Annotated in this window: 104 protein-coding genes and 2 tRNA genes (2 of these 106 cut by a window edge); 44 read left to right on the top strand and 62 right to left on the bottom strand. The window is 66.7% G+C overall.

Annotated features, from left to right (window positions below; translation table 11 throughout):
• Nucleotides 1–846, bottom strand: partial view of a glutamate--tRNA ligase gene (locus tag AC07U1_RS05300; protein WP_495177231.1) — the 5' portion only. The gene continues 465 nt to the left of window position 1, outside the view; 846 of the gene's 1,311 nt are visible here — the first part of the coding sequence; the start codon lies at nt 844–846; the stop codon falls past the left edge of the window.
• A 150-nt stretch (nt 847–996) separates the two neighbouring features.
• On the opposite strand from AC07U1_RS05300, the gene AC07U1_RS05295 reads away from it, so the two are divergent.
• On the top strand, nt 997–2,160 hold the full coding sequence (locus AC07U1_RS05295; protein ID WP_495197660.1) for a GGDEF domain-containing protein: 1,164 nt from the start codon (nt 997–999) through the stop codon (nt 2,158–2,160).
• On the opposite strand, the gene AC07U1_RS05290 is transcribed toward AC07U1_RS05295, so the two are convergent.
• Nucleotides 2,157–3,815: an NAD+ synthase gene (locus AC07U1_RS05290; RefSeq protein WP_495177233.1), complete on the bottom strand. Its 1,659-nt coding sequence runs from the start codon at nt 3,813–3,815 to the stop codon at nt 2,157–2,159. The genes AC07U1_RS05295 and AC07U1_RS05290 overlap by 4 nt on opposite strands.
• Nucleotides 3,816–3,846: 31 nt before the next feature.
• Nucleotides 3,847–4,347, bottom strand: a complete 501-nt coding sequence (locus tag AC07U1_RS05285; protein WP_492735165.1) for a DUF2306 domain-containing protein — start codon at nt 4,345–4,347, stop codon at nt 3,847–3,849.
• A 150-nt stretch (nt 4,348–4,497) separates the two neighbouring features.
• Between AC07U1_RS05285 and AC07U1_RS05280 the strand changes: the two genes are divergently transcribed.
• The 12 genes from AC07U1_RS05280 to AC07U1_RS05225 all read left to right on the top strand — a co-directional run bounded on the left by AC07U1_RS05280 (nt 4,498) and on the right by AC07U1_RS05225 (nt 18,431).
• Nucleotides 4,498–5,283: a LytTR family DNA-binding domain-containing protein gene (locus AC07U1_RS05280; RefSeq protein WP_495197659.1), complete on the top strand. Its 786-nt coding sequence runs from the start codon at nt 4,498–4,500 to the stop codon at nt 5,281–5,283.
• Between the two features lie 69 nt (nt 5,284–5,352).
• Entirely contained in the window at nt 5,353–6,288 is a 936-nt protein-coding gene (locus AC07U1_RS05275; protein ID WP_056341658.1) for a ribose-phosphate pyrophosphokinase, read from the top strand.
• Nucleotides 6,289–6,418: 130 nt separating this feature from the next.
• Nucleotides 6,419–7,963, top strand: a complete 1,545-nt coding sequence (locus AC07U1_RS05270; RefSeq protein ID WP_495177235.1) for a phospholipase D family protein — start codon at nt 6,419–6,421, stop codon at nt 7,961–7,963.
• Nucleotides 7,964–8,018: 55 nt separating this feature from the next.
• Nucleotides 8,019–8,798, top strand: coding sequence for a histidinol-phosphatase (hisN, locus tag AC07U1_RS05265; protein WP_495177236.1), 780 nt, complete (start codon nt 8,019–8,021; stop codon nt 8,796–8,798).
• Between the two features lie 134 nt (nt 8,799–8,932).
• On the top strand, nt 8,933–9,508 hold the full coding sequence (locus tag AC07U1_RS05260; RefSeq protein ID WP_235535536.1) for an outer membrane beta-barrel protein: 576 nt from the start codon (nt 8,933–8,935) through the stop codon (nt 9,506–9,508).
• Between the two features lie 172 nt (nt 9,509–9,680).
• Entirely contained in the window at nt 9,681–9,884 is a 204-nt protein-coding gene (gene rpmI / locus AC07U1_RS05255; protein WP_056341643.1) for a 50S ribosomal protein L35, read from the top strand.
• 13 nt (nt 9,885–9,897) lie between these two features.
• The gene (gene rplT, locus AC07U1_RS05250) at nt 9,898–10,263 is read left to right on the top strand and encodes a 50S ribosomal protein L20 (RefSeq protein WP_056341641.1); all 366 of its coding nucleotides are present in this window, start codon (nt 9,898–9,900) and stop codon (nt 10,261–10,263) included.
• Between the two features lie 327 nt (nt 10,264–10,590).
• Nucleotides 10,591–11,493 (top strand): helix-turn-helix domain-containing protein, encoded by a 903-nt coding sequence (locus AC07U1_RS05245; protein WP_495177237.1) that lies wholly within the window; start codon nt 10,591–10,593, stop codon nt 11,491–11,493.
• A 98-nt stretch (nt 11,494–11,591) separates the two neighbouring features.
• Nucleotides 11,592–12,689 carry a phenylalanine--tRNA ligase subunit alpha gene (gene pheS / locus AC07U1_RS05240; RefSeq protein ID WP_187141742.1) on the top strand — a complete coding sequence of 366 codons (1,098 nt, stop codon included), beginning with the start codon at nt 11,592–11,594 and terminating at the stop codon, nt 12,687–12,689.
• The gene (gene pheT, locus AC07U1_RS05235; RefSeq protein WP_495177238.1) at nt 12,686–15,082 is read left to right on the top strand and encodes a phenylalanine--tRNA ligase subunit beta; all 2,397 of its coding nucleotides are present in this window, start codon (nt 12,686–12,688) and stop codon (nt 15,080–15,082) included. Before pheS ends, pheT begins: the two co-directional genes overlap by 4 nt.
• A 277-nt stretch (nt 15,083–15,359) precedes the next feature.
• Nucleotides 15,360–16,244: a DUF3800 domain-containing protein gene (locus tag AC07U1_RS05230; protein WP_495177239.1), complete on the top strand. Its 885-nt coding sequence runs from the start codon at nt 15,360–15,362 to the stop codon at nt 16,242–16,244.
• A gap of 381 nt (nt 16,245–16,625) precedes the next feature.
• Complete coding sequence (locus tag AC07U1_RS05225; protein ID WP_495177240.1) at nt 16,626–18,431, top strand: diguanylate cyclase; 1,806 nt, start codon at nt 16,626–16,628, stop codon at nt 18,429–18,431.
• On the opposite strand, the gene AC07U1_RS05220 is transcribed toward AC07U1_RS05225, so the two are convergent.
• A complete protein-coding gene (locus AC07U1_RS05220; RefSeq protein ID WP_495177241.1) occupies nt 18,428–21,187 on the bottom strand; it encodes a [protein-PII] uridylyltransferase in 2,760 nt (919 codons plus the stop codon). The two genes, AC07U1_RS05225 and AC07U1_RS05220, sit on opposite strands and share 4 nt — an antisense overlap.
• Complete coding sequence (mutS, locus tag AC07U1_RS05215) at nt 21,184–23,835, bottom strand: DNA mismatch repair protein MutS (protein WP_492735184.1); 2,652 nt, start codon at nt 23,833–23,835, stop codon at nt 21,184–21,186. The genes AC07U1_RS05220 and mutS overlap by 4 nt, the downstream gene beginning before the upstream one ends.
• 112 nt (nt 23,836–23,947) lie before the next feature.
• On the opposite strand from mutS, the gene AC07U1_RS05210 reads away from it, so the two are divergent.
• Entirely contained in the window at nt 23,948–24,478 is a 531-nt protein-coding gene (locus tag AC07U1_RS05210; RefSeq protein WP_495177242.1) for a HEAT repeat domain-containing protein, read from the top strand.
• A gap of 53 nt (nt 24,479–24,531) precedes the next feature.
• Here the strand turns inward: AC07U1_RS05210 and AC07U1_RS05205 are convergent, their stop codons facing one another.
• On the bottom strand, nt 24,532–25,191 hold the full coding sequence (locus AC07U1_RS05205; RefSeq protein ID WP_495177243.1) for a YggS family pyridoxal phosphate-dependent enzyme: 660 nt from the start codon (nt 25,189–25,191) through the stop codon (nt 24,532–24,534).
• A 62-nt stretch (nt 25,192–25,253) separates the two neighbouring features.
• Between AC07U1_RS05205 and AC07U1_RS05200 the strand changes: the two genes are divergently transcribed.
• Nucleotides 25,254–25,871 (top strand): thiamine phosphate synthase, encoded by a 618-nt coding sequence (locus tag AC07U1_RS05200; RefSeq protein WP_495177244.1) that lies wholly within the window; start codon nt 25,254–25,256, stop codon nt 25,869–25,871.
• A 140-nt stretch (nt 25,872–26,011) separates the two neighbouring features.
• Here AC07U1_RS05200 and AC07U1_RS05195 read toward each other — a convergent pair whose 3' ends face one another.
• Nucleotides 26,012–26,725, bottom strand: coding sequence for a hypothetical protein (locus AC07U1_RS05195; protein WP_056341612.1), 714 nt, complete (start codon nt 26,723–26,725; stop codon nt 26,012–26,014).
• A gap of 265 nt (nt 26,726–26,990) precedes the next feature.
• Here AC07U1_RS05195 and AC07U1_RS05190 point away from each other — a divergent pair, with 265 nt between their 5' ends.
• The 4 genes from AC07U1_RS05190 to holA are packed head-to-tail and all read left to right on the top strand — an operon-like array spanning nt 26,991 to nt 31,628.
• Nucleotides 26,991–27,464 (top strand): DUF3576 domain-containing protein, encoded by a 474-nt coding sequence (locus tag AC07U1_RS05190; protein ID WP_495177245.1) that lies wholly within the window; start codon nt 26,991–26,993, stop codon nt 27,462–27,464.
• Nucleotides 27,465–27,512: 48 nt separating this feature from the next.
• The gene (gene leuS, locus AC07U1_RS05185; RefSeq protein WP_495177246.1) at nt 27,513–30,062 is read left to right on the top strand and encodes a leucine--tRNA ligase; all 2,550 of its coding nucleotides are present in this window, start codon (nt 27,513–27,515) and stop codon (nt 30,060–30,062) included.
• A gap of 1 nt (nt 30,063) precedes the next feature.
• Entirely contained in the window at nt 30,064–30,606 is a 543-nt protein-coding gene (gene lptE, locus AC07U1_RS05180; RefSeq protein ID WP_187141729.1) for an LPS assembly lipoprotein LptE, read from the top strand.
• The gene (gene holA / locus AC07U1_RS05175) at nt 30,603–31,628 is read left to right on the top strand and encodes a DNA polymerase III subunit delta (protein ID WP_495177247.1); all 1,026 of its coding nucleotides are present in this window, start codon (nt 30,603–30,605) and stop codon (nt 31,626–31,628) included. Before lptE ends, holA begins: the two co-directional genes overlap by 4 nt.
• Before the next feature lie 151 nt (nt 31,629–31,779).
• Here the strand turns inward: holA and AC07U1_RS05170 are convergent, their stop codons facing one another.
• From AC07U1_RS05170 to AC07U1_RS05150, 5 genes are all read right to left on the bottom strand, one after another.
• Nucleotides 31,780–34,518, bottom strand: coding sequence for a TonB-dependent receptor (locus AC07U1_RS05170; RefSeq protein ID WP_495177248.1), 2,739 nt, complete (start codon nt 34,516–34,518; stop codon nt 31,780–31,782).
• Nucleotides 34,519–34,652: 134 nt separating this feature from the next.
• Entirely contained in the window at nt 34,653–37,430 is a 2,778-nt protein-coding gene (locus tag AC07U1_RS05165) for a TonB-dependent receptor (RefSeq protein WP_495177249.1), read from the bottom strand.
• 153 nt (nt 37,431–37,583) lie between these two features.
• On the bottom strand, nt 37,584–38,294 hold the full coding sequence (pdeM, locus tag AC07U1_RS05160) for a ligase-associated DNA damage response endonuclease PdeM (RefSeq protein ID WP_495177250.1): 711 nt from the start codon (nt 38,292–38,294) through the stop codon (nt 37,584–37,586).
• Nucleotides 38,295–38,368: 74 nt separating this feature from the next.
• Entirely contained in the window at nt 38,369–39,412 is a 1,044-nt protein-coding gene (locus tag AC07U1_RS05155; protein WP_187141724.1) for an aspartyl protease family protein, read from the bottom strand.
• A 254-nt stretch (nt 39,413–39,666) separates the two neighbouring features.
• The gene (locus AC07U1_RS05150) at nt 39,667–42,075 is read right to left on the bottom strand and encodes a ligase-associated DNA damage response DEXH box helicase (RefSeq protein WP_495177251.1); all 2,409 of its coding nucleotides are present in this window, start codon (nt 42,073–42,075) and stop codon (nt 39,667–39,669) included.
• A gap of 258 nt (nt 42,076–42,333) precedes the next feature.
• Here AC07U1_RS05150 and AC07U1_RS05145 point away from each other — a divergent pair, with 258 nt between their 5' ends.
• A complete protein-coding gene (locus AC07U1_RS05145) occupies nt 42,334–42,780 on the top strand; it encodes a hypothetical protein (RefSeq protein WP_495197658.1) in 447 nt (148 codons plus the stop codon).
• A 157-nt stretch (nt 42,781–42,937) separates the two neighbouring features.
• On the opposite strand, the gene AC07U1_RS05140 is transcribed toward AC07U1_RS05145, so the two are convergent.
• From AC07U1_RS05140 to AC07U1_RS05130, 3 genes are read right to left on the bottom strand one after another with little or no spacing between them, the layout of a single operon-like run.
• Nucleotides 42,938–43,405 (bottom strand): SRPBCC domain-containing protein, encoded by a 468-nt coding sequence (locus tag AC07U1_RS05140; protein ID WP_495177253.1) that lies wholly within the window; start codon nt 43,403–43,405, stop codon nt 42,938–42,940.
• Nucleotides 43,402–43,743, bottom strand: coding sequence for an ArsR/SmtB family transcription factor (locus tag AC07U1_RS05135; protein WP_495177254.1), 342 nt, complete (start codon nt 43,741–43,743; stop codon nt 43,402–43,404). The genes AC07U1_RS05140 and AC07U1_RS05135 overlap by 4 nt, the downstream gene beginning before the upstream one ends.
• Complete coding sequence (locus tag AC07U1_RS05130; RefSeq protein WP_495177255.1) at nt 43,740–44,213, bottom strand: VOC family protein; 474 nt, start codon at nt 44,211–44,213, stop codon at nt 43,740–43,742. Before AC07U1_RS05130 ends, AC07U1_RS05135 begins: the two co-directional genes overlap by 4 nt.
• Nucleotides 44,214–44,311: 98 nt before the next feature.
• On the opposite strand from AC07U1_RS05130, the gene AC07U1_RS05125 reads away from it, so the two are divergent.
• On the top strand, nt 44,312–45,241 hold the full coding sequence (locus AC07U1_RS05125) for a glutaminase (RefSeq protein WP_495177256.1): 930 nt from the start codon (nt 44,312–44,314) through the stop codon (nt 45,239–45,241).
• A gap of 10 nt (nt 45,242–45,251) precedes the next feature.
• Here AC07U1_RS05125 and AC07U1_RS05120 read toward each other — a convergent pair whose 3' ends face one another.
• The gene (locus AC07U1_RS05120; RefSeq protein WP_056341575.1) at nt 45,252–45,641 is read right to left on the bottom strand and encodes a septal ring lytic transglycosylase RlpA family protein; all 390 of its coding nucleotides are present in this window, start codon (nt 45,639–45,641) and stop codon (nt 45,252–45,254) included.
• A gap of 88 nt (nt 45,642–45,729) precedes the next feature.
• Nucleotides 45,730–48,303 (bottom strand): DNA topoisomerase (ATP-hydrolyzing) subunit B, encoded by a 2,574-nt coding sequence (gyrB, locus tag AC07U1_RS05115; protein ID WP_495177257.1) that lies wholly within the window; start codon nt 48,301–48,303, stop codon nt 45,730–45,732.
• Between the two features lie 106 nt (nt 48,304–48,409).
• Between gyrB and AC07U1_RS05110 the strand changes: the two genes are divergently transcribed.
• On the top strand, nt 48,410–48,844 hold the full coding sequence (locus tag AC07U1_RS05110) for a hypothetical protein (protein ID WP_056341569.1): 435 nt from the start codon (nt 48,410–48,412) through the stop codon (nt 48,842–48,844).
• Nucleotides 48,845–48,945: 101 nt separating this feature from the next.
• Here AC07U1_RS05110 and AC07U1_RS05105 read toward each other — a convergent pair whose 3' ends face one another.
• The 8 genes from AC07U1_RS05105 to AC07U1_RS05070 form a co-directional block, all read right to left on the bottom strand.
• Complete coding sequence (locus AC07U1_RS05105; protein WP_495177258.1) at nt 48,946–49,470, bottom strand: hypothetical protein; 525 nt, start codon at nt 49,468–49,470, stop codon at nt 48,946–48,948.
• The gene (locus AC07U1_RS05100) at nt 49,467–50,168 is read right to left on the bottom strand and encodes a nitroreductase (RefSeq protein ID WP_495177259.1); all 702 of its coding nucleotides are present in this window, start codon (nt 50,166–50,168) and stop codon (nt 49,467–49,469) included. Before AC07U1_RS05100 ends, AC07U1_RS05105 begins: the two co-directional genes overlap by 4 nt.
• On the bottom strand, nt 50,155–51,024 hold the full coding sequence (locus AC07U1_RS05095) for an RDD family protein (RefSeq protein ID WP_056341559.1): 870 nt from the start codon (nt 51,022–51,024) through the stop codon (nt 50,155–50,157). Before AC07U1_RS05095 ends, AC07U1_RS05100 begins: the two co-directional genes overlap by 14 nt.
• Nucleotides 51,021–52,061 carry a stage II sporulation protein M gene (locus AC07U1_RS05090; RefSeq protein WP_495177260.1) on the bottom strand — a complete coding sequence of 347 codons (1,041 nt, stop codon included), beginning with the start codon at nt 52,059–52,061 and terminating at the stop codon, nt 51,021–51,023. The genes AC07U1_RS05095 and AC07U1_RS05090 overlap by 4 nt, the downstream gene beginning before the upstream one ends.
• The gene (locus tag AC07U1_RS05085; protein WP_492735223.1) at nt 52,058–53,389 is read right to left on the bottom strand and encodes a DUF58 domain-containing protein; all 1,332 of its coding nucleotides are present in this window, start codon (nt 53,387–53,389) and stop codon (nt 52,058–52,060) included. The genes AC07U1_RS05090 and AC07U1_RS05085 overlap by 4 nt, the downstream gene beginning before the upstream one ends.
• Nucleotides 53,386–54,282, bottom strand: a complete 897-nt coding sequence (locus AC07U1_RS05080; protein ID WP_492736590.1) for an AAA family ATPase — start codon at nt 54,280–54,282, stop codon at nt 53,386–53,388. The genes AC07U1_RS05085 and AC07U1_RS05080 overlap by 4 nt, the downstream gene beginning before the upstream one ends.
• 85 nt (nt 54,283–54,367) lie before the next feature.
• A complete protein-coding gene (locus AC07U1_RS05075) occupies nt 54,368–55,606 on the bottom strand; it encodes a DUF4350 domain-containing protein (protein ID WP_495177261.1) in 1,239 nt (412 codons plus the stop codon).
• Nucleotides 55,603–56,313 (bottom strand): DUF4129 domain-containing protein, encoded by a 711-nt coding sequence (locus tag AC07U1_RS05070; protein WP_495177262.1) that lies wholly within the window; start codon nt 56,311–56,313, stop codon nt 55,603–55,605. Before AC07U1_RS05070 ends, AC07U1_RS05075 begins: the two co-directional genes overlap by 4 nt.
• A 165-nt stretch (nt 56,314–56,478) precedes the next feature.
• Between AC07U1_RS05070 and AC07U1_RS05065 the strand changes: the two genes are divergently transcribed.
• Together AC07U1_RS05065 and AC07U1_RS05060 are read left to right on the top strand one after the other, a co-directional pair.
• A complete protein-coding gene (locus tag AC07U1_RS05065) occupies nt 56,479–58,680 on the top strand; it encodes a dehydrogenase E1 component subunit alpha/beta (protein WP_495177263.1) in 2,202 nt (733 codons plus the stop codon).
• Nucleotides 58,677–59,723 carry an ACP S-malonyltransferase gene (locus AC07U1_RS05060; RefSeq protein ID WP_495177264.1) on the top strand — a complete coding sequence of 349 codons (1,047 nt, stop codon included), beginning with the start codon at nt 58,677–58,679 and terminating at the stop codon, nt 59,721–59,723. Before AC07U1_RS05065 ends, AC07U1_RS05060 begins: the two co-directional genes overlap by 4 nt.
• A 190-nt stretch (nt 59,724–59,913) precedes the next feature.
• On the opposite strand, the gene AC07U1_RS05055 is transcribed toward AC07U1_RS05060, so the two are convergent.
• From AC07U1_RS05055 to AC07U1_RS05020, 8 genes are all read right to left on the bottom strand, one after another.
• Nucleotides 59,914–60,567 (bottom strand): response regulator transcription factor, encoded by a 654-nt coding sequence (locus AC07U1_RS05055; RefSeq protein WP_495177265.1) that lies wholly within the window; start codon nt 60,565–60,567, stop codon nt 59,914–59,916.
• A gap of 101 nt (nt 60,568–60,668) precedes the next feature.
• Nucleotides 60,669–60,743: transfer RNA gene (locus tag AC07U1_RS05050), tRNA-Glu, on the bottom strand.
• Nucleotides 60,744–60,775: 32 nt separating this feature from the next.
• Nucleotides 60,776–60,851 (bottom strand) — tRNA-Glu (locus AC07U1_RS05045).
• 66 nt (nt 60,852–60,917) lie between these two features.
• Nucleotides 60,918–61,301, bottom strand: a complete 384-nt coding sequence (locus AC07U1_RS05040; RefSeq protein WP_056341505.1) for a VOC family protein — start codon at nt 61,299–61,301, stop codon at nt 60,918–60,920.
• A 122-nt stretch (nt 61,302–61,423) separates the two neighbouring features.
• Nucleotides 61,424–63,190, bottom strand: coding sequence for a single-stranded-DNA-specific exonuclease RecJ (recJ, locus tag AC07U1_RS05035; RefSeq protein WP_187142407.1), 1,767 nt, complete (start codon nt 63,188–63,190; stop codon nt 61,424–61,426).
• On the bottom strand, nt 63,187–64,737 hold the full coding sequence (locus tag AC07U1_RS05030) for a PH domain-containing protein (protein WP_495177266.1): 1,551 nt from the start codon (nt 64,735–64,737) through the stop codon (nt 63,187–63,189). The genes recJ and AC07U1_RS05030 overlap by 4 nt, the downstream gene beginning before the upstream one ends.
• Nucleotides 64,734–65,264: a PH domain-containing protein gene (locus tag AC07U1_RS05025; protein WP_495177267.1), complete on the bottom strand. Its 531-nt coding sequence runs from the start codon at nt 65,262–65,264 to the stop codon at nt 64,734–64,736. Before AC07U1_RS05025 ends, AC07U1_RS05030 begins: the two co-directional genes overlap by 4 nt.
• 25 nt (nt 65,265–65,289) lie before the next feature.
• Nucleotides 65,290–67,251 (bottom strand): alkyl/aryl-sulfatase, encoded by a 1,962-nt coding sequence (locus AC07U1_RS05020; RefSeq protein WP_495177268.1) that lies wholly within the window; start codon nt 67,249–67,251, stop codon nt 65,290–65,292.
• A 65-nt stretch (nt 67,252–67,316) separates the two neighbouring features.
• On the opposite strand from AC07U1_RS05020, the gene AC07U1_RS05015 reads away from it, so the two are divergent.
• Entirely contained in the window at nt 67,317–67,790 is a 474-nt protein-coding gene (locus AC07U1_RS05015) for a flavodoxin family protein (protein WP_492735243.1), read from the top strand.
• 80 nt (nt 67,791–67,870) lie between these two features.
• Here the strand turns inward: AC07U1_RS05015 and AC07U1_RS05010 are convergent, their stop codons facing one another.
• Together AC07U1_RS05010 and glpX are read right to left on the bottom strand one after the other, a co-directional pair.
• Nucleotides 67,871–68,887, bottom strand: a complete 1,017-nt coding sequence (locus AC07U1_RS05010) for a TIR domain-containing protein (RefSeq protein ID WP_495177269.1) — start codon at nt 68,885–68,887, stop codon at nt 67,871–67,873.
• Nucleotides 68,888–68,998: 111 nt separating this feature from the next.
• Nucleotides 68,999–69,970, bottom strand: coding sequence for a class II fructose-bisphosphatase (gene glpX, locus AC07U1_RS05005; RefSeq protein WP_056342798.1), 972 nt, complete (start codon nt 69,968–69,970; stop codon nt 68,999–69,001).
• Between the two features lie 123 nt (nt 69,971–70,093).
• On the opposite strand from glpX, the gene AC07U1_RS05000 reads away from it, so the two are divergent.
• Entirely contained in the window at nt 70,094–70,498 is a 405-nt protein-coding gene (locus AC07U1_RS05000) for a hypothetical protein (protein WP_495177270.1), read from the top strand.
• On the opposite strand, the gene AC07U1_RS04995 is transcribed toward AC07U1_RS05000, so the two are convergent.
• From AC07U1_RS04995 to AC07U1_RS04985, 3 genes are all read right to left on the bottom strand, one after another.
• A complete protein-coding gene (locus tag AC07U1_RS04995) occupies nt 70,495–71,322 on the bottom strand; it encodes a hypothetical protein (RefSeq protein ID WP_495177271.1) in 828 nt (275 codons plus the stop codon). The two genes, AC07U1_RS05000 and AC07U1_RS04995, sit on opposite strands and share 4 nt — an antisense overlap.
• Before the next feature lie 61 nt (nt 71,323–71,383).
• Nucleotides 71,384–72,703: a homoserine dehydrogenase gene (locus AC07U1_RS04990; protein ID WP_495177272.1), complete on the bottom strand. Its 1,320-nt coding sequence runs from the start codon at nt 72,701–72,703 to the stop codon at nt 71,384–71,386.
• 70 nt (nt 72,704–72,773) lie between these two features.
• A complete protein-coding gene (locus AC07U1_RS04985; protein WP_495177273.1) occupies nt 72,774–73,655 on the bottom strand; it encodes a hypothetical protein in 882 nt (293 codons plus the stop codon).
• A 266-nt stretch (nt 73,656–73,921) separates the two neighbouring features.
• Between AC07U1_RS04985 and AC07U1_RS04980 the strand changes: the two genes are divergently transcribed.
• The 6 genes from AC07U1_RS04980 to AC07U1_RS04955 all read left to right on the top strand — a co-directional run bounded on the left by AC07U1_RS04980 (nt 73,922) and on the right by AC07U1_RS04955 (nt 78,649).
• On the top strand, nt 73,922–74,578 hold the full coding sequence (locus AC07U1_RS04980) for an energy transducer TonB (protein WP_187142298.1): 657 nt from the start codon (nt 73,922–73,924) through the stop codon (nt 74,576–74,578).
• 132 nt (nt 74,579–74,710) lie between these two features.
• Nucleotides 74,711–75,460 carry a MotA/TolQ/ExbB proton channel family protein gene (locus AC07U1_RS04975; protein WP_056342795.1) on the top strand — a complete coding sequence of 250 codons (750 nt, stop codon included), beginning with the start codon at nt 74,711–74,713 and terminating at the stop codon, nt 75,458–75,460.
• 94 nt (nt 75,461–75,554) lie between these two features.
• A complete protein-coding gene (locus AC07U1_RS04970; RefSeq protein ID WP_056341475.1) occupies nt 75,555–76,076 on the top strand; it encodes an ExbD/TolR family protein in 522 nt (173 codons plus the stop codon).
• 35 nt (nt 76,077–76,111) lie between these two features.
• On the top strand, nt 76,112–76,537 hold the full coding sequence (locus AC07U1_RS04965; protein ID WP_056341472.1) for an ExbD/TolR family protein: 426 nt from the start codon (nt 76,112–76,114) through the stop codon (nt 76,535–76,537).
• A gap of 149 nt (nt 76,538–76,686) precedes the next feature.
• Nucleotides 76,687–77,997: a UDP-glucose dehydrogenase family protein gene (locus AC07U1_RS04960; protein ID WP_056341467.1), complete on the top strand. Its 1,311-nt coding sequence runs from the start codon at nt 76,687–76,689 to the stop codon at nt 77,995–77,997.
• A gap of 76 nt (nt 77,998–78,073) precedes the next feature.
• A complete protein-coding gene (locus AC07U1_RS04955; protein ID WP_495177274.1) occupies nt 78,074–78,649 on the top strand; it encodes a superoxide dismutase family protein in 576 nt (191 codons plus the stop codon).
• 226 nt (nt 78,650–78,875) lie between these two features.
• On the opposite strand, the gene AC07U1_RS04950 is transcribed toward AC07U1_RS04955, so the two are convergent.
• Nucleotides 78,876–80,432 carry an MFS transporter gene (locus AC07U1_RS04950; RefSeq protein ID WP_495177275.1) on the bottom strand — a complete coding sequence of 519 codons (1,557 nt, stop codon included), beginning with the start codon at nt 80,430–80,432 and terminating at the stop codon, nt 78,876–78,878.
• Nucleotides 80,433–80,539: 107 nt separating this feature from the next.
• Here AC07U1_RS04950 and AC07U1_RS04945 point away from each other — a divergent pair, with 107 nt between their 5' ends.
• Entirely contained in the window at nt 80,540–81,031 is a 492-nt protein-coding gene (locus AC07U1_RS04945; RefSeq protein WP_495177276.1) for a low molecular weight protein-tyrosine-phosphatase, read from the top strand.
• Here AC07U1_RS04945 and thpR read toward each other — a convergent pair.
• Entirely contained in the window at nt 80,938–81,555 is a 618-nt protein-coding gene (thpR, locus tag AC07U1_RS04940) for an RNA 2',3'-cyclic phosphodiesterase (RefSeq protein WP_495177277.1), read from the bottom strand. The two genes, AC07U1_RS04945 and thpR, sit on opposite strands and share 94 nt — an antisense overlap.
• Before the next feature lie 131 nt (nt 81,556–81,686).
• Between thpR and AC07U1_RS04935 the strand changes: the two genes are divergently transcribed.
• Both AC07U1_RS04935 and AC07U1_RS04930 read left to right on the top strand, forming a co-directional pair.
• Complete coding sequence (locus tag AC07U1_RS04935) at nt 81,687–82,418, top strand: Bax inhibitor-1/YccA family protein (protein ID WP_056345147.1); 732 nt, start codon at nt 81,687–81,689, stop codon at nt 82,416–82,418.
• Between the two features lie 79 nt (nt 82,419–82,497).
• Nucleotides 82,498–83,394, top strand: coding sequence for a DUF2785 domain-containing protein (locus tag AC07U1_RS04930; protein WP_495177278.1), 897 nt, complete (start codon nt 82,498–82,500; stop codon nt 83,392–83,394).
• Here the strand turns inward: AC07U1_RS04930 and AC07U1_RS04925 are convergent.
• The gene (locus AC07U1_RS04925) at nt 83,391–84,026 is read right to left on the bottom strand and encodes a glutathione S-transferase family protein (RefSeq protein WP_495177279.1); all 636 of its coding nucleotides are present in this window, start codon (nt 84,024–84,026) and stop codon (nt 83,391–83,393) included. The two genes, AC07U1_RS04930 and AC07U1_RS04925, sit on opposite strands and share 4 nt — an antisense overlap.
• A gap of 103 nt (nt 84,027–84,129) precedes the next feature.
• Between AC07U1_RS04925 and AC07U1_RS04920 the strand changes: the two genes are divergently transcribed.
• On the top strand, nt 84,130–84,891 hold the full coding sequence (locus tag AC07U1_RS04920) for a competence/damage-inducible protein A (protein ID WP_495177280.1): 762 nt from the start codon (nt 84,130–84,132) through the stop codon (nt 84,889–84,891).
• Here AC07U1_RS04920 and AC07U1_RS04915 read toward each other — a convergent pair.
• Entirely contained in the window at nt 84,864–86,117 is a 1,254-nt protein-coding gene (locus tag AC07U1_RS04915) for an MFS transporter (protein WP_495177281.1), read from the bottom strand. The two genes, AC07U1_RS04920 and AC07U1_RS04915, sit on opposite strands and share 28 nt — an antisense overlap.
• Nucleotides 86,118–86,212: 95 nt before the next feature.
• Here AC07U1_RS04915 and AC07U1_RS04910 point away from each other — a divergent pair, with 95 nt between their 5' ends.
• A complete protein-coding gene (locus AC07U1_RS04910; RefSeq protein ID WP_495177282.1) occupies nt 86,213–86,992 on the top strand; it encodes a transglutaminase-like domain-containing protein in 780 nt (259 codons plus the stop codon).
• A 253-nt stretch (nt 86,993–87,245) separates the two neighbouring features.
• Nucleotides 87,246–88,514, top strand: coding sequence for a site-specific integrase (locus tag AC07U1_RS04905; RefSeq protein ID WP_495177283.1), 1,269 nt, complete (start codon nt 87,246–87,248; stop codon nt 88,512–88,514).
• Here the strand turns inward: AC07U1_RS04905 and AC07U1_RS04900 are convergent, their stop codons facing one another.
• The 13 genes from AC07U1_RS04900 to trbB form a co-directional block, all read right to left on the bottom strand.
• Nucleotides 88,515–91,715 (bottom strand): hypothetical protein, encoded by a 3,201-nt coding sequence (locus AC07U1_RS04900; RefSeq protein ID WP_495177284.1) that lies wholly within the window; start codon nt 91,713–91,715, stop codon nt 88,515–88,517.
• A 61-nt stretch (nt 91,716–91,776) separates the two neighbouring features.
• On the bottom strand, nt 91,777–93,537 hold the full coding sequence (locus AC07U1_RS04895; RefSeq protein WP_495197731.1) for a competence protein CoiA family protein: 1,761 nt from the start codon (nt 93,535–93,537) through the stop codon (nt 91,777–91,779).
• 158 nt (nt 93,538–93,695) lie between these two features.
• Nucleotides 93,696–93,911, bottom strand: coding sequence for a DUF2274 domain-containing protein (locus AC07U1_RS04890; protein ID WP_495177286.1), 216 nt, complete (start codon nt 93,909–93,911; stop codon nt 93,696–93,698).
• Entirely contained in the window at nt 93,908–95,131 is a 1,224-nt protein-coding gene (locus AC07U1_RS04885) for a TraB/TrbI/VirB10 family type IV secretion system protein (protein WP_495177287.1), read from the bottom strand. Before AC07U1_RS04885 ends, AC07U1_RS04890 begins: the two co-directional genes overlap by 4 nt.
• Entirely contained in the window at nt 95,128–95,964 is an 837-nt protein-coding gene (trbG, locus tag AC07U1_RS04880; protein WP_495177288.1) for a P-type conjugative transfer protein TrbG, read from the bottom strand. The genes AC07U1_RS04885 and trbG overlap by 4 nt, the downstream gene beginning before the upstream one ends.
• Nucleotides 95,961–96,644, bottom strand: a complete 684-nt coding sequence (gene trbF / locus AC07U1_RS04875; protein ID WP_495177289.1) for a conjugal transfer protein TrbF — start codon at nt 96,642–96,644, stop codon at nt 95,961–95,963. The genes trbG and trbF overlap by 4 nt, the downstream gene beginning before the upstream one ends.
• Before the next feature lie 4 nt (nt 96,645–96,648).
• Complete coding sequence (trbL, locus tag AC07U1_RS04870) at nt 96,649–97,935, bottom strand: P-type conjugative transfer protein TrbL (protein WP_486387208.1); 1,287 nt, start codon at nt 97,933–97,935, stop codon at nt 96,649–96,651.
• A complete protein-coding gene (gene trbK-alt, locus AC07U1_RS04865; protein ID WP_495177290.1) occupies nt 97,932–98,183 on the bottom strand; it encodes a putative entry exclusion protein TrbK-alt in 252 nt (83 codons plus the stop codon). Before trbK-alt ends, trbL begins: the two co-directional genes overlap by 4 nt.
• Before the next feature lies 1 nt (nt 98,184).
• A complete protein-coding gene (trbJ, locus tag AC07U1_RS04860; RefSeq protein ID WP_495177291.1) occupies nt 98,185–98,901 on the bottom strand; it encodes a P-type conjugative transfer protein TrbJ in 717 nt (238 codons plus the stop codon).
• On the bottom strand, nt 98,898–101,339 hold the full coding sequence (gene trbE / locus AC07U1_RS04855) for a conjugal transfer protein TrbE (protein WP_495177292.1): 2,442 nt from the start codon (nt 101,337–101,339) through the stop codon (nt 98,898–98,900). Before trbE ends, trbJ begins: the two co-directional genes overlap by 4 nt.
• Nucleotides 101,336–101,605: a VirB3 family type IV secretion system protein gene (locus tag AC07U1_RS04850; protein WP_037553365.1), complete on the bottom strand. Its 270-nt coding sequence runs from the start codon at nt 101,603–101,605 to the stop codon at nt 101,336–101,338. The genes trbE and AC07U1_RS04850 overlap by 4 nt, the downstream gene beginning before the upstream one ends.
• A complete protein-coding gene (locus AC07U1_RS04845) occupies nt 101,605–101,937 on the bottom strand; it encodes a TrbC/VirB2 family type IV secretion system protein (RefSeq protein WP_495177293.1) in 333 nt (110 codons plus the stop codon). Before AC07U1_RS04845 ends, AC07U1_RS04850 begins: the two co-directional genes overlap by 1 nt.
• Nucleotides 101,938–101,939: 2 nt before the next feature.
• The gene (gene trbB, locus AC07U1_RS04840) at nt 101,940–102,917 is read right to left on the bottom strand and encodes a P-type conjugative transfer ATPase TrbB (protein ID WP_495177294.1); all 978 of its coding nucleotides are present in this window, start codon (nt 102,915–102,917) and stop codon (nt 101,940–101,942) included.
• Between the two features lie 220 nt (nt 102,918–103,137).
• Between trbB and AC07U1_RS04835 the strand changes: the two genes are divergently transcribed.
• From AC07U1_RS04835 to AC07U1_RS04820, 4 genes are all read left to right on the top strand, one after another.
• On the top strand, nt 103,138–103,656 hold the full coding sequence (locus AC07U1_RS04835) for a helix-turn-helix transcriptional regulator (protein ID WP_495197657.1): 519 nt from the start codon (nt 103,138–103,140) through the stop codon (nt 103,654–103,656).
• Nucleotides 103,657–103,717: 61 nt separating this feature from the next.
• The gene (locus AC07U1_RS04830; RefSeq protein ID WP_495177296.1) at nt 103,718–104,053 is read left to right on the top strand and encodes a hypothetical protein; all 336 of its coding nucleotides are present in this window, start codon (nt 103,718–103,720) and stop codon (nt 104,051–104,053) included.
• Nucleotides 104,054–104,094: 41 nt separating this feature from the next.
• On the top strand, nt 104,095–104,565 hold the full coding sequence (locus AC07U1_RS04825) for a hypothetical protein (protein WP_495177297.1): 471 nt from the start codon (nt 104,095–104,097) through the stop codon (nt 104,563–104,565).
• On the top strand, nt 104,475–105,506 hold the full coding sequence (locus tag AC07U1_RS04820) for a JAB domain-containing protein (protein ID WP_495177298.1): 1,032 nt from the start codon (nt 104,475–104,477) through the stop codon (nt 105,504–105,506). The genes AC07U1_RS04825 and AC07U1_RS04820 overlap by 91 nt, the downstream gene beginning before the upstream one ends.
• Nucleotides 105,507–105,526: 20 nt before the next feature.
• Here AC07U1_RS04820 and AC07U1_RS04815 read toward each other — a convergent pair whose 3' ends face one another.
• The gene (locus tag AC07U1_RS04815) at nt 105,527–105,757 is read right to left on the bottom strand and encodes a hypothetical protein (RefSeq protein ID WP_294029592.1); all 231 of its coding nucleotides are present in this window, start codon (nt 105,755–105,757) and stop codon (nt 105,527–105,529) included.
• 164 nt (nt 105,758–105,921) lie between these two features.
• Here AC07U1_RS04815 and AC07U1_RS04810 point away from each other — a divergent pair, with 164 nt between their 5' ends.
• Complete coding sequence (locus tag AC07U1_RS04810; RefSeq protein WP_495197656.1) at nt 105,922–106,638, top strand: hypothetical protein; 717 nt, start codon at nt 105,922–105,924, stop codon at nt 106,636–106,638.
• Complete coding sequence (locus AC07U1_RS04805) at nt 106,605–107,270, top strand: hypothetical protein (protein ID WP_495197655.1); 666 nt, start codon at nt 106,605–106,607, stop codon at nt 107,268–107,270. Before AC07U1_RS04810 ends, AC07U1_RS04805 begins: the two co-directional genes overlap by 34 nt.
• A gap of 450 nt (nt 107,271–107,720) precedes the next feature.
• Here the strand turns inward: AC07U1_RS04805 and AC07U1_RS04800 are convergent, their stop codons facing one another.
• The 6 genes from AC07U1_RS04800 to AC07U1_RS04775 form a co-directional block, all read right to left on the bottom strand.
• Nucleotides 107,721–108,140, bottom strand: a complete 420-nt coding sequence (locus tag AC07U1_RS04800) for a CopG family transcriptional regulator (RefSeq protein ID WP_495177301.1) — start codon at nt 108,138–108,140, stop codon at nt 107,721–107,723.
• Nucleotides 108,137–110,107 carry a conjugal transfer protein TraG gene (locus AC07U1_RS04795; protein WP_495177302.1) on the bottom strand — a complete coding sequence of 657 codons (1,971 nt, stop codon included), beginning with the start codon at nt 110,105–110,107 and terminating at the stop codon, nt 108,137–108,139. The genes AC07U1_RS04800 and AC07U1_RS04795 overlap by 4 nt, the downstream gene beginning before the upstream one ends.
• A 13-nt stretch (nt 110,108–110,120) precedes the next feature.
• Nucleotides 110,121–111,866, bottom strand: a complete 1,746-nt coding sequence (locus tag AC07U1_RS04790) for a relaxase/mobilization nuclease domain-containing protein (protein WP_495177303.1) — start codon at nt 111,864–111,866, stop codon at nt 110,121–110,123.
• Between the two features lie 223 nt (nt 111,867–112,089).
• Nucleotides 112,090–112,803, bottom strand: coding sequence for a lytic transglycosylase domain-containing protein (locus tag AC07U1_RS04785; protein WP_495177304.1), 714 nt, complete (start codon nt 112,801–112,803; stop codon nt 112,090–112,092).
• Nucleotides 112,804–112,808: 5 nt separating this feature from the next.
• Nucleotides 112,809–113,141, bottom strand: a complete 333-nt coding sequence (locus AC07U1_RS04780) for a DUF736 domain-containing protein (protein WP_495177305.1) — start codon at nt 113,139–113,141, stop codon at nt 112,809–112,811.
• Nucleotides 113,138–113,236, bottom strand: the final stretch of a protein-coding gene (locus tag AC07U1_RS04775) for a S26 family signal peptidase (protein WP_495177306.1). The gene runs 492 nt beyond the window's last position; 99 of the gene's 591 nt are visible here — the last part of the coding sequence; its start codon lies beyond the right edge, outside the window — the gene reads right to left on this strand; its stop codon occupies nt 113,138–113,140. The genes AC07U1_RS04780 and AC07U1_RS04775 overlap by 4 nt, the downstream gene beginning before the upstream one ends.

Raw genomic sequence — 113,236 nt, 5'->3', positions numbered from 1 at the left:
GATCGTTTCGACCAGCGGCGCGGCGTCGGTGACCGGTTCGACCGGGTCGCTGGTGCCGAGCCGCGCGAGCAGCGCGACGAGCGCGATCGGCTCGATCCCCTGTTCGCGCAAGCCATCCATCCCGAGCGAGCCCAGCCGCTTCGACAATTTGCCCTCGGTCCCGACGAGCAAAGCCTCATGCGCGAACGCGGGCGGAGCCGCGCCGAGCGCCGCGAACATCTGGATCTGCGCCGCGGTGTTCGACACATGGTCCTCGCCGCGCACGACGTGCGAAATGCCCATCGCGATATCGTCGATCACGCTGGGCAGCAGATAGAGCCAGCTGCCGTCGGCACGGCGCACAACCGGGTCGGACATCGATTTCGGGTCGAAACTCTGGTCGCCGCGGACCATGTCGGTCCATGCGATCGGCGCATCATGGTCGAGCCGGAACCGCCAGTGCGGCGCGACGCCTTCGGGAACCGGGGCATCGGCGGGCTTGCGTTCATACACCGGCGGCAGGCCGCGCGAGAGCAGCACCTTGCGGCGGATGTCGAGTTCCTCGGGGGTCTCGTAACAGGCATAGACGCGCCCCGCGCCCTTCAGCCGGTCGAATTCGCGTTCGTACAGGTCAAAGCGCGCCGACTGGCGCTCCTCGCCGTCGATATCGAGGTCGAGCCAGGCGAGATCGGCGCGAATGCCCGCGACATAGTCTTCCTTCGACCGTTCGCGGTCGGTGTCGTCGATGCGCAGCAGGAAGCGCCCGCCATTTTTGCGCGCCCACATCCAGTTGTGGAGCGCGGTGCGGACATTGCCGACATGGAGATGGCCCGTCGGCGAGGGGGCAAAGCGGGTGATAACGGTCATGCGCGCGCCTATAGCGCCATCGCGCCCCGCATGGCGACCCCAACTTCGCCTGCCGCGCGTCCAGGCTTAACCGCTTCTTTCCGCTTTCTGCGTAGCAACGGCGTCATGGAGGGCGGAACCACAGGATGGCGGGTGCGGCTATGGCCGCGCGTGCCGGCGGCGATTGCCGACGAGCTGGCGCTGGCGCGCGTCGCGCGGCTTCGGGTGCTCGTCCCGATCCTCTATTCGGTGATGATCGCGGTGATCCTCACCGCGATGATCGCCACCGCGGGCGACGCGCCGGCGCTCGCGACCGGCGACGAGGCGCCCTGGCTGGTCCGCTATGGCATGCCGCTGGCCGCGGTCGGCGTCGCCGCGATCCGGCTGGTCCATTGGCTGCGCCGCCGCACCGCGCCGATGAGCGCCGCCGCCGCGCACCGTCTGATCGGCCGGATGTTCCTGATCGCCATGCCGATCGCCGCGCTGTGCAGCGTCTGGGCGGCATCAAGCTGGTGGTTGTCGGTCCCCGGCCAGCGCTCCTATTATCCGATGTTCGTGGTGATGGGCACGCTGACCACCGCCTTTTGCCTCGCCCCGGTGCGCGGCGCGACATTGTCGGTGATGGCGGCGGGAATCGGCCCCGTGGTCGCGCTGCTGATCGTCGCGGGCAACTGGATGGACCTGATCGCGGTCGCGATCACGCTGCTCGCCGCGGCGTTCCTCGTCCGGCTGGTGCTCGACCAGCATGGCCAGCAGGTCGAGATGCTGATGCTGCGCCGCCGCCTGCAACGCCAGGCGATGACCGACCCGCTGACCGGGCTCGCCAACCGCCGCGCGCTCCACATGGCCGCGGAAGAATTTTTCGCCGCGGGCGGTGCCGGGGCGGCGCTGGTCCTGATCGATCTCGACGGCTTCAAGCCGGTCAACGACCGCCACGGCCACGCCGCAGGCGATCTGTTGCTGATTGCGATCGGCGGGCGGCTGCGCGCGCAGGCGGGCGAAGCGGCGACCGTCGCGCGCGTTGGCGGCGACGAATTCGCGATATGGCTTCCCGGTTGCGATGCCGAAGCGCTCGATGTGCGGGCAAGCGCGCTGCTTGCGGCGCTTGCCGCGCCCTTCCCGATCGACGGCCAGCCGATTCGCATCGGTGCCAGCGCGGGACTGGCGCGTGCGCCCGACGACGGCGCCTCGCTGCTCGATCTGATGCGCAGCGCTGACGAAGCGCTCTATGCCGCCAAGCCGCAGCGCGACACCGCGCCGACCGCGACGGTCAGCCCGCTGGCGCCGCTCGCTGCGGCGACCCGGCCACGACGATCGCGAAAAGCACGCCGCTAAGCCGTGCGGAAACCGTGGGTTATCGGATAGCGGCGATCGCGCCCGAAATTGCGCGTCGACAATTTGACCCCCGGCGGCGCCTGGCGGCGCTTATATTCGGCGATCGACAGCAGCCGCTCGATCCGGACCACCGCATCGCGGTCGAAGCCATATTTCGCGACGACATCGTCGACGCTCTTTTCCTCCTCGACCAGCATGTGCAGCATCCGGTCGAGATCGGGATAGGCGGGCAGGCTGTCCTCGTCCTTCTGGTCGGGGCGCAGTTCGGCGCTCGGCGGCTTGGTGATGATGGTCTCGGGCATCACCGGGGTCACCGGGTTGCGCGACAGGCGCGGGACATTCGCGTTGCGCCATTTCGCCGCCGCGAAGACCGTCATCTTATACGCGTCCTTGAGCGGATTATACCCGCCCGCCATGTCACCATAGATGGTCGCATAACCGACGCTCATCTCGCTCTTGTTGCCCGTGGTCAGCAGCATCGGACCAAATTTGTTGCTGAGCGCCATCAGCGTAACGCCGCGAATGCGCGACTGGACATTTTCCTCGGTGGTGTCGACAGCCGCGTCGGCGAAACTGTCCGACAGCATCGTGTCGAAGGCATCGACCGCCGGGGCGATCGATATGGTGTCGAGACGGCAGCCGATCATCGCCGCGCAGCCAGCGGCATCGTCGAGGCTTTCCTGGCTGGTGAAGCGGCTCGGCAGCATCACGCACCACACTTTGTCGGGACCGAGCGCGTCGGCGGCGATCGCGGCGCAGATCGCCGAATCGATCCCGCCCGACAGGCCGAGCACGACGCCAGGGAAGCGGTTGCGCTCGACATAGTCGCGCAGGGACAGGATCATCGCGCTGTAGATGTCGGCGGGATGCGCCTCCCACTCGGCGATCGTGCCGCTGTCGCACGCCCAGCCGTCCGCGCCCTTGATCCAGTGCGTAACGCGCTCTTCTTCCTCCCAGTCGGTCAGCCGGTGCGCGGTCGCGCCATCGGCATTCAACACGAAGGAGCAGCCGTCGAAGACAAGCTCGTCCTGCCCGCCGATGCGGTTGAGGAAGATCAGCGGCAGGCCGGTCTCGGCGACGCGGCCTGCGAAAACCTGGGTCAGCCGGCGGTCGTCCTTATCGATTTCATAGGGGCTTCCGTTGACCGAGATCAGCAACTCGGCGCCCTGCGCGGCGAGATGCGCCGACACCTTGGGCAGCCAACCGTCCTCGCAGATCGGCAGGCCGAGCTTGATCCCGCGCCACTCGACCACATCGGGCAGCGGGCCGGGCGCGAAGACGCGCTTTTCGTCGAAAGTGCCGTAATTGGGCAGTTCATGCTTGCGCCGCGTCGCGACGACGCGGCCACCGTCGAGCAAAGCGACAATATTGTAGAGCGCATCGCCGTCTCTTTCGACCGAGCCGACGAGCATCGCGGGGCCACCGTCGGCGGTCTCGGCGGCCAGTTCGGCGAGGATTTTTGCCGCCCGCTCGGCGAGTGCGGGCTTGAGCACCAGATCCTCGGGCGGATAGCCGATCAGCTGCAGCTCGGGATAGAGGAGCAGGTCGGCCTGCGGGTGCCGCGCGCGAACGGCACGCATCGCGTCGGCGTTGGCGGCAAGGTCACCGACGACCTGCGTCATCTGGGAAAGGACGATCGAGAGCTGCTGGGTCATGCCCTGCGGTTTAGGCCGAACCGTTCCGATTTCAACCGAAGACGAGCATCCACAATGTCCGGCCCGGCGCCATGGCGAAGAAGCCGGCAGCGAGCAGCCCGAAATAGACGCCGCGCATCGTCTTGAGGTGGCGATCGATCTGGCCGCTCTGCGCGAACCAGATCGCACGCGGTAGCTGCACCAGCGTCAGCACCGAAAAGAGGTGGATCGGGCCGATGCCGCCGGTGATCGTACGGATCCAGAAGCTGTCGATCGCGGTGGCGATCATCAGCAGCGCCCAGACGCGCCCGCCGATGCGGTGCGTCGCGTCGCCCTTGGCCGGACGCCACAGCAGCCAGGCGCCGAGCGGCAGCGCCGGAATGACCGTCGCGAGGTGGAGCTGGACGGCCCAGGCCGGGGTGCGATAGTCCGATGTCCCGGTGAAGGAGCGGACGAGCACCGCCGCGACGATCGCCCCCAGCACGATGAACGCGGTGACAACGATGCGGCGCAGGTTGGCGGCGCGGGCGGGCTTGGCGGCGAGAGCGGTCATGATGAAATCCCCGTTGGTCGATACGATGCCCTGTCCCTGCCACGGCGCGGTTCGCGGGCAAGCCGGGCTTCGCAAAAACGGCGGATTTCTTCGCAAAACAGGCTGCTTCGCCGATTGACGCTTCGTGAAATGGCAGACACAAGACGCGACATGGCGAAAAGGCTGACGATCGAATTGCTGGTGATGGTGGCGCTCGGGCTGCTGATCGGGCTGCTCGGCCCCTTCGGCACATTCGGCGCGCCGCCGGCGCAGCGGATGCTGAGCTGGGTGATCTGGTTGCTCGCCGGCTATGCGCTGTTTCGCCCGACCGGCGTGGTCGCCAGCTGGCTGTGCGAAGCCACCGGGATGCCGCGCTTTGCCGGCACTTTGCTCGCGCTCGTCGTCGCGAGCGTGCCGCTGACGCTGATCATCACGATGATGGCGATGCGCATGGATTTCGCCGCGGCGCTGCGCTGGCCGGGCTTCTGGACGATGTACCTCTATATATGGGTCGTCTCGGCGGTCGTCTCGATCGCGATGGGCGCGGTCTTCCGACGCAATGCGGCAGCATCCGAGGCGTCCCCTGCGTTGGCGGGGCCGCCGTTGGCCGCGGCCCCTGTTCCCGGGCCCGCGCCGTCGCCACCCGAACCAGCCGCCGCCACCTTGCTGCTGCCACCCGGTTTCGGCCCGGTGCGCGCGCTGAAGGGCGAGGATCACTATGTTCGCATCATCGGCGAAGGCCGCGAGGAGATGGTGCTGATGCGGATGCGCGACGCGATCGACCGGCTCGGCGACGCCGACGGCCTGCGTATTCACCGCAGCTGGTGGGTCGCCAGGGCCGCGGTCGAAAGCGTGCGCCGCGAAGGCCGCACCGCGGTGATCGTCCTGAAAGGCGGCCACGAAGCACCGGTCGCGCGCGATATGATGCCCGCGTTGCGCGCGGCGGGGTGGCTTTAGGTCTTCCCCTTCGCGCCCCGGCTGGCTAAGGGCCGCGCATCATTCCCGCGCGAAAGGGCGTCGCACCCCATGAAACTGATCTCCGGCAACAGCAACCTGCCGCTGGCGCGCGCCATCGCCGACTATCTGGAACTGCCGCTGACCGACACCAGCGTCCGGCGCTTCGCCGACGAGGAAGTGTTCGTCGAAATCCACGAAAATGTCCGCGGCCAGGATGTCTTTGTCGTCCAGCCGACCAATTACCCCGCGAACGACAATCTGATGGAACTGTTGATCATCAACGACGCGCTGCGCCGCGCCTCGGCGAAGCGCATCACCGCGGTCGTTCCCTATTTCGGCTATGCCCGCCAGGATCGCAAACCCGGCCCGCGCACCCCGATCTCGGCCAAGCTCGTCGCCAATCTGATCACCACCTCGGGCGCTGACCGCGTGCTCGCGATCGACCTGCACGCGGGGCAGATCCAAGGCTTTTTCGACATCCCGACCGACAATCTCTACGCCGCACCGGTGATGAGCGCCGACATCCAGGCGCGCTTTGCGGGCAAGAATCTGATGGTCGTGTCGCCCGACGTTGGCGGCGTGGTGCGCGCCCGCGCGCTCGCCAAACGGCTCGACAACGCGCCGCTGGCGATCGTCGACAAGCGCCGCGAGCGCGCCGGCGAATCGGAAGTCATGAACATCATCGGCGACGTGAAGGGGCGTTTCTGCATCCTGATCGACGATATCGTCGATTCGGCGGGCACCTTGTGCAACGCCGCCGCGGCGCTGAAGGCGGCGGGCGCCGAGGGTGTCGTCGCCTATTGCACCCACGGTGTGCTGTCGGGCGGTGCGGTCGCGCGCGTCGATGCGAGCGAGCTCACCGAGCTGGTGATCACCGATTCGATCCAGCCGACCGACGCGGTCAACGACAGCGGCAAGGTCCGCGCGCTGACCGTCGCGCCGTTGCTGGGCGAGGCGATCAAGCGCATCGCCGACGAAAGCTCGGTCAGCAGCCTGTTCGACTGAGGCGCGATCGCCGGATTGCCTTGCCCCCGCTTTGCGCCCAGACTTGGCGCGAGGAAGGCACGATATGGGGCACGGCGATGACAAAATTCCTGAACAGCGGTCATCGCGCCGGAAAAGGCTCTTGCGACGCATGTTGACGTCGCTGGTTTTCGCGACCGGAAGCTTTGCGTTGCTGGCACTGGCGCTGTGGGCGGCATTCCCGCTGCCCTCGCTCGATGGCCGGCGGAGCAGCCAGGCGGTCTCCGATCCGACCGCGGCCGTTGCGGCGGCGATCGCCCCGGTGTCGGCGCGGCACCCGGGACAAAGCGGCATCTATCTGCTCCCCGATGCGCTCGACGCCTTTGCCGCGCGGGTCGAGATGATCCGCGCCGCCGAACGGTCGGTCGACCTGCAATATTATATTTGGAACAACGACCTGTCGGGGCGGATTCTACTCGCCGAACTGGTCAGGGCAGCCGATCGCGGCGTCGACGTCCGCCTGCTGATCGATGATAACACCACGGCTGGACTCGACCCGATGCTGGCCGGCGCGAACGCCCATCCGCACATCGAGGTGCGATTGTTCAACCCGCTGACCCTGCGGTCGGTCCGCGCGGCCAATTACCTCTTCGCTTTTCCACGCCTCAACCGGCGGATGCACAACAAGTCGCTGACCATCGACGGCGCGGTAACGATCGTCGGCGGGCGCAATGTCGGCGACGAATATTTCGGCGCCGAACAGGACGGCTTGTTCATCGACATGGACGCGCTGGCGATCGGCGCGGTGCTGCCCGAGGTGTCGGCGCAATTCGACCGCTATTGGAACAGCCGGTCGGCCTATCCGGCCGAATTGCTGATCGCCGCCGATGGCGGCGAGCCGATGCCGGCGCTGCGCGACCCACCCGAATCGGACAGCGAACGCGGACGGCAATATCGCGCGGCCATCGCGGCGACCGCCTTCATTCGGGATGCGATGAGCCAGACGCTGAACTGGCAATGGACCGACGTCCGGTTGTTCAGCGACGACCCGGCAAAGGCGCTCGGGGCCGAACCGCCCGAATCGCTGCTGATCAACCGGTTGAAACCGGTGATCGCCGGCGCGAAGGGCAGCTTCGACCTGATTTCGGGCTATTTCGTGCCCGCCGGGTCCGGGACCGACCTGCTCACCGGCCTCGCGCAGCGCAAGGTCGATACGCACGTCGTGACCAACAGCTTCGCGGTTACCGACGTCCCGCTGGTCCACGCCGGCTATGTCAAGAAGCGCACGCCCCTGCTCGAAGCCGGTGTTCGGTTGTTCGAGGTCCGGCCCGGTCCCAAAGGACATGCCGAAGAAAGCCCCCACAGCGCGACCCGCTTTAGCGGCGGCGGCGAAAGCCTGCACGCCAAGACCTTCGTCGTCGATCGCCGGCTGCTGTTCGTCGGTTCGTTCAATTTCGATCCGCGGTCGGCCGAACTCAATTGCGAAATGGGCTTCCTGATCGACAGCCCCTATCTGTCCGGGCTGGTCGCCGACGGGCTGCGCGCACGCCTGCCCGATCACAGCTACGCCGTGACGCTGTCGCCGGAAGGCTCACTGCAATGGGGCAAATCCACCGACGGGCGGCAAAGCATCCTGGTCACCGAACCGGGAACCACGGCGTGGAACCGCACCGGCGTGTGGCTGCTGTCGCACCTGCCGATCGACTGGCTGCTCTAGCCTCGCACCGGCAGGCATGGCATTGGCCGTTGATTGCCACTCCATTGGAGCCCCCATGCGCGCCGAAGACATCGCCCTCGCCAACCGCCTCGCCGACGCTGCCGGCGCCGCGATCCGCCCGCTGTTCCGTTCCGCCTATCAGCATGAGGCCAAGGCCGACGCATCGCCCGTCACCGAGGCCGACCGCACGGCCGAGGCCGCAATGCGCCGTCTGCTCGACGCCGAAGCGCCGCGCGATGGCATCATCGGCGAGGAATATGGCGCCGAGCGTCCCGGCGCATCGCGCCAGTGGGTGCTCGACCCGATCGACGGCACCGTCAGCTTCATGGCCGGCCGGCCGATCTTCGGCACGCTGATCGCGCTGCTGCAAGACGGATGGCCCGTGCTGGGCATCATCGACCAGCCGGTCGCGGGCGAACGCTGGGTGGGGGCAATGGGACAGCCGACCCTGTTCAACGGCAAACCAGCGCGCACGCGCAACTGCCGCAACCTGTCCGATGCGGTGCTCGCGACGACGGGCCCGCAATATTTCAGCGACCATGACGGCGAGCATTTCATGGCGCTGGCGGCGCAGACCGCGCACAAGCGCATGGTCTTTGGCGGCGACTGCTACAATTACGGGCTGCTGAGCAGCGGCCATATCGATCTGGTGGTCGAGGCCGGGTTGAAGCTTCACGACTTTGCCGCGCTGGTCCCCGTCGTCGAGGGCGCGGGTGGAACGATGTGTGACTGGAACGGAGACCCGCTCCACAGCGAGAGCGAGGGCCGTGTCATCGCGCTTGGCGATCCGGCGCGACTCGAGGATGTCGTCGAGGGACTCGCCTGCCACCATTGAGGCGAGCGGCCATCGCCTTCGAAGGCCGTTGGCATTGCGAACGCAATGTCGCTTTACTCTGTCGCCCAAACGGCTAATCGCCCCCGCGACGCTGAACCCAGCGTCTTCTAAACAGGGGGTATTTCGTGAAAAATATGATTGTGGCTGCGATCCTCGCGGCCGGCTTTGCTTCGCCCGCGTTCGCGCAGGAAGACGATGCAGGCAATGCCAAGGCGGGTTTCCGTATCGAAGCGCGCGCCGTCTATGAAACGCCGACGGTCAGTAGCATCGCCCAGAACAACGATGTCTACAAGGTCGGCAGCGCGGTCGCGTGGGGCGGCGAAGCGGGCTTCGACGTCGCCGTCGGCTCGTCGTTCGTGGTTGGCCCCTATGTCACCTTCGAAAAATCGTCGGTCGAGGCCAGCGACGGCATCGACACGCTGAAGGTCAAGGACAATCTCGGCGCCGGCTTGCACCTCGGCTATGCGATCGGGTCGAAGGGCCAGATCTATGGCAAGGTCGGCTATGCCAAGCTGCGCGTCGAAGCGCAGAGCGGCGCGCTGCGCGCCACCGAGAGCGGATCGGGCTTTCAGGGCGCGGTCGGCTATGAACATGGTTTCGGCGAGCAATTCTATGGCCGCGTCGAATTCGGCTATGGCGACAATGGCCGCATCGGCGGCATCAATTTCCAGCGTCGCCACGCCGGCGTCGCGCTCGGCGTCCGCTTCTGAGCATGGCGGGACGGAACGGGGCGCCGGAAACGGCGGCCCGTTCTTTCATGGGAATGGACCGCAAGGCTTGCATTTCCGGGCGAATCCTTCTAGGCGCGCCGCTTCCGATTGTAACGGCTGGCTGAAAGGGCTGCCATGCCGCTACGCAAACGGACTTCCAAAGGAGACCAAAATGCCCAAGCTGAAGACCAAGAGCGGTGTGAAGAAGCGCTTCAAATTCACCGCCTCGGGCAAGGTGAAGCACGGCGTCGCCGGCAAGCGTCACCGCCTGATCAACCACAATGCCAAATATATCCGCACCAACCGCGGCACCAGCGTGCTGAGCGATTCGGATGTGGCCCATGTGCGCCTCTGGGCGCCCTACGGCCTGAAGTAAGGAGCGCTAAGCCATGTCACGCATCAAACGCGGCGTCACCACGCGCGCCAAGCACAAACGCGTATTGGAACAGGCGAAGGGCTATTACGGTCGTCGCAAGAACACCATTCGCGTTGCCAAGCAGGCGGTCGAAAAGGCCGGCCAATACGCTTATCGCGACCGTAAGGTCAAAAAGCGGAACTTCCGCGCCCTGTGGATCCAGCGTATCAACGCCGCGGTTCGCGCCGAAGGCCTGACCTATTCGCAGTTCATGCACGGCGTGAAGCTGGCGGGTGTCGACCTCGACCGCAAGGTCATGGCCGACCTGGCGATGAACGAAGGCGGCGTGTTCGCCGCGATCATCGCGCAGGCGAAGGCGGCACTGCCCAAGGCGGCCTGAGCCCCGGGCATCATCGCGACAAAGACATAAGGGCGGTCCCGCGAGGGGCCGCCCTTTTTCGTGCCCGCACCATTTGCCGGCGGGCCGCCACAAACAGAAACGGCGCGAAGGTTGCCCCTCGCGCCGTTCCGACGATGATCGTAAACGACGCACCGCCCCCCTCCCTCCGAACCGAAAAGCCGTGGGTCGCAGAAAGCCGCCGGCCGGTGGAAGATGTTCCTTGCCGCGACATATGCGGTCGCGCGCCGCGGAAGAATTGTAAAAACCCGACAAAGGAATCGCTTAGCCTGTTGTTTTTTTTCGCATAGGTGCGAAGGGTGCGGCGTCATGACGGATGAGACCAGTCATTCGGGGCAAGGCACCGACGTGCGCGTGGCGACGCGCTTTTTTCCCGTGTCCGCGGCGCTTCGGCCCTATTCGAGCATCATCTATCTGACCGAGGTCGAAGCGCCGGCGGGTGTGCGCATCGAGGATTATCTGCACCCCGAATGGGCGAACATGCGCTTCATAGAGGGCGACACGACGTTGAGCGCGATCGGGAACGATCCGGTGGTGCCTGCGCCGAATTTCAACGTCACCGGTCCGACCAGCAAGGCGACCTATTTCTCGGTCGGCAGCATGCGCACCTGGGGGATCGGCATCCTGCCGGCGGGCTGGGCGAAATTCTTTGCGGTTCCGGCCGAGGAGATGGCCGACCGCTTCGTCGATGGTGCTGCGCACCCCGCCTTTGCCGCGCTCGCCCCGCTGGCCGGAAAATTGCGGCAGGCCAACGACGTCGAAGCCGCGGCGCAGGCGATCGACGATCATTTCACCGGCCTTCTGGACGGTGCGCCGCGCGACGACCCGGCGATCCTTGCCGCGCACGGCGCGCTGATCGACGACGATCTCGGCAGCGTCGCCGAACTGGCCGACAAGCTCGGCTTGTCCGAACGCTCGGTCGAGCGGCTGAGCCGCCGCGCTTTCGGTTTCCCGCCCAAATTGCTGCTACGCCGCCAGCGCTTCCTGCGCAGCCTCGCGCGCTTCATGCTCGACCCGTCGATGGCGTGGATCGATACGCTCGATTATCATTATTACGACCAGGCGCAGTTCACGCGCGATTTCCAACGCTTCATGGGGATGAGTCCGCGCGCCTATGCCGCGCGCCCCAAGCCGATCCTCGGTGCCGCCGCCCGCGCGCGCGCCGCCGCGATCGGAGCCGCCGTACAGGGGCTGCACAGGCCCGGAAACTAGCGCGATCCGGGCCCTCGGGGGTTGACCCGCGCCGCCCGTTCGGTGCAAGCGGCGCCGCAGTAAAGCGCGGCATTTCCGCCGCCGCAGGACAAACGACCATGAGCGATTACCAGGCTATGCAGGCCGAGCTGACCGGCGCGATCGAGGCCGCGACCGATGTGGGCGCGCTCGAGGCGCTGCGCGTCGCCGCGCTCGGCAAGGCGGGCAGCGTCACCGGCCTGCTCAAGACGCTCGGCGGCATGACCCCCGAGGAGCGCCAGACGGTCGGCCCGCAGATCCACACGCTGCGCGAGGCGGTGACCGCGGCGCTCGCCGACCGCAAGGACGCGCTCGAAGGTGCGGCGCTCGAGGCGAAGCTCGCGAACGAACGCCTCGACATGACGCTCCCCGCCGGCGCCGCCGCGCGCGGCAGCGTGCATCCGGTCAGTCAGGTGATGGACGAACTTGCCGAAATCTTCGCCGACATGGGCTTCGCGGTCGCGACGGGTCCCGAGATCGAGGACGACTGGCACAATTTCACCGCGCTCAACATTCCCGAGACGCATCCGGCGCGGGCGATGCACGATACCTTCTATTTTCCCGAAGTTGGCGAAGGTTCCGCGCAGCGGATGTTGCTGCGGACGCATACGTCGCCGGTGCAGATCCGCACGATGATGGAAAAAGAACCGCCGATCAGGATTATAGCCCCCGGGCGTGTCTATCGCAGCGACAGCGACGCGACGCACACCCCGATGTTCCACCAGGTCGAAGGTCTCGTCATCGACCGCGGTATCCATATGGGGCACCTCAAATGGACGCTCGAGACCTTCCTCAAGGCCTATTTCGAGCGCGACGACATCGTGCTGCGACTGCGCCCGAGCTACTTCCCCTTCACCGAACCCTCGGCCGAGGTCGATGTCGGCTATAAACAGGAAAAGGGCCGCCGGATCGTCGGCGGCAACGGCGACGACGAAGGCCATGCGTGGATGGAGCTGCTCGGCAGCGGCATGGTCAACCGCCGCGTGATCGCGAACTGCGGGCTCGATCCCGACGTGTGGCAGGGCTTCGCCTTCGGGGTCGGGGTCGACCGGCTCGCGATGCTCAAATATGGCATGGACGACCTGCGCGCCTTCTTCGACGGCGACCTCCGCTGGCTGTCGCACTACGGGTTCGGCGCACTGTCGGTCCCGACGCTCAGCGGGGGGATTTCGGCATGAAGATCACTCTCGACTGGCTCCGCGAGCATCTGGAAGGTGACTTCACCGTCGCCGATGTCGTCGCAGCGCTCAACCGCATCGGCCATGAGGTCGAAGGCATCGAGAATCCGGCCGAGAAGCTCACCGGTTTCCGCGTCGCGCGCGTGCTCACGGCCGAAAAACATCCGCAGGCCGACAAGTTGCAGGTGCTGACCGTCGAGGCCGGCCCCGACATCAACGGCGGCGCGCCGCTGACCGTCGTGTGCGGCGCCCCCAATGCGCGCGCCGGGCTGGTCGGCGTGCTCGGCCTGCCCGGCGCGGTGGTGCCCGCGAACGGCATGGAATTGAAGGTCGCCGCCGTCCGCGGGGTCGAATCGAACGGCATGATGTGCTCGACGCGCGAACTCGAACTCGGCGACGATCATGACGGGATCATCGAATTGCCCGCCGATGCCCCCATCGGCACCGCCTTCGCCGATTACAGCGGCGCGGGCGAGCCGGTGATCGACATTTCGATCACCCCCAACCGGCAGGATTGCATGGGCGTGCGCGGCATCGCGCGCGACCTCGCCGCCGCCGGGCTCGGCACGCTGAAGCCGCTCGAGGTTCCCGTGATTGCGGGGGCAGGCGCCATCGCGACGCTGATCGCGACGAATGACGAAGAAGGCTGTCCCGCTTTCTATGGCCGCACCATCGCCGGCGTCGACAACCGGGTCGCCACCCCCGAATGGATGCGCCGTCGCTTGGAAGCGGTCGGCCAGCGCTCGATCTCGGCGCTCGTCGACATCACCAACTATGTTATGCTCGATCTCGGCCGCCCGAGCCATGTCTATGACCGCGCGCAGCTCAGCGGCGGGCTGGCCGCGCGCCGCGCGAAGCCGGGCGAGACCGTCACCGCCTTGAATGGCAAGGATTATGTCCTGACCGACACGATGACGGTGATCGCCGACGATAAAGGCGTCCACGACATCGCGGGCATCATGGGCGGCGAGCATAGCGGGTGCAGCGAGACGACGACCGACGTGCTGCTGGAAATCGCCTATTTCACCCCCGAGCGCATCGCGCTGACCGGGCAGGCGCTCGGGCTGACCAGCGACGCGCGCAGCCGGTTCGAGCGCGGGGTCGACCCCGCCTTCCTCGACGATGCGACCGCGATCGTCACCGGCCATATCCTCGCGATCTGCGGGGGCACCCCGTCCGAAGTGACGCGCGCGGGCACCCCGCCCGCCGCGGCGAAGACGGTCGATTACGACCCCGCGCTGTCGGCGACGCTCGGCGGCATCGCGATCGAACCCGCGATACAGCGCGCGATCCTCGAATCGCTGGGCTTCGGCGTGACCGAAGGCAGCCCCTGGCGCATCGCGGTGCCGAGCTGGCGCCGCGACGTCGACGCCGCGCCCGACATCGTCGAAGAGGTCACGCGCATCACCGGCTTCGACGCGGTCGAATCGGTCGCGCTGCCGCGTGTCGATGGCGTCGCCAAGCCGACCGCCACCGCCGAGCAATTGCTCGAACGCCGGCTGCGCCGCGCTGCGGCCGCGGGCGGCTATCACGAGGCGGTAACGTGGAGCTTCGTGTCCGACCGCGAGGCTGCGCCCTTCGGCGGCGGCGCGTGGAGCCTCGCCAATCCGATCAGCGAGGAGCTCAAGGTCATGCGTCCGTCGCTGCTGCCCGGGCTGCTCGCCGCGGCGGCGCGCAACCAGAATCGCGGCGCCGACAGCATCCGGTTGTTCGAGATCGGGCGCCGTTACCTGACCGATGCCGAGCATCCGACCCTGTGCATCGTGATGGCGGGTAACCGCAGCGAGCGCGGTTGGCAGGCGGGCAAGGCGCAGCCCTTCGACGCCTATGACGCCAAGGCCGCGGCGCTGGCGTTGCTCGACGCCGCCGGCGCGCCGACCGACCGGTTGCAGGTGATGGAGCCCGTCGCCGAGGCCGGCATCTGGCACCCGGGGCAGGCCGCGACCTTGCGCCTCGGCCCCAAGGCGGTGCTCGCCGAATTCGGCGCGCTGCATCCTTCGCTCGCACGGCATTATGACGTCGACGGCGCGGTGATGGCGGTGCAGATCTTCCTCGACGCGATCCCCGCCAAGCGTGCGAGCGGCCCGGCGCGCAGCGCCTTCACCCCGCCCGCGCTGCAGCCGGTGCGCCGCGACTTCGCCTTCCTCGCGCCCGACAGCCTCGCGGCCGCCGATCTTGTCCGCGCGGTGAAGGGCGCCGACAAGGCGGTCATCGTCGACGCGCGCCTGTTCGACCGGTTCGCCGGGCAGGGCGTGCCCGAAGGGCAGGTCAGCCTGGCGGTCGAAGTCGTGCTGCAACCGGCCGAGAAGAGCTTTGCCGAAGCCGAGCTGAAGGCGATTGCGGATAAGGTGGTGGCGGTGGCGGCGAAGGTCGGGGCGGTGTTGCGGGGGTAATATCTTGAAGTGCGGCGACACCATCGTTCGGTGATTGGCCGGTCGCAAACGCATTTAGGATCGGGACGCAACAGACATGCACCATCCCAACAACCTTTTCCGACCCTAGCATTGGCGCAAGTTCCGGCCTGAGAAGCCTTGTTGCCAAGACAACGCGCAGAAGCGGAAACGAAGACTTTAGGGAAGGAAATATATCGATTGTGCGCGTCGGTTCATGCAATGAACTAGATATTAGGTCAAATCGCTTGGATTTCGCGCATCAGGCTGTAACTCGTGCATGATGCCGAACGATAGGGAACAGCAATTCTCGCTTTTCGAGCTCGACCTCGATCCAGCCGTGGAGGATCGCAAAAGTGCGACCACGCCGACCGGCCGGCACAGCAATTTCATTGTCTATGTCGACGAGAGCGGCGACCATGGGATGCAGAATGTTGATCCGAACTATCCGCTATTCGTTCTAGCATTCTGTGTCTTCTACAAGAAACACTATAGCGAAAAGGTCGTCCCGGCCCTCGAGAAGTTCAAGTTTAACCATTTTGGCCACGATATTGTCATTCTGCACGAGCGAGAAATCCGCAAGGAAACGGGGCCCTTCAGATTCGCTAACCAAGCGGAGAAACTAGCCTTCATCGATGGACTCAGCGACATCATCGAGAATAGCAATTTCATCCTGATCAGCTGCGTGATCGACAAACAGAGACTTGGCGGTCGCGGCGCCGAGCATAACAATCCTTATCATCTCGCCATGGGATTCTGCCTAGAGACGCTGCACGAACTGCTCGTCGAGAAGAACCAAGACGCGAAGAAGACGCATGTCGTTTTCGAATGCCGCGGCAAGAAGGAAGACAAAGATCTCGAACTGGAGTTTCGGCGGGTCTGCGACGGCGCGAACAAAATGGGACAACAGCTTCCCTTCGAGATTATATTCGCTGACAAAAGGGCCAATTCGTCGGGCCTCCAATTAGCCGATCTCGTCGCCCGGCCAATCGGCGTGAGCATATTGAGGCCCCTGCAGGAGAACCGCGCCTTTAACGTACTGAAACGGAAATTTTTCTGCGCGGGCGGCCGGAAACACGTCGGAACAGCGTACGAAGATTGGGGTTTGAAGCTTTTTCCACCATCAGAAAGCGAAAAGCCCCGGCGAAACTCACCGAGGCTATAACGCCGACCGGGAACCCCCAGTCCACTTGCTTACCCTATATGGGTATAAATGCCCCTTTGACAACCGGAACATTGTGCCAACATACAATTATGTTCGCCCTTTGTTCTCATCGGAGAGAGGGATGTGGCCTCCGCCACCCTGCCCGCCGCCGCCTCGCTCAAGCTTACCACCCCCTCGAAGCAGACATTTCTCGGTCGACTTCACACGCGCCACCTCGTCGACATGGTCCGGTGACGTAGTATCCATTGGTCGCGCATTGGCTGTAGCGGTCCAAATATGCGCCGTTGGGCCCGCCTTCGACTGGAAGCCCCATAGCTAGTCTGGTTTAGCACCCCACCACAGTTAACCTCGTCCCAAGGATTACCGCCCTAGGGTCCGGCCATGCGCTTGGCGACAATCACCAACTGGGCCTATGGCGCGACCGTCCTGCTGACGATCGTGTCGAGCACGACGATGATCTTTGCATCGAACGCGCAGGAGCGCGAGCGCGAGGCGGTCGAGCAGCGCTATCGGCTCGACCGGGCCACCGGGTCGCTGGGCGGCGAAATCTATCGGTTGAGCGACCGCGCGCGGCAATATGTCAACACGGGCGATGCGACCTATCTGGCCGGCTATCGCAGCGAGGTGGCCGCGCTGGCGAGCGTCGAGCAGCGGATTCGCCACATCGGCGACGCCGGGGCGTCGGCGAGCGAGCTCGATGCGTTGAAAAAGGCGATCGCGCTCGCCGATACGCTGCACGACGAACAGGAAACCGCACTGGCGGCGCAGGAGCGCGGCGATGCCGCGACCGCGCGGCAGATTTTGTTCGGCCCCGAATATGAGCGGCAGCTCGACCGGTCCGAGCTGGAGGTCCAGCGGTTCCAGGACCAGCTCGACAGCCGCATCGAGGAACGGGTCGCCGACGCGACCGACGTGTCGATCCTGTGGAAGCGGATTTCGGAGGTCGTGCTGGCGCTGACCGCGCTGCTCGTCCTGTGCGTGCTCTATTTCGTCTTCAAACGCCGCGTGCTGCACCCGGTCGTCAGGCTGAGCGACGTCGTCAACCGGCTGGCGGTGCAGGATTTCGCCGCCGAACCGCCCACGGTCGAGCATATCGACGAAATCGGCGACATGGCGCAGGCGATCCGCCTGTTTCGCGAAAACGGCATCGAACGCCAGCGGCTGGAGGTCGAGCGCGACGCCGACCGGTCGATGCGCGACCTGTTGTCGCGGATGACCCAGCGCATGCAGGGAAGCGACACGCTGCACGACCTGAAAGAGGTCGTCCGGCGCTTCATTCCCGAGATCGTCCCCGACCTTCCGGGTCGGCTCTACCTGCTCGACCAGCAGAGCAAGCTGGTGGTCGAGGCGTGCAGCTGGCTGGGCCCGGTGCGATCGAGCGCGCAGTTTTCGGCGACGTCTTGCTGGGCGCTGCGGCGCGGCCTGCGTCACCGCCCGGCGGGCGACCATGTCGACGTGCCGTGCGACCACATCGACTGGAACGCCGAGGCGCCGGTCGACAGCCTGTGCCTGCCGCTGATGGCGCAGCGCGAGACGCTGGGCTTGCTCTATTTCGAAATGCCCGCGGGCGCGGCGAACCGCGGCGCGGCGCAATTGATCTATTTCGACATGCTCGCCGAGAATATCGGCCTCGCCATCGCCAATCTGCAGCTGCGCGATTCGCTGCGCGAAATGGCGATGGCCGACCCGCTGACCGGGCTCGCCAACCGCCGGCAGCTGGGCCATGTGCTGGAAACGCAGATCGCGCAGGCCGTGCGCGACGGCGAGCCGCTGAGCTGCCTGATGATCGACGTCGACCATTTCAAGCGCTTCAACGACGTCCATGGCCATGAGGCGGGCGACGCGGTGCTGCGCGCGGTCGGGCGGGTGCTGGCCAATGTCACGCGCGAGCCGGAGTTCGCCTTTCGCTATGGCGGCGAAGAGTTTCTGTTGCTGTTGCCCGAGCTGTCGCCCGAACAGGCGGCGGAGCGCGCGCAGGACATCCGCGACCGCATCGCGACGATCGAACTCGCGCATGCCGGCGGCGAGCCGGGCGGCCTGTCGGTGTCGATCGGCCTGGCGGTGGCGCCGCTGCATTGCGATTTTTCGCGCCTGATTCCGACCGCCGATGCCGCGCTGCTGCGCGCCAAGGCGCTGGGGCGCGACCGGGTGGAAGTGGCGCAGGTCCGCAAGGCCGCGGCGCTCTAGGCCGCGACCGCTTCCTCGCTGCCGCTGCCCGCGGCTTCGAGCAGGCGTTTCTCGAGCGACTTCACCCGCGCCGCGCTGTCGATCTTGTCGCCGATCAGGTCGGTCACGTAAAAGGTGTCGACCGCGCGTTCGCCATAGGTCGCGACATGCGCGCTGTGCACCGTCACCTTCGACTGGAAGAGCGCATAGGCGAGCTGGTTGAGCAGCGCGGGACGGTCCTGCGCATTGACCTCGATCACCGTGAAGCGGTTCGAGGCCTTATTGTCGACGAAGACATTGGGGGCGATGCGGAACGCCTCGGCGCGGGCGCGGGGGAGCGCGCGGGCTTCGAGTTTGGGCAATAATTTGTGGCGGTTGGCGAGCGCATCCTCGATCGCGCGGGTCAGCCGGTCGATCTGCCCCGCCTCGGCAAAGGGGCGGCCGAGCGGGTCCTGGACGAGGAAATTGTCGAGCGCGAGGCCGTCGCGGGTGGTGTGGATACGCGCGTCGATGATGTTGCCGCCGGCGAGGTGGATGCCCCCCGCGATGCGATAGAACAGCCCCGGATGGTCGGCGGCGAGCACCATCACCAGCGTCGCGCCGCGATCCTGATCGGGGACGGCAGCGATGTGCAGCGGGGTATCGCCCGCCTGCTGCATATGGCGCAAGTTGGCGGCGATGACCTCGACCGGTTCGGCGATCCAGTAACTTTCGGGGAGGCGCTTCGCGAGCCTGGCAAAGCTTTTCTCGTCGAGACCGAGCAGCGCCTGCGCATCTTCCTTCTTGTTCGCGATCCGCTGTTCGCGGCCCTTTTGCTTGTGGCCGAGGCGCAGCACTTCCTCGGCGGCGTCGAACAACTCGGTGAGCAATTGCCGTTTCCAGCTGTTCCACACCCCGGGGCCGACCGCGCGGATGTCGACGACGGTGAGCACGAGCAGCAGGCGGAGGCGTTCGGGGCTTTGCACCTGCCCGGCGAAATCGAGGATCGTCTTGAAATCGGCGAGGTCGCGCTTGAACGCGGTCGCCGACATCAGCAGGTGATGACGCACGAGCCACGAGACGGTCTCGGTCTCGGCCTCGCTGAGCCCCAGCCGCGGGCAGACGCGCAGCGCGAGTTCGGCGCCCAGTACGCTATGGTCGCCGCCGCGCCCCTTGGCGATGTCGTGGAGCAGCACCGCGACATAGATGGTCCGGCGCGAATGGATCTGGTCCATGATCGCGGTCGACAGCGGATGGTCGTCGCCGAGCCGGTTCTGCTCGATGTCGGCGAGCAGCCCGATCGCGCGGATCGTGTGTTCGTCGACGGTGTAGTGATGATACATGTCGAACTGCATCTGCGCGACGACGCGGCCGAAGTCGGGCACGAAGCGGCCGAACACCCCCGCCTCGTTCATCCAGCGCAGCACCGTTTCGGGATCGCGCGGGGACGTCAGCACGTCGAGGAACAGCGCGTTGGCGCGCGCGATGCGCCGCACCCCGCGCGCGTCGATCAGCTTGGCATCGTGGCGCGCCTGGCGCATCGCCTGCGGGTGGATTTCGAGGCCATATTTGTCGGCGAGCGCGAAGATTTCGATCAGGCGCACCGGGTCGGCCTGAAAGAAATCGTCCGCCGGCAGCGTGAGGCGGCCGCGGTCGAGCACGAAGCCGTTGAGCCGGCCCGGGCGGCGACGGATCGTCGGCAGGAAACGCCGCCCGCGCGCCGCAAGCTGGTCGTCGAGATGGGCGAGAAAGGTGCCGGTGACGTCGCCGACGCTTTTCGCGTGGATGAAATAGAGCTGCATGAAGCGCTCGACCGCGCTCTTGCCCGGGCGCTCGGCGAAATGCATGCGGCGCGCGATTTCGGGCTGGAAGTCGAAGGTCAGCCGGTCCTCGGCGCGCCCCGCGAGCGTGTGAAGGTGGCAGCGCACCGCGAGCAGGAAATTCTCGGCGCGCGCGAATTGCCGAAGCTCGCGGGTCGAGAGCAGCCCGGCGTCGACCAGTTCGGGCACGGTGCGGACGCGGTGGATGAACTTGCCGATCCAGAACAGCGTGTGGAGGTCGCGCAGCCCGCCCTTGCCCTCCTTCACATTGGGTTCGACGACATAGCGCGAATCGCCCATGCGCTTGTGCCGCTCGTCGCGCTCGGCGAGCTTTTCGGCCACGAAGCTGCGCGCGTTGCCCGCGACGACCTCGGCATCGAAACGCGCGGAGGCCTGATCGTAAAGATCGCGGTCGCCCCAGATGAAGCGCCCTTCGAGCAAAGCGGTGCGGATGGTGAGATCGTCCTTCGCCGCGCGCACCATCTCGTCGATCGAGCGTGACGAATGGCCGACCTTCAGCCCGAGGTCCCAGAGCGTGTAGAGCTGCGCCTCGATCACCTGTTCGGTCCAGCTCGTCTGCTTGAACGGGGTGAGGAAGCCGATGTCGATGTCGCTGTACGGCGCCATTTCGGCGCGGCCATAACCGCCGACCGCGATGATCGTGATGCGCTCGCCCGCTGAACGATTGCCCGCGGGATAGAGATGATCGACGGTGAAATCATAGGACAGGCGGATGATCTGGTCGATCAGGAAGGCTGTCGCGCTGGCGGCGAGGCGGCCCGACGAGGGCGCTTCGAGCAGGCGGCGGGCGATTTCGGCGCGGCCCTCCTCCAAGGCGACCTTGAGCAGGTCGACGAGCGCGCGGCGGCGCTTGCCGGTATCGCTGGTCTCGGCGGCGACGGCCTCGAGCCGCTCGGCGAGCGCGCGGCGATCGATGATCGCGCGGCGGCCGTCGAGATGCGCGAAGATGTCGCTCATGCCTCGCCCCCGGTCGCCTTGAGCCGGTAGAGCGCGTCGAGCGCCTCGCGCGGGGTCAGCGCGTCGGGATCGATGCTTGCGAGCGCCTCGCGCAGCGCATCCTTCACCGGCGCGGGTTCAGCGGCAAGCGTCGCGGCGAACAGCGGCAGGTCGTCGAGCCCCGCCGCGAGACCGCCGGTCTTTTCGCGTCCGGCTTCAAGCTTCGCGAGCACCGCTTCGGCGCGCTTCACCACCTTGGGCGAGACGCCGGCGAGGCGGGCGACCGCGAGGCCGTAGCTGCGGTCGGCGGGGCCGTCGGCGAGCTCGTGGAGGAGGACAAGGTCGCCCTGCCACTCGCGGGCGCGGACATGGTGAAGCGAGAGCGCGTCGAGGCTTTCGGCGAGGCGGGTGAGCTCGTGATAATGGGTCGCGAACAGGCAGCGGCACTTATTCACTTCGTGGACGGCTTCGACCACCGCCCAGGCGAGCGCAAGCCCGTCATAGGTCGAGGTGCCGCGCCCGACCTCGTCGAGGATGACGAAGCTTTGCGGGGTCGCCTGCGCGAGGATCGCGGCGGTTTCGACCATTTCGACCATGAAGGTCGAGCGCCCGCGCGCGAGATTGTCGCTGGCGCCGACGCGGCTGAAGAGGCGGTCGACGAGGCCGAGCCTCGCCGAAGCCGCGGGGACGAAGCCCCCCGCCTGCGCGAGCACGACGATGAGGGCGTTCTGGCGCAGGAAGGTCGATTTACCGCCCATGTTGGGGCCGGTGACGAGCCAGAGCCGATCGGCCTCCGCCAGCGACAGGTCGTTGGGGACGAAGCGTTCGCCCGCCTTGGCCAGCGCCGCCTCGACCACCGGGTGGCGGCCGCCGGTGACGTCGAGGCACGGGGTGTCGGCGAGGTCGGGGCGGCACCAATTGTGGCTCATCGCATGGTCGGCAAGCGCGGCGGCGACGTCGAGCCGCGCGAGAACGTCGCACGAGGCGGCGATCGCCTCGCGCCGCGCGGTCGCAGCGTCGGTGAGCGCTTCGAGATGCGCGGCCTCAGCAGCGATGGCGTGGACGCCGGCCTGGGTCACCCGGCTCGCCGCCTCGTGCAGGTCCGACGAGTTGAAGCGCACCACCCCGGCGAGGGTCTGGCGGTGGGTGAAGCCCGATTCGGGTGCCATCAGCGCGTCGGCGTGCTTCGCGGGCACCTCGACATGATAGCCGAGCACGCCGTTGTGGCGGATCTTGAGCGCGGCGATGCCAGTGCGGTCGCGATAATCGGCTTCCAGCGCGGCAATCGCCTTGCGCCCGTCGCGCGCGGTCTCGCGCAGCGCGTCGAGCGCATGATCATAGCCTTCGGCGACATAACCGCCCTGCGCGGCGTCGACCGGCGGGGTTTCGATCAAGGCGCGGCTGAGTTCGTCGACGAGCGCGCCATGGCCGTCGAGCCCGGGGAGCAGGCGGGCGAGCAAGGGCGGCAGGTCGGTCCGGCGGCCGAGCCGTTCGCGCAAGACGCGCGCGCCGCCGAGCGCATCGCGCAGCTGGGCGAGGTCGCGCGGCCCGCCGCGCCCCGCGACGAGGCGGCCGAGCGCGCGCCCGGCGTCGGGCAGCGCGCGCAGGGCGGCGCGGAGTTCGCCGCGCCACAGCGCATCGCGCGCGAAGGCGTCGACGAGGTCGAGCCGGTCGAGGATGGCGTCCTTGTCGGTGAGCGGGCTGGCAAGATCGTCGGCGAGCAGCCGCGCGCCCGCCGCAGTGACCGTGCGGTCGATGGTGCCGAGCAGGCTGCCGTCACGCGCGCCGGCCATGGTGCGCACGAGTTCGAGGCTTTCGCGCGTCGCGGCGTCGATCGCCATGCGCCCCGAGGCGAGGTGACGTACCGGCGGCTGGAGGAAGACGGTCGTGCCGGTGCCGACATGGTCGAGATAGGCGGCGATCGCGCCCATCGCGGCGATTTCGCCGCGCGAGAATTGGCCGAAGCCGTCGAGCGTCTGCACACCGAACAGCGATTCGAGCCGTTTCTGGCCGGCGTTGCTGGCAAAATCGGCGGTCGGGCGGCGCACGACCTGGCGCACGCTCCACGCGGGCAGGTCGCCGATACTCTCGCTGACCAGCAATTCGGACGGCGCGAGGCGGGCGAGTTCGGCGTCGACCGCCTCGCGGCGCACCGCGACGACCTCGAACCGCCCGGTCGAGATATCGGCGGCGGCGATCGCGACCTCGCCCTCGCTGCCGACCTCGGCGAGCGCCGCGAGCCGGTTGGCGCTGCGCCCTTCGAGCAGGCTTTCCTCGGTGAGAGTGCCCGCGGTGACGAAACGCACGATCGCGCGCGCGACGAGCGCCTTCGACCCGCCGCGCGCCTTGGCCTCGGCGGGGCTTTCGACCTGTTCGGCGATCGCGACGCGGTGCCCGGCGCGGATCAGCCGCGCGAGATAGGATTCGGCGGCATGCACCGGTACGCCGCACATCGGCACCGGTTCGCCGCCATGTTCGCCGCGCGACGTCAATGCGATGTCGAGCGTCGCGGCGGCAGCCTTGGCATCGTCGAAGAAGAGTTCGAAGAAGTCGCCCATGCGATAGAAGAGCAGGCAATCGCCCGCCTTTTCCTTGAGCGACCAATATTGCGCCATCATCGGCGTCGGGGCGGAGGGCTTGGCGGCGGAAAGGGCGGCGGTTGCGGACATCGCGCCCTGATTAGTGATTGGGGGGCGCATGGCAAGGCGCGGGTAGCGAATGTCGGCTTTGGGGTGGTGAGCTGACGTTGCCTGCCGGACCATTATGTGTTCTCTGCATCTAATGGACAGCCTGCCCACAGACGAAAAATCCCTGAGCAATTTCCTTGCTGCATACGAGATCAATTTTGATGAGGTTCCAGCGAACCTGCTTCATGACCTTTGCTCGGGAGAGCTTTCATATGAGACTGTCTGGGCTTGGTGCCAGCTTGGAGAGCTATTTGGTCGTTCGCGTCGAGCAACGCCTATCCTCTGTTCGCTTTTGAACAGTGACGCCCATGAGGGGCACGAAGAATTAGCGGACACTCTTCAAAATCTACGAGATCCAAGGAGCGTCGACTGCTTATTTTATTGCGCCCAGCGCAGGCTGCCATATCTAGATTACGACGACAGTTCAGCCCTCGCCCGCAGATGTGTCTGGGCATTGCACGACATTGGCACAAAGGAGGCTGTCGCCAAGCTTGAAGCCTTGGCCAACGACCCGCGACCAGAAGTGTCGGAAGAGGTTACCGTTAGACTGCGGTCCGTTCAAGAAGGGCATGGCGCCGCTCAGCCCTATCGGCAGGCGCGAGATGCCGCCTTAGGGACGCTTTAGCGAACGTCAGAAACTGGTCGCAACCGGTCGTTTGCCCCCCAAGGGAGGGGCCTTTACCTCGCGCCGAACAGCGCGGTCCCCACGCGCACGTGCGTCGCGCCGAGCATCACCGCGCTCTCGTAATCGCCGCTCATGCCCATCGAGCGCAGCGGCAGGCCGTGACGCTCGGCGAGTTCGTCGAGCAGCGCGAAATAGGGCGACGGATCGACCTCCGTAGGGGGGATCGCCATCAGCCCGTCGATTTTCAGCCTGGCGTCGGTCGCCTGCGCCAGCAGGGCGGGCAGGTCGGCGACCGCGCAGCCGCCCTTCTGTTCCTCGTCGCCGATATTGACCTGCACGAACAGCAGCGGTTGCCCGCCCGCCTTCTCGCACGCCCGTGCCAGCGCGGTGACCAGCGACGGCCGGTCGACCGAGTGGATCGCGTCGAACAGCGCGACGGCTTCCTCGGCCTTGTTCGATTGCAGCTGCCCGATCAGGTGGAGTTTGATATCGGACGTTTCGCCGCGCAGTTCGGGCCATTTGCCCGCCGCTTCCTGGACGCGATTCTCGCCGAAATGGCGCTGCCCGGCTGCGATCAGCGGGCGAATCGCCGCAGCGTCGTGCGTCTTCGACACCGCGATCAGCTGGACGTCGCGCGCCTGGCGTCCCGCACGCGCCGCGGCGGCGGCGATTCCCGCTTCGACCCCGGCCAATCGCTGCGCTGCACTGTCCATGTCCGATCCTTCGCTGGCGCCCACGCGTTGCGCGCGGCGGCGACGCGCCTATAGAAAAGCCGATGCCCCGGCGCCACCCCTTCTCAAGACCATCGGGCCGACTGCCGCAGCGCTGGCTGTTCACCGATGCGCGGCTCGGCGATGCGGTGCTCGCCGCCGCCGCGGCGCTGCCGCCGGGCAGCGGCATCGTCGTCCGCGACGACGACCGCGCGCCGGGCGATCGCTGGCGACTGGTCCGCAGCCTCGCGCGGATCGCCAAGGCCCGCAACCTCGTGCTGCTGCTCGCCGGACCACCCGCGCTGGCGCGGCGTTGGGGCGCCGGCGGCGTTCACCTGCGCCAGCATCAGGCAAAGCAGGCGGTGGAGGCGCGCCGCCTCGGCCTGATCGTCTCGATGCCCGTCCACGATCCCCGCGAAGCCCGCGCCGCGCGGCGTGCGCGCGCCGACCTCGCCTTTGTCTCGCCGCTCCACCCGACTCGCTCGCATCCCAGCGCTCCGGCGCTCGGCCGCGCGGCGTGGCTCGGCCTCGCGCGGCTGAGCGGCGCCCGGCCGGTCGCGCTCGGCGGCCTCACCCCGGCGCGCGCGCGCGCGCTCCACCGCGCGAGCAGGGCAAGCGGCCTCACCCCCGGATGGGCGGCGATCGATCATTGGCTGGAACAGGCGACAAAACCGCGCAGATAGACTGCGTCGATATTTGGTTCAGGGTGAGTCGAAAATGGCGGCGTTTCGCGACCCGGCGCGCAGCGTACGTCTGTACGTGAGCACCGGAAGCGCGAAAGGTCGTCATTTGCAGGCCACCATGGGCCAAATAGCGACGCAGGCTAGAAGCGGAATGCGGTGCCCACATACACCGCCTGGCTGTCGCGGCGGGTGTCGGTCAGCGGCTGGACACTGTCCTCGCTCTTGTACCGCACCCCGGCGGTGACATCGATGTTCTTGGTCAGGCGATAGCTGCTGACGACATCGACGGCCTGGTCGTCGCCCGGCGCGGTCAGGCGATCGGTCGCACCGGCGGGATCGCTCGGGCGTGCCAGCATGCGCGTCGCGAAGCGCGACTTCTTTTCATTCTGTTCGGGCGCCTTCGCCTGCGGCAGGTTGCGCAGGTCGATGCCGCGCGGCAGCGTCGGGGTCACGAATTTCTCGAACCCGACCGAAGCGCCGAGATTATAGGCGACGGGCGTGATCGCGACGGGGGCCTTGCGGCCCTGCACCAGCGCCGAGGTCATCGCGGCGCTCGAGGCGTCGTCGCGGGCGCGAATCACCACGGTGATCGCGCGGTTCTGACGATTCTCGTCGGTCAGCGCGGGGGTGAAGCTGAAGTTGCTGCGGGCATCGGCCGAGACCTTGGCATAGCGTGCGATCAGGCGCGGATCGCCCGAAGCGGGGGTGAATTGCCCCAGCAGGGTTTCCGACAGGCTTGTTTCGCGGATGCGGTCGGCGCGGCTCATCGCGGCGAGGGCGGGGGGCAGGGCAAGCGAAACCGTCGCCAAAACGACGACCCCTGCTTTCCAGAAATGGCGCTTGCTGCGCGGCATTGTCTGCGACTCCAACCCCAGTACCCTCATCAGATAGGCCGAACGCACCGACTTTTCCAGTGATTCGCGAGAAAGCAATTCTTTATGCCCCATATTTCGCGGGGCTGTTGCGCGATCACCACAGTGCGACGCCAAGCTGTCTCCCCGATGAACGCCGCGAACAAGCCGATTGCCGCGCTTGCCGCCGCGCGGCAACGGCGATAGAGACGCTGGAAATCCAGCAAGCGCGGCGGTCGCCCGCGCCCGATGTATAAGGTGTTCCGGCATGTTCCAGCTTTCCGTCCCTGCCAAGTTCGGCGCCACGCTCGGTCGCCGTTCGGCCACGTTCGCGCTCCTCGGGGTCGCGGCGCTCGGCCTTTCGGCGTGCGGTGGCAAAGAACGGCCGCGTGCCGACCTCGCTGCGTCGCAGGTCACGACGATCGGCGTGAACTCCTATCTGTGGCGCGCTAGCCTCGACGCGCTGTCGTTCATGCCGCTGCTTCAGGCCGATTCGTCGGGCGGCGTCATCATCACCGACTGGTACGCCAACCCCGGCAACCCGAACGAGCGGATGAAGGTCACCGTGTCGATCCTCGACCGCGATCTGCGCGCCGACGCGCTGCGCGTCGCCGCCTCGCGCCAGGTCGCGCAGGGCGGCACTTGGGTCGACGCGCCGGTTCAGGCGGCGACGGTCCAGAAGCTCGAGGAAATCATCCTCACCCGCGCTCGCGACCTGCGCCGTTCGGCCTTCGAGGGCTAATAACCCGGCGCGGATACGCGCCGACAGACATCAACGGGGTAAAAACGAATGACCCGCGAACCGCGCTTTGGCGCCCTCGCCGCCGATGCCCGCTGGCAGGCGGCGTGGGAGGCCGCGAACAGCTTTGCCACGACCGAGACGGCGGACAAGCCGAAGGCCTATATCCTCGAGATGTTCCCCTATCCCTCGGGGCGCATCCACATGGGGCATGTCCGCAACTATGCGATGGGCGACGTGCTCGCGCGCTTCAAGCGGATGACCGGGCACGACGTCCTCCACCCGATGGGCTGGGACGCCTTCGGTATGCCCGCCGAAAACGCTGCGATGGAAAAGGGCGTCCACCCCGGCGGCTGGACCCGCGACAATATCGCCTCGATGCGCGGCCAGCTGAAACGCCTCGGTCTCGCGATCGACTGGAGCCGCGAACTCGCGACCTGCGAGCCCGATTATTACGGGCAGGAACAGGCCTTGTTCCTCGACCTGTTCGCGCACGGCCTCGTCACGCGCAAGCACAGCTACGTCAACTGGGACCCGGTCGACATGACCGTGCTCGCCAACGAGCAGGTGATCGACGGCCGCGGCTGGCGTTCGGGCGCGCTCGTCGAGAAAAAGAAACTGTCGCAGTGGTTTTTGAAGATCACCGACTTCGCCGAGGAACTGCTCGACGGCCTCGGCAGCCTCGACAGCTGGCCCGACAAGGTGCGGCTGATGCAGGAAAACTGGATCGGCAAGTCGCAGGGGCTGGAATTCAGCTTCAAGCTCGCTGGCGGCGCGCCGGGCTTCGACGTCTTCACGACGCGCCCCGACACGCTCTATGGCGCGAGCTTCGCGGCGATCTCGCCCGACCATCCGCTTGCCGAGAAGCTGGCGAAGGACGCGCCCGAGCTGGCGGCGTTCATCGAGGAATGCCGCCGTCAGGGCACCGCCGCCGAGCAAATCGACACCGCTGAAAAGCTCGGCTTCGATACCGGCTTGGCGGTCGAGCATCCGCTCGACCCCGCGCTGCACCTGCCCGTGTGGGTCGTGAACTATGTGCTGATGGATTATGGCACCGGCGCGATCTTCGGCTGCCCGGCGCACGACCAGCGCGACCTCGACTTCGCGAGAAAGTACGAACTGCCCGTCCTCCGCGTGATCGCCGATGGCGACGAGACCGCGCAGCATTTCAGCGGCGACGAGGCCTACACCGGCCCCGGCAAGCTGGTGAACAGCCACTTCCTCGACGGCATGACGATCGACGAGGCCAAGGCCGCGATCGTCGCGCGCGCCGAGCATGAGGGCTGGGGCAAGGGCACGACCGTGTGGCGCCTGCGCGACTGGGGCGTCTCGCGCCAGCGCTACTGGGGCACCCCGATCCCCTTCATCCATTGCGACGCCTGCGGCCTGGTCCCGGTGCCGAAAGCGCAGCTTCCCGTCGTGCTGCCCGAGGACGCCGATTTCTCGGTCCCCGGCAATCCGCTCGATCGCCATCCGACGTGGAAACATGTCGCCTGCCCGTCGTGCGGCGGCGAAGCGGTGCGCGAAACCGACACGCTCGACACCTTCGTCGATTCCTCCTGGTATTTCCTGCGCTTCGCCTCGGCGCCGTCGGACAAGCCGTTCGATCCCGAGGTGATCCGCCGCTGGCTGCCCGTCGATCAATATATCGGCGGCATCGAGCATGCGATCCTCCACCTGCTCTACGCGCGCTTCTGGACGCGCGCGCTCAACAAGCTGGGGATGATCGACATCAAAGAGCCGTTCGCCAGCCTGTTCACGCAGGGCATGGTGACGCACGAGACCTATAGCCGCGATCAGGGCGAAGGCTTGCCGCCGCTCTACTTCACTCCCGACGAGATCAGCCGCAGCGCCGAGGGTGCGACGCTCGAATCCGATGGCGCGCGGGTCGATGTCGGCCGCGTGATCAAGATGTCGAAGTCGAAGAAGAATGTCGTCGACCCCGACGCCATCCTCGACCAATATGGCGCCGACGCGGCGCGCTGGTTCATGCTCTCCGACAGCCCGCCCGAGCGCGACCTGCCGTGGAGCGAGGCGGGCATCGAGGGCGCCTGGCGTTTCGTCCAGCGCCTGTGGCGTCTGTTCGGCGACACCGAAAATGTCGGTGACGGCGCCGAGGACAAGGGTCTCGCGCGCAAGCTGCACCAGGCGATCGCCGGCGTCGCCGCCGACATCGAGGCGCTCGGCTTCAACAAGGCGGTCGCGAAAATCCACGCCCTCGCTAACGACGTCGAAAAGGCCGCCCCCTCGGCGACCCGCGCCGAGGCGTGCCGCACCCTGATCCTGCTCGTCGCACCGATGCTGCCGCACCTCGCCGAGGAAGCCTGGGCGGCGCTGCCGGAAGGCCAGCGAACCACCGCGATGATCGCCGACGCCGCATGGCCGCACGCCGATCCGGCACTTCTCGTCGATGACGAGGTGACGATCGCGATCCAGATGGCGGGCAAGCTGCGCGATACGATGACGATCGCGAAGGGTCTCGACAAGGAAGCGACCGAAGCCGCGGCGCTCGCGCGCCCGCGCATCGTCGAACTGCTCGCCGGTGCGTCGCCGAAGAAGGTGATTGTGGTCCCCGACCGTTTGGTGAATATCGTACCCTGATATGCGCAAGCTGCTCGCCCCCCTCGTCGTCGCCTCGCTGCTCCTTGGCGGTTGCGGCCTGCGCCCGCTCTATGCGAGCGGCAGCGACGGGGCGGTGGCGACGATCCTTGCCGACGTCGATGTCGCGCCGATCGAGGGGCATCAGGGCTGGCTCGTCCGCAACGCGCTGCGCGACCGGCTCGTCGCGGCGCAGAACGGGCAGGGCGCGGGCAAGCGCCTGCGCCTCGACGTCCGGCTCGAGGACAGCATCACCGGTTTCGGCGTCCGCGCCGACGATGCGGTGACCCGCGAACGCCGCACCCTGCGCGCGCGCTACCAGCTCGTCGATGCGGCGAGCGGCGAAGTGCTGCTCGACGCGACCGCCTTTTCCGATTCGGGGATCGACGTCGTCGGCAGCGAATATGCGACGATCGCCGCCGAATCGACCGCGCTTGAACGCCTCTCGTCGGCGGTGGCCGACCAGATCGTCGCCCGCCTCGCGGTCTTCGCCGATCGCGGCGGTGGCCGGATGTCCGACGCGCCGCCCGCCCCCGGCGGGCAATGAAGAGCGTCAAACCCGCCGAACTCGAACGGGTATCGCGGCTCGACCACCGCTTCATCCTCCTCACCGGCCCCGACGATGCGACGATGGGAGCCCTCGCCACGCGGCTGACCGGGCTTGCCGGCAAGGAGGCCGAACGGCTCGACCTCACCTCGTCGCAAATGTCGCAGGACCCGTCCTTGCTGGCCGCCGAGGCCGCGTCGATGTCGCTCTTCGCCGGCGCGCGGGTGATCCGGCTCGACATCATGGGCAGCGGCGACGACAGCCTCGCCGCGGTCGAGGCGCTGCTCGGTGCCGACAGCGCGATCAACCCGGTGATCGCCACCGGCGCCTCGGTCACCGCCAAGTCGAAACTGGTCAAGCTCGTCGAAGGCTCGGACCATGGCGTCGCCGCCATCTGCTACCAGCCCGACCGCCGCGCGCTGGTCGGCATCGCGATGAACGCGGCGGAAGGCGAAGGGCTGCGGCTCGGCAATGCCGAGGCGCAATTGCTGATCGACCTCGTCTCGGGCGACCAGGCGCTGATGCGCCGCGAGCTCGAAAAGATCGCGCTCTACCTCGACGCCGGCCGCGATCGCCAGCGCCAGGTCACCGCCGCCGACATCGCCGCCTTGGGCGCCGCGACGCACGAAGAGGACGTCAGCGAGGTGATCAACACCGCGCTCGGCGGCAAGGTCGGCGATCTCCCCGCGATGTTTGCCACCGCCGCCGCGGTCGGGGTCGCCGAAATCCGCATCATCCGCGCCCTCGCGATCCGCGCCACGCAATTGGCGCGGCTGCGCGCCGAGGTCGATGCCGGCGCGCACCCCGCAACCGTCGTGTCGGCGCGGAGCAGCGGCGTGTTCTGGAAGGAACAGGGCGCGGTCACCGCGCAGCTCCATATCTGGGATTCGGTGCGCATCGCGCGGCTGATGAGCCGGCTGCTCGACTGCGAACGCAGCCTCAAGGCGTCGGGCACCGCGGGCGGCGTGCTGTTCCGCAAACTCGTCACCGACATCGCGCATCAGGCGGCACGGGCGCGGTAGGCGAGCTCTAAGTCACCCGATTGATCCCGCTCGACACGAACGGAAAAAGTGGGTCGCTGGCACCTTCCCCTTGGGGAGGGTCCGCCGCGGCAGTGCCCGGCCGCGGCGGACCTCCCGCCCCTCCCGCCAGGGGAGGGGGGAGAGAGCGTGGCTAGAATTGCCCGCGCAGCGTCACGCCATAGGTGCGCGGTTCGCCCGGAAAGCCGACGAACAATTTGTTCGCGGTGGCGGGGAAACCGAGCGCCGCGGGCGCCGCGACCGAGCGGAAGCCGTTCGACCCCTGCAGCGGCATGTCGGCGCCGATCTGGTAATATTTGCGATTGAGCAGATTCTGCCCCCACAGCTCGACGCCCCAGCGCCGGTCGGGTCCGAAGATGCCGATGCGGCCGTTGAACACCGCGAACCCGTCCTGTTCCTTTTCGATATCGAGGTTCGAGCCGGTGTTGGTGTCGCTCTGCAGGCGGGTGTCGAGATAGAAGAGTGCGCTCATCCCCGAACTGCCGATCGGCGGGGTCCAGCTGATCCCCGCGGTCGCGACATATTTGGCGGCGTTCGACACCCCGCGTCCCGGCAGCTGGAACAGCACCGGCGACAGCGGGCGGCCGCCGGTACCGACGAGGTTGCGGCGATAGAGGGTGTCGACATAGGTCAGCCCCAGATTGACCGAGACATGGCGCGCCGGGCGGATGAAGGTCTCGATCTCCAGCCCCTTCGCGACCACGCCGGGGGTCAGCCGGTCTGACGCGCAGCCGCCGGTGACCGCGCTGTTGTCGATCGGCCCGGTCCCCAGGTCGTCCTTGCACGCCTGGATATTCGTCACCTCGAAATTGATGCCGTTGAAGGTGTTGAGCTGATAATTGCTATATTCCTGCCAGAAAGCGGCGACGTTGATGTCGATGCCCGGGCCATCCCATTTGACGCCCAGTTCATAGGCATCGACCTTTTCGCTCGCGAACTGCAGGTCGCTCGCCTCGGGGCGGCCGTTGCCCGGCGTGTTGGCGGGGCGTGCCAGCGCGGTGGTGCAGGCGGTATTTTGCGCGGCCGATCCCGCGGTCGTGCTGCACGGCCGGTCGAGCGCCGAATAGTCGAGGTTGAAGCCCCCCGCCTTGTACCCCTTCGAGGCCGAGGCATAGACCAGCCAGTCGGGATCGGGTTTCCAGCTCAGCACCGCGGTGCCGGTCCACTGGCCCTCGCTGAACTTCGTCCCCGGGGCGCCCTTGACGATGTCGGGCGCGGTGCCGTTGATCACGCAGGCGAGGCTGGCCAGCGCCTGCAGCGGCGAATTGACGATCGCCGGACACAGCGTGTTGGTGAAATTGGCATCGCCCGCCAGCGTCTTGCGTTCGTGGGTGTAACGCGCCCCGACGGTCAGCGTCAGCACATCCTCGACGATGTCGAAGCTGTTGTGCGTGAACAGCGCATAGTTGCTGCTGCGCTGGTGGAAGGTCGACCCGTTGTTGCCGGTGTTGTTGAGCGGCGCCGCGCCGAGCAGCGCCGCAATTCCCTGGAAACCGGGGAAGGAGGCAGCGGGCAGGTTCGAACAGGTAGCCGATGCGGGGTTGAGCAAGGTCGGCGCGAGGCTCGCGGCGGCGAGGCAGTTGGCGTAGCGCTGATAGTCGGCGCCATAGACGATGTCGTCGTCGACATCGAGTTTCTCGTTGGCATAATAGCCGCCGACCAGCCAGTCGAGCCGCCCGTCGAACGCCTCGCCCTGCAGCCGCAATTCCTGCGTGAACAGCCGGAACCGGCGGTCGAGGTCGGTGCGGCGCAAGATGTCGAGCGCGCTGAAATCGGCATCCTGCCCCTGCGCATTCTTATAGTCGCGATAGGCGGTGATCGAGGTCAGCGTCGCGGCGCCCAGCTCCCAGTTGAGTTCGCCCGACACGCCCCAGTCCTTGGTGTCCGAGCGATAGGAGACCCCCGGGGTGGTCGCCTGTTGACGGATGAAGCTGGTGCCCGCCGGTGCGACCTGATGATTGGCGCCCAGAAATTGCAGCAGCGGCAGCAGCGTGTTGGGCGAGGCGACCGGGAAACCGTCGGCGCCGCGCGTCAGGTTGCGCACCGGATTGAGCAGCACGCCGCCGCAGCAATTTTCGTTGCGCTGGCTGTAATCGGCGATCAGCCGGAATTTCACGCTCTCGGTCGGCTCGAGCAGCAACTGGCCCTTGACCAGCCAACGGTCGCGGTCGTTGATATCGGGTTCGCCCGCAGTGACATTCTTGATGAAACCGTCGCGCTTCTGCCAGACGCCGTCGACGCGCACCGCCGCCTTGTCGCCGAGCGGCGCGTTGATCATCCCGTCGACGCGCCAATAATCATAATTGCCGTAACTCACCGACCCCTTGGCGCCGAAGCCGCTGAGGTCGGGTCCCTTGGTGACGATGTTGATCAGGCCCGCAGTCGAGTTGCGCCCGAACAGGGTGCCCTGCGGCCCGCGCAGTACCTCGACGCGCTCGATGTCGCCGAGTTCGGACAGGCCGACCCCGGTGCGGCTGCGATAGACGCCGTCGATGAACAGCCCGACCGAGCTTTCGAGGCCGGGGTTCTCGCCGACCGTACCGATACCGCGAATGCGCGCGGAGAAATTGACCTCGCTCGTTGCGCCCGACACGAGCAGCGACGGCGCGACCTGTCCCAGCGCGCGGACGTCGGTGGCGCCGGTCTTTTCGAGCGTCTCGCCCGACACCGCCGACACCGCGATCGGCACGTCGGACAAGAGTTCGCTGCGCCGCGTCGCGGTCACGATGATCGTGCCGTCGTCGGGGACCTCGGCGCCCTGCGGCGCGACATCCTGCGCCCAGGCCGGTGTTGCCGCGAGGGCGACCGCAAGCGCCACGCCCTGCGCGCTGCCACGGGCAAAGCGCGCAATTCTCCCGTCACTCTTTTTCATCGTCATCCTCCCACAAGGCTTATTTTATTCTCAGCGATGATAACAAATTCCAGCGCGGAATCCACAACGAAAACCGCCCGCATCCGGTGGGATGCGGGCGGCTCTCAAGCTCCTGAAATCAGGCGGTTTGCGGTCTAGAACTTGCCGCGCAGCGTCAGACCATAGGTCCTGGGTTCGGCCAGGAACTGCGAGAAGATCTGGCGGCCGCCGGGGAAGCCGTTGGCGTCGGTGAACGGCGCCGACGTGGTCCCCGCCTGGAAGGGCGAGTTGAACGCGACCTGCGCATATTTGGCGTTGAGCAAATTCTGCGCCCAGAATTCGACCGCCCATTTCTCGTCGGGACCGCGCACGCCCAGGCGCGCGTTGAACACGGTGTAGCTTTCCTGCTCCTTCTGCGGGAAGAGGTCGGAACCGGTGTTGTACCCGCTCGTCGCGCGGCCATCGATATAGACGAGGCCGGTCAGCCCGCCGCTGCCGATCTCCGGTGTCCAGGTCATGCTCGCGGTGCCGACCAGTTCGGGGGCGTTCGACAGATTGTCGCCGGGCAGGAAGCGCAGCGCCGGGTCGAGCGGCCCGCCGGCGTTGGTGCCGACCAGATTCTTGCGATATTTGGTCTTCGAATAGGTCACCCCCGCCGCAAGCCGGAAGTCGCTCGCCAGCGCCAGCGACGATTCGAGCTCAAAGCCCTCGGCGCGTACGCCCCAGCTGACCTTGTCCGACGCGCAGGCGCCGGTCGCGGCGCTCGCATCGCGGTCGCCGCCGGCCAGGTCGGCTTCGCAGCCGTTGATGTTCTGCACCAGGAACACCGTGCCGTTGAAGGTGTTCAGCTGGAAGCTGCTGAAGTCCGACCGGAACAGCGAAACACCGACGTTGAAGCCGTTCGCCGAATATTTGGCGCCCAGTTCATAGCTGTCGACCTTTTCGGGGTCGAACTGCAAATTGTTCACCAGCGCCTGTGCGCCCGCCTGGCCGCCGAACGGCACGATCGGCGATTTCAGCGCCGAACGGTCGAGGTTGAAGCCCCCCGCCTTATAGCCGCGCGAATAGCTGGCGTAGGTGAGAAGGTCGTCGACGGGTTTCCACGACAGGATCGCGGTGCCGGTGAACTCGTCCTCGGCGCGCTTGCTGTTGATCGACACGCCATTGAGTTCGGCGGTCGAATTGCCCTGACAGCTGAGGCCGATCAGCGCGCCCGCCAGCGCCTTGGCGGTGGCGTTGGTCGTGGTGCTGACCAGATCGTCGAGCACGAGGCCCTGGACGGTGGTGCAGGCGGTGTTGTCGTTGGTGAAGCTCGCGTTGAACTTCTTCTTGTCGTTGGTGTAGCGGACGCCGAAGGTGAAATCGATCGTGTCGGTGATGTGGAAGATATTGTGCGTGAACAGCGCCCAGTTCTTGCCATTCTGATAATAGCGGTCGTTGATCGAGCCGCGGTTGTTCAGCCCGTCGAGCGCGGTGAACGCCGCGACGATGTCGGTGCCGGTCTGGCCGCCGCCGCTCGCCCCCGCGATCGTCGCCGGGCCGACGCCGGGCGCGACGCACAGCGGGCTCGCCGCCGAATAGAGCGCGGCAAGGCCGCCGCCCGAAATGATGCGGCAGGTGGCGAACCGGCCGTACTGGCTGCCGAAGCGCAGATTGTCGCGGACGGTCAGCTTTTCATTGGCATAGAAGCCGCCGACCAGCCAGTCGAGCTTGCCGTCGAACGCCTCGCCCTGCAGGCGCAGTTCCTGGGTGAAGGTGTGGAACTGGCGATAGGCGTCGTCGTCGGGATCGCGATAGAGGATGTCGACCACGCCATAATCGACGTCGCCGGCCTGGCTCGACCGATATTGGCGATAGCCGGTGATCGAGGTCAGCGTCGCGCCGCCCAGATCATAGTCGATCTGGCCCGAAAAGCCGTAGTCCTTGGTCTTGCCGGCATAGCTGCGGCCCGGGCTGACCGACAGATTGCGGTCGTACCTCTGGCTGAACGCCGCGAGCGGCTGGCCGAGGTCGCGCAGCACGTTGATGATGTTGTTGCCATTGGGCTGCAACGGCGACAGCGGCACCGACGGATTGTTGAGGTTGCCGACCGCGGTGTTGACCGCGCTGTCGACATAGGTCGCGCCGCAGCATTTCTCGTCGCGATAGGTATAGTCGGCGATCAGCCGGATCGACAGCGCGTCGGTCGGTTCGAACAGCAGTTGCCCGCGCAGGAAATAGCGGTCGCGGTCGTTGACGTCGGTGTTGTTCGTGGTGTCGCGATAGAAACCGTCGCGCTTCACCCAGATGCCGTCGAGGCGCGCCGCGAGCGTGTCGCTGATCGGCCCGGTGACGCTGCCGCCGAGGCGGAAATAATCATAATTGCCATAGGTCGCCTCGGCGGTGGCGCCGAAGGTGAAATCGGGCTTTTTCGAATAGATGCTGATCAGGCCCGCCGACGAGTTGCGGCCGCCGAGCGTGCCCTGCGGGCCGCGCTGGACTTCGACGCGGTCGATTTCGCCCAGTTCGTTGAGGCCGATGCCCGAACGCGAGCGATAGACGCCGTCGATGAACACCGGGACCGAGCTTTCGAGACCGGGGTTGTCGCCGACGGTGCCGATGCCGCGGATACGCGCCGAACCATTGGCTTCACTGCCGGTCGACGACACGAGCAGCGACGGCGCGACCTGGTTGAGCTGGCGGATGTCGTTCGCGCCGCTGTTCTGCAGCGCTTCGGCGTTCACCGCCGAGATCGCCACCGGCACGTCGGCGAGGCGCTGCGCGCGTCCCTGCGCGGTGACGACGATTTCGCTGTTGCTGCTGTCGTCGGCGGTCGCCGTGTCGGTGGCGGTGTCCTGCGCAAAGGCCGGCACCGCCATGCCGACGATCGCCAGCGAGGCGCCGAGCGCACTCGTGCGCAGCAGGCGGGCAGCACAATGGGTATAGGATTTCATATTGGGCACTCCTCTCAACATTTCGTTGTTTTTATTAGGAGGCGAGCATACGCAAATTGCGCCCCCGATCCAGCCGAGGCGCCGCATTTGCGTCATGTTTTCGGCAAGTGCGGCTTTTCGGCCACAGGCGGCAAAGCCCGGTCCGGCGGGCGATCAGGCGCGACCCGGCATTGCCGTAACGTCACCGGTGGCAGGATTGCCACAGCGCAGCGACAGCAATTTTCCGTCGGCGACCAGCATCGCGCGATAATCGTCCACGAAATTCGCCGCGATGGCCCTGTCGCCGACATCGAGCCCGCCGGTCAGGCTGCCGAAGGCGGGCAGAATCAGCCGCTGCGCGTCGCCCGCGAAACAGGGGCGCGACACCGCGCGCCCGCGCAGGGTCAGCCGCAGCTTGGGATGGAAATGCCCCGAGATTTCGGGGCGCGTCTCGTCCGCTTCGCACTGGTGGCGCAGGACGATGCCGTCGACCTCGATCTCGTCGGCGACGGTGCCGCCCCAGGCGCCGCCCGACAGGCCATCGTGGTTGCCCGCGATCCAGGTCAGCGGCACCGCCCCCGTCTGACGGCGCAATCGCTCGGCGACCGCGGGCGCGACCCGTTCGGCGGCGGCGCGGTCGTGGAAACTGTCGCCCAGGCACCACAGCGCGCGCGCGCCGGTCTCGGCGACCAGCCGTGCCAGCCGGTCGAGCGTGTCGTGGCTGTCATAGGGCGGCAGCGGCTGGCCATGCGTCGCGTACCAGCTCGCCTTTTCCAGATGCAGGTCGGCGACGATCAGCGCCCCATGCCGCGGCCAGAACAGCGCGCGCCCGGCAAGCGGCACGAACTGGTGACCGGCAAAATCGAGCAGGGGCGCGGCGGGCATGGCGCCGCTATGGCGTCGCCCCGGGCATCCGTCCAGTTCTTGGCGTCCAGTTCCCGGCGCCCGGTTCCCGGCGTCTAGCTGCCCTGCGCCGATGTGTTCGCGGCGAAACGCTGCCCCGTCGCGCGGCTCGCGCCATCGGGCAGGTCGAACACGATGCGCTTGTTCGGGAAATCGATCTCGACCCGGTCGAACAGCGCCAGACTGTCCATGCCGAGCAGCAGCGCCGGCCGCTCCTGCAGGCCCAGCGCGCGGAACGCCTGGCTGTCGGCGAAGCTCACCGGCAGGTCGTTGACGTCCATGCCGTTGATGATGATGCGCTTGATCGCGGTGCGCGTCGCGGGCACCGCCTCGCCGGTCACCGCGCCGAGCGTGGTCGACAGGAAGGGCAGGCGGTTCGCGCGCCGCGCCGCGACCAGTTTCTGCAGCGCCAGATTGCCGACGCTCGTCTGCGCGCCGGTGTCGACGATCACGTCGATGCGTTTGCCGTCGAGCCGCGCGTCGGACAGGATCAGCCGCCCCGCCGAATTGCGCGCGGTGACGACGATCGCGTCGTCGTCGCGGATGATCGGCCGCGCGCGCTTGCGCGTTTCCAGGATCTCCATGCTCTCTTTGCGAAAATCGATCAGGATGCGCCGGTCCTCGAGCATGTCGACCCCGATCAGCCCCGCGGCCCCAAGATGGCGGCCGAAAAAGGACGGAGCGTCGAACGCGGTCATCTGCAGGTCGGTCATCGACAGCGCCGCGACGCGAAAGCTGGGGACCGTCGCCGACCCGCCGATCGTCGCCATGCGCAGCTTGCCGCCCTCGACCAGCCCCAGCCGGTCGGCGAGCTCGCGCGCGATGATCGTGCGTTCGGCGCCGGTGTCGACGAGGAAGGAAAACGGCCCCTTGCCGCCGACCATCACCTTCACCGACATGCGCCGCGTCGCGTCGAGGTCGAACGGCTGGATGAAAGGGGTGACCTCGGCGCTCGTCACCGGCTGGGCCAGCGGATCGGCGGGGGTCGAGGCCGGCGCCGGCGCGGGCGGCGGTGCGACCGGCGGCTGGCTCGCGCCGAGCAGCGCCGGGGCGGACAGCAGCAGCGTCCAGATCATTCGCCGCCTGAGAACATGGGTCATCGCGGGCATCCTCATTATGTTATGCCGCCAGTCTACGCCTGTCGGCGGTGCGCGGCAAGCGGGGTGCGGTGCGCGGACGGACGGTGCGGCGATGGGCGGTTCGGGGTATCCAAGCCTGCCCATATTTCCGTTCGTGTCGAGCGAAGTCGAGACACCCATCGGTAGCGCACGCCTTTGGGGTGTCTCGACTTCGCTCGACACGAACGGGACTTGTGGAGGACTGTTGTCCACTCCCGCTCGGACATCCCACCTCGCTACGCGTCCCCCATCGCCGCCGCGGCCAGTTCATCCGCCAGCTCGCCCAGCAACGCATCGTCGAGGTCGGCGGCGGCGACATTCTCGCGCCCGATCAACACCAGCACCGGCACCGCCAGCGGGCTGATCCGCGGCAAATCCTTGTGCAGCATCGTCCCCGCCGCGCGGTCGAGCAGGTCGCCCAGCCGCGCGACATCGGTCAGCCGCTCGCGCGCATCGGCCCACGCCGCTTCGAGCAACAGATGGTCGGGCTCATATTTGCGCAGCACGTCGAAGATCAGGTCGGTCGAAAAGGTCACCTGCTTGCCGGTCTTGCGCTTGCCGGGGTGCTGGCGCTCGATCAGCCCGCCGATCACCGCGACCTCGCGGAACGCGCGCTTGAGCAGGTGCGATCCCTCGACCCACTCGACGAACTCATCCTCCAGGATCGCGGCGTCGAACAATGCGGCGGGGTCGGCCACGGGCCTGAGCGACCAGATCGCCAGCGCATAGTCCGAAGCGACGAAACCCAGCGGCTGCAACCCCGCGCGCTCCATCCGCTTCGAGATCAGCATGCCGAGCGACTGGTGCGCGTTCCACCCCTCGAACGGATAGACGACCAGATAATGATGCTCCTCGTGCGGGAAAGTCTCGACCAGCAGTTCGCCGCGGCGCGGCAACACCGACCGACACGCCTGCATTTCGAGCCAATAGCGGACATCGTCGGGAAAACGGACCCAGCTCGCCGGATCGGCGAGGAAGCCGCGCACCCGATCGGCGAGCCGCGTCGTCAGCGCCATGCGCGCGCCGACGTAGCTGGGGATGCGCGCCGGCCGCGTCGTCGCGCGGACATAGAGGTCGGTGTCGCGGATCGATTCGACCTCGAGGCTCAATCCGGCAAAGGCGAAGGTGTCGCCGGGGGTCAGTGTGCTCGCGAAATATTCCTCGACACTTCCCAATCTGCGCCCGTTCTTGAACCGCACGTCGAGCGTCGGCGCATCGACGATGATCCCCGCGTTGAGCCGGTGCTGCGCCGCGAGTCGCGGGTGCGCGATGCGCCAGCGCCCCTGCCCATCGGGGGCGAGGCGGCGGAAGCGGTCATAGCTTTTGAGCGCATAACCCCCGTCGCGCACGAAGCCGAGCAGCCGCGAAAAGGTCGTGGCATTGACCCAGCGATACGGCGCTGCCGAGCGGATCTCTTCGAGCAGTTCGTCCTCGGCGAAGGGCGCGGCGCAGGCGAGCGCCATCACATGCTGCGCCAGCACGTCGAGCGCGCCGGGGCGGAAGCGGTCGGCGTCGCGCTCGCCCGCCTCGACGGCGTCGAGCGCCGCCTGCGCCTCGAGATATTCGAAGCGGTTGCCCGGCACGATCAGCGCCTTGCTCGGTTCGTCGAGGCGGTGGTTGGCGCGCCCGATCCGCTGGAGCAGCCGCGACGACCCCTTCGGCGCCCCCATCTGGATCACGCAATCGACATCGCCCCAGTCGAGCCCGAGGTCGAGGCTCGATGTCGCGACCAGCGCGCGCAGCCGTCCCTCGGCCATCGCCATTTCGGCGCGCTGGCGTGCCTCGCGGTCGAGGCTGCCATGGTGGATCGCGATCGGCAGCCCGAGGTCGTTGACCTTCCACAAATCCTGAAAGATCAGCTCGGCCAGCCCGCGGGTGTTGCAGAAGATGATCGTCGTGCGGTTCTTCGCGACCTCGGCCATCACCTGATGCACCGCATAACGCCCCGAATGCCCCGACCAGGGCACCGCGCCCTCGGGCAGCAGGATCGAGATGTCGGGATCGGCGCCCGCCTCGCCCTCGACCAAAGCCACCGTTTCGGGGTTCGCGTCGGGGGCCAGCCAGCCGGCATATTGCACCGGATCGGCGATCGTCGCCGACAGCCCGACGCGGCGCATCGCGGGCGCGATGTGCTGCAGCCGCGCGAGCGACAGGCTCAGCAGGTCGCCGCGCTTGCCCGGCGCGAAGGCATGGATTTCGTCGATCACCACCGTCTTGAGGTCGGCGAACATCAGGAGACTGTCGGGATAAGACAGCAAAAGCGACAGCGATTCGGGGGTGGTGAGCAATATGTTCGGCGGCCGGCTGCGCTGCCGCGCTTTCTTGTCCGACGACGTGTCGCCGCTGCGGCTTTCGACGCTGATCGGCAGGTCCATGTCGGTGATCGGACCGATCAAATTGCGTTCGACGTCGGCGGCGAGCGCTTTCAGCGGCGACACATAGAGGGTGTGGAGCCGATCGGAGGGGTTTTCGGCGAGATCGACGAGCGTCGGCAAAAACCCCGCCAGCGTCTTGCCCGCCCCCGTCGCCGCGACGAGCAAGGCATGTTCGCCGCGTGTGGCCGCGGCCAGCATATCGGCCTGATGCCGCCGCACCCGCCACCCGCGCGCGGCGAACCAGTCGGTGAAGATTTGCGGGAGCGGCATGGGGGAGATGTGGCGTGCCTCAGGCGGAGCAGCAAGCCCTTCCCAATTCCTCCCTGTCGCGAAGCGATGGGGAGGGGGACCGCTCGCGAAGCGAGGGGTGGAGGGGCCAGCGACGTCGCGCCAACGCCCCTCCGTCAGCGCTACGCGCTGCCACCTCCCCATGGCTGCGCCACAGGGAGGATCTTTCACCCCATCGACATCCTTCCCGAAACCCGCGATAAATCCGCCGGGGTCGCATCCGTTGGAAGGATGCTCATGTTGAAATCGATACTGGCCGCGAGCGGTGCCGCGGCGCTGCTGTTGCCGTTGCCGGTCGCCGCCGAAGAACCGATGATGAAGCTCGCGGGCATGCTCCGCTGCGCCGCGGTCTATCAGGTCACCAGCGAACGCGCGCCGAAGGACAGCGAGGCGCAGCTGACCGCGGGGCGCCATTTCCTGCAATATTATATGATCATGCTCGCGCTCGCCGAGAACAAGCCCGACGACAAGTTTGACGCCAAGACGCTGAAAACCTTGTTCGAGGCCGAAAACGCCATCGCCAATTCGGATGCCGTGCTCGCGCGGGCCGAGGGCAAGGCCGACGTCTTCGCCGCCGACATCGCCACCTGCGCCGGCTTCCGCGAGCGCCAGCCCGAACTCTTCGCGAGCGCCGACCGGACGATCGACACGATGGCCAAGGCGCAGGCGACGGCGGGGACGCAATAGGAGGAAGGCCGGCGGCCCGAGCCTGACAAGTTGCCTTATGACCCCGTTCGTGTCGAGCGAAGTCGAGACACCCCGAAGGCTGGCGTGGTCCAAGCGTGTCTCGACTTCGCTCGACACGAACGGGAATAGGGATGGGCGCGTCTACACGAACACTCTCCTAAACCCGCGCCCCCATCGCCCCCAGCAACCCGCGCCAATGCTCGCCGAGCCGCCGCTGGAACAGCATCAGTTCGAACCCGTGGCGCGCGACATGCCGCTGCGGGATCGTATCCCAGCCGCGATGCTCGACCGTCACCCGCGTCTCGGCGCCGACCGCCTCGAAGCGCACCTCGACCTCGGTCGCCTGATCGGCGCGAAAACTTGGCAGGCGCCAGCCGAACGCCAGTCGCTCTCCGGGCAACCAGCAACGGACGCGCCCGATCTCCCACTCGGTGCCGTCGGCGAAGCGCGTGACCAGCCGGCCCTCGGGACCCGCGGGGTCGAACCGCAATGCGCCGTCGCCCTTTCGCGACACTTCGAACAGCGCATGGCTTTGCCACCACAGCCCGATCTCGTGGGTGAAGACGTCGAAGGCGCGGGCCGGCGTGGCCGCGACGCGCAGCGCGACGATCACCGCCGCGCTCATGCGCCGCGCTCGACATGGCGCTTGAACGCCGCGAGCTGGTCGCTCCACAGCGCCTCGGTCTCGGCGAGCCATTGCTTGAGTTCGCCGGTCGCGCCGTCCTTCAGCCGATATACCCGCACCCGCGCATCGAACATCGGATGGCCGTCCTCGACCAGCCCGCCCTCCTTCAGCGCGCGCAGATGGCGGCTCATCGCGGGTGGCGCCAGCCCGAGCGCGTCGGCCAGCTCGCCCGCGCTATAAGGCCGCGCGCCGAGCAACTCGACCGCGCGGCGCCGCTTCGGGTCGGCGAGCGCGGCGAACAGGCGATCGACGGCCTCGCTCGATCTTTCGGCGCTCAATCGTCGAGCCGCGTCTTCGTCGTGAAGCCGCCCTCGGCGTCCCACTCTTCCGCCGTCTTTTCGGCGACGGTCACGCCAAAGGTCCAGATATGCCCCTCGGGGTCCTTGGCGCGGTAGCTGCGGTCGCCATAGAATTGCGTCTCGGGCTCGGCGAGGATTTCGGCTCCCGCAGCGCGCGCTGTCTCGCAATGCGCGTCGATATCCTCGCCGACCGCGAGCTGGACATGCACCGACTGGCTGTTCTTGCCGCAGATCGATTTCGGGCTCTTGTGGTCGTCGGACCATTCATTGCCGACCATCACCACCGAATTGCCATAGCCCATCTCGCTGTGCGCCAGATTGCCCTCGGCATCGAGCAGCACGAACAACGGTTCGAAGCCGAAGGCGTCCTCCAGCCAGCGGAACGCCGCCTTGCTGTCCTGATAACTCACGGCGCTCGAAAGCCCCTTGCCGCGTGGATGATCGACCATGATTCTTCTCCCGATTCGCAGATGATTTCACTATCGTACAATATTTTCATAAAAATGAAAATACATGCAATCGCGAATGAAGTTGCTAGGAAAAGCGCATGACTGTCGATCTCGCCCGCTGCCTCGCCGAGGCCTATGCCGTCGCGCTGCCGCACCGCGGGCAGGGCAAGGTCGCCGACTATATCCCGGCGCTCGCCTGCGTCGATCCGAACCATTTCGGCATGGCGCTCGCGCTCCCTGACGGCACGATGCACGTCGCCGGCGACGCCGACACGCCCTTTTCGATCCAGTCGGTGTCGAAGGTCTTCACGCTGGCGCTCGCGCTGCGCCGCGTCGGCAGCTCGCTGTGGGACAGCGTCGGCCGCGAACCCTCGGGCAGCGCCTTCAACTCGATCGTCCAGCTCGAGACCGAGCATGGCATCCCGCGCAACCCGCTGATCAACGCCGGCGCGATCGCCACCACCGACCGGCTGATCGACGGTCGCGACGGCGATGCGGTGATCGAGGAAATCCTCGCCTTCATTCGCGCCCGGGCCGGTGACGAGGGGGTCGACATCGACCTCGACGTCGCCTTTTCCGAATCGGAAACCGGCGCCCGCAACCGCAGCCTGACCCATTTCATGGACGCCTTCGGCAACCTGCGTCACCCCGTCGAAACGACGCTCGGCGTCTATTTCCGCCAATGCGCGATCGCCATGAGCTGCACCCAATTGGCAAAGGCCGGACTGTTCCTGACGATGGACGGCCGCGACCCGCGCACCGGCGAACAACTGGTCGAACCGCACCGCGCCCGGCGCATCAACGCGATCATGATGCTGTGCGGCCATTACGACAACAGCGGCGAATTCGCCTTTCGGGTCGGCCTGCCGGGCAAGAGCGGTGTCGGCGGCGGCATCCTCTGCATCGCGCCGGGGCAGGGATCGATCGCGGTCTGGTCGCCGGGATTGAACGAAGCCGGCACCTCGCTCGTCGGCGCGATCGCGCTCGAACATTTCGCCTATGCCGCCGGTTGGTCGGTGTTCGACTAAGGCCGCGCCTTCAATCGTCGAGTAGGGTCAATTTCACCCGCGCCGTGCCGCTGCGATGCATGCCGATTTCCTTCGCCGCGGCATGGCTGATGTCGATCACCCGCCCGCGCCCGAACGGACCGCGGTCGTTGATCCGCACGATAACGCTCTCGCCGTTGGCCAGGTTGGTGACGCGCACCTTGCTGCCAAAGGGCAGGGTGCGGTGCGCCGCGGTCAGGTCGTCGGGGTCGCAGATTTCGCCGTTGGCGGTGCGATTGCCCTCCAGCTCGCGGCTGTAATAGCTCGCCATTCCGCTCGAAAGCTCGGTTTCGACGACGACCCCGTCATCGCCATCGGCGTCCTGCGCGACGGCCGGAACCGCCAGCAACAGCGGCATCAGCATGGCGGCAAAGCCCCGCATGACATCCTCCCCTTTGTCCTCGGCGGCAGCAAGCAGCCCCGGCTTGCCGAGGCAAGCCGGTCCGCGTTACGCCGCGCGGGATTTGCGGTCAGACGTCGAGATTGGCCACGCTGAGTGCGTTGGTCTGGATGAAATCGCGCCGCGGTTCGACCTCGTCGCCCATCAGCCGCTCGAAGATCTCGTGCGCGATATCGGCCTGTTCGGCCTCGACGCGCAGCAGCGTGCGGTTCGACGGATCGAGCGTGGTTTCCCACAATTGCTCGGCATTCATCTCGCCCAGCCCCTTGTAGCGGCTGATCGACAGCCCCTTGCGGCTGTGCGCGAAAATCGCTTCGAGCAGTTCGGACGGGCGGGTGATCGGCGTCGTCTTGCCGGTGGCGGCCGCGGGCAGGTCGCTATCGCTCGTCTCGGCGTCGCTGTCGGCTTCGGCGGCGGCGAGCGCCGCCGCTTCGGCGGCCTGCGCCGCGGCGCTGCTGCCCTTCACCAGGCGGCCCGGGCGGGCATAGGTGTCGGTCTGTTCGCCGGCGAGCTTGTGCAGCCGCCGCGCTTCCTGACTCGCCAGGAAGGCCGCGTCGATCGCATGATGGTCGCTGACCCCGCGCCAACGCTTTTCGAGCGTATAGCCGCCGTCCACCGCGACGATCGTCCATTTCGCCTCGCTGCCGCCGGTAAGCGCGCCCTCGGCGGCGTTGAGCCATTCGGCGGCGCGCACGCCGGCCGCAGTGCGGCCCGCGCTGTCGAGTTCGGGATCGAGCGCGCCGTTGAGCGCCAGCGCCTCGACCAGCTCGTAATTATGCCCGCGCGGCACATAACGCATCAGCGCGCGCAGCCGGCGGCCATGCTCGATCAGGTCGCGCAGGTCGTTGCCCGACCGCGCCCCGCCGTTCGTCTCGAGCATCAGCGCATCGATCCCGCCGTCGACGAGGTAATTTTCAAGCGCGCTATCGTCCTTGAGATAGACCTCGCTGCGTCCCTTCGCGACTTTGTACAGCGGCGGCTGGGCGATGTAGAGGTGACCGCCCTCGATGATCTCGGGCATCTGGCGATAGAAGAAGGTCAGCAGCAGCGTGCGGATATGCGCGCCGTCGACGTCGGCGTCGGTCATGATCACGATCTTGTGATAACGCAGCTTTTCGAGGTTGAACTCGTCGCGGATCCCGGTGCCGAGCGCCTGGATCAACGTCCCGACTTCCTTCGACGAGATGATGCGGTCGAAACGCGCACGCTCGACGTTCAAAATCTTGCCCTTCAGCGGCAGGATCGCCTGGACATGGCGGTCGCGGCCCTGCTTGGCGCTGCCGCCTGCCGAGTCACCCTCGACCAGGAAGAGTTCGCATTTGGCGGGGTCGCGTTCCTGGCAATCGGCGAGCTTGCCGGGCAGGCTCGCGATATCCATCGCGCCCTTGCGCCGCGTCAGCTCGCGCGCCTTTTTCGCGGCTTCGCGGGCGGCGGCGGCGTCGATCACCTTCTGGATCACGGCTTTCGCATGGGCGGGATTTTCCTCCAGCCATTCGGTCATCCGGTCGGCCATCAGGCTTTCCAGCGGCTGGCGCACTTCGCTGCTGACCAGCTTGTCCTTGGTCTGCGAGCTGAATTTGGGGTCGGGCAGCTTGACCGACACGATCGCGGTCAGTCCTTCGCGCATGTCGTCGCCGGTCAGGCTGACCTTTTCCTTTTTCAGGATGCCCGACTTGTCGCCATAGCCGTTGATCGTGCGCGTCAGCGCGGCGCGGAACGCCGCAAGGTGCGTGCCGCCGTCGCGCTGCGGGATGTTGTTCGTGAAGCAGAGGACATTTTCATAATAGCTGTCGTTCCACTCGAGCGCGACGTCGATGCCGATGCCGTCGCGCTCGCTGCTGATCGCGATCGGATCGGCCAGCAACGGGGTCTTGTTGCGATCGAGATATTTGACGAAGGCCGCGATGCCGCCCTCGTAAAACAGGTCATGGCTGACATGCTCGGCGTGGCGCGCGTCGACCAGCTTGATCCGCACCCCCGAATTCAGGAAGGCAAGCTCGCGATAGCGGTGTTCCAGCTTCTCGAAATCGAATTCGAGGACATTCTTGAACGTCTCGGTCGATGCCTGGAAGGTAACGCGCGTGCCCTTCTTGCCCGCCGGGGCAGGGCCGTTGACCTTGAGCGGGCCGACCGAATCGCCATGTTCGAAGCGCATCCAATGCTCTTCGCCGTCGCGCCAGATCGTCAGTTCGAGCCATTCGGACAGCGCGTTGACGACCGACACGCCGACGCCGTGCAGGCCGCCCGACACCTTATACGCATTATCGTCGCTGGTGTTTTCGAACTTCCCGCCGGCGTGGAGCTGGGTCATGATGACCTCGGCCGCCGAAATGCCTTCTTCGGCGTGGATGCCGGTCGGAATGCCGCGGCCATTGTCCTCGACGCTGACCGACCCGTCGCTGTTCAGCGTGATCAGGACGAGGTCGCAGTGGCCCGCGAGCGCTTCGTCGATCGCATTGTCCGAAACCTCGAACACCATGTGGTGCAGCCCCGACCCGTCGTCGGTGTCGCCGATATACATGCCCGGCCGCTTGCGCACCGCGTCGAGGCCCTTGAGAACCTTGATCGAATCGGCGCCATAGGCGTTCACATTGGGCAGGTTGGCGTTGGCGCTCGGCGCGATATTTTCTGGGGTGTCCGTCATAGCGATTATATAGGGTCGGGGTCGCCAAAACCCAAGCGAAAATGCGGCTCTCGCTCCTTTCGGATCGAGCGTTGCGCGCCCGCGTCGCGGCGGCTAGTTTCGGGGCATGAAACCTCGTCTCGCCCGCTCGCTTCCCCTGCTTCTCGCGCTCTCGGTCGCGGCCTGTTCGCAGCCCGCCCCGCCGCCCGACAACGCCCCCGCCGTCGCGGGCGAACCGCTCGCCTCGCGTCCGGTAAAGACCGGGACTGAAGGGCCGCAGCTTCCCGCCTGCGCCAGCACCTCGCGCGTCAAGCCCGGCGGCACCGACGTCTATTGGGCGCCCGGCGAAACGCGCGCGGTCAAGGCGAAGCTCGCGGGGGGCACGTCGGTGTCGCTGTGCGAGGCGACCGACGACGACGCCTGGTTCGGTATCGTCTTCGCCGCGCCCGGCGGCGATCCGGCCTATTGCGACGTCACGCGGCCGGTGCGCTCGGCGCGCGAATATCAGGGTCCGTGCCGCTGGGGCTGGATCAAGGGCGGGACGGTGCAGCTGGGGGCTTAAGAATTTCCGTCGCCCCCGCGTAGGCGGGGGCCGCGGGCGGCCTTACTCGGCACCACTGCGTATACCGATGGCGGCCCCCGCCTTCGCGGGGGCGACGGTCTTTAACCGCGGCAATCCTCGATCAACCGACCGATTTCGGACTGGACCGGCAGCGTCAGGGTGCTGCCATTGCTCGCTTCCAGCGCGAAGCGGCCGCGGCTGAACGCGATGCGGTCGAGCCGGGCGTCGCGATTGCCGAGCGTCACGCGGCCGCCGCTCAGCCGCAGCCGGTCGGTGCCGGCGCTGGTCCTGAGATCGACGTCGAGCGTCTCGCCGGCGCCGAGCCCGGCGCCAAGCTCGATCGATCCGCCACTGCACGCCATCGTCACCAGCGGCGACGCGACGCCCGCCTGCGCGAAGCTCGCGGTGCGGGCCGCCGCGTCATAGCGCCACTCGCCGGCATCGAGGCGCCGCTCGTCCCAGGCTTTCGCGGGAGCGGGAACCGGCGCGGGGGCCGGCCGGGGTGTCGCGGCGACCGGGGCCGGCGCGGGCGCCGGCGCCGGGGTCGGCACCGCGGTGCAACTCGCGATCGCGAGCGTCAACGGCAGGGCGATACTGTAGCGCCACCAGGCGCGTTTTCGGCTCACGATGCAAATCCCCGGAAATCGACCACTTCGTCGATGCCAACGCGCGGCACCGGCCATTGGTTCACCGCCGCATCCTCGTCGGCGTAACCGATCGCGAGCCCGGTGAACAAGATCTGGTCGTCGCCGAGCGCCAGGGTCTCGCGGATCGTCGCGCCATACATCGCCCAGCATTCCTGCGGGCAACTCGCCAGGCCATGTTCGACGAGCAGCAGCATCACCGACTGCAGCCACATGCCCATGTCGGACCATTGCGGCGGCCCCATGATCCGCGAGCAATGGAGGAACAGCATCACCGGCGCGCCGAAACCGGTGTAATTGTTCATGAACTGGCCGAGCCGAGCCTTCTTGTCCTCGCGCGGGATGCCGAGCGCGGCGTACAGCCCCTCGCCGACCCCGAAACGCCGCGTTTCCCACGGCTCGGTCAGCCCCTTGGGATAGATGTCATATTCGGGTTGATGCCCCTCGCGGCCCATCGCGATGCGCGCCGCGACCGCATCCTTGACCGCCTGCCAGTCGCTCCCTGCCACCACTATGGCCTGCCAGGGCTGGAGATTGCCGCCCGACGGCGCACGCTGCGCGGCGGCGAAAATTTGGGTCAGCAGCGCCGGGTCGACCGCTTGCGGCGTGAAGGCGCGGACCGAACGGCGCTTGTGCAGCGCGTCGGTAACCGAAAGCATGGCGGTGTCAGTCGCTGGCATATTTATCCTCTCGCCGCTTGCCGAACAGCAATTTGCGTTCGAGCCGGGCTTTCAGCTGGCGGTAATAGGAGAGGAGGAAGACATCGTCCTCCTCCGCGACCGGCCGCCCGATCTTTGCGCGGATCGTGTCCGCGACCTCGCGCATGGCGCGCGCATCGCGGATACGCAAGACCCGCTCGAGCTCCTGCAGTTCGAAAATGCCATAGACCGACAGTTCGGCCTCGCTGAACGCCATCGGCCCGGCCGCCTCGGCCTCGGCGGCGATGTCATGGTCGAGCTTCGATCGCTGCGCCATCACCACCCACGTCCCGGCGATCAGGTCGCCCATCCGCATCCGGTCCTTGTTGAACAGCAGGAACAGGCTCAGCGTCAGCGACCAGGCGACCCCGGCGAACGCGGTCCAGCCCGACACCGCATCCTCGCTCGCCCCGAAGCCCAGCATCATCAGCGGCAGGAACAGTTCGAGCTCGCGGATCAGGTTGCGCGCGACCACCGCGTCGGCGGTCAGCCGGCCGCCGTCGCGCGCGACGACGCGAATCCCCATCAGGCGCTTGCCCGGCGTCGCGGCGCGCTGGCCGAGTTCGAAGCCGATGAACCAGAAGGTCCGCAGCACGAAGAAACCGAGCAGCCAGATCATTTCGATCAGGTCGCGCGACGCGGCGGCGTCGATCCAGTCGAGGAACAGCGAGAACAGGATCATGATCGCGAGCAGGATGCCGAGGTCGACGATCAGCGCGCCGAAACGCAGCCCTGAACTCGCGATCTTGAGCTCGAGGTCGACCCCCTCGGGGGTGATGAACTGGCGGATCTTGCCCTTTTGCGCGGTCCGCATTTTCGCGTTCGCCGTGGCGCTCATGTCGCCGCGCTCCGCCGCGGGATATAATAATAGGCGAACCACAGGAGCAGCATCACGGTGCCGATGCCGTAGCGCATCACCGTGTCGGTGATCAGCTGGCGCCCGAAGCCTTCGAGCAGTCCGGCGACGAGCAGCATGATGATCACCCCGACCATCACCTTGCCCGCAGTGCGCCCGGCATCGGACGCCGCCTGCAACCGGCTGCGCGCGCCGGGAAAGACCACCGCCGCCCCGATGCGCAGCCCCGCCGCCCCCGACAAGGCGGCGGCGAACAATTCGGTGGTGCCGTGGATGAACAGCCAGCCGCCGAAATCATAGCCCAGCCCCTTGCCGGTGAACACCGCGACCATCGCCCCCAGGCTGATCCCCTGATAAAATTCGAGCATCATCGTCGGGATGCCGAAGGCGAAGCCGAGCGCGAAGGACAGGATCGACACCTGGCTGTTGTGGGTGAAGAGGAAGGTGGCAAAGACGTGCAGCGCGCCTTCGTCCTCGGACGCCGCCGCCTTGCCATGGCCGATCGTCGATTGCAGATATGCGGCGGTCGCGCGCGGGTCGCGCCCGCCCGCCATCCCCTCGTCGACGAAGCTGTAATACCAGTCGGGTTGGCTCGACACGAGCGACCAGCTGGTGATCGCCCCCAGGATGATGATCGCCGCGATGATCAGCGTTTCTTTCCACACCGCCTGCACCGCCAGCGGCCAGTCGCGGGTGAAAAAGCGCGCCATCCGGTCGAACCGCGACTGGCGCACGCCATAGATCAGGAAATAGCCGCGCATCGACAGCGCTTCGAGGTGATCGAGCAGCGCCTTGTCGAGGCTCGTGGCGCGCGCGATCGACAGCGACGACAGGGTCGCGCGGTACAGGACCGGCAGCTGGAGCAGTTCTTCGCTCGACAGTCCTTTGGCGCCGCGCTTTTCGAGCCGGGTGAGCAGCGCGTCGAAGGCGATCCAGTCGGCCTCGCGCTCGGCGCGAAAGCGGCCGGTCGAAAAGGCGGGCGCGTCGAGCGCCGCGGCGACGGGAAGGTCGGGGATCACAGGCTGCCCTCGCGCTTGATGCCCAGATAGGCGTCGACCACCCCCGCCGTCATCGTGTCGGCGGGCACTTCGAGCACGTCGGCGCCCAGCCGCTGCAGCCGCGCGATCACCAGTTGCCGGTCGCGCAGCATCGCCGCGGCAACGTTCGACCTCGTGACGTCGGCGGCGCTTTCGGGGCGGCGTTTCTCTTCGCTCTCCAGTTCCTCGTCCTTCAGCACGACGAACAGCAGCCGGTGTTTCTTGACCAGCCGCCCGGCGGCGCGGATCATCAGGTCGGCGCTCGTCGCGTCGGTGAATTCGGTGAACAATATGATCAGCGAGCGGCGGTTGAGCTGCGCCGAGAGGGTCGTCAGCGCGAGGGTGAAATTGCTCTCGACATGGGCATAGTCGACCAGGCTCGCGGCACGCTGCAGCGCCGGGAAATCCTGGGTGTGCATGTAAGCGGGGGTCATCGCCTGCGGCTTGGCGGCAAAGGAGAACAGGCTCACGCGGTCGTTCATCTTCAGCCCGACATAGGCGAGCAGCAGCGCCGCCGACACCGCGCGGTCGACGCGCGGCATGCCGCCGACGGGTTCGGACATCGTCCGTCCGGCGTCGATCGCCAGCACGACGCGATTGTCGCGTTCGACGCGATATTCCTTGGCGAACAGCTTCACATGCCGCGCCGACGCGTTCCAGTCGATCGCGCGCCGGTCCATGCCGGGCTGATATTCCGCCAGCGCCTCGAATTCGGCGCCTTCGCCGCGCATCCGCTGCTGGCGCAGCCCGAACCAGCTGTTGCGCTGGAACAGGCGGCGCCCTTCCTCGGTCACCGCGCGCAGGCTGGGGACGACCGCGATGTTGGTGTCGACCGCAAACTTGCGCTGTTTCCACACAAGGCCCAGCGGGCCGCGCCAGCGAATCCACAGGCTGTCGATCACCGCCTTGCCGCGCCGCGCGGCCGACAGGCTCAGCGTCCGGACGAGCGCGCGGCGTGTGCCGTCCTCGCTTTCGGCGGCGCGCATCTCGTCCGACAGCCGCCCGCCGACCGCGAGCCGCTCATCGACCGCCAGCGCGACTTCGGCATGGCGCGGCACGCCGCGCTCGCTCGTCGCGGTGAGCCTGAGGTCGAACGGATCGCCGACCCCGACCTGGTGCGGGAAACGGGTGTCGAGCGCCAGGCCGCGCGGATGGGGACCGGCGACGCCGTCGATCAGCAGGCAGGCGGTGATGAACCCGATCCAGCCCGGCGCGACAAGCCACAGCTCGGGCCGGATCAGCCCGAGCAAAAGCGCGACCGGCGCGCCGGCCAACAGCAAGAGGACCGCGCGGCGGGTCGGGTAGATCACCGAGGCACTTCCTCGCGTTCGAGCAGCGCGGCGACGACCTGTTCGACGCTGCGCCCTTCGATCTCGGCCGCCGCCGACAGGATGACGCGGTGGCGCAGCACCCCGGCGGCGAGGCGCTGGATGTCGTCGGGAATGACATAGTCGCGCCCGTCGAGCGCCGCGGCGGCGCTCGCCGCGCGCGCCAGCAGCGATGCGGCGCGCGGGCTTGCGCCGCACTCCAGGTCGGCGCTCTCGCGCGTCGCGCGGATCAGGCGGACGATATAATCGACGATCTCGTCAGCCAGCCGCACGGTCGAAATCACGTCGATCGCTTCGCCGATCGCCGCCGCGTCGGCGACCTGCGACACGCCGAAATCGGCGACCGCGGGGCTTTTGAAACGCCCGCCATGTTCGGCGACGATCCGCCGTTCCTCGGCGGCGTCGGGATAGCCGACGACCAGTTTGAACAGGAAGCGGTCGAGCTGCGCCTCGGGCAGCGGATAGACGCCCTGCTGCTCGATCGGATTCTGCGTCGCGAGCACGGTGAAGCGCGGGCTCATGACATGCGGCTCGCCGTTGATCGTCACGCGGCGTTCCTGCATCGCTTCGAGCAGCGCCGCCTGCGTCTTGGGCGGGGTGCGGTTGATTTCGTCGGCGAGCAGCAATTCGGTGAAGATCGGCCCCTTGGTCAGCGTGAAGGCCGACGTCTGGAAGTTGAACAGGTTCGACCCCAAAATGTCGCCCGGCATCAAATCGGGGGTGAACTGGATGCGTCCGAAATCGAGCCCGGTCGCGCGCGCGAACGCCTGTGCGAGCAGGGTCTTGGCGGTTCCCGGCGGCCCTTCGAGCAGGACATGCCCGCCCGCGAGCAGCGCGATCGTCACCATGCGGGTCAGCGGACCCTGCCCGAACACCGCCTTGGCGACCTCGGCGTCGATCGCGGCGCCCAAGGCCTGCACGCGCTCGATGCCCTTGGCCCCGTCTCCCTTGGCGATCGGTTCAGCTGTCACGGATTAAGTCCTTCCTGATGTCGTGCAGCGCCTGTGCGTCTGCGAGGAATTCATGATTGTTGCGCGCGAACGGCAAGCGCCGCGCGAGCGCCGAGAAAAGATTGCTGCCGGGCGGCAAATGCCGGTCGATCCAGCCGTCGGTCGCGGCGGCGTCGAGTCCCGCCGGGGCGTGGAGCCGCCGCGCAATCGCACTGCGCAGGCTCGCGACATAATCGCCCGCTCCCTCGAGCTCGCGGCCCGCCTGCTTGATCAGGTCGGCGCTGTTGGCGATCAGCGCCGCCTTCGACACCGGGATCGCGCGCTGCGGGGTCAGCGCCGGCCCGAAGCGCGCCCACGCCTGCCAGAGCGCGAACAGCCCCGCCGCGATCAGGCAGAGCGTGATGCCGATGAAGGGCGGCACGAACGCGAAGCGCAGCAGCGAGCGTCCGCCGCCGAGCCCGTTCAGCGTGACGTCGAAGGCGAGCCCGTCGGCGGCGTCGCCATCCTCGGCGATGGCGTCGATCAGCGTCACCGCGCCGCGCGCGCCGTCCGGCGTGGCAAAGGCGAAATTGTTGATCAGGTCGGGGTCGGCGAGGATGTAATAATCATGCGATTTCGCGCGTGCCAGCACCGCGCCGCCGCGCGGGCCGGCGGCGAGCGTTTCGATGTCGTCGCCGGCGACGGTCTGGACATTGGCGGGCAGCGCCACGCTGATGTTCCGCCCGGCGAGCCAGGCGGGCGCGGGCGCCGCCGCCGCCTTCTCGGCGCGGATGTCGACCTTGCCGAAATGTTCGGACGGCAACAGCTTCGACGGCGGCACGATGGGATAGCCGCCGCTGACCCAGCCCGGCTTGGTGTCGGTACCGCGAAGCCGCCCTGCCCGCCATTTGGGCAGGACGATCAGCACCGGTGCCCCGCCGGCGCCGTCGATCAGTTCGGCGATTTCCTCGGGGCGCGTCTGGTGCGTCGGGGTCAGGACGACCAGCGGCTCGTAATCGTCATAGACATAGGGCTTGGTGCTGCGCCGCACGTCGACCGATGCGCCCGCGCGCTCGACCAGGTCGACGATCCCGGCATAGCCCGGTGCCGCCTTCGACAGCGCATGGCCCTTGCCGTCGTTGCCGCTGCCGATCTGCGGCCCGAGCGCGATCAGCGCCCACAGCGCGATGAAGGCGACGATGCCCAGCACGACGATGCCGGCCATCAGCCGCGGGTTGAAACTGGTCTCGCCGGTCGCATTGTCGCTCATGTGCGAACCCAGTTTCGCGGCACCGTCATCTCGGCATAGGCGCTGCGGCACTGTTCCCAGGCGCCGGCGTCGATCGCGCGGCCGCCGAACAGGCTGATCTCGACCGCGCGCGCGATACGGCTGAACGCCTCGCGTGCCACTCCCGGCAGGTCGGTCGCCGCGGCAAGGTCGCGCGAGGTCATCGCCGGCTGGACCAGCCCCGGGCGGCGATCGCTGATGTCGGCGACGCTGCGATAGAGCAGCAGGTGGACCGCCTCGGCATAGCGCCCCGCCGCCGCCAGTTCGTCGGCCTCGCCGAGCAGGATGCGCGCCGCGCCGGCCTCGGCATGGCCGGCCAGATCGGCCTCGTCGGCGAGCGCCTGGCGCTTGCGGCGATAGCGCAGGTCGTCGACCCATTGGGCAAAGGCGGGGACGAACAGATAGAGCAGCAGCAGCACGAGCAGGATGCCGCCGATCCACAGCAAGGGCTCGCCCAGCGGCGACAGCCAGTCGAACAGGCTGCGGACCGCATCGCCCAGCGTCTTCAGCCATTCGGGGGTGTTCGGCGGCGGCGGGGGCGGCGGAAAGGCGGTCTGGATCGTGTCGCCGGCCATCGTCTGGGTATAGCCCGGTGCGACGAGTTCGGGATCGACGAGCCAACCCCCGGTCGCATCGGCGTTCGGCGGCTGCGCGGCGGCCGACGCCTGGGCGATCCACAGCGATATCATGTTGAAATAATGCTTCCGCCCCGGTGGATCATTGCGACAAGTGGTAGCGCGCCCGCGGTCGCGATGGCAAGAGATGCTTGCATAGGCAAACGCGCCATCATAGCGCGCCGCGACGGCGCGCTATGATGGTTGCACCGGTAACGATGTCATGATGGGAGGATCCGGGTGGACGCGGCTCAGGCGGTACATGAAAAATTCCTCGCCGCGCTGGCCGACGGACGCCTGCCCGACCGCGCCGATGCGCCGGGTCCCGCGGCGGCCGGCCTGTCGCGCGCCGAGGCGACCGACATTTTCCTGTCGCAGCTCACCAGCCGCCAGATGGACCGGCTCTCGCGCCATCTGCAGGCGCGCGCCGAGGGTTTCTACACGATCGGCTCGTCGGGGCATGAGGGCAATGCCGCGGTCGCCGCGGCGCTGCGCGTCACCGACATGGCGTTTCTTCATTATCGCTCGAACGCCTTCCAGCTCCACCGCGCGCGCGCGGTGCCGGGGCAGACCCCGACCTGGGACATGCTGCTGAGTTTCGCCGCCTCGTCCGAGGACCCGATCTCGGGCGGCCGCCACAAGGTGATCGGGTCGAAACCGCTGAACATTCCGCCGCAGACCTCGACGATCGCCTCGCATCTGCCCAAGGCGGTCGGCGCCGCTTTCTCGATCGGCATCGCGCGGCGACAGGGGCTGAAGGACCTGCCGCTGCCCGACGACGCGGTCGTGCTCGCCAGCTTCGGTGATGCCTCGGCCAACCATTCGACCGCGCAGGGCGCGTTCAACACCGCCGGCTGGACGGCCTTCCAGGGTTCGCCGATGCCGCTGATCTTCCTGTGCGAGGACAATGGCATCGGCATCTCGACCCGCACCCCGACGGGCTGGATCGAGGCGCAGTTCCGCCACCGCGCCGGGCTGCACTATATCCAGTGCGACGGTACCGACCTCGCCTCGGCCTATGCCGGCGCCAGCGAGGCCGCCGACTATGCGCGCCGTTTGCGCAAGCCGGTGTTCCTCCACATGGCGACCGTCCGCCTCTATGGCCATGCCGGGTCCGACGTGCAGGGTGCCTATCTGCCGAAAGCGCTGATCGAGTCCGACGAGGCGCGCGATCCGTTGCTCAAGGGCGCGGCGCTGCTGGTCGAGCAGGGCTGGATGACCGCGTCCGAGATCGCCGACGCCTATGAAGAGATCGGCGCAACGCTGGCGCGGCAGGCCGAAGCGGCGATCCTGCGCCCCAAGATCACCACGTCGGCGCAGGTGATGGACAGCATCGTCCCGCCACGGCGCGACATGGTCCGTGCGAACACCCCGTCGGCCGAGGACCGCAAGGCGATGTTCGGCAGCGACGCCGGCCAGATGGACAAGCCGCAGCATATGGCACGGCTTTTGAGCTGGGCGCTCGCCGACCTGATGCTCGCGCACCGGGAAATCGTCGTCGCGGGCGAGGATGTCGGGCCGAAGGGCGGGGTCTACAACGTCACCGCGAAGCTCCATCAGCGCTTCGGCTCGTCGCGCGTGGTCAACACATTGCTCGACGAACAGGCGATCCTCGGGCTCGCGATCGGCATGGCGCACAACGGCTTCGTGCCGATGCCCGAGATCCAGTTCCTCGCCTATGTCCATAATGCCGAGGACCAGATCCGCGGCGAAGCGGCGACGCTCAGCTTCTTCTCGAACGGCCAATATACCAACCCGATGGTCATCCGCATCGCGGGGCTCGGCTATCAGAAGGGTTTCGGCGGCCATTTCCACAACGACAACAGCCTCGCGATTTTCCGCGACATCCCCGGCGTCATCCTCGCGGTGCCGTCGAACGGCCGCGACGCCGTGCATATGCTGCGCGAATGCGTCCGGCTGGCGCGTGAAGAGCAGCGCGTTGTCGTGTTCGTCGAACCGATCGCGCTCTATATGACCCGCGACCTCCACGAGGAAGGCGACGGCCTGTGGACCAGCGTCTACGAAGCCCCCGGCGACGGCGTGCCGATCCGGCTCGGCGATGTCGGCGTCCATGGCGACGGCACCGACCTCGCGATCGTCACCTATGGCAATGGCACCTATCTCTCGCGGCAGGCCGAGAAACTGCTCGCCGCCGATGGGGTGAAGGCGCGCGTCATCGACCTGCGCTGGCTCGGCCCGGTCGACGAGGACAAGCTCGTCGCCGCGGTCGGCGATGCGAAGCGCATCCTGATCGTCGACGAATGCCGCATCACCGGGTCGCAGAGCGAGGCGCTGATGGCGAGTTTCGTCGAACGCACCCCGGAGAAAAAGCTGAAGCGCATCGCCGCCGACGACAGCTTCATCCCGCTCGGCCGCGCGGCGACGCTCACCCTGCCGAGCCGCGATTCGATTGTCGCCGCCGCGAAGGAACTGCTGGCATGAGCGCGCGGCGGACCGCCCTCGTTGTCGCCCCCGGTCGCGGCACCTATGGCAAGGGCGAACTCGGCAGCATCGCCCGGCTCCACGGCGCGCGCTTCGGCGGCATCATCGCCGATTTCGACGCGCAGCGCGCCGACCGCGGCCAGCCGACCGTCAGCACCCTCGACGGCGCCGAGCGCTTCAGCGTCGCGACGCATATGCGCGGCGATGTCGCGGCGCCGCTCATCTACACCGCCACCGCGCTCGACTATCTGAGCATCGACCGCGACCGCTTCGACATCGTCGCCGTCGCGGGCAATTCGATGGGCTGGTACAGCGCGCTCGCGCTCGGCGGCGCCGTGTCGGTCGCCGACGGCTTCCGCATCTCGAACGCGATGGGCCTCAACAGCCAGACCCACGGCCCCGGCGGGCAGATTCTGCTGCAGGTTGTCGACGAGGACTGGCGCCCGGTCCCCGGTCTGCGCGACCGTCTGCTCGATCTTGTCGCAGCCATCGATGCCCGCCCCGGCCACGCGCTCGCCTTGTCGATCGACCTTGCCGGCATGCTCGTCTTCGCGGGCAATGAGGAAGGCCTCGCCGCGCTGCTCGCCGAGGCGCCGCCGACCCCCGGCCGCGATCCGCTCCGCCTCGCCGGCCACGGCCCGTTCCATACCCCGCTGATGTTCGGCAGCTCGGACAAGGCGAAGGCCGAACTGCCCGCGTCGCTGTTCGACGCCCCCGCGATCCCGATGGTCGACGGCCGCGGCCATATCTGGCGGCGTTTCGCCAGCGACCCGGTCGCTGTGTGGGATTACACCTTCGGCCACCAGATCCTCGCGCCCTACGACTTCGCGCTGTCGGTGCAGGTCGCGGTCAAGGAGTTCGCCCCCGACGTCGTCATCCTGCCCGGCCCCGGCGACACGCTCGGCGGCGCGATCGCGCAATCGCTGATCGGGATCGGGTGGCAGGGGATCGGCGGCAAGGCCGACTTCATGGCGCGGCAGGCGGCGGACCCGATCCTGCTCTCGATGGGCCGCGCCGAACAGCGCGCGCTGGTGACCGGCTAGGGGGCATCGGCGGGGCACCGGTTGGGGCCGACCGGGGGGTCTCCCGGCCGGCCCGCCCATGGAAGCGGCCTGGTGGGGCCGGCCGCGCGGAGCGAACGGCGGCGCCCCTAGGGACCAACGAAAGGGCGATGCGCCGTTCAATCCTCTTCTACGGATGCGGCCTCAAGAATTTGACCGCGCCGGGCGGCGATCATGCTCCGAAACGGAACGAGTTTTCCGCTGTGTCGCGTCCCGATTCGGCGATGAAGCGCAGTCGCAGCAGTTCGGCGATGCTCCCCGCCTCGGCGCGGCGCATGATGTTCGCGCGGTGGACCTCGACCGTCCGCGGGCTGAGCGCGAGCCTTCGCGCGATCGCCTTGTTGCCCAGCCCCGCCGCGATCGCGTCCAATATATCGACCTCGCGCGGGGTCAGCGCCGCCAGCCGCGCCGCGGCGGTGCGGCGCATCAGGCGGTCTCGCTGGCAAAGCTGCCAGTCGCCGAACGCCGGATCGAGAGTGCGGTGCACCAGCCGCGGGTCGAGCGGCGCGGGCAACAGGTCGAACGCCCCGCCGCGCAGGATGAGCCGCGTTTCGTCGAGGCTCAGCCGCTCGGCGGCGACAAAGGCGGTGATGTCGGGGCGCGTGGCGACATGGGCGAGCAGCGCGCTGCCGCTCGTCGCCCCAGGCTGGCGCCAGTGAAGCAGCAGCAGGCCGCCGCCATGGTCGGCCTCCGCGCCCAGATAATCGTCGGCGCTGGCAAAGCTGCGCACCACCCGCGCCGCGCCGGCGGCGAGGACACGAAAACAGGCGGCCCGTTCGATGGGGTCCGGCAGCACCAGATGGATTTCGCCCTGTGTCTCGCTCACGCCGTCGGTGCTGCCGGTGGCACGCCGACAAGCCCAGCGAAAATCCCGCGGCTTTGGCGCCGACATGGAGCGATTGGATGAAGGAGGATGCCGGTGGTCTTTGGTGACCCCTACGGGAATCGAACCCGTGTTTCAGCCGTGAGAGGGCCGCGTCCTAACCGCTAGACGAAGGGGCCGCACATGCCGGTTCGGCATGAAGACCGAAAGATGGTGACCCCTACGGGACTCGAACCCGTGTTTTCGCCGTGAAAGGGCGACGTCCTAGACCGCTAGACGAAGGGGCCGTCGTTCGGTGAAGCGGCGCATTAGCCGCGCATGTCCCCATGGTCAAGGACTCTATCGGCGCTTCTTCAACCGGGCCGCTTATGGCACACGGCCTGCAGCTTGTTGCCCTCGGGATCGCGCACATAGGCGCCGTAATAATCGGCATGATAGTGAGGACGCAGCCCCGGCGGACCCGCGTCACTGCCGCCATTCGCCAGCGCCGCGGCGTGGAAGGCGTCGACCGTCGCGCGGTCAGCGGCGACGAAGGCGAGATGGCTGCCGTTGCCGGCGCTCGTCGGCTGGCGGTCATAGGCGGGGCCGATGAACAATTTGGGGCCGGTGGGGGTGCCATAGCCCTTGGCCGCGCTCTCGCGGACCAGTTCGGGATGGCCGAGCACCGCCATGATCGCATCGTAAAAGGGTTCGGCGCGGGCGAAATCGTCGATGCCGAGCGTGGTGTGGCTGTACATGACCGCTTCCCTCTCTGACGTCCCTAATCGGCCCCTGCGGCATCCTCAAGATGCCGCTAATCGGCCCCTGCGGCATCCTCAAGATGCCGCTAATCGGCCCCTGCGGCATCGCCGAGATGCCGCTAATCGGCCCAGGCGGCATCCTCCAGATGCAGCTCGGCGGCCGGGCGGCTGCCCCAATCGTCGCGCTTTGCGCGCCCCGCGAGCCATAATTTGCGCCCGCGAGCGTGCAGCAATGTCTGCCCCAATTCGGTTTCGGCGCTGCGAAAGGCGATCGCCTTGAACCTTGCACCGTCGTCGCCCGACACCGTCAGGCGGACATGGTCGGTGCCGACGATGCTCGCCTCGACGATTCGCACCGGCCCGGTCGCGACGCGCGGCGCCGGCCAGCCCGCGCCATAAGGCCCGGCGCTCTCGATCGCCTCGCACCACAAAGGCGATATCCCGCGCGGCGCAAGCACCGCGTCGATCAGCAATGCGCGGTCGCCGCTCGCGCGCTCGACATCGGCGGCGAGCCGCTCGTTGAGGAAGGCGCCGAGCGCGTCGAGCTTGCCGGCCTCGACGGTCAATCCCGCCGCCATCGCATGACCGCCGCCCGCGATCAGCAGGCCGCTCTCCTTGGCGGCGAGGATCGCGGCGCCAAGGTCGACGCCGTTGATCGAACGCCCCGACCCCTTGCCGATACCGTCCTCGCCCAGCGCGATGACGATCGCCGGCCGGCGGAGCTTCTCCTTCAGCCGCCCCGCGACGATGCCGATCACCCCGGGGTGCCACCCCTCGCCCGCGACGATCGCGACCGGCGCGTTGGCGGCGCGCTCGCTCATCGCCATCGCCTCGTCGAGCACCCCTGCCTCGATCGCGCGGCGCTCCTCGTTCAGGCGGTTGAGTTCCTGCGAAATGTCGGCGGCTTCCTGCGGGTCGCTCGTCGTCAGCAGCCGGACCCCGAGGTCCGATTTGCCCACGCGCCCGCCGGCGTTGATTCGCGGGCCGAGCGCGAAGCCCATGTCGGTCGCGGTCGGCGCCTTGGTCAGCCGCGCCGCGTCCATCAGCGCCGCCAGCCCGATATTGCCGCGCCGCGCCATGATCTTCAGCCCCTGCGTCACCAGCGCGCGGTTGAAACCGGTCAGGCGCGCGACGTCGGCGACGGTGCCGAGCGCGACGAGATCGAGCAGGTCGAGCAGCGCCGGTTCGGCGCGCCCGGCGAAGAAATCGCGCCCGCGCAGCACGCGCAGCAACGCCGCGCCGAGCAGGAAGGCGACCCCGACCGCCGCCAGATTGCCGTGCACCGCCGCATCGGGCGCCTCGTCGAGCCGGTTCGGGTTCACCACCGCGAAGGCGGCGGGCAGGGTGGTCGCGCATTGATGATGATCGACGATGATCGTCTCGATCCCCGCGGCATTGGCCTCGGCGATCGCTTCGAACGCCTGCGCGCCGCAATCGACGGTGACGACCAGCTTCGATCCCGCCTCGCCGATCCGGACCAGCGCCGCGCCCGACGGGCCATAGCCCTCCATCAACCGGTCGGGGATATAGGCGCCGACCGGGACGCCGAGATCGCGCAGCAGTCGCACGAGCAGCGCCGCCGAGGTCGCGCCGTCGACGTCATAATCGCCGAAGATGGTGATCGCCTCTTGTCGCTCGACCGCGTCGGCGAGCCGCGCGGCGGCTTCGTCCATGCCCTTGAACAGCGCCGGGTCGGGCATGAAGCCGCGTAGCGTCGGCGCGCGCTGGCGCTCGAGGTCGTCGCGCGGCACCCCGCGCGCGAGCAGCAACTGGGTGACGAGGTCGTCGGGCGCGAGGTTTTCGGACGCCATGTCGGCGCTCGCGCGGCGCCAATGCCATGGCTGCCCGGCGATCGAGCGCGTGATACCCAGAGCGGTGTCGGTCATGCCCGTGCCTTGGCGGTCAGGATGCGCGCGCGCAACGCCTGCGCCACGCCGAGCGGGATCGCGGGGATTTCATGGCTGGCCAGCGAACTGCCGCCCGGCACCCCGAACACCAATGTCGCGAGGCCAAGCGGGCGCAGGATGAAGTCGGTCTTGAGGTCGGCGCTCTGCACCGACGCGTGCGGCAGCAGCGTGGTCTTGGGTTTCCACATCCCGCGCCGGATCGCGATCTGCTCGCCGAGGTCGATCCAGCGGTGGAAGCGCGCCGCGAACAGCGACCCCAGCGCGATCAGCACGCCGATCACAGGCCCCAGCCAGCCGAGCGGCTGCCCGAACGACACGGCGGTCAATCCGCCGATCGTGGCGCCGGTCGCGCCGACGAAGCCGCCCAGCGCGACGATGCGATGGCTGTGCTGCCAGTCGGCGTCCTCGGCGGCGCGCGCGATCGCGATTTCGGCGAGGACCGGGTCGATGTCGGCGAGCTGCGCAAAGGGGACGACCTGATGGTCCTTCTCCTTGCCGCCGTCGCTCGCGAGGCTTTGCAGCCGCAGTTCGTGCCAGCCGAAGCGCCGCCGGAACCAACCGGTGACGAGGATCGCCGCCTGCACCCGGCGCACCGGGATCGCGACGTCGGTGCGCGTCGTCAGCCCGCGGGTGCGGCGCAGCGAGCGCGGCTCGCGGGTCAGGCGGAACCCCCAGTTTGCCAGCAGCATTGTCGCGATACCGCTCGCGAAACCGATGAACAGCAGCGAGATCAGCGCGCCGAGCCCGGCGATCCAGCGGTGCGCGATCACCCACTGGTCCAGCCCATATTGGCCGGCGATGTCGATCCAGTCGCGCGGGTCGAAGACATTGAAGTCGAACGGCAGCAGGCCGTCGAAAAACTGCATGCCCGCGCCGACCACGGCGAGCGCGGCGAGCGAGAAGTTGAACAATCCGGCGAGCAGCAACCGGCGCGGTCCCATCGCGAACAGCAGCCGGTCTTCGCCCGCCGTCGCGGTGATCGCCGGATCGGCCGATGCCGCGGTGGGCGCCGCGGCGGCCGGTTCGCTGCGATGCGCGCGGATGGTCGTGCGCAGCGCCTGCGCCGCGTCGAGGCCGATCGCGTCGAGATTGGCCTCATTCTCCTTGCCCGCGCCGCCCGCGCCGGTCTCGAACCCGACCTTGGCGATGCCGAGCGCGCGCGCGATCAGCCCCTGTTCGATGCCGACGTCCTGGATGCGGTCGAAGGGGATGGTGCGGTGCTGGCGCGACAATACGCCGCTTTCGATGACGATCTCGTCGGCGCCGACGAGGAAGCGAAAGCGCAGCCATTTGAGCCAGGCGGAAACGAGCGAAATGACCAGAAAGGCGAGGATCGCGGGGACGATCCACACCCAGTTGCCAGTGAAGCCGAGCGCCGCGACCGCGGGCAGGAAGTTCAGGCTGCGCGGCCCCAGCCTGACGATCGCGAGCGCCAGCGTCGCCGGGTGCAGCCGCTGCCAATCGGGTTCGGCTTCGGCGGCCGGGGCCGCGGGGGCTGCGGGGAGGGCGGCGACGCTCTCGCTCATGCGAAGTCGGTCTGGATATGGCGGCGGATCGTCTCGCGCATCGCGGCGGCGAGGTCGGCGGGCAGCCCGGGCAGGGTGACCGTGCTGTTGTGCGTCCCCGATGTGTGGACGATCAGGTGCGACAGCCCGAACCAGCGCTCGACCGGTCCCTGCCCGACGTCGATATGCTGGACGCGGACAAAGGGCACGATGGTGTCGGTGCGGAACAGCCAGCCGCGCGCGACGCGCAACTGCCCCTCGCCGATCTTGTAGCCCCAGCGCGATACGCGCCGCGATGGAAAGCTGACGATGACGATCACCGCGATCAGCCAGGCGAGCGCGGTGATCAGCCCGTACGGCCCCTCCAAATGGCGGATCAGCAGCGCGTCGAACAGGCTCGCGCCGATCGCCAGCGGCACCAGGTTCATCGCGGTCGTCACGCGCAGCACATGGCCATAGCGCGGATCGACCGGGTCGAGCCCCTCGGCGGCGTTGATTGCGTGCGGATCGAAGGGATCGGTCGGGTGGGCGGCGGCGATGTCGGTCATGATCCTCCGTTAGTCGGTCAGGCGCTCAAGGGACAACTATATTGAAACGCGGGTCGGCGGGCGGGTGGAGCGCGAACCAGCTCAGGAACGCCATCCGGTCGCCGTCGATCCGAATCGCCCCCGATTGCAGCAGCGCGGGGAACCCTGCCTGCCCCAGCATGACATCGTCCAATGTCTTGCGATCGATGGTGATCGTCGCGGTCGGCGCCGGGTCGGTGACGCCGTAGCGCGGGAATTCGACCCCGCCGCCGACCGAGATCGCCACCGCCTCCTTGCTGTCGGGCAGGACGAACTGGAAGGTCCCGGCCAGCCCCGCGCCCTTTGCGGCATCGAAGCGCGTCGCGAGCGCGTCGAAGAACACCGCGGTCGGGATCGCGCTGACGAAGCTGCGGCTCTGACCATTGCCCGACACGCTTTCGACCGCATTGCCGCGCAGGCTCGCGGCGGCGGCCAGATAATAGTTCCGCCACGCCCCCGATTCGGCCTGATAGCCGAGCTGGTCGTAAGCCGAGGCGAGCGCCGCGCGCGCATCGCTGTTGTCGGGCTGGGCAAAGACTAGCTTGTTCAGCAATTCGGCCGCCCAGCGATACTCGCCCGCCGCGATCGCCGCCTTGCCCGACGCCAGCAGCTTGTCGGCCCCGCCCGCCAGCGCGACATATTTGGGCGCCGACTGTTCGGGGGGCAGCGGGTTGAAATTCGCCGGATTGCCGTCCCACCAGCCGAAATAGCGCTGGTACGTCGCCTTCATGTCGTGGTTGAGCGTGCCATAATAGCCGCGCGTCGAAAAATCGCGCGCCTGCACCGGCGCCTCGGCGGTCGCGTCGGCGAGCTCGTGCAAGGTCGCGCCGCGATTGGCGAGAAACAAAGTGCGGTCATGGACATAACGATAGGCGTCGCGCTGGTTGGTCAGCAGGCTGCTCACCTCGCCCGCGCCCCATGTCGGCCAATGGTGCGACGCCAGCGCGACCTCGGCCTTGCCGCCCCACCGCAGCAATGCGGCGTCGATCACCTTCGACCAGCGCAAGGCATCGCGCACCTGCGCCCCGCGCAGCGTCAGCACATTGTGCAACGTGTGGGTCACAACCTCGGTCGTATGCAACGCCTTGTAGGCCGGGATATAGAAGACGAACTCCGATGGCGCCTCGGTCCCGCCCGCGTCGAGGAACTCGAAGACCAGCCCGTCGATCGTCAGCGCGCCGCCCTTTTCGCTCACCGTCTCGGTCGGCTCCATATAGCCGATCGTCCCCGACGACAGCTTGGGCCCCAGCCCGGTGTCGACCTGTCCCGCCGGCCCCGGCGCCAGGATCGACCCAAACATGTACAGCGCGCGCCGCCCCATCGCCGCCCCCGCGAGGACATTTTCCGACGTCGCTTCCTCCGAAAAGCCGTGCGGCGCGATGATGCGGATCTTGTCTTTCTTCACCTGTTCGGGGGTGACGATCCCCCCGACCCCGCCGAAATGGTCGCTGTGGCTGTGGCTGAAGATCACCGCCTTGATCGGCAGCTTGCCCGATTTCGCCTCGACGGTGTCGGCGAACAGCTTCCACCCCGCGGCGGCGGCTTCCTCGGACAGCAGCGGGTCGACGACGATCCAGCCCGACTTGCCGCGGATGATCGTCATCACCGAAATATCATAGCCGCGGATCTGCCAGATCTGGCCCGGCACCACCTCGAACAGCCCATGCACGGCATCGAGCCGCGCCTGCCGCCACAGCGACGGGTTGACGGTATCGGGCGCCTCGGCGCTGTTCAGAAAGGCATAGGGGCGGCGGTCCCAGACGATCTTGCCGTCCTTGCCCGTGATCACCGCCTCGGGGATTTCGGCAAGCTTGCCGCGCGTCGCATTCGCCATGTCGCGCGGGTCGTCGAGCGGCAGGCGCGCCGCCAGTTCGGCCTGCGCGGTGCGGGTGGCCTCGCTCGCCGCATCCTGTGCGGTGGCGGTCAGCGGCAGGCCCGCGGCGAGCAGCAAGGCGGTCAATCGGCGCATATCATCGTCCCCCCATTTTTGGGGGCAGCTTGCGCCGCGTGCTCGCGCTTGGCAAGCATCGGCGCATGACCGACGCGCTCCTCATCATCTGGCACAGCCGCACCGGCGGCAGCCGTGCCCTCGCCGAAGCGGCGGCGGAGGGCGGCGGCCGGCTTGTCGCCGCCGCCGAGGCGACGGCGGACGATCTGATCGCCGCCGGCGGCTATCTCTTTATCGGCCCCGAAAATCTCGCCGCGCTGTCGGGTGCGATGAAGGAGATGTTCGACCGCAACTATTATCCCTGCCTCGGGAAACTCGAAGGCCGCCCCTACGCCACGATCATCTGCGCGGGATCGGACGGCGAGGGCGCCCAGCGCCAGCTCGACCGCATCGCGACCGGCTGGCGGTTGAAACGCGTGGCCGATCCGCTGATCGTGAACACCGCGGCGCAGACACCCGAGGCGATCCTGGCCCCCAAGACGATAGCGCCCGGCCGCCTTGGCGAAGCCCGCGACCTTGGCGCGACGCTGGCGGAAGGCATTGCGGCCGGGATTTTCTGACGAACCGGTCGTTCGATCCATGCTATGCGGTTGGTGCCGTGCGGGCCAAACCCCTGCGGCCCGAGCGGCGCCCCGCCCCGCTATTGAGCCGCTTCGCTGTCCAGCGACGCGCGCTGCGCATCGAGGACAATGATGCGTTGCTGCATCGCATCGACGAGGCAGGCCTTGTCGTTGCAACGATCGCGTTCCCCGATACGCCAGCCATTTTGTTCGGCGGCGATCTGCTGGCGAAGCGGGCCGGCGGATCGGTCGAGCTGGCGATAGGCGCGGTTCAGATCGCGGTCGAGCGCCGCCAGTTCCTCGTCGCCGCAAATCAGCTTTTCGGCGTGTGCGGCGGCATATTTGCAATTGAAGCTCGGCGGGGTTTCCAGCGCCGGAACCGATGCGGTCTGCTCGGCGGGGGCGGGCGTGGGCGTCGGCGGGGTTTCGGGTTTCGCCGAGGGTGCGACGGTCGCCTCGCCGGTATCGGGGGCGGCCGTCCGTTCGTCGTCGCCGCGCATGAACAACATGGCGCCGAGCAAGGCGACGGCGATCAGCAGCGCGCCGATGATCAGCGTCCGGACCGACACGCTGGCGGGTCCCGCAGCCGGCTCGCCGGCCGCCTGCGACAGGATCGCGGCGTGCAGATTGTCGGCGGTCTCCGACGTGGCGGCGAGGGCGGGCACCGGCGGGACAGGGCCAGGCGCGCCGATTCCGGCCAGCTGGTGCGCCTTCACGGCGATCCGCGCGATCGAATCGTCGCGTTTCTCCAGCCAGTCGATCCATTGCGCGCTCGCGAGGTGATAGGCGAGGTCGTCGGGAACGATCTCTTCGAGGCGCAGGGGAATGATGGCCTTATGCGCGCTGTCGGCCAGAATCAGCTCGCGTTTCACATGCGGGCTCTTGTCGGACTGGCTGCAGAAGAGCAGCAGGACCCCTTCCGAATCGCGGATCGCTTTCATGATCGCGGTATCGAACGCTTCGCCGGGGCCGATGTCGCGCGGTGCGATCCAGCAATCGACGCCATGACGGGCCAGCGCCTTCTCGACGTGCAGCGCCACATCATATTTGCTCGAATGATGGCTGACGAACAGCCTCGGACGCTTCGCTTCTTCCATCGCTATCCTCTCAGTCCCCCTGCGCCTCGATGTACGGCATCGACCGTGATGGGAAGTCGAATTCTCTGTCGTGGCGCGGGGGCGTCGGTCGGCAACGGAATGTCGGGCCGTTCACCCCTCGCGATGCTCGCCCTTGACCCAGCGCACCGTGCCCGACGAGGCGCGCATGACGACGGTTTCGGTCGTCATCACCCCGTCGCGGCGGTGCTTGACCCCGCGCAGCAGCGATCCGTCGGTCACCCCGGTCGCGGCGAAGATGACATCGCCCTTGGCGAGGTCTTCGAGGTCATAGACGCGATCGAGGTCCTCGACGCCCCATTTGGCGGCACGGCGGCGCTCGTCGTCGTTGCGGAACAGCAGGCGGCCCTTGAACTGGCCGCCGACGCAGCGCAGCGCCGCGGCGGCGAGCACGCCCTCGGGGGCGCCGCCGCTGCCCATATAGATGTCGATATTGGTTTCGGGATTGGTCGTCGCGATCACGCCGGCGACGTCGCCGTCGGGGATCAGCGCGACCCCGCAGCCCAGCGCGCGCAGTTCGGCGATCATCGCCTCGTGGCGCGGGCGGTCGAGCACGCACACCATGATGCCCTCGGCGCCGCAGCCCTTTTCGCGCGCCACCGCCTCGACATTCTCGCGGATGCTGTTGTCGAAATTGACGATGTTCGGCGAATAGCCGGCGCCGACCGCCAGCTTGTCCATATAGACGTCGGGGGCGTTGAGCAGGCAGCCTTCCTCGGCGATCGCCAGCACCGCGAGCGCGTTCGGCCCGGCCTTGGCGGTGATCGTCGTGCCTTCCAGCGGGTCGACCGCGATGTCGATCTTCGGGCCCTTGCCCGGCGCATTGCCGACCTTTTCGCCGATGAAGAGCATCGGTGCCTCGTCGCGTTCGCCTTCGCCGATGACGATCGTGCCGTCCATATAGAGGGTGTTGAACGCGGTCCGCATCGCCTCGACGGCGGCGGCATCGGCGGCCTTTTCGTCGCCGCGGCCGATCAGCTTCGCGGCGGCGATCGCCGCGGCTTCGGTGACGCGCACCATTTCGAGCACGAGCACCCGGTCGAGATTGCTGCCGGTCTTCGTCATCTTCGCCACTCTCCGTCTTTACTTGTTCCGCCGCATGGGCATGGTGCGCGCCATATGGTCGCCCGCGCCGCTTGTCGAGAATACATCCGTCGATTCGGCGTCGCTCTCGCCGCCGCCTGTGTCATGGCTGTGACGCCCGTCGCCGCGCAGGTGCAGGGTCCGCCCGCGCCCCGGCCCGCGCGCGATGCCGAAAGCGCCGCCGCCAACGCCAAGGACCTGGTCGATCCGATCAAGCGCTGCAAACCCGCCGAGGATGGATCGATCAACGTCTGCGGCAGCGACACCGACCGCCACCGCCTGTCGCCCGAGCTGCGCGCGATCGCCGGGGTGGGGAAATCGACAAAGGACAGCCGACCGCCGGCGCCGGGCATCAACCCGACGCCATTGGACAAATTGCCCCACAACTGGATGTCGATGGGCGGCCGCTTCAAACCCGGCCCCGAATATAATCATCTCTATGAAATGGCGAAGCGTGCGACCGACCCCGACACCGGGGTGCCGCCGCCGCCGGAGGACCCCGAACCCTAGGCGAAAACCTCGGCCGCCGTCGCGCCCGGCTGCGACGCGCGATAGAGGCCGGCAGGAATCAGCAACTGCCCGATAAAATAGGTACCGAGCAAGAGCACCCAAGCGACGCTCATCATCGTTTCGATCAGGCTGCCCGGCGCATTGTTGATGATGACCATGCCGTGGACCACGGCCAGTCCGCCGAACGCGATGCCGACCGCAAGATTATAGAGCAGGAAGAAACCGAACAGCCACCATTGGGCGCTCGCGGTGCGTTGCCATGATTCGACATAGGGCGAAAAGGGCTCGAGCCGCCCGCCTGCAGCCATGATCGGCCCGACGAGGCAGAAGCGCGCAAGGAGCCACGATCCGATCAGCGAATAGACGAGCTGGCGGATCGAGGACACGGCCGGACTCGCCGCCGCCCATTCGTTGACGCCGACCGCGAGCATGACCGGCAGCACCAGCACCAGCGCGACGACCAGATAGAGTAGCAGATAAGCGAGGAGATAGGCGACGCCCGCGACCATCCCGTACATGATCTCGGAAATATAGCCTTCGCGCATCTCGGCGAGCAGCGCGTTCCACGCCGCCAGCATCGCGCCGAACACGATGACCAGGACGATGCCGAGCAGATAGAGCGGCCCGGTGATCGATCCGCCGACGCGGTTGGTCCAGGGGTCGGAAACGATCGCCATGATGTTGCGCAGGCTGAAGATCGGATCGCTCGACAGCAGCAGGAAGGGGAAGACCACCCCCAGCACCGCATAGACGAGCAGCGCCTGCCAATGCGCGCCCGCCAGCGCCCGCGCTTCGGCCAGCCCGCGTCCGATCTCTATCGTCATGATATCGCCCCCTGTTTCCCCATGGGCATGGGTAGCAGGGGCGAAGGCTATTTCAAGCGGGCTAGAGCGCCAGGATCGGCATGTGCATCGGCGCGCCGACGACATGGTCCGATGCCGCGAGCGTGGCGAGCGCCGCCGCGATCGCGCGCGCCGGGCCTTCGTGGGTGACGATCGCGATGACGACGCCGTCGTCCTTCTCGGTGCCGCGCTGGATGAAGCTTTCGATCGACACCCCGGCGTCGCGCATCGCGGTGGCGATTTCGGCGAGCACGCCGATGCGGTCCTCGACGACCAGCCGGACATAATGTTTGCCGACCCGCGCCCCGGCGTCGGCGGCGGGTGCCTCGTCGAGCGCATCGACCGGCATCGCGAAGGCGGGACCATATTCGTCGCGTGCGATGTCGATGATGTCGGCGACGATCGCCGACGCCGTCGGCCCCGCGCCCGCGCCCGCGCCCTCGAAGAACAGCCGCCCGACAAAATTACCCTCGGCGACCACCGCGTTGAGCGCGCCGGGGACATAGGCGAGCGGATGGTCGGCGGGCACCAGGCACGGCTGGACATGCTGATACAGGCCGCTGCCATTGCGCTCGGCCATGCCGATCAGGCGGACGCGGTGTCCCAAGGCTTCGGCCTCGCGGATGTCCGCCGCGATCAGGTCGCGGATGCCGCCCGTCGCGACCGCGCCGATGTCGAGCTTCGTCCCGAAACACAGCGCGGCGAGGATCGACAATTTGTGCGCGGCGTCGATGCCGTCGACGTCGAAGGTCGGGTCGGCCTCGGCATAGCCTTCGGCCTGCGCCGCGGCGAGCGCGTCGGCGAAGCTCGCGCCGTTGCGCTCCATTTGCGTGAGGATATAATTGCAGGTGCCGTTGAGGATGCCATAGACGCGCGCGATCGCGTTCGCCGACGCACCCTCGCGGATCGCCTTGATCACCGGGATGCCGCCCGCGACCGCGGCTTCATATTTCAGCGGCGTGTCGGTCGCCTCGGCGAGCCGCGCGAGGTCGAGCCCGTGATGCGCGATCATCGCCTTGTTCGCGGTGACCAGCGCCTTGCCCGCACCCAGCGTATGCCGCGCCAGCGTCAGCGCCATGCCGTCGGCGCCGCCGATCATCTCGACCACCACATCGACATCGTCGGCCGCGACCAGGGCGTCGAGATCATCCTCCCAGCGATAGGCCGACAGGTCGACGCCGCGATCCTTGTGCCGGTCGCGCGCCGACAGCGCGACGATCTCGATCGCGCGCCCGGCGCGACGTGCGATCAGGTCGCGGTTGACCTGCAGCAGGCGGACGACGCCGCCGCCGACGACGCCAAGCCCGGCGAGTGCGACGCGCAGCGGCGGGCGCGGGGCAGCGGGGGCGGGGGAAGGCGACATGCAGGCACTCCTTATATATAGAGCCTGCGCCCCTATCGGCTTTTACCGAGGAAACAAGAGTGGAGGAGGCTTAGCCCGCCGGCGGCTTTCTCGTCCGCGTGCAGTCGCCGAGCGCGCCGAGGACGATGCCATAGTCCGACGCCGCCTTGCGGCGATCCTCGGGGGGCGTACCCGCCAGCTTGGCGAGCGGCAACTGGCGCGGCAGCCCGCAGGCGAGCCGGTACCAGGCGAGCGTATCGCGCGCCGGCACCGCCGCCGATCCGTCGACGATCTCGCCGAACGCCGCCGCCCAGCGCCGCGATCCGTCGGCGCTGGTCAGGATGGTCAGCGACATCGGCTCGCCGGTCGCGGTGTCGAAGAACAATTGGGTCTCGCCTTCGCCCGGCAGGGTGCCCGGCACATGGAAGCCGTTGGCGAAGCCGCTGATCGCGGGCGCCGCGCCCGGCTTGACCAGCTCGGTCAGGATCGCGCGCAGCCGCGCCTCGGTCGCGGGATCCCACGGCAGCTGGGCGTCGGGCGCGACCAGCCGGATGCTGTTCGTGCTCGTCGATCCCGCCGCGCCCGCCGCGACCGGGCGCGCGAAGAGCAGGACGGGCTGCTTCTTTTTCAGCTTCACCGGCTTGCCATTGCCACCCAGCGGCAGGTCCACCAGGTAAGATATGCGCGCCGCCAGCGGCCCCTTGCCGCGAATCAGCCCGATGACGTCGGCCTCGACATAGAATCGGCTCGAACCCGCGGCGACGCCGGGCGCCCGCTCGGGTTTGAGCGCGGTGGCCGACGCGATGCGCGCATGGATCGCCATCGGCGCCGCGGTGGCGAGATCGGCGACGTCGGCATAGCTGTACGGGCTCGGCGGCGGCGCGGCGGCGGGCGCCTGCATCGCGGAAACCGCCGGGATTCCGCCGCTTAAGCCGGCCAGGGCGATCGCGATGGCGGGAAGGAGCTTGCGCATGGTGGGTCCACTTTCTGTTTGTCATTGACACCGGTTGCGGTGGCGGCGTGCCATCTTGGCGCGCGCCACATTAACCGCTGATAAAGGGTTTGCGAACTTGCCGCCACCGCGATAGGACGTCCGACGAAGCGTCCGGCATAGAACATAATAGCCGGAAGCCGCCCGCCGGGTCTGCGGAACGCATCGGAATTATCCGGGCATTTGGCAACTCCCCCCGACGGTTTGGATTGGTGTCAGGATGATCTAGCAAGGAGCGTCGTTCCTGAATGGCTTATGGTGATAGTGTCGACCCTAAAAACAGGGTAGTGGCGATCGTCTTGGTGGGACTGCTGACGGCGGGACTGGGCTACGGCCTGGTCAACGGCCTGAATATCAGCATCGTCAAGAAGCTCGCCGAAAAATTGGATGTGGTGGACGTCGAAGAGCCGCCGCCGCCCGAGGAGCCGCCGCCGCCGCCGCCGCCGGACAATGTCCTGCCGCCGCCGCCGCCGGTCGTGACTCCGCCGTCGCCGTTCCCGCCGCCGGTGGCTGCGCCGCAGATTCAGTCGGTGCGCGAGCCGCCTCCGGCGCCGCCGCCGCCGGTCTATATCCCGCCCGCGCCGCCGGCTCCGCCGCCGACGGCGGACCTGAGCGCCGCCGGTACGCCGCGCGGCAACCCCGGGCGCTGGGCGACCAACGACGATTATCCGGCCCGTGCCATGCGCGAAGAGCGCGAGGGGACGACCGGTTTCCGCGTCACATACAGCGCCGACGGCCGGATCACCTCCTGTGATGTGACCTCGTCGAGCGGTCATGCGGATCTCGATGCCGAGACCTGCAAGCTCATCACGCGTCGCGGCCGGTTCAACCCGGGCAAGGACCGTGCGGGCAACCCGACGGGCGGTAGCTACAGCAACCGCATCCGCTGGCAGATTCCGCGTTGATCGGGACCGGGCCCAGCGATCTGGGCCCAACGATCTGGATTTTTAGTTTTTGACGAAATTTTGAGAGGGAATACCACGATGATCAATCTGATTGCGACCGCCGCCGCCGCGGGTCACCGGAGCTACGGCATGATGCCGTCTACGTTCTGCGAAGCAAAGCTCGCCGACCCCACCAACAAATATGGCGTCTTCCCGGCGCTGTGCGAAGGCGGCTGGATCACGCAGCTGACCGGCCTGGTGCTGGTCATCATGTTCATGGGCACGCTCTACATCCTGTTCACCAAGCTGTTCGAACAGAATAAGGTGATGAACCAGGGCAAGGCCGTCGACGTCAATTTCTGGCGCGCGCCGACCCTCGCCGAGGGTGCTGCGAAGCTCGAAAAGAACAGCGCCTATCGCCAGGTCGTCGAAGACGGCCTGCGCGCCAACGAAGAGCACACCAAGCTGACCGATCCCGTCGAAGCGCATGACTGGATGCACGGCACGCTCGAGCGTTCGCAGAACCACATCAACTCGCAGCTCAACTCGGGTCTCGCCTTCCTCGCGACCGTCGGTTCGACCGCACCGTTCGTCGGTCTGTTCGGTACCGTTATCGGCATTCTGAACGCGCTCGTGAAGATCGGTGCGTCGGGTCAGGCGTCGATCGACGCGGTTGCCGGTCCGGTCGGTGAAGCGCTCATCATGACCGCCGTCGGCCTGATCGTCGCGGTTCCCGCGGTGCTCGCGTTCAACTGGCTGCAGAGCCGCAACAAGGCGATCAGCCGCCGTCTGTCGACCTTCTCGAACGACGTTCTCGGCTCGATCATGTCGGGCGGCCAGGTGAAGCCGGCCGTCGTTGCTCCGGCAAAGGCTGCCCCGGCCGCCGCGCCGAAGAAGGCCTGATTATCTGGCGACCCGGTGTCCGTCGCCGCCCTTCGGGGCTGGCGCCGGACACCGGGTCGTCCCGTGTAACTATTTGTGACAGGATGCTGATCCTATGTCGATGAGTGTAGGCGATAAGGGCGGCGAAGACGCCCCCATGTCCGACATCAACACGACGCCGCTCGTGGACATCATGCTTGTGTTGCTCATCATCTTCCTCATCACGGTTCCCGTGGTGCTGGAGACGGTGAACCTCAAGCTGCCCGACGTGGTATTCGAGGCGACGACGACCAAGCCTGAAAACGTGCTGTTGTCGGTGCGTTCGGGCGATACCGACGGCGACGGCCAACCCAACCCCGAAAGCACCGCGTGCGAAGTCTATTGGGGCCAGACCCCGGTCGATTCGAAAGAGCTGCTGAAAAAGGGCCAGGACAAGCTCGAGAAGCTGATCAAGGATATCGGCGGCGTCGAAAACATTACCGAGGAAAATTTCCCCGAAGTGCATATCCGCGGCGACATCAACACGCCGTACCAGTGCATCGGCGGGGTGATCTACACCATGCAATATGCTGGTTTCCAGAAGATCGGCTTCATTTCCGAACCGGCTCCTGGCTCGGGGACGCTGGCGCGCATGTAAGCGCGTTCCGCCACAAGCTATGAAGGAATAAACGCATGTCCATGGCAGTTGGAGATCGGGACGAAAACGAACCGATGATGGAGATGAACACGACGCCGCTGATCGACGTCATGCTCGTGCTCCTCATCATGTTCATCATCACGATCCCGCCCCAGACCCACGCGGTGAAGATCGACCTTCCGGTTCCGACCGACGCAAAGAACAACGTCGATCCGGTAAAGAACAAGGTCATGATCGATCCGCGCGGGACGATCACCTGGAACGGCGCGCCGGTCGATCTGGCGACGCTCGAAAGCTATCTGCTCGAAACCAAGCAGCTGGCGGTCGAACCCGAACTCCAGGTGCAGCCTGATCCCTACGCACGCTATATCGTCGTCGATCGCGTGATGGCGGTGATCAAGCGCAGCGGCGTCGGCAAGCTCGGCTTCGTCGGCAACGAACAATATGCGCGTGTCTTCTGATCGCTGATCGAAGCGACGTGAACAGGCAGGGGGCCGCGAAGCAATTCGCGGCCCTTTCCCTTTGGGCGCTTTGGCTTTAAGGACGCGCCGCATCCCCTCTCCCCGTGCGCCCCACCCGCGCCGACACCAGCAGCAAAAGGGCTTCGCAGATGAAAATCGCCATGATCGGAACGGGCTATGTCGGCCTGGTTTCGGGTGCCTGCTTCTCCGATTTCGGCCATGACGTGGTGTGCGTCGACAAGGACGCGTCCAAGATCGACGCGCTGCACGCGGGCCGCATGCCGATATACGAACCCGGTCTCGATGCGCTCGTCGCGGCGAATGTCGCCGCCGGCCGCCTGTCGTTCACCACCGAACTCGCCCCCGCAGTCGCCGGCGCCGACGCGGTGTTCATCGCCGTCGGCACCCCGTCGCGGCGCGGCGACGGCCATGCCGATCTGTCCTACGTCTTCGGCGCCGCCGAGGAACTCGCCGCCACCCTCGACCATGACTGCGTCATCGTCACCAAGTCGACCGTTCCGGTCGGCACCGGCGACGAGGTAGAGCGCATCCTGCGCGAAGGCTCGGCGGGGCGCAGCCACAGCGTCGCCTCGAACCCCGAATTCCTGCGTGAAGGCGCCGCGATCGGCGATTTCAAGCGCCCCGACCGCATCGTCATCGGTGCCGAGGATGCCCGTGGCGAGGCGGTGCTGCGCGAAGTCTATCGCCCGCTCTTCCTCAACGAAGCGCCGATCCTCGTCACCCGCCGCCGCACCGCGGAAATGATCAAATATGCCGCGAACGCCTTTCTCGCGACCAAGATCACCTTCATCAACGAGATCGCCGACCTGTGCGAGGCCGTCGGTGCCGAGGTGCAGGACGTCGCGCGCGGCATCGGCCTCGACAACCGGATCGGCGGCAAATTCCTCCACGCCGGCCCCGGCTACGGTGGCAGCTGCTTCCCCAAGGACACGCTGGCGCTGCTCAAGACCGCGCAGGACCATGACGTGCCGCTGCGTCTCGTCGAGGCGACGGTGCTCGCCAACGACCTGCGCAAGCGCGCGATGGGGCGCAAGATCGTCACCGCGCTCGGCGGCAATGCGCGCGGCAAGACCGTCGCCCTGCTCGGGCTGACGTTCAAGCCGAACACCGACGACATGCGCGATTCGCCCAGCCTCGCGATCGTCCAGACGCTGGTCGATGCCGGCGCGCGGGTCACCGCCTACGATCCCGAAGGCATGGACATCGCGGCGCCAATGATGCCCGATGTCGAGATGAAGGCGAGCGCCTATGCCGCCGCCGACGGCGCCGATGCGGTGGCGATCGTCACCGAATGGGACGCCTTCCGTGCGCTCGACCTCGCCCGCCTCGGCGCGGGCATGGCCGACAAATTGCTCGTCGACCTGCGCAACATCTATCGCCGCGAAGAAGTGGCGCGCCACGGCTTCCGTCACATCGCTATTGGAACCCGCGGCGAATAAAGGCATCATCGCCGACGGGAACGAAAGCCGCCGTGACGGCTTTGCGATTCCGATGGTTTTTCCGGGGAGCAGAAGCATGACGATCCGTTCGACCTTTGGCCGCAACATGACCATCGGCGCCGTCGCCCTGTCGGCGCTCGCGCTGTCGGGCTGTGACCTGATCGGCCAGAAGAAGGATCCGGCGCCGAATTTGCCCGTTCCCGACGCGAGCGCGCCGCTGTTCGACGCGCGCGGCGCAGACCGCGGCCGCGTCGACATCTTCCGCGATAGCGACGGCCTGCGCCTCGAACTCGTCGCGCGCGGTTTCCCCGCCGGGACCTATGGCATGCACGTCCATTCTGTCGGGCTGTGCGATGCGCCGAAATTCACCACCGCCGGTCCGCACTGGAATCCGACGAGCGCCCAGCACGGCCGCGACAACCCGCTCGGCGCGCATCATGGCGACATGCCCAACCTCGTCATCGAACCCGACACGATCGGCCGCGCGACGCTGCGGATCGTCGGTACGCGCCTGACGGGCGACGGTGGCCTCCTCGATGCCGACGGTGCGGCCTTCGTGATCCATGCCAAGCCCGACGATTACAAGACCGATCCCAGCGGCAACAGCGGCGACCGCATCGTCTGCGGCGTGATCGCCGCCAAGGCGCCTTAGTCCGTTTTTCGCGCGGTATGGCCCCATTGATCCTCCCTGTGGCCGCAGGCCATGGGGAGGGGGACCGCCGCGAAGCGGTGGTGGAGGGGCCGAAAGGTTGCACGACGCCTGACGGCGTCGGCCCCTCCGTCAGCGGCCGTGCCGCTGCCACCTCCCCATCGCTTCGCGACAGGGAGGAGTGTTATGTCCGCTTCTCACATCCCAAAACGGGCCCCGTCGGGCGATTTTAAACCCGCGCGCGCTCGACGATCGTCGCTTCGGCCCGCGGCACCGCGCGATAGGCATAGATCAACAGCCCGAGCGCGATCGGCGCGACGCCGATCAGCGACAATATGCCCATGCGCAGGTCGCCGGCGATGACCGAAATCTGCCCGACCATATACGGGCCGAACGACAGGCCGACCAGCGTCGTGCCGAGGAAGAAGGCGGCTGTCGCGGTGCCGCGCATCCGCGGCAGCACCAGGTCCTGCGTCGTCGCCGCCGCCGCGCCGAGCGCGGTCGCGCCGAACGCCCCGGCGAGGAAATTCATCACATAGAACAGCGTCGGGTCGGGGGTCGTATAGCCGATCCAGATCGGGGCCACCGGCGCGACTACGCCGAACATGATCATCACGATGCGGCCCGCGGGGTTTCGCGCGCGCAGATAGTCGGCGATCCGCCCGCCGATGATGACCCCGACGAAACCACTGATCGCCCCGTTCGCGCCCAGCCAGAACGCCAGTTCCTTCTTGGGAATGCCCAGCACCGTCTCGGCATAGGGCGCCGACCAGAAGGCGAGCGCATAAGCGGCGAGGCTGACGAGGCCATAGCCGAGCGTGGTGCAGATGAAGGCGGGCGTCCCCCAGATCAGGCGGAAGGTCGCGGGATCGTGCGCGCGCAGGGTGCTGGCCCACGAAAAAACGGCATAATAGCCGAGCGCGACCGCCATCCATTGCGCTTCGTTCGCCGTGAGTTCGATCATCCACCAGGCGAAGGCGGACACGGCGATCGCGACCCCGATGTTGATCGCCAGCGCCGCCGGGCCGCGCTTCCACGCCCCCCACAGCGTCAGCGGCGGAACGATCATCGACAAATCCTTGCCGAACTCGCGGAAAGGGCTGGGCGAACTCGGGCTCGCCACCCCGTCCATCGCGCCGCGCACCGGCTCGCGAAGCGTCGCGACCCACAGCGCGACGATCAGGCCGGGGATGCCGACCGCGAGGAACGCCGCCTGCCAGCCGACCAGTCCCAGCGGTCCGCCCGCGGGATAGGCCCGGCCCCATGTCTCGACGATCAGCGCGCCGATGAACAGCGACACGCCGCCGCCGATGTACAGCCCCGACGAATAGATCGCGAGCGCGGTCGCCTTCTGCCGCTTGGGGAAATAGTCCGAGATCAGCGAGTAAGCGGTGGGGCTGGCGGTCGCTTCGCCGATGCCGACGCCCATGCGGGCGAGCGTCAGCGTCAGCTTGTTGTAGGCGAAGCCCGACAGCGCGGTCATCGCCGACCACAGGGTCAGGCCGATCGACAGCAATTTCACCCGACTCCAATTGTCGGCGAGCCGGCCGAGCGGGATGCCGAACAGCGCGTAAAAGACCGCGAAGGCGGCGCCGCCGAGGAAGCCGAGGTCGCCATCGTCGAGGCCCAGGTCGGCTTTGACGTCGACCGCGAGGATGCTCAGGATCTGCCGGTCGATGAAGTTCAGGATATAGACGACGACCAGCACCGCCAGCACATACCAGCTATAGCCGGTGGCGCGCGGCTCGGCGGGAACCGGCGCGCCGGTCGTGTCGTTCTCGGCCATCTGGCAACCCTCTCCCTGACCCATTATCTGTTATGGCCCATGGCTAGCAGAGCCGAACGACGGCGCAAGTTGAAAGTCGGTTCAACTTTACAGGAAGGATCGGCGATATGCGCGATGATCGAGAAGTTACGGCCCCCGCGATCCTCTTCCTCTGCCTCGGCAACATTTGCCGCTCGCCGCTCGCCGAGGGTGCGGCGCGCGCCGCCTTCGCCGATGCGAGCATCGCCGCGACGCTCGATTCGGCGGGCACCGGCGACTGGCATGTCGGGCGCCCGCCCGACCCGCGCGCCTTGGCCGAAGCGCGGCGCCGCGGCGTCGACATCTCGGATCTGCGCGCCCGCCAGCTCGCGCCCGGCGACTTCACCCGCTTCGACCTGATCCTCGCCGCTGATGCCGAAAACCTGCGCGACGCCCGCGCCCTCGCGCCCGCCGATGCGACCGCGCGGCTGATGCTGATGCTCGACATGGTGCCGGGCCGCGCCGGCGACAGCGTCACCGATCCCTATTATGGCGCGGACGACGGTTTTGCCGAAACCTGGGACGATGTCAGCGCGGTCGCGGCGGCACTGGTCGTCGATGCCACCGGATCGAGCGGATAGCGCGCGACGGGGTGATAGCGCGATCCGCCGTGCCCCATCTCGCTTTCGTACAAGGTGACATGATCGAAAGCGAAAGTCTCGCTCGCGAGATCGCTGTGCAGCGCGAGGAAGGGGGCTACCGGCCCCGAACCGCGATTGAGCCGCGCCAGCGTGATATGCGGTACGAAGGCGCGTGTCTCGGGCGCGACGCCGACGCGCGCGAGCAGCTGGTCGACCTTGCGGTGCAGCGCCGCGATCTGCGCGTGCGGTTCGATCCCGGCCCAGATCATGTGCGGGCGTCCGTGATGCTCGAACAAATCGACCCCCGCGATCCGGGCCAGGATGGCGGGGGCGTGCAGCGCACCGAGTGCGGCGGCGATATCTTCGGCGCGGTGATGGTCGACTTCGCCGATGAAGCGCAAAGTCAGGTGCAGCTGGTCGTCGACCTGCCAGCGCGCGCCCGAAATGCCGTGCATCGCAGCGATCAGCGCGGTGCGGACGGCGTGCGGCGGGCGCAGCGCGACGAACAGGCGGTGGGTCGACATGGCGGACCCAGCATAAGCGCTTGCGGTGGCGCGCGGAAAGCCTCTTGTCCGGTTTCGCTTGAAAGCGCGGGAAAAAATAACGATATTGCGGCTATGGCCGGTATGGGCTGGCCAATGATGGAGTGAAAACAATGGCTAATTGGAACGACCCCAATATGGCGGCTTCCGGTTTTGGCGCCGCAGCGACTGCAACGGACCAGGCCGTCGATGCCGGCCTGCGGTCGTACATGCTGTCGGTTTACAACTATATGGCATCGGGCGTGCTGCTCACTGGCATCGTCGCCCTGCTCGCTTTCCAGTCTGGCTTCACCGCTTCGATGGTGACCAGTCCGCTGTGGTTCGTCGTCGCGCTGGCGCCGCTGGCCTTCGTGCTGGTGCTTAGCTTCGGCATCAACAAGCTGTCGACCGCCGCGATGCAAGGCCTTTTCTGGGCCTTTGCCGTGGTCATGGGCCTGTCGATGTCGACGATCTTCCTGCGCTTCGGCATGGGTTCGATTGCCCAGACCTTCTTCGCGACGGCCGCTGCCTTCGCGGGTCTCAGCCTCTATGGCTATACCACCAAGAAGGACCTGTCGGGCTTCGGCACCTTCCTGATAATGGGCGTCATCGGCATCATCGTCGCCATGCTGCTCAACGCCTTCATCTTCCAGTCGCCCGCGCTGATGCTGGCGATCAGCATCGTCGGCGTGCTCGTGTTCGCGGGCCTCACCGCCTATGACACGCAGAAGATCAAGAGCATGTATTTCTACGTCCGCGGGACGGACATGATGGGCAAGACCGTGATCATGGGGGCGCTGAACCTCTATCTCGACTTCGTCAACATGTTCACCTTCCTGCTCAACCTGCTGGGCAGCCGCGACTGAGCGGACGGATGACCAACTGATGCAAGGAGCCCGGCGGAGCGATTCGCCGGGCTCTTTCATTTGGGGAGGAGCGGGCGGAATGAGGGCGATATCGGCCGTCATCGGCTTGACCACGATGGCGGCGGCGACGCCGGCGATGGCAAGTGAAACCGACAAGTGCGCCATCCGACGCCCCGCGGACAGCGACCTCAAGACCTATGCCGGCCAGTATTATCCAAAGGCCGATGCGGCGACGATCGACGCGCTGCTTGCCTGCCTTGGCGATCCTGACCCGGCGGTGCGTGACGGCTTTGCCTTCGCCCTCTGGTCCGAAGGATTGCGCGGCAAACAGGTCGAGCCGGCGCTGATGCGCCACGCCAATATGCGCCTGCAGGCGGTGATGGCCGGACCCGGCGATGCGTCAGGCTTCCGCCGCCCCTTCGCCGCCTTGGCGCTGGCGGAAGTCGCGCGCGCCGACCGGATCGAGCCCTTTCTGACAGACGTCGAACTCCACGCGCTCGCGGCGGCGGGCACCACCTATCTGCGCGGCGTCACCGACTATCGCGGCTTCACGGTGGGCGAGGGCTGGCGCCACGGCGTCGCGCACGGCGCCGATCTGATGCTTCAGCTGGCGCTCAACCCGCGCCTGTCGCGCGCCGATGCCGACCGGCTGCTCGCGGCGATCGCGGCGCAGGTCGCGCCCGCCGCATCGCCCTATTATGTCCATGGCGAACCGGGGCGTCTCGCCGGCCCGATCCTTTATCTCGCGCGGCGTTCGGATATCGATGATGCCGCCTTGGCGGCATGGTTCCAATCATTGCACCCCGACGCCAGCCCGCGCTGGCGGGACGCCTATGCCGGCGCCGCCGGTCTCGCGGCGATCCACAACAGCACCGCCTTCGCTTCGGCCATCTATGTCAGCGCCTCCGAATCGAAAGACCCGCAGATTCGCCGCCTCGCCCCGCTGGCGGTCGAGCTGATCAGGGCGTTGCCCTAAGCCGGATTCGCCGCCTGCATCTCGGCGATCAGGCCATTGTCGATCGCCTTGGCGCGCTTATACCCGTCGCGCTCGCGCAGGGTGGCGGCATAGGCCTCGAATGCCGGGCGGCTCGGGATCGTGCCGAACTGCAACCCCCAGTCGATCTGGCTGCCGACATAGACGTCGGCGGCGGTGAATTTGTCACCCGCGACATAGGTCTTGCCCGCGACCGCGCTTTCAAGCGCGTCGAGTGCATGCTCAAGCGTTCCGAAGCCCGCCGAGCGCTGCTGATCGGCGTCGGGTTCGATCCCGAAATGCTTCGCGGTAATCGCCTGCTCGACCGGCCCGGCGGCAAAGAACATCCAGCGATAATAATCGGCGCGGGCATCGGCGGCGGGCGCGAGACCGGCGTCCGGAAAGGCGTCGGCCAGATAGGCGCAGATCGCGGCGCATTCGGTAACGACCTTTCCGTCGTGGGCGATCGCCGGAACCTTGCCCATCGGGTTGATCGCCAGATAAGCCTCGTCCTTCATCGACGTTCCATAACCGAGGATATGGGTCTCATAGGACGCGCCGACTTCTTCGAGCATCCAGCGGACGATCTGCCCGCGCGACATCGGGTTGGTGTAGAAAATCAGTTCATCGGCCATCGTGCATCTCCCTTGGTTTGGCGAGTCGGGATAGAACGTAACAGGAACATTGTTGCTGCGCCACCGGACTTGTTTTGTCATGCCAGCGGGCTAAGGCAAAGCGATGAGCGACGAACGTATCTGGACCGCCGCCGTGCTGGTGATCGGCGACGAAATCCTCTCGGGCCGCACGCAGGACAAGAATGTCGCGCAGATCGCGACCTGGCTCGACGTGCAGGGGATTCGCCTGCGCGAAGTGCGCATCGTCCCCGATGTCGAGGAAGAGATCGTCGAGGCGCTGAACGCGATCCGCGCGCGCTACGACTATGTCTTCACCACCGGCGGGATCGGCCCGACCCACGACGACATCACCGTCGACGCGGTGGCGAAAGCGCTCGGCGTCGGGGTTATCGTCCACCCCGATGCGCGCGCGATCCTTGAGCGTTATTACACCGCGCGCGGCAGCGAACTGACCGAGGCGCGGTTGCGCATGGCGCGCACCCCCGACGGCGCCGAACTCATCCCGAACCGCATGTCGGGCGCGCCGGGCATCCGCATCGGCAATCTGTTCGTGATGGCGGGGGTGCCGCATATCACGGCTGGGATGCTCGACGCTTTGACCGGCGAACTCGAAGGCGGGGCGCCGCTCGTCGCGCATACGATCGGGTCATGGGCGCCCGAAAGCGAGGTCGCCGACCTGCTGCGCCAGGGTGAAAAGGACCATGCGGGCGTTGCGATCGGCAGCTACCCCTTTTTTCGCGACGGCAAGGTCGGCGCCAATTTCGTCGTCCGCTCGACCTCGGCCGAGGCGGTCGCGGCGTGCGTCGCTGCGGTGACGGCGGGGCTCGAGGCTGCGGGCTATGCGGTGACCGACGGCGGCATCTGATCGGGCGCAGCTTCGTCGCTCGTCCGAGTGACGCGCGGCAGGCGGCGCAGCATCAGTAGCGCGAGCAGCCCGAACATTGTCGCGACGAGGAACGCCGCGCCGGGAAAATGCACGGGCGCCTTGTCGCCGGTGAACCAGGCCATCGTTCCGATCAACAGCGTCGGCGCGACGATCTGCCCCAGCCCCATCGCCATCGCCGAAATCCCCTGGACCTCCCCCTGCATCGCCGCGCTCGCGCGCCGCGACATCAGCGCGTTGAGCGATGGCTGCACTGGCGCCTGGAACATGATCGGCACGATGAGCAGGAACGCCCCCCATGTCGTGTCGACAAAGGCATAGCCGATATAGACGGCCACCGCGACGAGGATGCCGATCGTCGCCGCGTCGCGTTCACCGAAGCGGCGGACCGTGGGGCCTACCACGAAGGTCTGGCCGAGCGCGATGGCGACTCCGACCGCGGCGAGGCTCGCGCCGATCATCTTCGGCGACCAGCCGAGCTGCGCGATGCAATAGAAGCTCCACGTCATCGGATAGACGAGGCTGGAAATCTGCCACAAGGTCAGCACCGTCGCGATACCGCTCATCCCCGGCAGTCCGCGCATCGTCTTCCACGCGCCGAACGGATTGGCGCGGCGCCAGTCGAAGGGGCGCCGACGCTCGGCCGGCAGCGTTTCGGGGAAGATGAAGACGCCATAGAGCATGTTCGCCGCCGCGAGCAGCGCGGCCGCCACAAAGGGTGCACGCGGCCCGACTTCGCCCAGAAAACCTCCGATGACCGGCCCGACCACGAAACCCACGCCAAACGCAGCGCCGACGAAGCCGAAGTTTCGCGCGCGGTTTTCGGGCTGGGTGACATCGGCGATCGCCGCTTGCGCGGCGGCGACGCTGCCCCCGAAAATGCCCGACAGGGCGCGAGCGACGAACAGCCAGGGGAGCGTATGGACGATGGTCAGCAGCACATAGTCGGCGGCGAGGCCGGCCAGCGACAGCAGCAGCACGCGCCGCCGCCCAAAGTGATCCGACAGGTTGCCGAGGACCGGGGAGGCGAGGAAGGTCGCGACCGCCATCACCAGTCCGATCGCCGTCGCGATTCCCATCGCGCTGGCAAGGTCGACCCTGCCGATCTCCATCACCAGTTGCGGCAACACCGGCATGATGATGCCGAAACCGATCGCGTCGATGAAGATGGTGGCGACGATGAAGGGAATGGTACGCGAAGCGGTCACAAAGGTCCTATGGCTGATAGCGGGGGAAGCGCGGCTTGCCCTTTGGTGCGACTGCGCCTAGCGGCACCGATCTCTCCCCCATGCGTTGGCGATAGATGAAACTCGAAATTTCCGCTTCCCTAAATTACCGGCTGCCCGAACCGGTCGACCTGATGTTGCAGATCGAGGCTGCCGACGGCCATGGCCAGCGCGTGCTCGACGCGTCGCTCGACCTGGGAAACCCCGACCATCTGGCGCGCGTGCCCACGCCGAACGGCATTTGCGAGCCGATCTGGCTGCGCGAGCACGGACAACTGCGTGTCGACTATCGCGCGCAGGTGGCGATCGACCGTCCCGCACCCGATCTCGCCAGCCTTGCGTCGGTGCCGCTGCACCGCCTGCCGGCCGGGGCAGTCCCCTATCTCAACGAATCGCGCTATTGCCCGTCGAACAAGTTTCACGCGTTCGTCGAGCGGCGCTTCGGCGAACTCGAGGGCGGGGCGAAGATCGCGCGGATGCGCGATTGGATCGAAAGCCGCTTCACCTATGTCGCGGGAACGAGCACATCCGAAACCGGCGCGCTCGACAGCTTCGTCGAACGGCGCGGGGTATGCCGCGACTATGCCCATGTCATGATCGCGCTTGCCCGCGCCGCGCATATTCCCGCGCGCATGGCGAGCGCCTATGCGCTGGGCGTTGAGCCGCAGGACTTCCACGCGGTCGCCGAAATCTATCTCGCGGGTGACTGGCACCCGGTCGATGCCACCGGCATGGCGCGCGGCGACGCGATGGCCCGAATCTGCGTCGGCCGCGACGCGGCGGACGTCGCCTTTCTGACCGCATATCGCGAGATCGAGCTGGTAGGCCAGTCGGTGAGGGTCACCGAAGCCCGATGACGGCCCGCGGCGCAAGCCGCAGGAAAGACTGGAGCGGGCGAAGGGATTCGAACCCTCGACCCCAACCTTGGCAAGAAATTACTGCAAATACCCCAGAGCTTCTTTTTCTACGCCAAAGTACGATAAATCAATCGTTTATTGACTTCTGCCTACGATATTTTATCCTAAAGACACCCTGCGAAGCGGTCTTTTTTTATTACGTCCTTATTACTTTTCGATTCGGCGACCCTCGCGTAATATTATGGAGGAAGTCGTGGCGCTTGCAAAGCTCAACAAGCGGACGGTCGATGCGCTGGCTGCGCCAGCGTCTGGGCAGGCATTTCTGTGGGACACGGAGATTAAGGGGTTCGGCATCCGCGTGGGCGCAACCGGGACCAAGACGTTCGTCATCCAGTATATGAATGAGGAAGGCCGGGTTCGTCGGGTGAAGATCGGGCGCTTCGGCGTGATGACCGTCGAGCAGGCCCGTGAGCTCGCAAAGATTCAGTTGGGGAAGGTGGCCTCTGGCGAAGACCCGGCCGAGGAATCGCGCCGGGTCCGGAAGGAACTCAATGTCGCAGAGATGTGCGAATGGTATCTCGTCGAAGCACGAGCCGGTCGCATTCTTGGACGGAAGAACCGCCCGATCAAGGATACGTCGCTCAACATGGACGAAAGCCGCATCCGGACGCACATCATCCCGCTCATGGGCAAACGGCTCGTGCGGAAGCTGACGATCGCAGACGTCGAGGCGATGCAGAATGACATTGCCATCGGTCAGACCCGAAAGCCGCCCTCTGGCGGGCGCGGGGGCCGCCCGACCGGCGGCGCTGGCGTTGCCGGGAGGAGCCTCGGCACCCTTCAGGCCATTCTCGGCCATGCAAAGCATAAAGGACTGATTGCGGAACATCCAACGAAGGGCGCGAAAAAGCTTGCGACCAAGAAAAAGACTAGGCGTCTCAGCATCGCCGAGATCGAGCTGCTTGGCCGAGCAATCGGCCGGGCTGAACTGGGTTCCGAGAACCCCGTTGCGCTCGCAATCGTCAGAACCCTGCTTCTGACCGGTTATCGGCGGGAAGAGGCGCAGGCGATGCAGCGGCAGTGGGTCAACCCGATGGGCGGTTATGTCGCGTTCCCCGACACGAAGAGCGACGCGCAATATCGGGCGATCGGACCCGAGGCGATCAAGATCGTCGTCGCTCAAACCGAAATCGCCGGCTGCCCTTACGTCTTCCCGGCGTCGAATGGCGAAGGCCCGTTTACCGCGGTCAGCGACTGCTTAGCCCGCCTGTGCCGCTCGGCCGGCATCGAGGGCGTAACGCCGCATACGCTGCGCCACACCTTCGGAAGTATGGCGGGCGAACTCGGCTTCTCCGAGCTCACGATCCGCGCGATGCTCGGCCACGCGTCGCAAAGCGTGACGCAAGACTATGTTCACATCGATGAAGCCGTGAAGCTGGCAGTCAGCCGCACCTCGGACGAGATCGCGAAACATCTCGAGACTGGCGTGCGGAAGGCGGCACAGATGAAGTTCGCCGCCTGATCAGGGCGGCGAACCGTCGCGCGCTTCCATCGCCTCCAAAATCTGCACGCCGATTATTTCCAGGCTGGAGTTGTCGATGTCGGCCACTTTGCGGATCGAAAGGCCGTGCTTCAGGATGGCCAGGTCCTTCATGAGCTCCAGCTCGCCGCTCTCCTTCACAAAGCTCGGCACCAGAATATAGGAGCCGCCCGCTGGATAATTCTCGAGAAAGAAACGCAGGTTGGTGTCGACAGCAGGCTCAAGCAATTTGAGGCGGCTGGGCATGCTCATCAGCGTGCCTTCCTCCGGCTCCACGCCCGGCATCAGCAGAACGGCATAATGGGACGGGGGCCGTCCGGGCAGTTCGCGCAGGATCGCGACATGTATCACCCCATCCGCATCGCGTGCCCCGAACCGTTCGCGCCACCGCTCGAAAATCTCGCGGCCCGCCTCGCGGTCTTCGAAGTGCAGGCCGATGATCGGGAGGTCGTACTCAAGCCCGAGCATCACGCCGATCCACCCCGCGCGCTCCCATTGCGGAATGTCCAATATCGAACGGACTTCGACGCTGCGATGATCGCCCGCCGCATATCGTTCGCTGACCTTTTCCTCTTCGGGGTCGCTTTCGGGCACGCGCACGATCACTGGCCGATCGGGCTTTGGCGGAAAACTCTCGGTCGCCAAGGCATTCCACTCGGCCAGACGCGACGCCTGACTATTCATCGAGCGGATGCGACTGTTAGAGCTCGCCACCGCAGAGCTGACCCGTTCCAGCAGGGATTCCTGGCGAAAGAGCTTTTCGAGCGAAATCTTCTGCCCGTCGGAGGTCGAGGTCGCGAGGAGCATCAACGTCGACAAGAGCAGGAACTGACTGTGGGTGCCATTTTCGCCCAGATGGTCTGCGGGCGTCGATCCGGCTGGCCAGTGCAGCGTTGCCCGCATCCTCTTTTGATCAAAATCGACGCTCGGCGCCGTCGCGTCGGTGCTCTCGATCAGATCGATATCGAAGCGCTCGACAAAGGCCCCGATCCGCAAGCCAATCGTCGTCGCGAACAGCGTATCGATCACAGCAAGGAGTGTCTGAGCGGCGAGGATCGAACTGTCGCTGCCCGGCAGATGCACGACCACGCGCATCCCGATAACGCGGGTTTCGATGCTGTGCGGTTCCGGAGATCCAGTGAGCAGCGGCCGCCCTCGCAGGTCGCCGGCCGGCTGGTTGGCTACCCGCGCGAACGTCTCTTCCAGCCCACCTTCCGGCTCCTCATCCGGCTGCCGCTCGCCGAGCCGCTCCACATAACCAAGGACATAGAGAAGCGCGCCGCAGCACATGGGCAGACCCAGCTGGTCCAGCACCGAAGGCAACGCCGCCATCGCGTCGAGGTCTTCAGCCGAGCTATTCAAGAATTGACTGGCAAGGACCCCATCCATCTGTTTGAGCCGGTCGTCCACGCGCGCTTTCGACTCATCATCGAGCGGCAGCATTTTCCGGCAGCCGTTGATCATCCGGATCGCATCGAGCGTTTCGGGAAGCAGCCGCAGCTCGATATCGATCCAAGTCAGCAGCATGAAGGCCGGAACCAAGGTAACCGACGGATGGGTATCATGTTCCGAATCTGCGATGATCGACGCGACTGCGAACAGCGCAGCGGCGCGGGCGGCCCAGAGCATCCCGATCCCCTGATAGGCGACGGCGAGCATGTAACTCGCCTCGATCAGCTCTTCGGCATATTCGCGCTTGGTCAGCTGGTGCGTTGCCCGCCCAAGCAGGCGGATACGTTCGAGGCGATCGGCACTAGCATCGAGGCGGCTAGCCCGCCGGAGCAGGATTCGGCCGCTTTCACCTTCGCCCACTCGCTTACCCATGAATTCGGCGAGTTGGTCGACGAGTTCGCCATAGGCCGGATCCTTCGCGCCCAGTGGTCCCACGCCGTCGACCAATTGCGACAGCCGGTCAGCGTCATATTCGGCGAGGCCAGCAGCGGCTTCGAGAATTGATCCCGCTTCCTGCCAAAGGGGCGCCCGATCTTCACTGCGGTCGAAGGCGGTCGTTGTGACATCGAGCATCAGCAACGTCGTGCGTGCCTCAAGGGCATTGTTTGGCCGGTCCTTCTCCCCTGCGAAGAATTCGAGCCGGTCGACAAGCGGCCCGCGTCGTTCATCAAGGCGCACGACCTCGGCCGGCCGATAGCCCTGCGCGACGGCACTGATCAGGCACTGCAGGAGGTTTGCGACACGTTCCGCGTGACGCGCCGCCGGCGAACCGAGGGCGAGCTCGGCAAACGCATCGAATTCCCGCTCAAGAAGATCGAAATCATCGAACCAGTAGAAGCCGGTCCAGAGCCGCTGATAGCGTGCTTCGATACGTTGACTGAGCGATCCCGACTGATCGGCGAGACGGATGGCCCGATCAAGCCGTCCGTCGGTCTCGAACCGCGGCCGCTCCAATTCCTTGGAAAGCGTCGCAGCGAGCAGCGCGTCGGTCGCGCGCTGCGCCTCGACGCCCTCATAGGCGGCGGGGTCCTGAATCGCCTTCTCAAGATCCTCAAGCTGCTGCGATCGCGCATAGTCTGCCGGACCGACCCGCGCCTTCTCGTTGCGCTTTCCGACACCGAGGTAATCGACCGCCAGATCCTTATGCCCTTGGTTCAGAATCCGATCGATGATCCAGCTTCGATCCAATATCTCGACGCGAAAGCCAAATTTCGCTGACAGCTCATCCTGAATCTTGGCAATGTCTTTGGAGCGGCCGTAACGCGAGGTGACGACGAACACCTTCGTATAGGGACGTCCCGTCCCGGCGATGCCCTCGATGTCCGAGCGCGCCTTTTGCTGCCACTGCTTCTTGGCACTGAAAGCAAAGGCCCAGCGCTCGCTGCCCGAATTTGCCTCGCCGACATAGTGCAGGGTGGCGATCTCATCGGCGACGGCGAAGGTCTCACTGTCGGCCTTGCTGTCGCCGCCACCTTCGGGGCCGGTGGCCAGCTTCAGATTGGGGCAGATGATCCGCTCGCAGAGCTTCCGGCAGAAGATCTCGAAATCATGGGTCTCGTTGCGCGCCGTGACATATTCGAGCCGCTGCTCCAGTTCATAGGCTTCGAGGATGAAGGCCGGTTCGGATCCGCTATCGGAAAACTCATCGGGTCTCAGCTGGCGCATGAATTCCGAAGGAAGAATAGCGCCCATGGCCTCGGGCAGATCGGCCGAATCGTCGGGATGGTCCATAGAACAAGTCTAGAACACCGTAATTTCACACGCGAGTGGGAATTCCCTCCGACATGCTCCGCTACGCTTTCGGAAGAAGGGCCAGCGCGACTCTCAAATCCGCATCGGTCTCGCAAGCCTCGATCGGACGGCGACCCGCAAGCTTGGGATGCGCGCTGTTGAGAAAGAGGTGCGCGCGGTCCGGATCGCGGAAGGCCTTGTTGGAAGCGGTCGTGAGCCGCTTGCGCAGTTCCTCAGCCGCTTCCGCTGCCAGAACCCGCCGCTTCCTCGCGGCCTCAGCCCGCTCGATATGACTGAAGGCTCGCCAATAGAGATCGTCGCTGCCACATGCCCATTCGGTGATCGGCATCCCGTCGACGACCGTCGATGCGAGCCAGGTCTCGGCCTCCTCCTTGAGCGCGTTTTTCGCGGCGATGGCGAAGTTCCGCCGCCGACTCTCCTTCGCGTCATCGATCCGCTTGCGTTCGGCGGCTTCCTTCTCCTCGCGCTTCTGCCGGAGCCCGTCGCGCCACTCCTGAAAGGGCAATCCGCAAAGATCGTCGACGATCGGAAGGTCGCGATAGCTGCGCGACATGTCGAAGATCGCCCGGACCCGCTTGTCCAGTGCGCGATAATCATCGCCGCCTTCCGCCGCTACCTTCCAGGGATTTCGCCCGTCGACATTATATCGCTGCATCCAGCGCCGGCTGAAGCCATCCGGATCGGGATGGCCGGCATCCTTGGCGATGCTCGCAACGGTTCGCTCGAGGTCATGGCGATTGTGAACGCGGGCGTGAAGATCGGAATCGACATAGAAGCGCTGCTCGTCCCGCTCCCACACCACAGCCTGCCGATCGGTGAAAAGGCTGAAAAGATATTCGGTCACCGCTTGGCTGGGCGACCCGAAACTTTCTCGCGAGTAACCGGCGGCTGCGAGCGCCTTCGGTTTGTAATTGCTGAGGTCGGTGCGCAGCATCCAGGTCGGCAGCACGCTCTCGAGATTGGCCTCGTTCGGCCACTCGCCATGGATATGGATGCGCGATCCCGGCGAATATTTGATACTCGGCGTGTAAATCAGAGCATGCACGAGCGCCGCCTGCCACAGTTGGGGGCGCACGGTGAACCAATGGGCCATTCGGCTCTTGGCTCCGAGCAGATAGTCCAGTTCGGCATATTGGAGATCGGCCATGATCGCGGCGGCCCATTCGGTGTCGACGGGAGGCTTCTGCGGCCGCTCCCGGATATGCCATCGGAGCGCCTCGCCCTTGCGCGTCGCTTCAGCCGTGACCCGCTCGGACAAACGCTGCGCGGAACGCTCGCGATCCGGATGATGGATCCAGTCCCGCGGCGCGTCGTGCAGTATCTGCTCGTCGAGTTCGGCGCCATCTAGCTGGCGCCAACGCACTCCGGAAAGATCGATCTCGATCATCGGGCAGCCTGCGCGCGCCACCTTCTTCTGCTTCTCCTCATCGACCGCGTGCGACACCTTGAATTCCACTGCGCGTCGATCGGACCCGATCCACACCATGGCATCAGGCTGGAAATCGCCCTCCGATCTCTCCAGCCTCACCTCGTCGAGCGCAAATTGCCCGCCTTCGAAAACGACCTCCTCCAGTCGCTCCTCGCGGAGGACAAGGCTTGGCAGGGTGACGCGCCGGACAGCAGCCAGCAGCAGCTTGGCGTAGAGATGCAGGGCCGTCTCGCCTGAGCATCGGCTGTCGGACTGGTGCGCGAAATGCTTCCGCATCTTCTTCGGGAGCCGAAGGGTCAGTCGTTCCTTGCATCCAAGGCAGGTAAAGGGGCCGTCGCGGTGCGGTATAATCTGTTCGACGTGCCGAACCACGCCATCGCCGCATGCAGCGAAAGGCACCCGCAAGCCCGAGGGATCGGGCTTCGTTGTGCAAGGCCGCGGAGGTTGGGTCGGCCGCTCAGGAGCAAAATGCTCGTCCACAGGGCGATCATAATCGACCCTGTGTGCGCATACAAAATACTCTTTACCGCCTAACGCCGCGCCTTCGCAAAACCGCGATCGGTCGCGACGAACCGTTCGAGCATCGGCGGTATGAGCCGTTCGATCGGTAACGGCTCGGACAGGCCATTTTCCTTCGCATGTGCCGCGGCATAGTCGGCGAGATCGCGCGCAAGCTTGCCCGTGAGTTCGACAGCAGCCTTGACCGGTTTCTCCTCGACGATCGGCCCAAGGCGCAGCCGGCTCATCTCCAATCCGCCTGCGGCTCGAGAATGAGGTCGCGGATGACGATTACGCGGAGCGCGAAACCCGGTCGGATGGTGAGCGTCGGACGCACCGCCAGTTCACGCTCCACGATGCGGCGCCCGGCCTGGCTCGTGCTGTCCTGCATCCCGTAGCGCAGCGCCCGGGCGAGTTCGTCTTCGCCGCCGACGCTGAGCTCGCTCCCGACCCCGAGCAGGGTCGAGACGAGCGCGGCGCGGACCATCCGGCCCCAATGATTGTTCACCCGATCCTCCAGCCCCGACATGCCTGCGGCGTCGGCGCCAGGCTGCCGTTCGAGGCGGATCGATCGTCCGCCGGGAAGGATCAGCCGGTCCCATGCGAGGAGCACCCGGCTCTGTCCCGCCGCGATCTCGCTGTCATATTCGCCGATCAACCGCGAGCCTTGCGGGATGAGCAGGATGCGCCCGGTCGGACTGTCATAGATATTTTGCGTCACCTGCGCGCTGATCTGGCCTGGCAGGTCCGATCGAATGCCCGTGATGAGCGCTGCCGGAATGACAGTCCCGGCCTGGACGACCAGCGCGGAGCTCGGGGAGATCAGCCGCTCGCCACTTTCGAGAGGCCTTTTCGACCCCGACGCCAGAAACTGGCGCCGCCCCTCATTGGCCGTGCGAGGCTCCGCCCCCTGCTCGGGCGCGGCCGCCTCGGCGGACACAATGTCTGTTGCGGCGGAACTTGTAGTTCCGCCTGCCAGAAAGAGCCGGCTCGTCTGGGCGCTCTCGCGCTCCTGCATGGCTCGCTGCCGCGCCTGTTCGGCGGCCGCCTCGCGCGGATCGGGAGGATTGCCCCCTGCCGCGCCGATCGGCGGGACGGGGATGGCTTCGCCGCTGCCCTGCGCCGCAACGATCGGCCGGCCAAGGTCGCCGGGGAGCGGCGGACCGAGCTTCGGCACGGCGCCATAGTCGGCGGGTGCTCCGGTGACCGCGTCGGGCCTCGCATTGTTGCTCGCTTCATAGAGCTCCTGCCGCTCGGCCGGGGCCGGCGTGCGCAGTGCCCACATGAGCGATGCCGCAATCGCGATGCCGCCGGCCCCGCCGATAACCGCCAGCGTTTTCCGCGACAGGCGCATGACCCGCGGCGTCTCACCCGCCAGGCGGAACGCATCGGGGCTCGCAGGGGCGATCGGCGCAACCTCGGCCTCGGCGGGCACAGCGTCGGCGCCCGGCTGTTCGGGCGCCGTCACGACCGGCCTCGCGGGCGCGGGGTTTCGCGTTCGATCCGCACGGCCTTGGCGCCGCGCCCGCTCCCCAGCCGGAGTTCGGCGCGATCGAAGAGCCGGTCGACGATCATGTAACGGCCGTCGACGCGGTAGTTGAGTAGCTCCGCCGCGCCCTTCTCGCCGATCGCGAACAGCGGGGGCATGTCCGCGGTTGCGATCGCAGCGCCGAACTCGACGAAGAGCTGGCGCCCATCGTCGAAGACGCGCACCGGCCGCCAGGCGACCTTCGCGCCGGAAATGCGATAGGCAAAGCTCAACGCCGCAAAATCGATCCCGCCTGCAACCGGGGCGAGCCGCGCCCGTTCACTCTCGGCGGCGCGAAGCGCGATCAGCTCGTCCTGCGGATAGGACCAGGAGACCGCCGCCATATAGGTGGCGGGGGTCGCGCGCAGCTCGATGTGATAGGTTCGACGGCTGGTGTTGATGACCAGATTCGTCATGATGTCGGGGCGCGTTGGCTTCACCAAAATATGAACGCGGCGCGACGCGCCCGTCCCGCTTACCGTATCGCCGATGACCCAGCGCACCGTGTCGCCGGCCGCGACAGGTCCAGGACCGACAAGCTCCTCGCCTTCCTGCAATGCGATGTCGGTGACCTGTCCGGGGGCGGTGTAGACCTGGAACAGCGCGCCATCGGCCCAAGCATATTTCTGGATGGCGTTGAGGAAGGTCGCGCGCTCGGGCTGGACGCGCGCCGCGTCGTTCGCGCGGCCGACCTGGGTGCGCGGATCGGCGGGTGCCGCCTGCGCCGGCAGCGCGAGCGCGGCAGCGCCGAGAAGAAGGGTGAGGCGGATCATTGGCTGAGCTCCTTTGACCAAGAAATAGCGGTGACAAAAACGCCGAGCGGGTTCCGGCGCAGGGCGTCGGGGGTGCGGGGCGGCTGGATCGAGGTGGTCAGGATCGCCGACCAGCGCGACGTCTCGACCAGGCTGCCATCCTGATAGCGGCGCTCGGTCCAGGCGATGCGGAAGCTGTCGCGCGACGCGCGGATCACGCTCGACACGTCGACGGCGACCTGCATCTTGCCGACCTCGGCAAAAGGATCATTCGCGCGGGCGTGATCGCTCAGCGCCTGCGCGCCCTTGGGCGTGGTGAAGTCATAGGCGCTGAGCCAGTCCTTGCGGAGCACCACCGGATCGGCCGGGATCGAGCGGACATGCTCGATGAAGCGCGCAAGGTGGAACGCGATCTGCGGGTCGGTCGGCGAATAGTCGGCATCGGCCGGCGCCACCGCCCTGGCCTCGCCGAGCTTGTCGACCTCGACCACCCAAGGGGTGATCGTGCCGCGCAGCGACTGCCAGACGAGCGCCGAGGCGAGTCCGCCCGAAAGCGCGAGACAGCCGAAAAAGGCGAGGCGCCAGCTTTTCGCCTGGGTACGGGCCGAGCCGATGCGGTCGTCCCAGACCTGCGCCGCGCGCTGGTAGGGCGTAACCGGGACCGGGGACTTGCCATAATGTTGGGACGGGCGTCGAAACATGGGTTCAATCCTTCTGGCTGATGTCGGGAGCGGAGCCGGCGCCATGGCTGTCGCCGGCCTTGAGGGTCTGCGAGGCGATGGTGGCGCCCGAGGTGACCGCCTGCCGTCGCTTCATGGCGGCCGCCCAGGTCGGAGGCGACGCCGCGCCGTCGCTGGCGGTGGCAGCGCCGGCCGCGGACTTGCCCGCCTGCCCCGCGGCATAGCTTTGACGCAGGCGGTCAGCCGCGGCGCGGAGCGGCGAACCCGCGCCGCGCGCCGTGTCACGCGCCACATTGGCGAGCCCCGCACCGAACGCCCGCATCCCGCTCTTCCCGGCCGCACCCCGGGCATAGGATGCCGAAGCGCTGCCGGACGCGCGCGAGGCGCCGAGCGCGGTGCGACCGACGGCGCTGCTCGCCGCGCCGGCCGCCAGCGTCGCGCCCGCCGCGCCAGCGGCGAGGGTCGCCCCGGCCGCGAGGGTCGTGCCTGCGGCGGCGCCTGCGCCGAGCTGCGGGCCGCCCGCCACGATGCCGTTGGCGACGCTCGGACCGAAGATGCCGAGACCGAGCAGGGTCAAGGCGCCGAGTGCGATCGCCATCACCTCGCGAATGTCGGGTTCGGTCCCGAGCCCCGCGTCCATGAAGCGCTGGAAAAGGGTCGTGCCGATGCCGGTGATGACCGCGAGCACGAGCAGCTTGATGCCCGAGGAAATGATATGGCCAAGGACGCGCTCGGCCATGAAGGCGGTGCGTCCGAAGAAGGCGAAGGGCAGCAGGACAAAGCCCGCGAGCGTCACCAATTTGAACTCCAGGATCGTGACGAAGACCTGCACCGCGAGAATGAAGAAGGCGATCACGACGATCACCCAGGCGATCAGCAGGATCAGGATCTGGACGAAGTTGGTGAAGAGCCCCACCGGGCCGACAAGATCGGCGGTCGCGTCGAGCAAGGGCTCGGCGGCATCGAGGCCGGTGGACGCGATCATGCCGGGGCGCATGAAATCGCCGATCGCCATCGCGCTTCCTGCCGCTTTCAGGCCCAGCCCGGCGAAGCTCTCGAGCAATATCGTGGCCAGCGCCTGGAAATTGCCGATGATGAAGGCGAAGACGCCGATATAGAGCGTCTTCTTCACCAGTCGCTGCAGCACATCCTCGTCGGTGCCCCATGCCCAGAAGAGCGCCGCGATCGTTATATCGATCACGATCAGCGTCGAGGACAGGAACCCGACCTCGCCGCCGAGCAATCCGAACCCGCTGTCGATATAGGTCGAGAAGACCGACAGGAAATTATCGATAACGCCGGTGTCGTTCATGGCTTGCTCTTTTCGGTCCGGAAGAAATGGCGCCGCTTCGCTTCCCAGGCCGCCTCGCATTCGGGATCGGCTTCGGTGGCGGTTCGGCAGCGACGAAGCGTGTCGCCATAATCGGGGGGTGCGTCCGCCCCGGAGATCGCAGGCGCGGACGCACGGGGCGCGGGCGGATCGAGCGCGGCGACAAGGGCAAGGGTCAGCGCAAGACCCAGGACGATTGCCCCCATCACCAGCCCGCTCGCCCGGCCCATCTCAATTGCCCTTGCGGAAGCGGCGGAAGCGTTCGCGGCCTTCGGCCTCGGCGGCCGCGGCACGCGCGGCGTCGAGCATCTCGGCGCGGCCCTGCGCGCTCATGACCGCGGCGAGATCGGAAATCTGCTGCGACTGGATGGCGAGAAGCTGGTTGCCCGCCTGCGCGGCCTGCAGCGCGCCGGTCGCCGACTGGCTGGCGCCGACGATCGTCGAGATCGACGTGCGGGTGCCGCCCATGTTCGTCACGATGCCAGCCTGCACCTTCATCGCATTCTCGAAGGCTCCGACGCTGTCCTTCCAGCGCGCCTCGGCATTGGCGACCATCTCGGCGGCCGATCCCGACAGCGCCCCGCCCTTGTAGCGCGCCTCGAACCCCTTCTGGATATCCGACACATTGAACGCGATGCCCTCGGCCTGCGCGAGGAGCTGGCGCGTCTGGTCGACCTGCGCCTCGAGCGTGCCCAGCGTCGATGTCGGCAGGCTGTTGAGGTTCTTCGCCTCGTTCATCAGCGAGGTCGCCTGATTTTGCAGCTGCTTGATCTGGTTGTTGATCTGTTCGAGCGTGCGCGCCGCGGTCAGGATATTCTGCGAATAGTTGCGCGGATCGTGAACGATGCCGCCGAGCTGCGCGCTCGCCGGGACGGCCAGTATCGGACCCGAGACGGTCAGGGACACAAGCGCTGCGGCAGCGACGGCGCGGACGATATTCTTCTTCATCGGGGGGACTCCTCATTGGGGGCGGCGTTGGTGGGGAGCAGCTCGACCGCCCATTCGAGCTTGCGGTGGGAAAGCCAGGCGGCCGCGAACCCGTCGGGGCCGTGCGCTGCGAACAGCTCGGCGATGCGGGTCTGGTCGGTCTTCGAGGATGCCGCGGTGAAGGCGAGCGCGACCTCGCCTAGCCCTAAGTCGAAGAGACGATTGCCGCGCCGCGACTGGCAATAATAATCGCGCTTCGGGGTCGCCCGGCTCAATATCTCGATCTGCCGGTCGTTGAGGCCGAAGCGCTCGTAGATGCGGCCAATCTGCGGCTCGAGCGCGCGCTCGTTCGGCAGAAATATGCGGGTCGGGCAGCTCTCGATGATTGCGGGCGCGATGCTCGAGGTTTCGATGTCGGCAAGGCTCTGCGTCGCGAAGACCACGCTCGCATTCTTCTTGCGGAGCGTTTTCAGCCATTCGCGGAGCTGCGCGGCGAAGGCGGGGCTGTCGAGCACGAGCCAGCCTTCGTCGATGATGATGAGCGTCGGCGAGCCGTCGAGCCGTCCGGCGATCCGGTGAAACAGATAGGACAGCACGGGTCCCGCCGACGCGGCGCCGACAAGTCCCTCGGTCTCGAAGGCCTGAACGCGGGCGGCTCCGATCCGCTCCTCGTCGGCATCGAGAAGCCGCCCCCAGGGCCCGCCGACCAAATAGGGCGCGAGTGCCTGCTTGAGTTCGCGCGACTGGAGCAGCACCGCGAGGCCCGTCAGCGTGCGTTCGGCGACAGGTGCCGTCGCGAGCGAGGTGAGCGCCGACCAGAGATGCTCCTTCGCCGCCGGGTCGATCGTTATGCCTTCGCCCGCGAACAGCGCAGCGAGCCATTCGGCCGCCCAGCTCCGCTCGGACGCCTCGTCGATCCGGGCGAGCGGCTGCAACGCCACCCCGCCTTCGCCGTCGTGAAGCGCCCCGCCAAGATCCTGCCAGTCGCCGCGCATCGCGAGGGCTGCGGCGCGGATCGAGCCGCCGAAATCGAACGCGAAGATCTGCGAGCCAGGATAGCGGCGAAACTGCATGGCCATCGTCGCGAGCAGGACCGACTTGCCTGCTCCCGTCGGACCGACGACGAGGCAGTGACCGACGTCGCCGACATGAAGGGAAAGGCGGAACGGGGTCGAGCCTTCGGTCTTGCCGTACAGCAAGGGGGCGTCTCCGAAATGCTCGTCCCGTTCCGCCCCCGCCCACACGGCGGACAGGGGGATCATGTGGGCGAGGTTGAGGGTGGAGATCGGCGGCTGGCGGACATTGGCGTAAGCGTGCCCGGGCAGGCTCCCGAGCCATGCCTCGATCGCATTCATGCCCTCGATCGTGCAGGTGAAGTCCCGCCCCTGGATGACCTTCTCGACCAGCCGGAGTTTCTCCGCGGCGAGGGCCGCGTCGCTGTCCCACACGGTGACGGTCGCGGTCACATAGGCGACGCCGGCATGATCGGCGCCAAGTTCCTGCAGGGCCATGTCGGCATCGGCGGCCTTGTTCGAGGCGTCGCTGTCGACGAGCGCCGATTGCTCGTTGGTCATCACCTCCTTGAGGATCGCCGCAATCGACTTGCGCTTGGCGAACCATTGCCGCCGGATTTTCGTCAGCAGCTTGGTCGCGTCGGTCTTGTCGAGCATGATCGCGCGGGTCGACCAGCGATAGGCGAAGGCCAGCCGGTTGAGATCGTCGAGCAGGCCGGGCCAGGTCGCGGTCGGAAATCCCGTGATCGTCAAGGTCCGCAGATGCTGCTCGCCGAGCCGCGGCTCAAGCCCGCCGACCAGCGGCTGGTCGGTCAGCAGCGCGTCGAGATAGACGGGCGTTTCGGGGACCCGAACGCGCTGGCGCTTGGTCGATACCGTCGAATGCAGATAGGTCAGCGTCTCGCCGTCATCGAGCCAATCGGCCTCGGGCATGAAGCCTTCGACGAGATGAAGGATGCGGTTCGATCGGTCGATGAAGCTCGCGAGTTGCTCCCTCGGATCGACTCCCGAGCGCTCCATGCCCTCATAAAGCCAGCCTTCCGCCCGCGAGGCATCCTCGGCCGGCGGCATCCACAGGAGGGTCAGATAATATCGGCTCTCGAAATGCGCCCCTTCCTCCCGGAATTGCTCGCGGCGCTCCATGTCGACCAGAGCGGATGCCGGATCGGGGAAAGAGGATTCGGGATAATCGCTCGACGGCAGCCGCTGCGCCTCCACGAACAAGGCCCAGCCCGAGCCGAGGCGCCGGATCGCATTGTTGAGCCGCGCCGTGACCGCGACGAGTTCGGCGGGAGTGGCGCTGTCGAGATCGGGACCGCGGAAGGCCGCGGTTCGCTGGAACGAGCCGTCCTTGTTCAGCACCACGTTTTCGGCGACGAGCGCAACCCAAGGGAGATAATCGGCAAGGCAGGCCGACTTCGAGCGATATTCGGACAAATTCATCATGGCCGCATCCAGACAGGATATTTGAGGTGACGTTTGGCGACGTCGACGAATTGCGGGTCGCGGCGCGCCGCCCAGACCGAGAGCGCATGGCCGACGATCCAGAGGACGAGCCCCGCGATCCAGAGGCGGAGGCCAAGGCCGATCCCGGCCGCGAGCGTGCCATTGGCGATCGCGAGGGCGCGCGGCGCGCCGCCGAGCAGGATCGGCTCGGCGAGCGCGCGGTGCACGGGCGCGAAGAAACCGGTGACTTCGGCCGGGGCATCCATCAGACGACGGCTCCGCCGCCGAAGGAAAAGAAGGTCAGGAAGAAGCTCGACGCCGCGAAGGCGATCGACAGCCCGAACACGATCTGAACCATGCGGCGGAAGCCGCCCGACGTGTCGCCGAACGAGATGGTCAGCCCGGTGATGATGATGATGATCAGCGAGATCACTTTCGCGACCGGCCCCTCGACGCTTTCGAGGATCGATTGCAGCGGTGCTTCCCACGGCATCGACGAGCCACCGGCCCGAGCGGGCAAGGCGGTGAAGAGCGCGACATAGAGGGCGGTCGAGGCGAGCAGGAAGCGCGGTGCCTCCCGCCGGGCGGCGTGGGTCATGGTCAGTCTCCTTCGGGGGTAAAGAGGGGGGTGATGCGATAGTCGCCTGTCGACGCATCGAGACCGTCGACGCGGGCGAGTTCGGCAAGGCGCCGCCCGGCGCCGTCGCGCACGAGAACGGCAACGAGATCGATCGTCTCCGCGAGAAGAGCGCGCGGGACCGTGATCACGGCTTCCTGGATGAGCTGCTCCATGCGGCGGAGCGCGCCGATCGCGCTGCCTGCGTGGATCGTGCCGATGCCGCCGGGATGTCCGGTGCCCCAGGCCTTCAGAAGGTCGAGCGCCTCGGCACCGCGGACCTCGCCGATCGGGATGCGGTCCGGCCTAAGCCGAAGCGAGGAGCGGACGAGATCGGACAGCGATGCGACCCCATCCTTGGTGCGCATCGCGACGAGGTTCGGAGCCGCGCATTGGAGCTCGCGGGTGTCTTCGATCAGGACGACGCGCTCGCTGGTCTTGGCGACCTCGGCGAGCAGGGCATTGGTGAGCGTGGTCTTGCCCGTCCCGGTTCCGCCGGCGACGAGGATATTGAGGCGCTCAGCGACCCCGGCGCGCAGCGCCTCGGCTGCCGGTGCGGACATGATACCCGCTGCGACATAATCGCCGAGCGAGAAGACGGCAACCGCGGGCTTGCGGATCGCGAAGGTCGGCGCCGCGACCACGGGCGGCAGCAGGCCCTCGAAGCGCTCGCCGCTTTCGGGAAGTTCGGCCGACACGCGCGGCGACCCGGCATGGACCTCGGCGCCGACATGATGCGCCACGAGCCGGATGATGCGCTCGCCGTCGGTGGCTGCGAGCAGGATGCCGCTATCGGTGATCCCTGCGCCGAGGCGATCGACCCAGAGCCGACCGTCGGGATTGAGCATGATTTCGATGACCGCAGGGTCGGCAAGCCATTCGGCAATCGCGCCGCCAAGCGCTGTCCGCAGCATGCGGGCACCCCGTCCCTGCGCCTCGAAACGGACCGGTTCTGCGCCCATGACATTCCCCGTTGGTTGGTCCGGGCAAGGACGCCCGGCTCGACGGGGATGAGTAAGAGACGCAGAGATTCACTATTTTCAACAGAGATTTGCGCGCGTCGTACTGTGGGTAAGAAAGACAGGGAATGGCGTAGGCCGCGATGCGACCAGTTCCGATTCGGCAGCGATTAAATGAAGGTCTGCGGGTTGTGCCGAGCGTAATTTTGACAACAGTGTCAGCATGAGTGATTCGGGGTCGCAGCATTCGGACGAGTTCTCGAGGTGGACGCGCTTGACAGAAAAGCAGCGGGCCTGTCTCGATCTGCTGCTTGAGCGGAAAACGTCCAAACAGATCGCCCGCGACCTCGATATATCGAAGCAGGCGGTGGATTTGCGGCTCACCACCGCACGCGACATATTGGGCGCGACCAACCGCGACGAGACCGCGATCATCTATGCGCGGCTTCGGCAGACCTATGATCGGATACCATGTGATCCGGTCATACTACCGGCAGTTCCCGAACTGGTGCCATCAAACTTTCCAGACGGAGGCCCGCCCAACCTTATGGAATTGCACGACAGTTCCCAGATCTTGGGTCGGCCATCGAGCAACCGCTCTCCGTTCGGGGATTTGTTGAGGCACGATTATAGTTCGGCAGCGCGCGTCTGGATCACTTTGGCAGCCGTTGGCACCATCGTCCTGATCGGAATTGGCGGGCTGTCCATCGGGCAGACGCTCACCGCGTTGATTACTCGCTGACCCCCTTCCTTTGTAGCCGACCATTGCCGGCGCGGATGCCGCGACCGGAACAGGAGAAGTTATGTCCAATGAAATCGAACCAACCGCGGCACGGCTCCAACAGGACGTTACGGCAGCCGAAGCAAGCGTGGATGATACACTCATCACAATTTCAACCCTTATGAGCAGCGTCGTTGCCGCTCGGCGCGACACGTCGGGCGTTCCCGTGGTTAAGGGACATGCAACCATCCGTCGGCTCGCCACGGCGCAACTCGCGCTCGTCGACCTCAGCGGCGACATCCACCGCGTGCATGGCGATCTTGTCGAGATCGGCCGAGAGACGGCCGGATATGATCTCCACCAGGAGTGCCCGAAGGCATCCGACTCGAATGTAGTGCCACTAACGGCAGCAGCCTGAGCCGATTTGACCGGGAGCCATGAGCATGAAAAGAAAGGAGGATGCGCGTAGCAATCTTCCTCCTGATCATGCTCGTGGCTATCGGTTACGCTCTCCGAAAGGGGGGCGGTCCAGAAAGGGCGATGGCGGCGATAGCAACCCTCATGATCGCGTCGGATCAGACCTTGCACCTTTTGATCCCACCGACATATGCGGCACTCGACACCGGCCATCTCGCGATCGACATTTTCGGCGCCAGTGCGACGATGTTTCTGGCGCTAATTGCCTATCGCTTCTGGCCGATGATTGCGGCAGCGCTCCACATTTTGCCACTACTTGCGCACCTCAGCCGCTACTTCGATATCGCGCTGCATCCGGCTGCCTACATGATCATGCAGGTAGCCTCATCTTGGCCGGTGGCCCCGCTCCTAATCGTTGCAACTTGGCGCCACCAGCGAAGGATGACGCAACACGGCAGCGAGCAATCCTGGCGCGGCTCATCGCCGCAATCGAACCCGACAACAGCGAGCTGATTGCCAATAGGCTTCTCGACGAATTTCGAAGCATCGGAAGAATTTGGGCGGCATCGCCCGAAGCACTTTACCGCTTCTTGGGCCGCGGGTCCGCGGTGGTTTCGCTAATTGTTGGCGCGCGCGAAGCCGCCTTGGAAACGATGGAAGGAGATTTGCGCGGGATCGCTATCGACCCGTTTAGTCCAGCGCTCCGTCGCTATCTGATCGCATCGATGGGATCTCTTAACGAGGAAATGCTGCGCATCCTGTTCCTAGACGAATCGCGGAGGCTGATAGCGGACGAACAGCTTCAGCAAGGGACGTTGGCGCAGATGGCCGTTTACCCGAGAACCATTTTTCGCCGCGCCCTCGAGCATAATGCAGCCGGAATCATTCTCGTCCACAATCACCCCAGCGGCGACCCCACGCCCAGCGTGGAAGATATCGAGACGACTCGGCGTCTGGATCAGATCGGGAGGTCGCTCGATATCGCGGTCGTCGATCATATCGTCGTGACCTCGGCCTATGCGCACCACATCGTAAATCGCGACGCCCTCGCCGGAGCCCCGCCAGAAACGTCGTCTTATGCCTTCCGGAGCAGACGCACCGGTTCGCTGGATGACCCTGTCGATTCGGCATACGAAAACGCCAAGACGGCGATGCGCCGCCGTTTGCTCCGCCAGCAGCTGCTCGGCGCACCAGAACTGTTCGGCGATCCCGCGTGGGAAATGCTGGTCGATCTCTTCGTTCACGAATGCGAACGAAAGCGCCTCTCCATCAGTGCGCTGTGCGTCACGTCCTCGATCCCGATGAGCAGCGCACTACGGCTTGCGCAGCGCCTCTGCGACGCTGGCATTACGCGCCGCGTGCCCGATCCGATCGACGGGCGCCGGACTTTCATCCGGCTCGATCCCGAAATTGCCCACCGGATACGCGCCTATTTCGAAGCCGGTGCCGAATGAGCGATGCCGAAGCCGCATCGTCAATGGTCGCGCGCACTCCCCGAATGTTCGGCGGCCGCGCGCACCATCTGCGCCCAGCTCCCGATATAGGCAGCACGGTTTTTATACTGATCCCCGGACTCGGCCGTCATCAGCGCCACGCTGCCCAGCGTTTCGGCAAATTCGTTGGTCGTGCAGACACCTTTTCGCTCCAGCACGCCGCCGAGCGCCGCCAATATTGAACCAACAGCAAAAAGCGCGTCCTCGTCCATGATAAACTCCTTTAATCCGGCAATTAGCGGACCATCGAACTATGGCCTTGGATGGCATCTTTCCCGTCCGGCGCAAAGCGCCAGCGACAACCCAAATTAGGAGCGGCGACAAAGTCGCCATATAATGTGGCCGACGGATTTTGCCGTGCGGAAGAGGAGATATGGTGCCCAAAACGCTCGCTGAGGAATCGCCAGATGGCCGCGTCTTTTTCGCGCCGGGAATTCTCCGCCATTCGCCGTTCGCCAGCGACGTTGCCTATGTCATCGCGCTGTGGGCGCATATCGATGGCGATATTGCGTCGATCCTCAGCCGGATGCTGAAAAGCGACATTGCGGTCGGCACTGCAATGTATCTCTCGCTGGTAGGGGCCGGAGCGCAGCGGGGCGCGCTCGATGCGGCAGCGCAGGAAGCGCTCCCCGAGTGGCAGCAACTGCTGTTCAGGGCGATCGGCTCGATCGCCGAGGATTCGCGCAAGACCCGCAATCATTTCGCTCATCGCATCTGGGGGCATTGCTCCGAACTCACCGAAGCAATCCTGCTCACGCATCCCAAGACCATCGTGAAATATAACATCAGCCACCGCCAGCGCGTGGAGGAACTTCCCGACGGCCGCGGTGTGATCCGGCCCATGCCGATCGATGAGCAGGAAATTTTGGTCTATCGACGTCCCGATTTCGAGGACGCGATCGCGGAAGCGGAGCGAGCGCAAACGCTCTATCGGCTCTTTTACGCCATTGTGTGCGATTCCGGCGAAGGGCCAAAGGCCCAGCTCCTCGCCGACCCCGTTTTCAAGGCCCGCCTCGATCAGATTGCGAAGGGGGCAAGCGCCGAGGCGAAAGCCATTCTATGGATCAAGGCCAAAGAGAAACGGAAGCACTGACCATGCGATACTGGAACACCGGAGACACGCCCACCAATTCGAACCTCAGCTCGATCGAGAATCTCGCGCGACCATGGGCCGGGATCGACGCCGAGCGTCTCCTCGATGTTATTCGCGGAGTGATCCGGATCGAAAAGATGCTGCCGAAGGCGGTGCGTGTGCATTTCAAGCTGCCGCCCCTTTTTGTCGGCGCCGGCCCTTATGACTGGGACGCTGCACGCCGGGATAAATATCATGGCGAACTTTGCGAGGCGCTCAGTGCGGGCCTTGCCGGTGTACAGGCCGACCCAACCCTTGCGAAAGATGGCGGGGCCGATCTCAGCGATCGCCCCCCGACACGGGGTGAAGAGCTTGAGTTCGCCTGCAGGGCCTGGAGCCGCAATCGAACGAGCAGCAATCTCCACGATCTGCGCATCGCATGCAGCGTGCCGGGGATGCAGAGCCGCTTCGACAAGCTGGAGCGCTGGCTGGCCCGAAAACGTCCGGGCTCGTCGCCCCATTCGGTGGAGTATGAGGTCGAATGCGCGCTCGGCGACATCGAGCGCTACGCCGACACCTATCATTCGATGGAAGCAAGCTACCGCTACGCCGAGAGACTGCGCGAGCGCGAGCAGCAGGGCGAAGAGGACTGATCGAAGTCCGGCTTTCCCGGAAATGCCGGGAGATATCCCCAGACGCACCCCCGACTCGTCGAGAAATTGTGATTCACCCTGTTGACAAGCGACTCGCCTGAGGGGCACTCCAGCCCGGAGGGCTTATCCCTCACGGTAACCCGCACGCGCATCTGTAACAGCGCGCCATTTTCGCGATGAATCCGTGAGGTTTATGATGACCGACATGCCCCCTCTCCCGCCCGTAGGCGATCGTCCGATGACTGACCGTGAGGCCGAGCTCGCCCAGTTTATCGCGCTCGTGCAACGGGGCCGCCACAAATCGGCGGTGCTCCTCGAACTCTCCCGAACTCCTTTGGCCAAATATCTGGCTCTCACAATACTGCTGCTAGCGGCTGCCCTGTGCGGTGTCCCCGCGGAGGCAATCAGCTTTCTCTTAAAACTGCGGGCTGGATGAGCCGGTTAAAAGCTTCAATCGGAACCGCTGACGTCGCGCATCAGCTCCGCGGCAAGCTTTGGTCCAGCCTCCATCCTGCGTGACAGGGCATCGACGAAAGCCTCCCACCGCCGCTTCCCGCTGGCCTGCGCGGCCGGCAATGCGTCATCGGGCAAGGGCGCTGTACTCGTGAGCCAGTGCCGGACGAACAGGGCCAGCGCTTCCCCGGACATTTCGCCATGCCATTCGATGCGGTCGAGCTGGCGGCCGATGCGGTCGAGGCGCCGGGTCAACAGCGCTTCGATCCGCTCCTCCTGATCGGGCGAAAGGAACGAGCGTAACGCAGCCTCGAGCACTTCGGTCCGGGTAAGGCCCCGTCGACGGGCCAAGTCCGTCAGGTCGCGCGAGAGGCCGGTTTCGATCCGGAATGTCTGTTTGACATGCGATCGGATCATAGCTGGATCCCGTCGTCGGGATCGAGTGCCGCAGCCCGGGCGCCGCGCGCCATCCGCCGATCCGCGGCGGCACGAAGCCGCGCTGCATCGGCCTGTGCTCCGTCTTCGGCGAAGTCAAACTCGCCGTTGACACTGCGCGGCGGCGGCGGCGCGATCTCTTCATGGACGGGAAGTTCGGGTTCCTGGCGGATGCCGCCATTTGCGGCGTCATCGGCATCCTTCTGCAGCTGCTTCGCGTCCACCGCTTGCTGTACCCGGTCGTCCATCCAGTCGTGGGCGGCGGGAGCGCCGCGGCCCGGCGCGGGGGGCGGCATGACGCGGCCGGCCAGGCGCCGGTCGCTATAGTAGCGCGCCTTCTTGGCCCTGATCGGCGCAAGGCCGGCGGCCATCACGATCTCGTCGTCCGGGGGGAGTTGCATCACTTCGCCGGGGGTGAGGAGCGGCCGGGCGGTTTCGGTGCGCGACACCATCAAATGGCCGAGCCAGGGCGAGAGCCGGTGGCCGGCATAATTCTTCATGGCGCGTTGCTCGGTCGCGGTGCCAAGCGCATCGGAAATCCGTTTGGCGGTTCGCTCATCGTTCGTCGCGAAACTGACCCGGACGTGGCAATTGTCGAGGATCGCATTGCTCTGGCCATAGGCCTTCTCGATCTGATTGAGCGACTGGGCGATCAGAAAGGCCTTGATGCCATAGCCCGCCATGAAGGCGAGCGCGCTTTCGAAGAAATCGAGGCGTCCGAGCGCGGGAAACTCGTCGAGCATGAACAGCAGCCGCTGCGACCGCGCCTTGGGGTTGAGCTCCTCGGTCAGCCGCCGCCCGATCTGGTTGAGGATCAGGCGCATGAGCGGCTTGGTCCGGCTGATATCGCCGGGCGGCACAACGAGGTAGAGCGAGACCGGGCGCTCGCTTCCGATCAGGTCCGCGATGCGCCACTCGGAATGTCCCGTCACCTTGGCGATCACCGGATCGCGATAAAGGCCGAGGAAGGACATGGCGGTCGACAGCACGCCCGACCGCTCATTCTCGCTCTTGTTAAGCAGTTCCTGCGCCGCCGCGGCGACGACCGGATGGACGCGATCTCCCAAATGGCGGGTGGTCTTCATCCGGTGGAGGGTCGCCTCGATCTTGCGCTCGGGGTTCGAGAGAAAGGCCGCGACGCCGGCGAGGCTCTTTTCCTCCTCGGCGTAAAGGACGTGGAGGATCGCGCCGACGAGCAGGGCGTGGCTGGTCTTCTCCCAGTGGTTTCGACGCTCCAGGCTTCCTTCGGGATCGACCAGCACGTCGGCGACATTCTGCACGTCGCGAACTTCCCATGCGCCGCGCCGGACCTCGAGGAGCGGATTATAGGCGGCCGATGCGGGGTTCGTCGGATCGAAGAGCAACACCCGGCCATGCTCTGCGCGAAAGCCCGCGGTGAGCTGCCAGTTCTCACCCTTGATGTCATGGACGATGCAGCTCCCCGGCCAGGTCAGAAGGGTCGGCACCACGAGGCCGACGCCCTTTCCGGATCGGGTCGGCGCGAAGCAGAGGACATGTTCGGCGCCATCGTGGCGCAGATAGGTTCCGGCCATGCGCCCGAGAATGACGCCATCGGGACCCAGCATGTTGGCAGCCCGTATCTCTCGCTCCTGCGCCCAGCGTGCCGATCCATAGGTCTCCGCCCGCCGACGCTCGCGCGCACGCCACACCGACATGCTGATCGCGACGACAACCGACAGCAGCCCGCCCGACGCGGCGATCGCGGCACCGCGGTAGAAGATCGGCGGCGCATAGGCGTCGAAGGCAAACCACCACCAGAAGAAGGCGGGCGGCGGATAGACGGGATAGTCACCGATGCGGAACCAGGGAGCACCGAGCGCCGCCTGAAATCCGAGCGCTTCCGCCGTCGATTGGGTCGCGGTCCAGACCGCCGCGAGGACTATCAGCAGCACCGCGAAGATCTGGCCCCATAATATCCTGTCGCTCATCGTTGATCCTTTCTCAGATTGCGATCCCGCGATTACGGCCAAGGCTCCAGTCGATGCCGCCCGCGGTGGCGGTGCCGGTGACATGCTGCCCGAAGTGCCGGTCGAGCGCCGGGCGCCAGGGCACGAGTTGAAAGCCAAGCCCGTCGTCGATCATCGCGAAGCGCCCCGAGGCGAGCGACACGCGCTCGCGGTAGGTCCCGCTCACCGCGTCGCCGGTGGCCGGCGGGCAATGCGCGAGCCCGGTGCGCGCGGCGATGGTTTCGCAAGCCGCCTCGAGGTCGCGCCGCTTCAGCGTTTCGATGAGATCGGGCGCCAGTATGAGCTTGCCGCTCTGACGGCTCGCGAGGCCTTCGCTCGCGAGAAACTCGGCGCGCGCGGCCATGGCGCGGCGAACATCGATGCCGAAGCCCGAGGTTCCTGCCGTGGGCTTTGCCGCGACCAGTTCGCGGTCGAGCCAGGTTGCACCGCGCGCGGATATCTGGTCGGCAACCGCAAGGTCCGATCGCAGAGCGAGCGAGAGATGCTCGCCGCCGTCGCGTCCTTCCCAGCGCCGCAGTTCGACGATCGCGCCCGGCTTCGCGTCCCCGGTCCATTGGAGGTCGGAGAATTTGATGTGATGGGTCCGTCCATCGGTTCCGTCGACGATGGCGAAGGCGGAGCCGGCAAGCTCGTCGTCGAGGCCGCGAGCGACCAGCCGCCCGACGAGGCCCGATCGCTCCGCCTCGCCGTGAAGAGCGAGCCGCGATGCGTCGAAGGAGAGCCCATGCATGCGCATGGCGCGGTGGACGCCCTTGATGATGTCGCCCCGCTCGCCGAGGTCGCGCAATAGGGTTTCGGCGCGCGGATCGAGCTCGAATATGCCGGGTCCAAGGCGCGTCGCGAGCCCAAGTGCCTCGAGCTTCGCCGCACGTCCGATGAGATGCCGATCGCGGCCGGGCGGCACGTTCGGGTCGGGACGAAGATCGACGATCCCCGTTTCGCCGCCGCGTTCGCGCAGCCGCGCGTCGAGCCCGGTCCAACGCTCCGCGCCCGTCTCCCGCAATAGGCTGGCGTCGATCTCCTGTTCGTTTCGCGGACCGAGTTCGAGAGAGGCGATCTCCGACGCCCGTCCGCGCACGCCTTCCGATATATAGGCGCGGTCGACGACCAGGTCGCTTCCGTCCTCGGCGACGCCGCGCACGAGTATATGGATATGCGGATTGTCGGTGTTCCAGTGATCGACCGCCACCCAGTCGAGCCGGGTCTCGAGATCCTTCTCCATCCGGCTCATGAGATCGCGGGTGAAGGTCCGAAGGCCCTGCAGCTGCTCGGCATCTTCAGGGCTGACGATGAAACGAAAATGGTGGCGATCGTCGGCGCAGCGATCGGCGAAGGCCTCGCGGTCGGCGGCGTCTCCCGACGCATCGAACATCATGGCATCGCGTCCATCGCGGGTGACGCCGTCGCGTTCGAGATAAGCGATATGCCGTGCGAGAGGCGCGGAGCGAAACTGCGCGCCCTTGTGCCGGACGATGCGCGCCATGACCGTCACGCGGCGTTGCGCGGAGCCGCGCCGGATCGTCGCAAGCGCGGCGCGGCCCCGGCCATGCCGACCGGTTCCGCTGCGGCCGCCGCCGCCGCGACGGGAGCGGGTGTAACCCGAGCGGGCGGCTGCCTTGCGCACCTGCGCCGCGAGCCTCTTCCCGCGCCGCGCCGATCCCGAACCAGCATCGCGCCCTCTTCCCGGTCGCACCCGAAAATCATGCTCGTCGCCGCTCACAGCGCCGCTGCCATATCGTAAGCGCTTGTTCTGCCTCGGAAATCCAGAGGTCGATATGGCAGCCCAAGGGGGGTGCCATACGCATAAAGCGCTGTAATCCAACCACAATCTGCCGGCGAGCTGGCAGGTCTTTTATCTTGCCATCCCCCCGAACCCCTTCTGAACGCCAAGAAGAGCCTATCCATGGACCCGCGCACTCCAGCACATATCGCCAGGACGACCATCACCGATTGTTCCCGGAAAGCGGGACGAAGAGGGGCGAGGGTGCAGGCGCGGAATCCGACGGCCCTGCAGCCGCGCCGTCGCCGCGCTGCACCGAAGTTGCAGCCGGCGTGTCCGATCGCTGCTCGGCGAAGAGCGACGCGCTGCGCCAGCTCGGCGGTTCGGCCGACCGCGCCATCGCCGCTGACGGCACAGCCGGCGGACCGAGCGCGGGCGCGATGGCTGCGACATAGGCGACCGTCTCGGCGGGCAAGCCGCGCCGTCCCGCTGCATAGGCGTCGGCGCGGCCGGGGCCCGCATTATAGGCAGCCAGCATAAGGCGAACGTCTCGATATCGGTCCCACATCGCGCGCAGATAGGCCGCGCCGGCGAGGATGTTAGCGCGCACGTCGAAGGGGTCGGACCCGAGACGGTGCTGCGCCGTCAACATCGCCCACGTTGCGGGCATGATCTGCATCAGCCCCATTGCACCGGCATGCGAGAGCGCCCGCGGCTTGCCGCGGCTCTCGACATGCATCACGCGCCATATCCAGACCTCCGGAACGCCGAAGCGTTGCGATGCCTCCGCCACATGGTCGGCATAGGGGTGGACGGCGGCCGCCGGCGCTTCCGCCGGTGCCGCACCCCATGCCCGGTCCGGGGCGTCGCTCGCCGAGCAGAGCAGCAGCAAGGCGAGGCGCACGGCGCGGACGCGCGCCGAGCGAGCCGGACGCATGATGCTCACGCCTGGTCGCGTGGGACGGGGCGCGTCCAGAGGAGATGATATTCATCCTCGTTCTGCGTCGAACGGAGCAGATTGGCGCGCAGCGGAACCGCGAGCGCCGGATCGTCGATCTGCAGGGCGATATAGGAGCCAGCGCGTTCGCTGCGGCGTTCCCAGCCTGCGCCGATCTCCACGCCGGTGTCGGCTTCGACGAGCAGGACCCGCCAGGCCGGTGCATTTTCCGCGTCGTTCGGCTTCGCCGGAACGATCGCGATCATCGCATCGAGCAGCAGCGTCCGGATCTGTCCGGCATAGCCGTCGCCAGCGGATTGAAAGCTTCCGATAATCATGAGGACATATCCTTTCCTTCGGGGGTGAATGCGGAGCGATCGGCGTCACGGCGCCAGCGCAGCGGCGCGCCGGGCGCATCGCGCACGAGCAGCGG

It is taken from the genome of Sphingopyxis sp. GW821-FHT02C12, assembly GCF_059421785.1.
Note: the sequence above shows the minus strand (reverse complement) of the source record. Positions and strands in the feature narration are given on the sequence as shown.

Excerpts from the sequence above, each read along its gene's own strand:
- AC07U1_RS05290 (WP_495177233.1), bottom strand. The coding sequence starts at position 3,815 with ATGACCCAGCAGCTCTCGATCGTCCTTTCCCAGATGACGCAGGTCGTC.
- AC07U1_RS05285 (WP_492735165.1), bottom strand. The coding sequence starts at position 4,347 with ATGACCGCTCTCGCCGCCAAGCCCGCCCGCGCCGCCAACCTGCGCCGC.
- AC07U1_RS05280 (WP_495197659.1), top strand. The coding sequence starts at position 4,498 with ATGGCGAAAAGGCTGACGATCGAATTGCTGGTGATGGTGGCGCTCGGG.
- AC07U1_RS05275 (WP_056341658.1), top strand. The coding sequence starts at position 5,353 with ATGAAACTGATCTCCGGCAACAGCAACCTGCCGCTGGCGCGCGCCATC.
- AC07U1_RS05270 (WP_495177235.1), top strand. The coding sequence starts at position 6,419 with ATGTTGACGTCGCTGGTTTTCGCGACCGGAAGCTTTGCGTTGCTGGCA.
- hisN (WP_495177236.1), top strand. The coding sequence starts at position 8,019 with ATGCGCGCCGAAGACATCGCCCTCGCCAACCGCCTCGCCGACGCTGCC.
- AC07U1_RS05260 (WP_235535536.1), top strand. The coding sequence starts at position 8,933 with ATGATTGTGGCTGCGATCCTCGCGGCCGGCTTTGCTTCGCCCGCGTTC.
- rpmI (WP_056341643.1), top strand. The coding sequence starts at position 9,681 with ATGCCCAAGCTGAAGACCAAGAGCGGTGTGAAGAAGCGCTTCAAATTC.
- rplT (WP_056341641.1), top strand. The coding sequence starts at position 9,898 with ATGTCACGCATCAAACGCGGCGTCACCACGCGCGCCAAGCACAAACGC.
- AC07U1_RS05245 (WP_495177237.1), top strand. The coding sequence starts at position 10,591 with ATGACGGATGAGACCAGTCATTCGGGGCAAGGCACCGACGTGCGCGTG.
- pheS (WP_187141742.1), top strand. The coding sequence starts at position 11,592 with ATGAGCGATTACCAGGCTATGCAGGCCGAGCTGACCGGCGCGATCGAG.
- pheT (WP_495177238.1), top strand. The coding sequence starts at position 12,686 with ATGAAGATCACTCTCGACTGGCTCCGCGAGCATCTGGAAGGTGACTTC.
- AC07U1_RS05230 (WP_495177239.1), top strand. The coding sequence starts at position 15,360 with ATGATGCCGAACGATAGGGAACAGCAATTCTCGCTTTTCGAGCTCGAC.
- AC07U1_RS05225 (WP_495177240.1), top strand. The coding sequence starts at position 16,626 with ATGCGCTTGGCGACAATCACCAACTGGGCCTATGGCGCGACCGTCCTG.
- AC07U1_RS05220 (WP_495177241.1), bottom strand. The coding sequence starts at position 21,187 with ATGAGCGACATCTTCGCGCATCTCGACGGCCGCCGCGCGATCATCGAT.
- mutS (WP_492735184.1), bottom strand. The coding sequence starts at position 23,835 with ATGTCCGCAACCGCCGCCCTTTCCGCCGCCAAGCCCTCCGCCCCGACG.
- AC07U1_RS05210 (WP_495177242.1), top strand. The coding sequence starts at position 23,948 with ATGGACAGCCTGCCCACAGACGAAAAATCCCTGAGCAATTTCCTTGCT.
- AC07U1_RS05205 (WP_495177243.1), bottom strand. The coding sequence starts at position 25,191 with ATGGACAGTGCAGCGCAGCGATTGGCCGGGGTCGAAGCGGGAATCGCC.
- AC07U1_RS05200 (WP_495177244.1), top strand. The coding sequence starts at position 25,254 with ATGCCCCGGCGCCACCCCTTCTCAAGACCATCGGGCCGACTGCCGCAG.
- AC07U1_RS05195 (WP_056341612.1), bottom strand. The coding sequence starts at position 26,725 with ATGCCGCGCAGCAAGCGCCATTTCTGGAAAGCAGGGGTCGTCGTTTTG.
- AC07U1_RS05190 (WP_495177245.1), top strand. The coding sequence starts at position 26,991 with ATGTTCCAGCTTTCCGTCCCTGCCAAGTTCGGCGCCACGCTCGGTCGC.
- leuS (WP_495177246.1), top strand. The coding sequence starts at position 27,513 with ATGACCCGCGAACCGCGCTTTGGCGCCCTCGCCGCCGATGCCCGCTGG.
- lptE (WP_187141729.1), top strand. The coding sequence starts at position 30,064 with ATGCGCAAGCTGCTCGCCCCCCTCGTCGTCGCCTCGCTGCTCCTTGGC.
- holA (WP_495177247.1), top strand. The coding sequence starts at position 30,603 with ATGAAGAGCGTCAAACCCGCCGAACTCGAACGGGTATCGCGGCTCGAC.
- AC07U1_RS05170 (WP_495177248.1), bottom strand. The coding sequence starts at position 34,518 with ATGAAAAAGAGTGACGGGAGAATTGCGCGCTTTGCCCGTGGCAGCGCG.
- AC07U1_RS05165 (WP_495177249.1), bottom strand. The coding sequence starts at position 37,430 with ATGAAATCCTATACCCATTGTGCTGCCCGCCTGCTGCGCACGAGTGCG.
- pdeM (WP_495177250.1), bottom strand. The coding sequence starts at position 38,294 with ATGCCCGCCGCGCCCCTGCTCGATTTTGCCGGTCACCAGTTCGTGCCG.
- AC07U1_RS05155 (WP_187141724.1), bottom strand. The coding sequence starts at position 39,412 with ATGACCCATGTTCTCAGGCGGCGAATGATCTGGACGCTGCTGCTGTCC.
- AC07U1_RS05150 (WP_495177251.1), bottom strand. The coding sequence starts at position 42,075 with ATGCCGCTCCCGCAAATCTTCACCGACTGGTTCGCCGCGCGCGGGTGG.
- AC07U1_RS05140 (WP_495177253.1), bottom strand. The coding sequence starts at position 43,405 with ATGAGCGCGGCGGTGATCGTCGCGCTGCGCGTCGCGGCCACGCCGGCC.
- AC07U1_RS05130 (WP_495177255.1), bottom strand. The coding sequence starts at position 44,213 with ATGGTCGATCATCCACGCGGCAAGGGGCTTTCGAGCGCCGTGAGTTAT.
- AC07U1_RS05125 (WP_495177256.1), top strand. The coding sequence starts at position 44,312 with ATGACTGTCGATCTCGCCCGCTGCCTCGCCGAGGCCTATGCCGTCGCG.
- AC07U1_RS05120 (WP_056341575.1), bottom strand. The coding sequence starts at position 45,641 with ATGCGGGGCTTTGCCGCCATGCTGATGCCGCTGTTGCTGGCGGTTCCG.
- gyrB (WP_495177257.1), bottom strand. The coding sequence starts at position 48,303 with ATGACGGACACCCCAGAAAATATCGCGCCGAGCGCCAACGCCAACCTG.
- AC07U1_RS05110 (WP_056341569.1), top strand. The coding sequence starts at position 48,410 with ATGAAACCTCGTCTCGCCCGCTCGCTTCCCCTGCTTCTCGCGCTCTCG.
- AC07U1_RS05100 (WP_495177259.1), bottom strand. The coding sequence starts at position 50,168 with ATGCCAGCGACTGACACCGCCATGCTTTCGGTTACCGACGCGCTGCAC.
- AC07U1_RS05095 (WP_056341559.1), bottom strand. The coding sequence starts at position 51,024 with ATGAGCGCCACGGCGAACGCGAAAATGCGGACCGCGCAAAAGGGCAAG.
- AC07U1_RS05075 (WP_495177261.1), bottom strand. The coding sequence starts at position 55,606 with ATGAGCGACAATGCGACCGGCGAGACCAGTTTCAACCCGCGGCTGATG.
- AC07U1_RS05070 (WP_495177262.1), bottom strand. The coding sequence starts at position 56,313 with ATGATATCGCTGTGGATCGCCCAGGCGTCGGCCGCCGCGCAGCCGCCG.
- AC07U1_RS05060 (WP_495177264.1), top strand. The coding sequence starts at position 58,677 with ATGAGCGCGCGGCGGACCGCCCTCGTTGTCGCCCCCGGTCGCGGCACC.
- AC07U1_RS05040 (WP_056341505.1), bottom strand. The coding sequence starts at position 61,301 with ATGTACAGCCACACCACGCTCGGCATCGACGATTTCGCCCGCGCCGAA.
- recJ (WP_187142407.1), bottom strand. The coding sequence starts at position 63,190 with ATGACCGACACCGCTCTGGGTATCACGCGCTCGATCGCCGGGCAGCCA.
- AC07U1_RS05030 (WP_495177266.1), bottom strand. The coding sequence starts at position 64,737 with ATGAGCGAGAGCGTCGCCGCCCTCCCCGCAGCCCCCGCGGCCCCGGCC.
- AC07U1_RS05025 (WP_495177267.1), bottom strand. The coding sequence starts at position 65,264 with ATGACCGACATCGCCGCCGCCCACCCGACCGATCCCTTCGATCCGCAC.
- AC07U1_RS05020 (WP_495177268.1), bottom strand. The coding sequence starts at position 67,251 with ATGCGCCGATTGACCGCCTTGCTGCTCGCCGCGGGCCTGCCGCTGACC.
- AC07U1_RS05015 (WP_492735243.1), top strand. The coding sequence starts at position 67,317 with ATGACCGACGCGCTCCTCATCATCTGGCACAGCCGCACCGGCGGCAGC.
- AC07U1_RS05010 (WP_495177269.1), bottom strand. The coding sequence starts at position 68,887 with ATGGAAGAAGCGAAGCGTCCGAGGCTGTTCGTCAGCCATCATTCGAGC.
- glpX (WP_056342798.1), bottom strand. The coding sequence starts at position 69,970 with ATGACGAAGACCGGCAGCAATCTCGACCGGGTGCTCGTGCTCGAAATG.
- AC07U1_RS05000 (WP_495177270.1), top strand. The coding sequence starts at position 70,094 with ATGGCTGTGACGCCCGTCGCCGCGCAGGTGCAGGGTCCGCCCGCGCCC.
- AC07U1_RS04995 (WP_495177271.1), bottom strand. The coding sequence starts at position 71,322 with ATGACGATAGAGATCGGACGCGGGCTGGCCGAAGCGCGGGCGCTGGCG.
- AC07U1_RS04990 (WP_495177272.1), bottom strand. The coding sequence starts at position 72,703 with ATGTCGCCTTCCCCCGCCCCCGCTGCCCCGCGCCCGCCGCTGCGCGTC.
- AC07U1_RS04985 (WP_495177273.1), bottom strand. The coding sequence starts at position 73,655 with ATGCGCAAGCTCCTTCCCGCCATCGCGATCGCCCTGGCCGGCTTAAGC.
- AC07U1_RS04980 (WP_187142298.1), top strand. The coding sequence starts at position 73,922 with ATGGCTTATGGTGATAGTGTCGACCCTAAAAACAGGGTAGTGGCGATC.
- AC07U1_RS04975 (WP_056342795.1), top strand. The coding sequence starts at position 74,711 with ATGCCGTCTACGTTCTGCGAAGCAAAGCTCGCCGACCCCACCAACAAA.
- AC07U1_RS04970 (WP_056341475.1), top strand. The coding sequence starts at position 75,555 with ATGTCGATGAGTGTAGGCGATAAGGGCGGCGAAGACGCCCCCATGTCC.
- AC07U1_RS04965 (WP_056341472.1), top strand. The coding sequence starts at position 76,112 with ATGTCCATGGCAGTTGGAGATCGGGACGAAAACGAACCGATGATGGAG.
- AC07U1_RS04960 (WP_056341467.1), top strand. The coding sequence starts at position 76,687 with ATGAAAATCGCCATGATCGGAACGGGCTATGTCGGCCTGGTTTCGGGT.
- AC07U1_RS04955 (WP_495177274.1), top strand. The coding sequence starts at position 78,074 with ATGACGATCCGTTCGACCTTTGGCCGCAACATGACCATCGGCGCCGTC.
- AC07U1_RS04950 (WP_495177275.1), bottom strand. The coding sequence starts at position 80,432 with ATGGCCGAGAACGACACGACCGGCGCGCCGGTTCCCGCCGAGCCGCGC.
- AC07U1_RS04945 (WP_495177276.1), top strand. The coding sequence starts at position 80,540 with ATGCGCGATGATCGAGAAGTTACGGCCCCCGCGATCCTCTTCCTCTGC.
- thpR (WP_495177277.1), bottom strand. The coding sequence starts at position 81,555 with ATGTCGACCCACCGCCTGTTCGTCGCGCTGCGCCCGCCGCACGCCGTC.
- AC07U1_RS04935 (WP_056345147.1), top strand. The coding sequence starts at position 81,687 with ATGGCTAATTGGAACGACCCCAATATGGCGGCTTCCGGTTTTGGCGCC.
- AC07U1_RS04930 (WP_495177278.1), top strand. The coding sequence starts at position 82,498 with ATGAGGGCGATATCGGCCGTCATCGGCTTGACCACGATGGCGGCGGCG.
- AC07U1_RS04925 (WP_495177279.1), bottom strand. The coding sequence starts at position 84,026 with ATGGCCGATGAACTGATTTTCTACACCAACCCGATGTCGCGCGGGCAG.
- AC07U1_RS04920 (WP_495177280.1), top strand. The coding sequence starts at position 84,130 with ATGAGCGACGAACGTATCTGGACCGCCGCCGTGCTGGTGATCGGCGAC.
- AC07U1_RS04910 (WP_495177282.1), top strand. The coding sequence starts at position 86,213 with ATGAAACTCGAAATTTCCGCTTCCCTAAATTACCGGCTGCCCGAACCG.
- AC07U1_RS04900 (WP_495177284.1), bottom strand. The coding sequence starts at position 91,715 with ATGGACCATCCCGACGATTCGGCCGATCTGCCCGAGGCCATGGGCGCT.
- AC07U1_RS04890 (WP_495177286.1), bottom strand. The coding sequence starts at position 93,911 with ATGAGCCGGCTGCGCCTTGGGCCGATCGTCGAGGAGAAACCGGTCAAG.
- trbG (WP_495177288.1), bottom strand. The coding sequence starts at position 95,964 with ATGATCCGCCTCACCCTTCTTCTCGGCGCTGCCGCGCTCGCGCTGCCG.
- trbF (WP_495177289.1), bottom strand. The coding sequence starts at position 96,644 with ATGTTTCGACGCCCGTCCCAACATTATGGCAAGTCCCCGGTCCCGGTT.
- trbL (WP_486387208.1), bottom strand. The coding sequence starts at position 97,935 with ATGAACGACACCGGCGTTATCGATAATTTCCTGTCGGTCTTCTCGACC.
- trbK-alt (WP_495177290.1), bottom strand. The coding sequence starts at position 98,183 with ATGGGCCGGGCGAGCGGGCTGGTGATGGGGGCAATCGTCCTGGGTCTT.
- trbJ (WP_495177291.1), bottom strand. The coding sequence starts at position 98,901 with ATGAAGAAGAATATCGTCCGCGCCGTCGCTGCCGCAGCGCTTGTGTCC.
- trbE (WP_495177292.1), bottom strand. The coding sequence starts at position 101,339 with ATGATGAATTTGTCCGAATATCGCTCGAAGTCGGCCTGCCTTGCCGAT.
- AC07U1_RS04850 (WP_037553365.1), bottom strand. The coding sequence starts at position 101,605 with ATGGATGCCCCGGCCGAAGTCACCGGTTTCTTCGCGCCCGTGCACCGC.
- AC07U1_RS04845 (WP_495177293.1), bottom strand. The coding sequence starts at position 101,937 with ATGACCCACGCCGCCCGGCGGGAGGCACCGCGCTTCCTGCTCGCCTCG.
- trbB (WP_495177294.1), bottom strand. The coding sequence starts at position 102,917 with ATGGGCGCAGAACCGGTCCGTTTCGAGGCGCAGGGACGGGGTGCCCGC.
- AC07U1_RS04835 (WP_495197657.1), top strand. The coding sequence starts at position 103,138 with ATGAGTGATTCGGGGTCGCAGCATTCGGACGAGTTCTCGAGGTGGACG.
- AC07U1_RS04830 (WP_495177296.1), top strand. The coding sequence starts at position 103,718 with ATGTCCAATGAAATCGAACCAACCGCGGCACGGCTCCAACAGGACGTT.
- AC07U1_RS04825 (WP_495177297.1), top strand. The coding sequence starts at position 104,095 with ATGCGCGTAGCAATCTTCCTCCTGATCATGCTCGTGGCTATCGGTTAC.
- AC07U1_RS04815 (WP_294029592.1), bottom strand. The coding sequence starts at position 105,757 with ATGGACGAGGACGCGCTTTTTGCTGTTGGTTCAATATTGGCGGCGCTC.
- AC07U1_RS04805 (WP_495197655.1), top strand. The coding sequence starts at position 106,605 with ATGGATCAAGGCCAAAGAGAAACGGAAGCACTGACCATGCGATACTGG.
- AC07U1_RS04800 (WP_495177301.1), bottom strand. The coding sequence starts at position 108,140 with ATGATCCGATCGCATGTCAAACAGACATTCCGGATCGAAACCGGCCTC.
- AC07U1_RS04795 (WP_495177302.1), bottom strand. The coding sequence starts at position 110,107 with ATGAGCGACAGGATATTATGGGGCCAGATCTTCGCGGTGCTGCTGATA.
- AC07U1_RS04785 (WP_495177304.1), bottom strand. The coding sequence starts at position 112,803 with ATGCGTCCGGCTCGCTCGGCGCGCGTCCGCGCCGTGCGCCTCGCCTTG.
- AC07U1_RS04780 (WP_495177305.1), bottom strand. The coding sequence starts at position 113,141 with ATGATTATCGGAAGCTTTCAATCCGCTGGCGACGGCTATGCCGGACAG.